Source organism: Pseudomonas sp. Leaf434, assembly GCF_001425545.1.
In the GTDB taxonomy this organism is placed as follows: domain Bacteria; phylum Pseudomonadota; class Gammaproteobacteria; order Pseudomonadales; family Pseudomonadaceae; genus Aquipseudomonas; species Aquipseudomonas siliginis.
In genome coordinates this window covers 859,992-974,406 of the sequence record NZ_LMQZ01000001.1, presented here as the reverse complement: position 1 = coordinate 974,406, position 114,415 = coordinate 859,992, and the positions used below count along the sequence as shown (strand labels likewise).

Sequence of the window (114,415 nt, the reverse complement as noted above, 5' to 3'; positions counted from 1 at the left end):
CATGCGCATGAATGTGCCGACGACGTGGGCAATCGGTTGCTCGGGATCGTCCTGGTAGGCAAAACCACGGGCAAAGATCACGTCGGTGGTGACGCGGTAGCACTGGGCAAAGCCGTACACCGCTTTGTGCGGTTCAGCGGCGTGCATGTAGTCGATGCGCAGATCGAGGGTCGGACAGACTTCGAACTCCGGCAGCACGCACAGTGTCGACATGCCGCAGGCGGTGTCCATCAGCGAAGTGATGGCGCCGCCATGAATGACTCCGGTTTCGGGATTGCCGACGATTTTTTCGCTGTACGGCAGGATCACCGTCAGCCCTTCGCTGGAGGCACTGTGCACCTGCAGACCGAGGACCTGACAGTGGCGCAATGCCGATAAAAAGCGCGTCGCGCGCTCAAAAACGGGGTTTTCGGCCATGTGATAATTACTCGCGTTTGGGCCTTGTGCCAGTAGTGAGAAAAGCGGCAAAAGTTCCGTGATAAAACAAACTTATATATCTGAAACAATTGAGGAACTTAACCCGTAGCGCCGAGTTCTTAAGGCCAGTAGTTATTTTCCATAAGGAGATACACCCCATGCGTAAGACTTTAGCTGTTGCCTTGATGTTGACCGCTTCCCTCGGTCTCGCTGCCTGCGATAAAAAATCCGAGGACAAAGCTCAAGATGCCAACCAACATGCTGAGCAAGCTCAGCAAGACATGAACAAAGCTCAGGATAAAGTGAACGACGCAGCAAAAGAAAACGCCGAAGCTGCCAAAGCTCAGGCTGAATCGAACGCCGCTGCTCAAGAAGAAGCCGCCAAAAAGCAATAAGCTTTATGGTGTGAAAGAAAACCCGCCAAGTGCGGGTTTTCTTTTGCCTGCGATTTACCGGTTAGAGCAACACGGTTCTAAAAGTCGGACTAATCATCAGCAACAACGAACAGATGAAGCCAACTAGCCACATCAGGCTGCGCAACTTCGCCAGATCGGCCAGATAGAACCACAGATAGAAAATCCGCGAGATCACGAAGATGATCGCCAGCGCATCGATCAGCCAACCCGCGGTTTGCGTGGTATGCGCCATCAGCACGCCGACGGCGAAGAGGATGAAGGCTTCGATGCTGTTCTGATGGGCCGCCAGCGCCCTCGCACCGAAGCCAGTCAACTGCGCCTGCTGCTGCCGCGGCAAGTGATTGTCATACCCGCCCTGCTCTTTCATGGCCTTGGCGACCGGCATACGCGCCACGTAGATCAATAAAGCACTGATAAACACACACCAGAACGGAATACTCATCAAACAGCCTCTTTGTTTGCCTCAGGGACGGGCGCCTCTGTAGGGGTATAGACCATGACATCGAGAACGTCGGAATGAAACTCGCGGCGATACAAAACCACCACGACTCCCGCGCTCATGATCATGAACAGCCACGGGCTGACGAACCACGCCAGCATACTCATGCCGAAGTAATAAGAACGCAGGCCGAAGTTGAACTGGTTGGCCGCCATCGAAATCACCCGCGCCGCCCGCGAAGCGAACGCCTTGCGTTCTTGTTCAGTCACTTGGCGCTCACCGATCATCGGCGCTGAACCGACCAGAATCGCAGCGAAGTTGTATTGGCGCATGCACCAGCTGAAAGTAAAGAACGCATAGACGAACACCAGTGCCAGACACAGCAACTTGATCTCCGACATGCCCTGCGACGCCTGCTGCACCATCGGAATATCCGCCAACAACGACACGGCTCGGTCGGACGCACCGAGCACGGTGAGGATACCGGCGAGGATGATCAGCGTGCTGGAGGCGAAGAACGACGCGTTGCGTTCCAGATTGCCGATCACGCTGGCATCGGCGATGCGGTTGTCACGCAGCAGCATGCGGCGCATCCAGTCTTCGCGGTACAGGTGCAACACGCTGGCCAGACACGCCGTATCACGGGCCTTCCAGGTGGCATAACGGGTGTAACCGCCCCAGCAGACGACAAACCAGACGGCGGCGAGCAAGTGGATCAGATTGGCTTGGATGAACGACATTCGTTGTCCTGAGCAAGAGGAATGATGGAGGGAACCCTTCGTTTCGACGTGTTGGCTCGTAAAAAGACACGCTCATTGAAGAGTCAAATTTATTCAAAATAGACCGCAGCTATCAGTTTTCAGAGGCTTATACCTGTCAACTCTGACAGTAGCGCCGAGGGTATGGCGAGGCATAAGGTCGTTTTCTCAAACGGGAACACTGACCGCTCCCCTATCAGACAAGGATTTGAGCATGAGACCTTTGAACGCTGCGCTGCCCATTGACACAACGTTTGGCAACCGGGGGTACGCCGAGTCATTTGCTACGGGAAGCCAGGCTTTGAAAATCGCAGGCTTGCGCCCGGATGGAAAGATCCTTCTCGTGGGACAAACTGTTGTAGAGGGCAAAGTCAGTTTTCATTTGGCGCAATTACTCGCGGACGGTACTAACGATACTGGCTTCGACGAAAACGGTTTGATCGTAGGTACGTTTACAGGTTCGGGACAAGCCAGCGGAACTGGCGCCTGTCTTTATAAAGACGGCAAGGCGCTGCTTTTTGGGTATCAATATGATGAGGACCAAGGAACCCGATTTGCGCTTGCCAGATTCTTCGCTGATGGTGAAAGAGATCGCGATTTCGGTCCCGATGGGACGGTTTACGTCCCTTTCCTGCCACAGTCCGAATCGCAATTGCCAAAACCGGAAGCTTCCATCAAGTCGCAATCCAGAACCAGGTTAGTACTGACTGCTGATGAAAAAATACTCGTCGGTCAAAGCGACCGACTGTTCAGACTTGATCAGAATGGAGATTTCGATACCGCTTTCAACAACAAAGGCTGGCTGGATCTTGCAATGGGCATTGCTTCGATTTCAGTAGCAGAGGATGGAGTAATCACAGTTACAGGTTCGAGCGCTGGAGAAGGAAAGATTGTGCGCCTGAACGTCGATGGAACGCCCCATAAAGACTTCGGCGATGATGGCACCGGGACCGTCTACATTCCATCGGATTACCCGGTCAGCGTACGAAGCCTGATGTTACGTGCTGACGGCAGCTTCTTTGTTGCTGGCCAGGTCGACACATCCCCCAACGACGTTTGGGGGAAAGGACGCAAAGCAATGATGGCCGCGTACAACCCGAACGGTAGACCAAATCTCGCATTCAATCAGGGTAAGCCTGTTGTCACTGATCTTGGATTAACCGACGGTTGCACTTTGTTCGATCTAAGTGGGGAGCCTGAGGATGGTTTGGTTGTGGTGGGGAGTACAGGGCAAATAACCAGGGAGCAAATGCTTGCCTGCCGCTATCTGGCAACGGGTGAACTGGACACAACCTTTGGGGATGGCAAGGGATACGTTACTCACTCTATGGGGCCAGGTATGCAATGGATCTCGGTGGCAGTGCAGCCCGACAAGCGAATACTCCTGAGCCGTGACAGCGACAACGTCAATGTGGGAGCTCTGGTCGTACGTTATCTGGGTTGAGGATTATCAGCTCTGATAAAAAATGCCCCGTATCGATTGATACGGGGCATTTCTGTTTAACCGTGCCTGACCCGCTTGTGGCGGGTCACATCACGTCAGGCAGGGACTTCGCTGCGCTTGCCCAGCAGGCGATCACAGACCACGGCGACCACCAGGGTCATCACGCATGGCACCAGCCATGCCAGCCCTTGCTCGCTCAGCGGCAGATGGGTCAGCTGAGTTGGCATCCAGTCGGCCAGACCAGCGCCTTTCAGGGCGTCGATGGTGCCGAAAACGAAGGAAACTAGCATCACCGGGCCAAGAATGCGCCCGTGCTCATGCCAGAAATCCTTGCAGAAGCTCAGTGCGACCAGAACGATGCACGGCGGGTAGATCGCGGTGAGTACCGGAATCGAGAACGCAATGAGCTTGGTCAGACCGAGGTTGGAGACCAGCAGGGAAAACGCTGCGAGGATAATCACCAGAGTCTTGTAGGACAACGGCAGCACACGGCTGAAGTATTCAGCGCAGGCACAGGTCAGGCCGACCGCCGTGACCAGACACGCCAGCGAGATCAGCACCGCAAGGAAACCGCTACCCAGCGAACCGAAGGTGTGTTGCACGTAGGCATGCAACACCGCCGCGCCGTTGGTGGCGCCGACCGCGACTTCATGGCTGCCGGAACCGAGGCGGAACAGGCTGACGTAGACCAGTGCCAGCCCCACGCCGGCAATCAGCCCGGCGATGATCGCATAACGGGTGATCAGCGCCGGCGACTCGACGCCACGGGAGCGGATCGCGTTGACGATAACGATGCCGAATACCAGTGCGCCGAGGGTATCCATGGTCAGGTAACCATTGATGAAGCCCTGAGAGAACGGTGCCGCCACATATTCCGGAGTGCCGTGACCGATGTCACCCGCCGGCAAGGCGAACGCGGCGATGCCCAGTACTGCCAGTGCAATGATTTTCAGCGGCGCGAGGAAGCGGCCAACGGTATCCAGCAACCGCCCAGGGTAGAGCGAAATGAAGAACACCAGCAGGAAGTACACCGAGCTGTAGAGGAACAGCGCCAGCGGGCTTTCGCCGGTCAATGGCGCCAGACCTACCTCGAAGGATACGGTCGCGGTACGCGGGGTGGCGAACAGCGGACCCACGGCCAGGTAGCATGCCGCCGCGAGGATACCGCCAGCGATCTTGCCGATCGGGCTGCTCAACGCATCCATCGCACCGCCGACCTTGGCCAGCGCCACCACGGTGACCACCGGCAAACCAACGGCGGTAATCAGGAAGCCCAGTGCGGCCATCCAGACGTGAGGCCCGGCCTGCAAGCCGACGATCGGCGGGAAAATGATGTTACCGGCCCCGACAAACAGGGCAAACGTCATAAAACCAAGTGCCAGGATGTCCTGACCTTTCAAAACTTTCATTAAGGTAATACCACACTACTGAAATCGGAATTTAGAGGGGGATTGCCCTGTTGGATTAGGGAAATGCTGTCGATCCGTATGGGACTGACCCTTAAAGCGCGTAGCTGCCTTGTGGGCGGCGGACGCAAAAATGGCGGCCAGCCTAACGAATTTGGCTGACAAACGCACTGTTAGAGGGCGAACTATCCGATACGCGACGTTTCAGTGTCGCGTTTACATATCTATTTTTCATACATAGAACGTGTATTCATCACAGCAAACCTGTGGCGAGGGGATTTATCCCCGTTGGACTGCGCAGCAGTCCCAAAGAATCCGAGCTGGAACTGCCTGACTGATCATGGTCGCTAGCATGGGGGCCGCTTCGCAGCCCAGCGGGGATAAATCCCCTCGCCACAACAGCGCTCAAAATTCTCATACGCCAGGAACGACAAAGGCCACCCGAAGGTGGCCTCTGTTGCTGGAGCTAAAAAGTCAGCCGAAGCTTACTTCTTCACTTCCCAGCCAGTCAGCTCGGCCAGGGCCTTGCCGATGTCTGCCAGCGAACGCACGGTTTTAACGCCTGCGTCTTGCAGCGCAGCGAATTTCTCGTCTGCAGTGCCTTTGCCGCCAGAGATGATTGCGCCAGCATGGCCCATGCGCTTGCCCGGAGGAGCAGTCACACCAGCGATGTAGGAAACAACCGGCTTGGTCACGTTAGCCTTGATGTAGGCAGCCGCTTCTTCTTCAGCCGAACCGCCGATCTCGCCGATCATCACGATCGCCTCGGTCTTCGGGTCTTCCTGGAACAGCTTCAGGATGTCGATGAAGTTCGAGCCCGGGATCGGGTCACCACCGATGCCGACGCAAGTCGACTGACCGAAACCGGCGTCAGTGGTCTGCTTCACAGCTTCGTAGGTCAGGGTGCCGGAACGCGAAACGATACCGACCTTGCCTGGCAAGTGAATGTGACCTGGCATGATGCCGATCTTGCATTCGCCTGGGGTGATCACGCCTGGGCAGTTAGGGCCGATCAGGACTACGCCCAGCTCGTCGCACTTAACTTTGGCGTCCAGCATGTCCAGGGTAGGAATGCCTTCGGTGATGCAGACGATCAGCTTGATGCCGCCGAATGCCGCTTCCAGGATCGAGTCCTTGCAGAACGGAGCCGGAACGTAGATCACGCTGGCGGTAGCGCCAGTGGCAGCTACTGCGTCTTTTACGGTGTTGAACACTGGCAGACCCAGGTGCTCGGTGCCGCCCTTGCCCGGAGTTACGCCACCAACCATCTTGGTGCCGTATTCGATGGCTTGCTGGGTGTGGAAACTACCTTGCGAACCGGTAATACCCTGGCAGATAACTTTGGTGTCTTTATTGATCAGGACGCTCATTATTTGCCCTCCGCAGCTTTGACAACTTGTTGAGCAGCGTCGGTCAGGCTGGTAGCAGCGATGATGTTCAAACCGCTTTCTGCCAGTACTTTAGCGCCCAGCTCAGCGTTGTTGCCTTCAAGGCGAACAACAACCGGGATTTTCACGCCGACTTCTTTCACGGCGCCGATGATGCCTTCGGCAATCATGTCGCAGCGAACGATGCCGCCGAAGATGTTGACCAGTACTGCCGCGACGTTCTGGTCGGACAGGATGATCTTGAACGCTTCAGTAACGCGTTCCTTGGTAGCGCCACCACCTACGTCGAGGAAGTTGGCTGGCTTGCCGCCATGCAGGTTGACGATGTCCATGGTACCCATGGCCAGACCGGCACCGTTGACCATGCAGCCGATGTTGCCTTCCAGCGCTACGTAGTTCAGTTCGAACTTGGCAGCGTGCGCTTCGCGCGGATCGTCCTGCGACGGATCGTGGAAAGCCTTCAGCTTAGGCTGACGGTACATGGCGTTGGCGTCGATGTTGATCTTCGCGTCGAGGCAGTGCAGATCGCCGTCAGCCTTGATCACCAGCGGGTTTACTTCCAGCAGAGCCAGGTCGTGGTCTTTGAACAGCTTGGCCAGACCTACGAAGATCTTGGCGAACTGAGTGACCTGCTTGCCTTCCAGACCCAGCTGGAATGCCAGCTCGCGACCCTGGGATGGCTGAGCGCCAACCAGTGGATCGATAGTGGCCTTGAGAATTTTTTCTGGAGTGTCGTGAGCGATTTTCTCGATGTCCACGCCACCTTCGGTGGAAGCCATGAACACGATGCGACGGCTCGAACGGTCAACGACAGCGCCCAGGTACAGCTCTTTAGCGATATCAGTGCACGATTCAACCAGGATCTTGGTGACTGGCTGGCCATTGGCGTCAGTCTGGTAAGTCACCAGACGCTTGCCCAGCCACTGCTGTGCGAAGGCTTTGGCGTCTTCTTTGCTGCGAACCAGCTTTACGCCGCCCGCTTTACCGCGACCACCGGCGTGAACCTGGGCTTTGACGACCCACTCGTTGCCGCCGATTTTGTCGCAAGCTTCTGCTGCTGCTTCCGGGGTGTCTACTGCGTAACCAGTGGAAACTGGCAGGCCGTATTCAGCGAACAGCTGCTTACCCTGATACTCGTGAAGATTCATGCTTTTTACCGTCTTCGTTAGGTACTGCGCATTCGGCGCTGCGCTCGTTTGAGTGCCGCGCCACCTGTGACTGCTGCTTGCGTAGCTGGGCTACGCAAGACTGCGTCCGGCGGACATTCCGCGGTGAGTCTTGCTCGCAAGGCTCACGACGGGCCGTTGCCGCCGTGGTTTCTTATTATGTCTTAACGCTTCTTGCGGTTGGCAATGTGAATGGCGCCGCCATTCACTGCCAGAGCAGCTTCGTGCAAGGCTTCGGACAAGGTCGGATGGGAGAAAACCATCATGCCCAGGTCTTCAGCGCTGGTGCCGAATTCCATACCGATCGCGCCCTGCTGAACCAGTTCTGCAGCGCTCGGGCCAATCACGTGCACGCCCAATACGCGGTCGGTCTTGGCATCGGCGATGACCTTGACGAAACCACCGGTATCGTTGGCAGCCATGGCACGGCCGGAAGCGGCGAACGGGAAGGTGCCGACGTTGACTTCAACGCCTTCGGCCTTCAGCGCCTGCTCGGTTTTGCCAACCCACGCGATTTCCGGGTGAGTATAAATAACCGAAGGGATCAAATCATAGTTCATCTGAGCCTTGTGGCCCTTGATGCGCTCGACAACCATGATGCCTTCTTCCGAAGCCTTGTGGGCCAGCATCATGCCGCGAACCACGTCACCGATGGCGAAGACGCCCGGTACAGCTGTGACGCAATGGTCATCGACCGCGATGAAACCGCGCTCGTCGATTTCCACGCCGCAGTCGGCAGACAGCAGATCAGTGGTCACCGGACGGCGACCAACGGCTACGATCAGCTTGTCGAAAGTGATGGTCTGTTCGCCGTTGGCATCGGTGTAGTTGACGACGACTTCTTCGCCGTTGACTTTCGAACCGGTAACGCGAGCGCCCAGCTTGATGTCCAGACCCTGTTTGGTCAGGGTTTTCAGCGCTTCCTTGGAAACAGCGGTGTCCGCTGCCATCAGGAAAGTGTCCAGCGCTTCGAGCACAGTCACTTCTGCACCCAGACGCGACCACACCGAACCCAGCTCCAGACCGATCACGCCAGCGCCGATCACGCCCAGACGTTTAGGTACGGACTGGAACTCCAGAGCGCCAGTCGAATCGACGATGACTTTCTGGTCAACCGGAGCCGGTGGAATGTCGATCGGACGAGAACCTGGCGCGAGAATGACGTTTTCCGCTTCGATGACTTCAACCGAACCATCCGGCTTGGTGACTTCGACTTTCTTGCCGGCCAGCAGCTTGCCGTGGCCCTGGATCGAAGTAACGCCGTTGGCCTTGAACAGGGTGGCAACGCCGCCGGTCAGGTTCTTGACGATGCCAGCCTTGCGGCCAACCATCGCAGCGACGTCCATTTTGACTTCGCCGGTCGAGATACCGTGAACGTTGAAGCTCTCTTTGGCTTCCTTGTATTTCCACGAGCTGTCGAGCAGCGCCTTGGAAGGAATGCAACCTACGTTCAGGCAGGTACCGCCCAGGGCTTGCTTGCCCTCTGCGTCGGTGTACTTCTCGATGCAGGCAGTGGTCAGGCCCAACTGAGCAGCCTTGATGGCCGCTACATAGCCACCAGGGCCGGCACCGATCACTACTACGTCAAATTTCTGCGACATTCAAAAAATCCTCTTTAGCAATAAAGCTACAAGCCGCAAGCTTCAAGCTGCAAGCCCACCCGCTCGCCTTGAGCTTGAGGCTTGTAGCTGAAAGCTTGCAGCTGCTTTTTAGATATCCAGCAACAGACGAGCCGGATCTTCCAGCAGGTTCTTGATGGTCACCAGGAAGGTCACAGCTTCTTTGCCATCGATCAGGCGGTGATCGTAGGACAGAGCCAGGTACATCATCGGACGGATCACGACCTGACCGTTGATGGCCATCGGACGCTGGATGATGTTGTGCATGCCCAGAATCGCTGCCTGCGGCGGGTTGACGATCGGCGTCGACATCATCGAACCGAAGGTACCACCGTTGGTGATGGTGAAGGTACCACCGGTCATCTCGTCCATCGACAGTTTGCCGTCACGGGCTTTCTTGCCAAATGTTGCGATGCCGCCTTCGATTTCAGCCAGGCTCATCAGCTCGGCGTTACGCAGAACCGGTACCACCAGGCCACGGTCGCTGGAAACGGCAACGCCGATGTCCGCATAGCCGTGGTAAACGATGTCGCCGCCGTCGATCGACGCGTTGACAGCCGGGAAGCGTTTCAGCGCTTCGGTGGCCGCTTTCACGAAGAACGACATGAAGCCCAGGCGTACGCCGTTGTGGGACTTCTCGAACAGGTCCTTGTACTTCGAACGCAGGGCCATGACTTCGGTCATGTCGACTTCGTTGAACGTGGTCAGCATCGCCATGTTCGACTGGGCTTCAACCAGACGCTTGGCCACGGTGGCACGTACGCGAGTCATCGGTACGCGCTTCTCGATGCGGTCGCCGGCAGCGAACACAGGCGCAGCAGCCGAAGGAGCAGCAGCCTTGGCAGGCGCGGCAGCCGGAGCGGCTTTCTTGGCAGCAACAGCAGCAACCACGTCTTCCTTGGTCACACGACCGCCCTTGCCGGTGCCGGCAACGGAAGCGATGTTGATGCCGTTCTCTTCAGCCAGCTTGCGAGCGGCAGGAGCTGCGATCGGGTCATCTTCGCCATCGGCAGCAGCTGGTGCGGCAGCGGCAGTAGCAGCCGGAGCAGCAGCGGCGGCAGGAGCGGCAGCAGCAGCGCCGCCCTCTTCGATCGAGCCCAGGACCTGGTTCGACAGAACGGTAGCGCCCTCTTCGGCAACGATTGCGCCCAGCACGCCGTCTGCTTCAGCCAACACTTCGAGCACGACTTTGTCGGTTTCGATGTCGACGATCAGGTCGTCACGCTTGACGGCCTCACCTGGTTTCTTGTGCCAGGTGGCAACGGTGCCATCGGCAACCGATTCCGGGAATGACGGGGCTTTGATTTCGATAGCCATTATCTGTGGGTCCTTAAAATTCGGTTTCAGTCAGCGCGAAGGCGTTAAACAGTGAAAGCATCTTGCAGCAGTTTTTCCTGCTGCTCGGCGTGCATCGATGCGTAACCACAAGCTGGCGCAGCCGAAGCCTCACGGCCCGCGTACTCAAGTACGAGAGTCTTGTCGAGGTTGGCGATGCTGCGACGCAAGTGATGCTGGCTGCAGTACCAGGCACCCTGGTTCATCGGCTCTTCCTGACACCAAACGGCGTGTTTGACGTTGGTGTACGGAGCCAGGACTTCTTTCAAGTCGTCCTCAGGGAACGGATACAGCTGCTCGATACGCACGATGGCGATATCTTCGCGGCCTTCGGCACGGCGTTTTTCCAGCAGGTCGTAGTAGACCTTGCCGCTGCACAGAACCACGCGCTCGACCTTTTTCGGGTCCAGTGCATCGATTTCCGGGATCACGGTCTGGAACGAACCTTCGGCCAGATCTTCCAGCGTCGAGATGGCCAGCTTGTGGCGCAGCAGCGACTTCGGCGTCAGCACGACCAGCGGCTTGCGCAGCGGACGGATCACCTGACGACGCAGCAAGTGGTAGATCTGCGCTGGCGTGGTCGGCATGCACACCTGAATGTTGTGCTCGGCGCACAGCTGCAGGTAACGCTCAAGACGAGCCGAGCTGTGCTCAGGGCCTTGGCCTTCGTAACCGTGTGGCAGCAGCATGGTCAGACCGCAGAGACGGCCCCACTTGTGCTCGCCGCTGGTGATGAACTGGTCGATCACGACCTGAGCACCGTTGGCGAAGTCGCCGAACTGGGCTTCCCAGATCACCAGCGCGTTTGGCGTGGTGGTCGAGTAACCGTATTCGAATGCCAGTACCGCTTCTTCCGAGAGGAACGAGTCGTACAGGTCGAAACGTGGCTGACCGTCGTACAGGTTCTGCAGCGGAATGTAGGTGCCCGCGTCTTTCTGGTTGTGCAACACAGCGTGACGGTGCGAGAACGTACCGCGGCCGATGTCCTGACCGGTCATGCGGATCGGGTGACCTTCGAACGCGAGGGTCGCGTACGCCATGGTTTCAGCGTAACCCCAGTTGATCGGCAGGCCGCCGGCTTGCATCTTCTGACGGTCTTCGTAGATCTTCGCGACCTGGCGCTGAACGACGAAGCCTTCCGGAATTTCCAGCAGCTTGGCGGACAGCTCTTGCAGGGTCTTCAGATCGAAACGCGTGTCGTGACGCGCAGTCCAGGCGTGGCCCAGGTACGGACGCCAGTCGACGAACAGCTCTTTGTTCGGCTCTTTGACCAGCGATTTCACTACGTGCAGACCGTTGTCCAGCGCGTTGCGGTATTCGTCGACCTTGGCCTGAACGCGTTCAGCGTCAAGCACACCGGCCTGAGTCAGGCGATCAGCGTACAGCTCACGGGTGGTGCGCTGCTTGGTGATCTGCTGATACATCAGTGGCTGGGTGCCGCTTGGCTCGTCGGCCTCGTTGTGGCCGCGACGACGGTAGCAGACCAGATCGATCACCACGTCACGCTTGAACTGCATGCGGTAGTCGATGGCCAGCTGGGTCACGAACAGCACGGCTTCCGGATCATCACCATTCACATGGAGGATCGGCGCCTGGATCATCTTGGCAACGTCGGTGGCGTACTCGGTGGAGCGCGAGTCCAGCGGGTTGCTGATGGTGAAACCAACCTGGTTGTTGATCACGATGTGCACGGTACCGCCGGTCTTGAAACCGCGGGTCTGCGACATCTGGAAGGTTTCCATGACCACGCCCTGACCGGCGAATGCCGCGTCACCGTGGATGGAGATCGGCAGAACTTTCTCACCGGTCAGGTCGTTGCGACGGTCCTGACGGGCGCGCACCGAACCTTCAACCACCGGGGAAACGATTTCCAGGTGGGACGGGTTGAACGCCATGGCCAGGTGAACTTCACCGCCGGTGGTCATCACGTTGGACGAGAAGCCCTGGTGGTATTTGACGTCACCGGAACCGAGCTCGACCTTCTTCTTGCCTTCGAACTCGTCGAACAGCTCGCGCGGGTTCTTGCCGAAGGTGTTGACCAGAACGTTCAGACGGCCACGGTGGGCCATGCCGATGACGACTTCCTTGGTACCGTACGAGCCGGAACGCTGGATCAGTTCGTCGAGCATCGGAATCAGGCTTTCGCCGCCTTCCAGACCGAAACGCTTGGTTCCCGGGTATTTGGTACCGAGGTATTTTTCCAGGCCTTCACCGGCAGTCACGCGCTCAAGCAGGTGGCTCTTGATGTCGGCGGAGTACGTCGGACGACCACGCACGCTTTCCAGACGCTGCTGGAACCACTGGCGCTGCTCGGAATCGGTGATGTGCGTGAACTCAGCGCCGATGGTGCGGCAATATGTCTGCTGCAACGCTTCGTGAATTTCGCGTAGGCTCGCTTCCTCTTTGCCGATGAACAGGTCGCCGGCACGGAAGGTCGTATCAAGATCGGCATTGGTCAAGCCGTAATGATTGATCGACAGGTCTGCAGGTGCAGGACGCTGCCACAGCCCCAGCGGGTCAAGCTGGGCTGCCTGGTGGCCACGCATACGGTAGGCCTGGATCAATCGCAGCACTTCAACTTGCTTCTTCTCGTGCTCACTGCTCACGCTGCCGGCGGAAACCGGTTGGGCGCGGCGCTGGTTCTTTGCCAGCAGCACGAAATGATCGCGAATCGTCGAGTGCGAAACATCAGTGGCAGAGTTGCCGTCGGCTGGCAACTTCTGAAAGTAGGTGCGCCACTCTTCTGGCACAGCGTTAGGGTCGTGCAGGTAGAGCTCATAAAGCTCTTCCACATAGGCAGCGTTTCCACCTGAAAGGTAGGCGCTGTTCCACATGCGCTGCATCACGCTTTCTTGCATGCTTGGTCACCCTCGGTTAGGGGAACACCATCGGTGTCGACACCGAGCAAACTTGCAGAAGTCCGAATGCAGCGACTAAAACAAGCCACCTAGGATCACACTGATAGTCCGGGTACCAGCCCGGATGCCCCTGCTTGTCTCATTTCTTCAAAAGAAGAGCTGCAGCTTATGGCTACTGCTCTGGTTATAGCCATGACGCGGGTTGAAGCCCGCGCCACAGCCTCTACGGTGCAACGGTTACAGCAGCTGAATCACACGCCGCTCGAAAGCAGCATGTTACGGATGTGACCGATGGCCTTAGTCGGGTTCAGGCCTTTCGGACATACGTTGACGCAGTTCATGATGCCCCGGCAGCGGAAAACGCTGAACGGGTCGTCAAGTGAAGCCAGACGCTCGCTGGTCTTGGTGTCGCGGCTGTCTGCCAGGAAGCGGTAGGCTTGCAGCAGCGCAGCAGGACCCAGGAACTTGTCCGGGTTCCACCAGAAGGACGGGCAAGAGGTCGAGCAGCAGGCGCACAGGATGCACTCGTACAGACCGTCGAGCTTTTCGCGCTCTTCTGGCGACTGCAGACGCTCGATGGCCGGAGCCGGCGTGTCGTTCTGCAGGTAAGGCTTCACCTTCTCGTATTGCTTGTAGAAGATGCTCATATCGACGACCAGGTCACGGATAACCGGCAAACCTGGCAGCGGACGAACGATCAGCTTGTTGCCTTTTACAACGGCAGACAGCGGCGTGATGCAGGCCAGACCGTTCTTGCCGTTGATGTTCATGCCGTCGGAGCCGCAGACGCCTTCACGGCAGGAGCGACGATAGGAGAAACCTTCGTCCTGCTCTTTGATCAGGGCCAGCACGTCCAGCACCATCAGGTCTTTACCACCGGTATCGACCTGGAAATCCTGCATGAACGGCGCTGCGTCCTGATCAGGGTTGTAGCGATAAACACTGACTTGCAACATGGCGGTCACCCTTAATAAGTCCGGACTTTAGGTTCGAAAGTCGGAACAGTCTTCGGCGAGAAGTTCACGGCACGCTTGGTGACGCGCTTGTCACCCGGGAAGTACAGGGTGTGGCACAGCCAGTTTTCGTCATCACGGTCTTCGAAGTCTTCACGGGCGTGAGCGCCGCGGGACTCTTTACGTACTTCGGCCGCGATGGCGGTAGCTTCAGCCACTTCCAGCAGGTTCTGCAGTTCCAGCGCTTCGATACGTGCAGTGTTGAACGCTTGCGACTTGTCGTTGATCTTCACGTTGGCGATACGCTTGCGCAGATCGGCCAGCTGAGCGATGCCCTTCTGCATGTATTCGCCGGTACGGAATACACCGAAGTAGTTCTGCATGCAGCTTTGCAGCTCGCGACGCAGGGTGGCAACGTCTTCACCGTCGGTACGGTTGTTCAGCGCGTTCAGACGCGACAGTGCAGCTTCGATGTCGGACTCGGTAGCGTCGTCGTATTCGATGCCATCGGTCAACGCCTTTTCCAGGTGCAGGCCGGCAGCGCGACCGAAGACCACCAAGTCGAGCAGCGAGTTGCCGCCCAGACGGTTCGCACCGTGTACCGATACGCAAGCCACTTCGCCTACCGCGAACAGGCCAGGAATGATCTGGTCCTGACCTTCGGCGTTCTGGGTGATCGCCTGGCCATGAATGTTGGTGGCAACGCCGCCCATCATGTAGTGGCAGGTCGGCACAACCGGAACCGGAGCCACTACCGGGTCAACGTGGGCGAAAGTCTTCGACAGTTCGCAGATGCCTGGCAGACGGCTGTGCAGCACTTCCTCGCCCAGGTGGTCGAGCTTGAGCATTACGTGGTCGCCATTTGGACCGCAACCGTTGCCGGCGATGATTTCCTTGACCATCGAACGGGCAACCACGTCACGACCTGCAAGGTCCTTCGCGTTCGGAGCATAACGCTCCATGAAACGCTCGCCGTGCTTGTTGATCAGGTAACCACCTTCACCACGGCAACCTTCGGTAACCAGTACACCGGCGCCGGCGATGCCGGTCGGGTGGAACTGCCACATTTCGATGTCTTGTACCGGCACGCCAGCACGCAGAGCCATGCCGACGCCGTCACCGGTGTTGATCAGGGCGTTGGTGGTGGACGCGTAGATACGGCCTGCACCGCCAGTGGCCAGAACCGTGGCCTTGGCACGAATGTAGGAGGTTTCGCCGGTTTCGATGCAGATCGCGATCACACCAACGAATTCGCCTTCCTGGTTTTTCACGAGATCAACAGCGTAGTACTCGTTGAGGAACGTGGTACCGGCTTTCAGGTTGCCCTGATAAAGGGTGTGCAGCAGCGCGTGACCGGTACGGTCGGATGCAGCGCAGGTACGTGCAGCCTGACCGCCCTTGCCGTAATCCTTGGACTGGCCACCGAACGGACGCTGGTAGATGCGGCCTTGCTCGGTACGCGAGAACGGCAGACCCATGTGGTCCAGCTCGAACACGGCAGCCGGGCCTTCCTGACACATGTATTCGATAGCGTCCTGGTCACCGATGTAGTCGGAACCCTTGACGGTATCGTACATGTGCCAGCGCCAGTCATCGTTCGGGTCGGCGGAAGCGATGGCGCACGTGATGCCGCCCTGTGCGGACACAGTGTGCGAACGGGTCGGGAAAACCTTGGTGATCACCGCAGTCTTGTGGCCGCCCTGTGCCAGCTGCAGCGCAGCGCGCATGCCGGCACCGCCACCACCAATAATGATGGCGTCGAAAGAAATCGTTGGAATGTTAGCCATGAATCAGATACCCCAGAGAATCTGCACACCCCAGACGAAGTAAGCGAACATCGCAACGCCGCATACTGCCTGGAAAAGGAAACGTATCGCCGTTGCGGACTTGCCGAACGCCATTGGCGTCAGGTAGTCGGTCGCGATGGTCCACATGCCGACCCAGGCGTGAGCGCCCAGAGCAACAAGGGCCAGCAGGCTGAAAATACGCATTCCGTTGTGAGCGAACAGTTCATGCCACTGGGCATACTCGAGGCCAGGGTTGGCGACGATGTATCCGATCAGAAAGATGAAGTAAGCCGCGAGAACGACCGCAGACACACGCTGTGCCATCCAGTCATAGAGGCCCGAACGCGACAGGTTAGTGACGTTAGTTACCATATCCAGACTCCTGCCAGAACGATTACCACCACGGAAACGGCGATAACGATTTTCGAGCCCAGTTTGCCGCCTTCCAGCGTCTCACCGATGCCCATGTCCATGATCAAGTGGCGCACACCGGCTACCAGGTGATACAGCAGAGCGGACAGGATGCCCCAAATCACTAGCTTGGCTAGCGGACTGGTCAGACACGCTTTCACCTGACCGAAGCCTTCCTCGGAGCTCAGCGACTTGTCCAATGCGTAAAGCATGATGGCAAGGCACACGAAGAGGATGACACCGGAGATACGGTGAAGAATGGACGTGTAAGCAGTGACTGGGAGTTTGATGGTCCTTAGGTCTAGGTTTACAGGTCGTTGGCTTTTCACGGCTTTTTTTTCACACTGAAGAGCCCCTAACAATCAGGGCAAAGTTGTTGGGGAGTGCACTGGTCAGGTAACCACCACCCAGGGATGCGACCCCCAATGAAAGCAAGCCCAAAAGCCCTTGGCGGTCGGTGGCCGAGTATAGACAGTTAGGCTACTAATGACAACGCGTTCACCTACCCCCAATAGCGGATTGCACAAGTTGCATAAAAGGCGTAAATGGCAGGCAATTTCGAGGAAAAAGTCGGCTTAAAGCCTTCTGGAGCAAGACTTTAGGCAAATTGACATTCGAATTTATCTCACTATAGTGGTGCGGGCCCTGCGTGGGGGGTCTGTCTGATGGTTCAAGCATAAATAGGAGGCCACATGGCTGACAAAAAAGCGCAGTTGATCATCGAGGGCGCAGCCCCCGTCGAGCTGCCCATTTTAACCGGCACCGTTGGTCCCGATGTAATCGATGTTCGGGGCCTGACGGCCACGGGCCGCTTCACTTTCGACCCGGGTTTCATGTCGACCGCTTCGTGCGAATCGAAAATTACCTATATCGACGGCGACAACGGCATTTTGTTGCACCGCGGCTACCCGATCGAACAGCTGGCTGAAAAGTCGGACTACCTGGAAACCTGCTACCTGCTGCTCAACGGCGAATTGCCGACCGCAGAACAGAAGGCCCAGTTCGTCAGCACCGTGAAGAACCACACCATGGTTCACGAGCAGCTGAAAACCTTCTTCAACGGTTTCCGTCGCGACGCCCACCCGATGGCCGTCATGTGCGGTGTAGTCGGCGCCCTCTCGGCCTTCTACCACGACTCCCTGGACATCAATAACCCGCAGCATCGCGAAATTTCCGCGATCCGTCTGGTTGCGAAGATGCCGACCCTGGCAGCGATGGTTTACAAGTACTCCATGGGCCAACCCATGATGTACCCGCGCAACGATCTGACTTACGCGGAAAACTTCCTGCACATGATGTTCAACACCCCGTGCGAGATCAAACCGATCAGCCCGGTACTCGCCAAGGCCATGGACCGGATCTTCATCCTCCACGCCGACCACGAGCAGAACGCTTCGACCTCCACCGTGCGTCTGGCCGGCTCTTCGGGTGCCAACCCGTTCGCCTGCATCGCCGCCGGTATCGCCGCACTGTGGGGTCCTGCCCACGGCGGTGCGAACGAAGCCGTGCTGACCATGCTCGACGAGATTGGCGATGTGTCGAACATCGACAAGTTCATCGCCAAAGCCAAGGACAAGAACGATCCGTTCAAGTTGATGGGCTTCGGTCACCGCGTCTACAAGAACCGCGACCCTCGCGCGACTGTCATGAAGCAGACCTGCGACGAAGTGTTGAAGGAACTGGGCATCAACAACGATCCGCAACTCGAACTGGCCATGCGCCTGGAAGAGATCGCGTTGACCGACCCGTACTTCATCGAGCGCTCGCTGTACCCGAACGTCGACTTCTATTCGGGGATCATCCTCAAGGCGATCGGCATTCCAACCAGCATGTTCACGGTGATTTTCGCCCTGGCGCGTACTGTGGGCTGGATTTCGCACTGGAAAGAAATGCTTTCGAGCCCGTACAAGATTGGCCGTCCGCGCCAGCTGTACACCGGTTACGAGTCGCGTGACATTACCAAGCTGGAAGATCGCAAATAAGGGTTTTTCTTTTTTGTGATGGTTTAGTGGTGTGTCAGGAACGGCCTCTTATATAGAGGCCGTTTTTGTTTGTGGTTTCAGCGGCCTTCGGGCCGACTGGTTCTTGGATTTTGGGGGCATATCGGTTGCTGCGGGTGCTGCCGCTGGCGGTTTCGCTCTTACAGCGAGTCACCTTTTCCAAACGCCGAAAAGGTAACCCAAAAGGCTTTGCCCCGGCGTACGGCCCGCTCGCTAGGGCTCGGGGTATCTTCGTTACGGGACCGATCCGGGCGCAGCGGCTCCGGTTGGCTTCGCTGCACCTACACTCGCTGTGTACGACTACGTCGTACGGTCGCTACGCTCCCACCCCCGGATCGATCCCGTAACGAAGCCTGCCGAAGGGGCAAAAGATCAAAAGCAAAAGCCAAAGCCAGATCAAGAGCCCCTCANGTCGCTACGCTCCCACCCCCGGATCGATCCCGTAACGAAGCCTGCCGAAGGGGCAAAAGATCAAAAGCAAAAGCCAAAGCCAGATCAAGAGCCCCTCACCCTAGCCCTCTCCCAGAGGGAGAGGGRACTGACCGAGGTGTTTGGGCGAAACACGCCGACTTGCGATACCGAGTCGAATGCAGGTTTTGAACACCRCAMAAATCGGCTCCCTCTCCCTCGGGAGAGGGCTGGGGTGAGGGGCGAATCCACCGAAAATCTCAAGCCATGCGACGCTTCTAACCACTCAACAATGAGCGCAAGCTCGAGTGCTTTTGATCTTGGGAGAGGGCTGGGGTGAGGGGCGAATCCACCGAAAATCTCAAGCCATGCGACGCTTCTAACCACTCAACAATGAGCGCAAGCTCGAGTGCTTTTGATCTTGATCCACGGGCGACGTCGGAAGGCTGAGTGGAGGGATTGATCCGGGCGTGGGAGCGCAGCGACCGTCTAGCGCAGCCAGACACAGCGGAAGGAGGTGCAGCGAAGCAAACCGGAGCCGCTGCGCCCGGATCGATCCCGCAGCGAAGGGACCCGAGCCTGCGAGGGCCGAACGCAGGAGCAAGCCTTTTGGGTTACCTTTTTGGCGTTTGAAAAAGGTNCTGCGCCCGGATCGATCCCGCAGCGAAGGGACCCGAGCCTGCGAGGGCCGAACGCAGGAGCAAGCCTTTTGGGTTACCTTTTTGGCGTTTGAAAAAGGTGACTCGCCGTAAGGGCGAAACCCTAAGCAGCCGTTACCGCAGCAACGGATATACACACCAAACCAACCAATAACCGCCCACAAAAAAAAACGCCCCAATCTCTCAACCAGGGCGTTTTCTTGAAGCTTGAAGCTTGCAGCTTACAACTGATCTCTTAGTGCGAAACCGCCCCACTCGCCCCCAACCCGGTCTGCGAACGCACAAACTGCGGGAAGAACAGCGCCCGCTCGTTATCCGCAGCCGCCGACTTGTCGGTAATCGAGAAGAACCAGATCCCGATGAACGCAATCATCATCGAGAACAGCGCCGGATATTCGTAAGGGAAGATCGCCTTCTCGTGATGCAGAATCTGCACCCAGATGGTTGGGCCGAGGATCATCAGACCAACAGCACTGACCAGACCCAGCCAGCCACCAATCATCGCGCCGCGAGTGGTCAGCTTCTTCCAGTACATCGAAAGCAGCAGCACAGGGAAGTTGCAGCTCGCCGCGATGGAGAACGCCAGGCCGACCATGAACGCAATATTCTGGCTTTCGAACAGAATGCCCAGACCAATCGCCAGCACCGCCAGGGCGATGGTGGTGATCTTCGACACGCGAATCTCATCTTTCTCGTTGGCCTTGCCCTTCTTGATCACACTGGCGTACAGGTCGTGAGAAACCGCCGAAGCACCCGCCAGCGTCAGACCGGCTACCACAGCCAGAATGGTTGCGAACGCCACTGCCGAGATGAAGCCAAGGAAGATGCTGCCGCCCACCGCGTTGGCCAGGTGCACCGCCGCCATGTTGTTGCCGCCGAGCAAGGCGCCCGCTGCATCTTTAAAGGCCGGGTTGGTGCTGACGAGCAGGATCGCGCCGAAGCCGATGATGAAAGTCAGGATGTAGAAGTAGCCAATGAAACCGGTAGCGTACAGCACGCTCTTGCGCGCTTCTTTTGCGTCACTCACGGTGAAGAAGCGCATCAGAATGTGCGGCAGGCCAGCGGTGCCGAACATCAGCGCCAGACCCAGCGAGAATGCCGAGATCGGATCCTTCACCAGACCGCCGGGGCTCATGATCGCTTCGCCCTTGGCGTGAACCTTGATCGCTTCGGAGAACAGCGTGTTGAAGTCGAAGCCCACGTGCTTCATCACCATCAGCGCCATGAACGAGGCACCGGACAGCAGCAGCACTGCCTTGATGATCTGCACCCAAGTGGTCGCGAGCATGCCGCCGAACAGCACGTACATGCACATCAGCACGCCGACCAGGATCACCGCAACGTGGTAATCGAGGCCGAACAGCAGCTGGATCAGCTTGCCGGCACCGACCATTTGCGCGATCAGGTAGAACGCCACCACCACCAGCGAGCCGCAGGCGGACAGGGTGCGAATCTGGGTTTGCCCGAGGCGGTACGACGCCACGTCGGCAAAGGTGTATTTACCCAGGTTGCGCAGGCGTTCGGCGATCAGGAACAGAATGATCGGCCAGCCCACCAGGAAGCCGATCGAGTAGATCAGGCCGTCATAGCCGGAGGTGAACACCAGCGCGGAAATCCCCAGGAAAGACGCCGCCGACATGTAGTCGCCGGCAATCGCCAGGCCGTTCTGGAAACCGGTGATCTTGCCGCCCGCCGCATAGTAGTCGGCGGCCGAGTTGTTTTTCTTTGAAGCCCAGTAGGTGATGTACAACGTCGCGCCGACGAAGGCCACGAACATCAGGATCGCCGGGATGTTCAGCGGCTGTTTGGCCACCTCCCCCGTCAATGCGTCAGCCGCCCAGACACTCGGCGCGAAAGCCGCAACACTCAATAAAGCCAGTAGACGCCGGATCATTGCTGAGCCTCCTTGAGAATCGCATTGTTCAGGTCGTCGAACTCGCCATTGGCGCGGCGCACGTAGATGCCGGTCAGGACGAAGGCTGAAATGATCAGACCGACACCGATCGGGATGCCCCAGGTGATCGAGGATTCAGGACTGAGTTTCGCCCCGAGCACGTGCGGCCCGTATGCGATCAGCAGGATGAATGCGGAGTAGAGCCCAAGCATGATTGCCGAGAGAATCCAGGCGAATCGTTCCCGTTTCTGAACCAGCTCCTTGAATCGGGGACTGTTCTGAATCGAGAGGTAAATGCTGTCGTTCATTGTTTTTATCCTCGCAGCACAAATTATTGTTGGAACGTAGCTAATGTATGCGGCTGCGAGAGAGGTTCCAGACGACCTTAGTAGTAGATGGCCATGATGTTTTAGCCATTTTCCGGTACACAGAAAAAAAATGTGGGAGCGAGCCTGCTCGCGAAGGCGTCGTATCAGTCGATATTGCATCAACTGACAGATTGCATTCGCGAGCAGGCTCGCTCCCACAGGGGTGTGGCGGTGTTTAAATTATTTGGTCCAGTCAGCTACACGATCCGGGTGTTTGGCCACCCAGTCCTTGGCCGCTGCATCAGGCTTGGCACCGTCCTGAATCGCCAGCATGACCTCGCCGATTTCGTCTTTCGAGGCCCACTGGAAGTTTTTCAGGAACTTGGCCACTTCCGGCGCCTTGGCGTCCAGGCCTTTGCTGCCGATGCTGTTCACGGTTTCAGCCTGGCCATACACGCCTTTCGGGTCGTCGAGGAAGCGCAGTTTCCACTTGGCGAACATCCAGTGCGGCACCCAACCGGTGACGGCGATGGATTCGTTCTTCTTCTCGGCGCGGGTCAGCTCGGCAATCATGCCGGCGCCGGAACTGGCCTTGAGGCTGTATTTGTCCAGGCCGTAATCCTTGATCGCCTGATCGGTCTTGAGCATTACGCCTGAACCGGCGTCGATGCCAACAATGCGGTTTTTGAAGGTATCGTCGGTTTTCAGGTCTTCGATCGATTTGGCTTTGACGTACTCCGGCACGATCAGGCCGATCTTCGCGTCCTTGAAGTTCGGGCCGTAATCGACGACCTGATCCTTGTTTTTCGTCCAATAGTCACCGTGGGTCACGGGTAGCCAGGCCGAGAGCATCGCATCGAGTTTGCCGGTGGCCACGCCCTGCCACATGATCCCGGTGGCGACGGCTTGCAGCTTCACGTCATAACCGAGCTTCTGTTTGATCACTTCGGCCGCCACGTGGGTGGTCGCGACGCTGTCGGACCAGCCGTCAACGTAACCGATGTTCAGGGTCTGTTTTTCAGCGTTGGCGAAAGTGGAACTCATCGCAAGCACCAAAGCGGCACCTGCGCCTAAAAGTCGTCGCATCTTCATCGTTTACTTCCCCGAAATGCTGCGCCCGACGGATGCCGGGCATCGTCAACGTATTGTTATGGTGCACAGCGCCCCCATCACGCCGGACCTCACACACCGAACATCAGCCGATTTTTCAAAAAGGGTACTGATGGTTTGATCATCAACCTCAAGCGGCCGGCGACCTGCTCTGTCAGCGACCTCAAGGCAGCGAGAAACGACATCAGAAAGCCATTAATCAAGCGAGATTAATTGACGCCAGACAATCCGCCCGAACTTTGCATGGACAACGCCTGCAAGCCACCAGCCCTTCTATAAATGCAGGTAACATGCGTCGCTTTGCAGCCACTCGGCCTGACCATGTCCGCAACGTACCGATTTCCTTTTCTGCCTTATCTGTTCGCCTGCCTGCTCGGGCTGTTGGCCCTTAGCGGTTTCTGGTATGGCCTCGGCCAACCGGTGATCCTGCCGGACGCCGCGACGCCGACGCACAAGTTGCAATGCGCCTCCTACACACCGTTCGACAAAGACCAATCGCCGTTCGACGTGCCGTTCAAATTGCGCCCCGAGCGGATGGATGCCGACCTCGCGCTGCTGGCGACGCGCTTTGAATGCATCCGCACCTACTCGATGACCGGCCTCGACGCCCTGCCCGATCTGGCGCGCAAACACGGTCTGAAGTTGATGATCGGCGCCTGGGTCAATAGCAACCCCGTCGATACCGAGCAGGAAGTCGACCTGCTGATCAAATCGGCCAATGCCAACCCCGACGTGGTCACCGCCGTAATCGTCGGCAACGAAGCGCTGCTGCGCAAAGAGGTCACTGGCGCGCAACTGGCCCGGCTGATCAACAAGGTAAAAAGCCAGGTCAAGCAACCGGTGACTTACGCCGATGTTTGGGAATTCTGGCTCAAGCACCCGGAAGTCGCGCCGGCTGTGGATTTTCTGACCATCCACTTGCTGCCGTACTGGGAAGACGATCCGTCGAATATCGACGTGGCGCTGCGGCATGTGGCGGATGTGCGTCAGGTGTTCGGCAACAAGTTCGCGCCCAAGGACGTGATGATCGGCGAAACCGGTTGGCCCAGCGAAGGCCGCCAGCGCGAAACCGCCGTGCCGAGCCGGGTCAACGAGGCGAAATTCATTCGTGGATTCGTGGCGATGGCCGAGCAGGAGGGCTGGCGCTACAACCTGATCGAAGCCTTTGATCAACCGTGGAAGCGCGGCAGTGAAGGCGCGGTCGGCGGCTACTGGGGGCTGTTCGATGCGGATCGACAGGACAAGGGCGTGCTCACCGGACCGGTGAGCAATGTGCCGTACTGGAAAGAATGGCTGGCAGTCGGTGCTCTGATTTTCCTCGGCACGCTGATCCTTGGTGGATGCGTGCGCACCACTCGTTCGGCGTTGCTGCTACCGCTGCTGGGCGCTGTCGCTGCTTGCTCGATTGGCGCTTGGGGCGATCTGGCTCGATTGACCACACGATTTGCCGGTGAATGGCTGTGGGTCGGCTTGCTGACCGGGTTGAATCTGTTGGTGCTCGCGCATGCCGCGCTGACGTTGAGCGCACGCAGCGGTTGGCGCGCGCGAGCATTCGATTTGCTCGAGCGTCGCGCCGGCTGGCTGGTCGCGGTGGCCGGTTTTGCCGCGGCGGTGATGATGCTGGAAATGGTCTTCGACCCGCGCTATCGCAGTTTCGCCAGCATGGCGTTCGTCCTGCCGGCGCTGGTGTACCTGTGCCGCCCGGTGAGCGTGCCGCGTCGGGAGGTTGCTCTGCTGACCTTTATCGTCGGCGCGGGGATTGCACCGCAGTTGTATCAGGAAGGGATGCTGAATCAGCAGGCGTGGGGCTGGGCGCTGGTCAGTGGATTGATGGTGGTGGCGTTGTGGCGCTGTCTGCGGGTTCGCAAGGCCTGATTTCAGCGCTTTCGAAATCGCCATCGCTGGCAAGCCAGCTCCCACAGGATTTCTGCTGCACACAAATGTTGTGTTCACCTCAATCCCTGTGGGAGCGGGCTTGCCCGCGATGACTGACTGTCAGGCGCTGCGGGACTCGCGGACCAGGCGCAACCCGGCAATCACCACCGCAAATACCGCTAATGTGGTGTTGTACAACGCCAGCGCCGGCAGGCCGAACACCAGCGCCAGCACCCCCAGCCACCACCCTGTCCGTCCCGGCAATACAAACGCCAATACCGCCGCGCCCACCGCCGCCCAGCCCAACACCTTGAAATGAATCATCAACCCCAGGTTCGAACGCACAAGGCATTCCCAACGGCCGGCCTCGTCGACACAGATGCCCACCCACTGCCCGTCTTCCATGAAGCCATAGCGCGCGGCATAACTGCCGGCCAGCCACAGCGGCAACAAAACGAGCAGCACAATAACGGGCAAGCGGCGGGACATGGAGCACTCCAATCTGCGGAAATCGGCGGCCAGCTTAATCTGCCGACCGGCATTCGCAAGCACTAACAACTGTTAACTGTTCAGCGAGCCCTTGCAACGTGTATCGTCCAGCTACTATTACCCCGAATTCCGCCTGTTTGGTGCCGCAGCATGGCACTTTGGCGCACGGCCGGTGGTCATAGCCTGCGAACTTCAATCGGCACCTTCCTCTAAGGGATCTAGTCATGCTCCGTTCCTTGCGCTTCGCCGCGCTGTTCAGCGGCCTTATCTTGAGTGCGTCCGCGCTGGCGGTGGATATCGACGCCGCCAGCTATGGCTACCCGCTGACCAACCCGTTCGAGGCGACGATCGCCACGACACCACCGGACCTGCGTCCGGAGCTGCCGCTGGACGACGACATCAATCAAACGGACCGCAGCCTCACCCTGCGCCCGGAGCGTGAATTCCAACTGCCGGACAATTTCTGGGCAGTGAAGAAACTCACTTACCGCATCGCCACGCAGGACAAACCGGCGCCGCTTATCTTCCTGATCGCCGGTACCGGCGCGCGCTTTGACAGCACGCTCAACGAATACCTGAAAAAGCTGTATTACAAGGCCGGCTACCATGTCGTGCAGTTGTCGTCGCCGACCAGCTTCGACTTCATCAGCGCCGCCTCGCGTTTCGCCACCCCGGGCGTGACCAAGGAAGATGCCGAAGACATGTATCGGGTGATGCAGGCCGTGCGGGCGCAGAACCCGAAGCTGCCGGTCACCGAGTATTACCTGACCGGCTACAGCCTCGGCGCCCTTGATGCCGCGTTCGTCGCGCATCTGGACGAAACGCGCCGTAGCTTCAACTTCAAAAAAGTCCTGCTGCTGAACCCGCCGGTCAACCTATACACCTCGGTGACCAACCTCGACAAGCTGGTGCAGACCGAGGTCAAGGGCATCAACAACAGCACCACGTTCTATGAACTGGTACTGACCAAGCTGACCCGTTACTTCCAGCAGAAAGGCTACATCGATCTCAACGATGCGCTGCTGTACGACTTCCAGCAGTCCAAGCAGCACCTGACCAACGAACAGATGGCCATGCTCATCGGCACGTCGTTCCGCTTTTCGGCAGCCGACATTGCCTACACCTCGGACCTGGTCAACCGTCGCGGCCTGATCACCCCGCCGAAATTCCCGATCACCGAAGGCACCAGCCTCACGCCGTTCCTCAAGCGTGCGCTGCAATGCGATTTCGACTGCTACATCACCGAGCAGGTTATTCCGATGTGGCGCGCACGCACCGACGGCGGCAGCCTGCTGCAACTGATCGATCAGGTCAGCCTGTATGCGCTCAAGGACTACCTGCACGACAGCCCGAAAATCGCCGTCATGCACAACGCCGACGACGTCATCCTCGGCCCTGGCGACCTGGGCTTCCTGCGGAAAACCTTCGGTGATCGCCTGACCGTTTATCCACTGGGCGGCCACTGCGGCAACCTTAACTACCGCGTCAACAGCGACGCCATGCTGGAGTTCTTCCGTGGCTAAATATCTCCTGCTGATTGCAGCGTTCCTCTGTGCAGGCGTGGCCCAGGCCGACAACAGTAAAGCCGATGCACCGGTGGTGGTCGACAGCGACGGCTTCAAGCAGCCGCTGACCAAACTCAAGTTCAACCCGGGCCTGGATCAGCGCGAATTCGAACGCTCCACGCTCAATGCGCTGAACGTCTATGACCCACTGGAATCGTGGAACCGCCGGGTCTATCACTTCAACTACCGCTTCGACCAGTGGGTGTTCCTGCCGGTAGTCGATGGCTATCGCTACATCACCCCAAGCTTCCTGCGTACCGGGGTGAGCAACTTCTTCAACAACATTGGTGACGTGCCGAACCTGGTCAACAGCCTGTTGCAGTTCAAGGGCCAGCGCTCGATGGAAACCACCGCGCGCCTGCTGCTCAACACCACGATCGGCATCGCCGGCCTGTGGGATCCGGCAACCGCCATGGGCCTGCCGCGCCAGAACGAGGACTTCGGGCAGACTCTGGGCTTCTATGGCGTACCGGGCGGCGCCTACTTCGTACTGCCGATCTTCGGCCCGTCGAACATCCGCGACACCGCAGGTCTGGCCGTGGATTACACCGCCGACACCGCGATCAACTTCCTCAACGTCGCGGAAGTCAGCTCCAACCACCCGGAAGTCTGGGCCTTGCGTGCGATCGACAAGCGCTACCAGACCAGCTTCCGCTATGGTCAGATGAACTCGCCGTTCGAGTACGAGAAAGTGCGGTACGTGTACACCGAAGCGCGCAAGTTGCAGATCGCCGAGTAAATCGGCTGGCGCAAAACACTGTGGGAGCGAGCCTGCTCGCGAACGCGGAGTTTCAGTCAACATCGATATTGACTGAACTACCGCATTCGCGAGCAGGCTCGCTCCCACATTTGTTATGTGTTGCTGATTAACCCTTCAGCGCTTTCCAGATCTTGCCTACGACCGAAACCACCGCCAACACCGCTGCGCCAGCAATAATCCCCGCAACACCATTGAGCAGCATCGGCACGGCGAACCCGGCGCTGCCCGCTGCCGCGCCGATGCCTTCAATCCAGTGATGCAGCACCGGCACGCCATGAGTCAGGATGCCACCGCCGACCAGGAACATCGCCGCCGTGCCGACCACCGACAGGGTTTTCATCATGTACGGCGCGGCACTGAGAATGCCGCCGCCGATCTTTTTCGCCATCTGCCCGGGTTTCTGCGTCAGCCACAGCCCCAGATCGTCGAGCTTGACGATGCCCGCCACCAAACCGTAAACGCCCACGGTCATGACAATGGCGATGCCGGACATGACGACCACTTGCTGAGTCAGCGAGGCATCTGCCACGGTGCCGAGGGTGATGGCGATGATTTCTGCCGAGAGAATGAAGTCGGTGCGGATCGCGCCTTTGATCTTGTCCTTTTCGTACGCCACCAGATCGGTCGCCGGATCGGCCACTGCTTCGGTCAACTGTGCGTGTTCTGCCTCGTCTTCCTCTTTGCTGTGCAGAAACTTGTGCGCGAGTTTTTCAAAACCCTCGAAACACAGGTACGCGCCGCCGACCATCAACAGCGGCGTCACCAGCCAAGGCACAAAGGCGCTGATTGCCAGCGCCGACGGCACGAGGATCAGTTTGTTGACGAACGAGCCCTTGGCCACCGCCCAGACCACGGGAATTTCCCGCTCGGCGCGCACGCCCGATACCTGCTGGGCATTGAGCGCCAGATCATCACCGAGCACCCCGGCGGTCTTCTTCGCGGCCATCTTGGTCATCAACGCAACGTCATCCAGAACGGTGGCGATGTCATCGATCAGCACCAGCAAACTGCTTCCTGCCATGAATCCTGTTTCCTTCTGTGTATGAATGTTGCCAAGCATAACGCGACCGCCGGCCACAGGCTGCATTGTTGAGCGCCGCTCAAGGCCGGTGCTACCATGCGCCACCGCCAGAACAGGCAAGGAACCACCGGGTTTATGAGCACAATCCGCGAGCGTAACAAAGAACTGATCCTGCGCGCCGCCAGCGAAGAGTTTGCCGACAAGGGCTTCGCGGCGACCAAAACCAGCGACATCGCCGCCAAGGCGGGATTGCCCAAGCCCAACGTCTACTACTACTTCAAATCCAAGGAAAACCTCTATCGCGAGGTGCTGGAAAGCATCATCGAGCCGATTCTGCAGGCCTCGACCCCGTTCAACCCGGACGGCGTACCGAGCGAAGTGCTGAGCGGCTACATCCGCTCGAAGATCCGCATCTCCCGCGACCTGCCCTACGCCTCCAAGGTGTTCGCCAGCGAAATCATGCACGGCGCCCCACACCTGAGCGCTGATCTTGTCGAGCAGCTCAACGCCCAGGCCAAACACAACATCGCCTGCATCCAGAGCTGGATCGACCGCGGCCAGATCGCCCCGATCGATCCCAACCACCTGATGTTCAGCATCTGGGCCGCGACCCAGACCTACGCCGACTTCGACTGGCAGATTTCCGCGGTGACCGGGAAAGACAAGCTTGATGAAGCCGATTATGAAGCGGCGGCGCAGACGATTATCCGGTTGGTGTTGAAGGGGTGTGAGCCGGATCGGTGAGATCGGGGGAACCGCTTCGCGAGCAGGCTCGCTCCCACAGGGGTTGTGGTGTCCAGACATTTTGTGTCCAACCCAGATCCACTGTGGGAGCGAGCCTGCTCGCGAATAGCTGCACCGCAGACCTCAACTCATAACCAGATCGAATCCCACAACGGATAGTCGCCAAGGCTTTTGACCAGCCCTGCCCGCAATGGGTTGGCAATGACATACCGAGCCATCTTCACCAGATTCTCCTCTTTACGCAGTGCCCGGTCATGGAAGCCAGGTTGCCAAAGGCTGGACTTTCTACCGGTCGAAAGCTTTACCGCTTTGGTGCTGAGGGATTTGGTTCGCTGCATCAATTCGCCGAGCGAGCCACTCTTCAATTCAATCAGCCAGTGAAAATGATCTGGCATTACGACCCAAGCCAGAGAATTGGCCAATCCCGTTTCCTCAGCTGCCCGAAATTGGCTTACAAGCAATCTGCCCAGGAAGAAATCGCTGAATACGGGTTCTCTCCCGGCGGTATTGGCGGTCAGAAGGTAAATGCGGTTGTGTTCTGAATAGCGTCCGATGCGCAAGCGATGTGAAGCAGATAAACCCGGCATTCCGTTGCCTTCTCATATGTTGATCATGAGAAGGCTAGCCGTGGAGATGGCAAAGGGAGCGTCAGACTTTTAGCAAGATGTGTAGCGCAGATCGTATTCGCGAGCAGGCTCGCTCCCACAGTGGGCTTCAGGTGTTCAGACATTTTGTGTCCAACCCTGATCCCATGGGGGAGCGAGCCTGCTCGCGAAAGCGGTTATTCAGACACTGACATTCAACCAACCACCCCGCCATCCGCCCTCAAATCCAGCGCTTCCACCGCTCTGATCGCCACCTGCTCGTCGACATCCGACAAATCCCCACTGATCCCGATCGCGCCCAGCACCTCACCGGCCTGGTTGCGAATCAACACGCCACCCGGGGCCGGCACTACGCTGCCCTGCCCCATGCTGTTCAACGAAGAAAAAAACGCCGGGCGTTGTTGGGCGTCCTGGGCGAGCAGGCGTGAGCCCTTACCGAGAGCGATGGCGCCCCAGGCTTTGCCGATGGCGATGTCGGGGCGCAGCAGGCTGGCGCCGTCTTCGCGTTGCAGGGCGACCAGATGGCCGCCGGTGTCGAGTACCGCGATGGTCAGCGGTGCGGCGTTGATGCCGCGTCCTGCGTTGATGGCTTCGCTGACCAGGTTGACCGCGACTTTCAAGGTTAAAGCGCTCATGGTGCCGTCCTCATTTTGTTATAGGGAAAGTCGTGGGACTGCGCGTTTGTGCCGCAGTCCGATGCCACAAATAGAACACAATGAGTTATTTTTTTGTATACAATAATTCTCGAAAAGCGCCACATGCGACGAAAAGCCACAGCACAGCGGACTTCCGACGAATGAAACAGGCGCTTGAGAAAATGGATTGACCTGCGCCGTCCGCCGTGAATACACTTTGCGCAAAGCCACTTGTATACAATTACAAAACGTAAAGAGGCACAAAACCATGAGCAAAATGAGAGCAATCGAAGCCGCCGTTCTGGTGATGCGCCGTGAAGGGGTTGATACCGCTTTTGGCATCCCGGGCGCAGCGATCAACCCGCTGTACTCCGCCTTGCAGAAGGTCGGTGGCATCGATCACGTCCTTGCTCGCCACGTTGAAGGCGCCTCGCACATGGCCGAGGGCTACACCCGCACCAAGGCCGGCAATATCGGCGTGTGCATCGGCACGTCCGGCCCGGCCGGCACCGATATGGTCACCGGGCTCTACAGCGCCTCGGCTGACTCGATTCCAATCCTCTGCATTACCGGTCAGGCACCCCGCGCCCGTATGCACAAGGAAGACTTCCAGGCTGTCGACATCACCAGCATCGTCAAGCCAGTGACCAAGTGGGCGACCACCGTTCTCGAACCGGGCCAGGTGCCTTATGCGTTTCAGAAAGCCTTCTATGAAATGCGCTCCGGCCGTCCAGGCCCGGTGCTGATCGACCTGCCGTTCGACGTGCAGATGGCCGAGATCGAATTCGACATCGACGCTTACCAGCCGCTGCCATTGGCCAAGCCGACTGCGACCCGCGTTCAGGTTGAAAAAGCTTTGGCTTTGCTGGATCAGGCTGAGCGCCCACTGCTGGTGGCCGGCGGCGGCATCATCAACGCCGACGCCAGCGATCTGCTGGTTGAATTCGCTGAGCTGACCGGCATCCCGGTGATCCCGACCCTGATGGGCTGGGGTACCATCCCTGACGATCACCCGCTGATGGTCGGCATGGTTGGTCTGCAGACTTCGCACCGTTACGGCAACGCGACGATGCTGAAATCCGACGTAGTGCTGGGCATCGGCAACCGCTGGGCCAACCGTCACACTGGTTCGGTGGATGTCTACACCGAAGGCCGCAAGTTCATTCACGTCGACATCGAAGGCACGCAGATCGGCCGCGTGTTCACCCCGGATCTGGGCATCGTTTCCGACGCCGCTGCCGCGCTGACCGTGTTCATCGAAGTGGCCCGTGAATGGCAAGCCGCCGGCAAGCTGAAAAACCGCAGTGCCTGGCTGCAGGATTGCCAGCAGCGCAAGGCCAGCTTGCATCGCAAGACCCACTTCGACAACGTGCCGGTCAAGCCGCAGCGCGTTTACGAAGAAATGAACCAGGTGTTCGGCAAGGACACCTGCTACGTCAGCACCATTGGTCTGTCGCAGATTGCCGGCGCGCAGTTCCTGCACGTCTACAAGCCGCGTCACTGGATCAACTGTGGCCAGGCCGGCCCGTTGGGCTGGACCATTCCGGCGGCGCTGGGCGTGGTCAAGGCCGATCCGAGCCGGAAAGTCGTGGCCCTGTCGGGGGACTATGATTTCCAGTTCATGATCGAAGAACTGGCGGTCGGCGCTCAGTTCAAACTGCCGTACATCCACGTCGTGGTGAACAACTCGTACCTGGGCCTGATCCGTCAGGCCCAGCGCGGGTTCGAAATGGACTACTGCGTGCAGCTGTCCTTCGATAACCTGAATGCGCCGGAACTCAACGGTTACGGGGTTGACCACATCGCAGTCGCCGAAGGCCTCGGCTGCAAGGCACTGCGTGTGTTCGAACCGTCGGAAATCGCCCCTGCCCTGCGCAAGGCCGAACAGATGATCGAAGAGTTCAAGGTGCCGGTGATCGTCGAGATCATTCTGGAGCGTGTGACCAACATCTCCATGGGTACCGAGATCAACGCGGTCAACGAGTTCGAAGACCTGGCACTGGTCGGCAACGATGCGCCGACGGCGATTTCGTTGCTCGATTGATTGCTTTTAGCCCCCTCTCTCTCTGGGAGAGGGCTGGGGTGAGGGAAAGGTTTTGCGGTGTTCGCACAATCGGGATCAGACTCAGGATTCCCCCTCACCCTAACCCTCTCCCCCAGGAGAGGGGACTTGACCGCGCTCAGTCTGACCTACCGTGCCTCATCAGTTTTTAGGAGACCACCATGCCGCGTTTCGCAGCCAACCTGTCCATGCTGTTCACCGAACAGGATTTCCTTGCCCGATTCGACGCCGCCGCCAAGGCCGGTTTCAGTGGCGTGGAATACCTGTTCCCGTACGACTTCAGCTCGGCTGAAATCAAGGCAAAACTCGAGGCCAACGGGCTGACCCAAGTGCTGTTCAACCTGCCGGCCGGTGACTGGGCCAAGGGCGAGCGTGGCATCGCCTGCCTGCCGGATCGGGTCGAAGAGTTCCGCGCCGGGGTCGATCTGGCGATCGCCTACGCACAAGTGCTGGGCAACACCCAGGTCAACTGCTTGGCCGGCATCCGCCCGCAAGGCGTTGACGATGCCACCGTGGAAAAGACCTTCGTCGCCAACCTCAAATACGCCGCCGACAAGCTGCAAGCGGTGGGCATCAAACTGGTGATGGAAGCGATCAACACCCGCGACATTCCCGGCTTCTACCTGAACAACACGGCGCAGGCCCTGTCGATTCGCGAGCAGGTCGGCAGCGCCAATCTGTTCCTGCAATACGACATCTATCACATGCAAATCATGGAAGGCGATCTGGCCCGCACCCTGCAATCGCACCTGGGCGAGATCAACCACGTGCAACTCGCGGACAACCCGGGGCGCAACGAGCCGGGCACTGGTGAGATCAACTACCGCTTCCTGTTCGAACACCTTGATCGCATCGGTTATCAGGGTTGGGTTGGTTGCGAATACAAACCGCTGACCACCACCGAAGCGGGCCTGGGTTGGTTGAAATCACACAACGCAATCTAAGAAACACAGCAAATCCCCTGTGGGAGCGAGCCTGCTCGCGAATGCGGTGGTTCAGTCAACACGGATATTGAATGTTCCACCGCATTCGCGAGCAGGCTCGCTCCCACATGAAAAGCAGCTCCCCTATTTGCTTGAGCACGAAAAAAACAAGAGGATTTTCTCATGGCTAAAATCGGATTCATCGGCACCGGCATCATGGGCCACCCAATGGCGGCGAACCTGCAGAAAGCCGGTCACAGCCTGTTCCTGTCGCAACACCACGACGCGGCCCCGGCCGATCTGGTCGCCGCTGGCGCCGTCGCCCTGGCCAATCCGCGCGAAGTGGCGCAGGAAGCCGAATTCATCATCGTCATGGTTCCGGATACCCCGCAGGTCGATGACGTGCTGTTCCGCGCCGACGGTGTTGCCGCCGGTATCGGCAAGGGCAAAGTCGTGATCGACATGAGCTCGATTTCGCCGACCGCCACCAAAGCCTTCGCCGCCAAAATCAACGAGAAAGGCGCGCAGTACCTCGACGCTCCGGTTTCCGGCGGTGAAGTCGGCGCCAAGGCCGCGACCCTGAGCATCATGGTCGGTGGCGACGCCGATGCCTTCGAACGCGCCCTGCCGCTGTTCCAGGCCATGGGCAAGAACATCACCTTGGTCGGCGGCAATGGCGACGGCCAGACCGCCAAAGTGGCGAACCAGATCATCGTCGCGCTGAACATCCAGGCCGTAGCCGAAGCCCTGCTGTTCGCCTCGAAAAACGGTGCCGATCCAGCCAAGGTGCGTGAAGCGCTGATGGGCGGTTTCGCTTCTTCGAAGATTCTCGAAGTGCACGGCGAGCGCATGATCAAAGGCACCTTCGACCCGGGCTTCCGCATCAGCCTGCACCAGAAGGACCTGAACCTGGCCCTGCAAGGCGCCAAGGAACTGAACATCAACCTGCCGAACACCGCCAATGCCCAGCAGGTATTCAGCACCTGCGCGGCCATCGGTGGCAGCAACTGGGACCACTCGGCGCTGATCAAGGGCCTTGAGCACATGGCCAATTTCTCGATTCGCGACAAAAAATAAAGTCTGCACAAAACCCTGTGGGAGCGAGCCTGCTCGCGAAAGCGGCTTCACATTCAACATCCATGTTGGCTGACATACCGCGTTCGCGAGCAGGCTCGCTCCCACAAGGGTTCCGAGTTGCCCTTTCGAATAACAAGAATTCCGGGAGCCCGCCATGTCGGTCGATCCGCAACAACTGCTGCGCGAGCTGTTTGCCACAGCCATCGACGCGGCCCATCCGAACCAAGTCCTCGAAGCCCATTTGCCTGCCGATCGCACGGGTCGGGTTATCGTCATCGGTGCCGGCAAAGCCGCTGCCGCCATGGCGCAAGTGGTCGAGCGCTGCTGGGAGGGTGAAGTCACCGGTCTGGTGGTGACCCGCTACGGTCACGGCGCCCCGTGCGAAAAAATCGAAGTGGTCGAAGCCGCGCACCCGGTGCCGGACGCCGCCGGTCTGGCCGTGGCCAAACGTGTGCTGGAACTGGTCAGCAACCTGACTGAAGACGACCGCGTGATCTTCCTGCTCTCCGGCGGCGGCTCTGCCTTGCTCGCCCTGCCGGCCGAAGGCATCACCCTCGCTGACAAGCAGTCGATCAACAAAGCCCTGCTCAAATCCGGTGCGACCATCGGCGAGATGAACTGCGTGCGCAAGCACCTCTCGGCGATCAAGGGCGGCCGCCTCGGCAAGGCCTGCTGGCCGGCGACGGTTTACACCTACGCGATTTCCGATGTGCCGGGCGACCTCGCCACCGTCATTGCGTCCGGCCCGACCGTGGCCGACCCGAGCACTTCGGCCGAAGCACTGGCGATCATCAAGCGCTACGGCATCGACATTCCCGCCTCCGTGCGCACCTGGCTGCAAAGTCCGGAATCGGAAACCGTCAAACCCGGCGACCCGTCCCTGGCGCGCAGCCACTTCCAGTTGATCGCCCGCCCGCAGCAATCGCTGGACGCGGCGGCGGTGAAGTGCCGTCAGGCCGGTTTCAGCACCTTGATTCTCGGCGATCTCGAAGGCGAATCCCGCGAAGTGGCGAAAGTCCACGCCGGCATCGCCCGGCAGATCATCCACCACGGCCAGCCCTTGGCAGCGCCGTGCGTGATTCTCTCCGGCGGTGAAACCACGGTGACCGTGCGCGGCAATGGCCGTGGCGGACGCAATGCCGAATTCCTCCTCAGCCTGACCGACAGCCTCAAGGGCCAGCCCGGCGTCTACGCGCTGGCCGGCGACACCGATGGCATCGACGGCTCGGAAGACAACGCCGGCGCGATCATGACCCCGGACAGCTACGCCCGCGCAGCCGCCCTCGGTCTGAGCGCCAGCGACGAGCTGGATAACAACAACGGCTACGGCTACTTCCAGGCACTCGATGCACTGATCGTCACCGAGCCGACCCGCACTAACGTCAACGACTTCCGCGCCATTCTGATCCTTGAGAACTGCAAATCATGACGCCTGATAAAAAGGTCAAAATCCTCGCCACCCTCGGCCCTGCCGTCGATGGTATCGACGACATCCGCGAGCTGGTCGAGGCCGGGGTCAACATCTTCCGCCTGAATTTCAGCCATGGCGATCACGCCGACCACGCCAAGCGCTATCAATGGATCCGCGAAGTCGAGCGTCAGCTCAACTACCCGCTGGGCATTCTCATGGATCTGCAGGGGCCGAAACTGCGTGTCGGCAAATTCGCTGATGGCAAAGTGCAGTTGCATCGCGGTCAGGCGTTCCGCTTGGATCTCGATGCGACACCGGGCGATGAGCGCCGGGTCAACCTGCCGCATCCGGAAATCATTGCCGCGCTGGAAGCGGGCATGGACCTGCTGCTCGACGACGGCAAGCTGCGTCTGCGCGTGGTCACAAAGTACAACGATGCGATCGACACCAGCGTGCTCAACGGCGGCGAACTGTCCGATCGCAAAGGCGTGAATGTGCCGCAAGCGGTGCTCGACCTCAGCCCGCTGACCGCCAAGGATCGCCGCGATCTGAGCTTCGGCCTGGAACTGGGTGTGGACTGGGTCGCGCTGTCGTTCGTACAGCGCCCGCAGGACATTGTCGAAGCCCGCGCATTGATCGGCGACAAGGCGTTTCTGATGGCGAAAATCGAGAAGCCTTCGGCGGTCGAGCAATTGCGTGAGATTGCTGAGTTGAGCGACGCGATCATGGTCGCGCGCGGCGATCTTGGTGTGGAAGTGCCGGCGGAGAGCGTGCCGCAGATTCAGAAAAACATCATCACCACCTGCCGCGCGCTGGGCAAACCGGTGGTGGTGGCGACGCAGATGCTCGAGTCAATGCGCTTCTCCCCTGCCCCAACCCGTGCCGAGGTGACTGACGTCGCCAACGCCGTAGCCGAAGGCGCCGATGCGGTGATGCTCTCGGCGGAGACCGCGTCCGGCGAATACCCGCTGGAAGCCGTGCAGATGATGAGCAAGATCATCCGTCAAGTTGAGAACGGCCCGGATTATCAGACCCAGCTTGACGTCAGCCGACCGAAAGCCGAGGCGACGGTTTCCGATGCGATCAGCTGTGCGATCCGCCGGATCAGCAACGTGCTGCCGGTGGCGGTGCTGGTCAATTACAGCGAGTCCGGCGCCTCGACGTTGCGCGCATCCCGGGAACGGCCGAAAGCACCGATCCTCAATCTGACGCCGAACCTGCAAACGGCTCGGCGCTTGAGCGTGGCGTGGGGCATTCATTCGGTGGTCAACGATCGCCTGCGTCAGGTCGACGAAGTCTGCTCGACCGCACTGGAGATTGCTCAGGCGCAAGGCATGGCCGAGCGTGGCGACACGCTGCTGATCACCGCCGGCGTGCCGTTCGGGCAGCCGGGATCGACCAATTCGCTGCGCATCGAGACGTTGATTTAACCCCCCATAAAAGTGGGTGCATAAACTTGTGGCGAGGGGATTTATCCCCGTTGGGCTGCGAAGCGGCCCCCCATCGGAGAATGCGGTTTCTCTGTGGAAACCGTCACACCCTCAAAAGCGACGACTGCTGCGCAGCCGAACGGGGCGGTGCGACGTTTCGCTAAATCCCCTCGCCACAGTGACTTGCAAGACCTTTTGATGTTCCAACTGCCCAGATTTTCTCAACATGCCTGCCAATCACTTCAACACCCACTGCCCCGACTGGGCCGAGGCTTTGCTCAACGGTTTCAGTCAGATTTTCTTCCAGCGCCATCCGCTGTGCGGCCTGCTGTGTCTGTTGGCGATCCTGCTGACCGCGCCGGTGCTGTTCGCCGGGGCGCTGCTCGGTGGCGTTGCCGGTCTGCTCACCGCGCAGCGGCGCAACTACGCCAAGGCCGATCGCCAGGCCGGGTTGTTCAGCTACAACGGCGTGCTGCTCGGCCTGCTGCTGAGCCTGTATTTCCCTTGGTCGCCACTGCTGCCGCCGTTGATTCTTGCAGCCGGTGGCTTGAGCGCGATGCTTACTCAGCAATGGCTCAAACACGTGTACCGCAGTCGCGCCATACCGGCGTATACCTCGCCGTTCGTGGCGCTCAGTTGGGTGCTGCTGATGTTCGCCGAGCCGTCCGCGCCGGCGGCATCGGTCGACCCGAACACGACAAATCTGCTGGCCGCTGAACTGCGCGGATTCGGCCAGGTGATGTTTCTCGACCATCCATTGGCCGGGGCGTTGATCGCCAGCGGTTTGCTGCTCGCCGATCGCCGCGCTTTCTGCTGGGCGCTGCTGGCGTCGGCGATCGGCCTGGGCTCGAGTCTGCTGCACCACGACACGTCCGCCGCACTGCTCGGCCTCGGTGGCTACAACGCCGTACTCGCCGCCCTCGCCTTCAGCGCGCAACGGCAACATCCGTGGCTGCCGCTGCTGGCAATTGTCCTGGCGCTGCTGGTGACGCCGCTGTTTGCTGCCCTTGGATTGGCGACGCTGACCGCGCCGTTCATCCTCGCCTGCTGGTTGATCCGGGCTGGCATTCAAATGCTTGGCAAAGCTTCGCTCGCGCATGAGTCTTGCGCTCACGAGGAGAATCACCCTAGGCTGCGCTGATCTTCGATTCAGGCGTTATCCATGGACAGCAGCAACAATTGGCGCGAACGGCTCTACGTCATGATTTTCCAGAGCGACACCCCGGCCGGGCGTCGCTTCGACGGCATTCTGCTGTTGATCATCCTCGCCAGTCTGGTGATCGTGATGCTCGACAGTATCGACAGCATCCACCGTAATTACGCCGACGTTCTGGCCTATATAGAGTGGGGCTTCACGGCGATCTTCCTCGGCGAATACATCCTGCGTCTGTACTGCTCGCCCAAGCCGCTGCGCTATGCCTTCAGCTTTTATGGCCTGGTGGATCTGCTGGCGATCGTGCCGGGCATCCTCGCCCTGTATTACAGCGACGCGCAGTATCTGCTGATCATCCGCATCATTCGGATGCTGCGGATTTTCCGTGTGCTCAAGCTCAGCCCGTATCTCAAGCAAGCCAACTATCTGATGTCGGCGCTGCGTGGCAGCAAGCAGAAAATCGTCGTGTTTCTGGTCAGCGTGTGCACGCTGGTAACGGTGTTCGGCACGCTGATGTACGTGATCGAAGGCCCGGAACATGGCTTCACCAGCATTCCCAAGGGCATCTATTGGGCGATCGTGACGTTGACCACTGTGGGCTTCGGCGACATCGTGCCGAAGACGCCGCTGGGCCAGGTGATTTCCTCGCTGGTGATGATCACCGGTTATTCGATCATCGCTGTGCCGACAGGGATCTTCACCGCTGAGCTGGCCAACGCTATGCGCGGCGAGCAGCTGCAACATGACTGCCCGGGCTGTCAGAAAAAGAGCCATGAACAGAGCGCAGCGTTCTGTTCGCGCTGCGGCAGTCAGCTGTTCAAGAAAGTGGAATAAGCACAGAGCTTTTTAATCTTTAAGCGACTATGCGAGGCCCGCTATAGTCGCTGGCAAATGGCTTCATTTTTGACAAGACACCCCACAGAACAAGGAATGCGCAGTGAAAAAACTCTTTGGCGCCTCACTTCTCGCCGCCGGCCTGGCCTTGGCCAACATCGCTCAGGCAGCACCGACGCTGCTCAACGTTTCCTACGACGTGATGCGCGATTTCTACAAGGACTACAACACTGCGTTCCAGAAGCACTGGCAAGCCGAGCACAACGAAAACATCACCGTGCAGATGTCCTTCGGCGGCTCGAGCAAGCAGGCGCGTTCGGTGATCGACGGCCTGCCGGCTGACGTCATCACCATGAACATGGCCACCGACATCAATGCCCTCGCCGACAACGGCAAACTGGTCCCGGACAACTGGGTCACGCGCCTGCCGAACAACAGCGCACCGTTCACCTCGGCGACGGTATTCATCGTTCGCAAGGGCAACCCGAAAGCTTTGAAAGACTGGCCTGACCTGCTCAAGGATGGCGTTCAGGTGATCGTGCCCAACCCGAAAACTTCGGGTAATGGCCGCTACACCTACCTGTCAGCCTGGGGCTATGTGCTGAAAAACGGTGGCGACGAGAACAAGGCCAAGGACTTCGTCGGCAAGCTGTTCAAGCAGGCGCCGGTGCTCGACACCGGTGGCCGCGCCGCCACCACCACGTTCATGACCAACCAGATCGGCGACGTACTGGTGACCTTCGAAAACGAAGCGGAAATGATCGCCCGCGAGTTCGGTCGCGATCAGTTCGAAGTCATCTACCCGACCGTCTCAGCGGAAGCCGAGCCACCGGTTTCGGTGGTCGACAAAGTGGTCGACAAGAAAGGCTCGCGCGCTGCGGCTGATGAGTATCTGAAGTACCTGTGGTCGCCGGAAGGTCAGGAAATTGCGGCGGCCAACTACCTGCGCCCGCGTGACCCGGCGGTGCTGGCGAAGTACACCGACCGTTTCCCGAAAGTCGACTTCCTTTCGGTGGAGAAGACCTTTGGTGACTGGCGCACGGTGCAGAAAACCCACTTCAATGATGGTGGCGTGTTTGATCAGATTTATAGCGGGCAGTAAGGCTTGATCTGAAAAAATCAAAAGGCGACCCACCGGGTCGCCTTTTTGTTGCGCGGCAATACCGCTCATTACACTGCGTAATAACAGTTATCATCCGAAAACGTCTTCTGCCAGTCCACGTTGTCCATTAGCCTCAGCCCTTTCCTGTGCCCGACCCGAGATCCCCTATGACCACCACTCCTCACGCAATGACCCGAGGCATGGTCCTGCTGTTCGCGTTCTGCTGCGGCGCCATCGTTGCCAACATCTACTACGCACAGCCGATCATCGGCCTGATCGCGCCGGACATCGGCCTCTCCGACACCATGGCCAGTTTCATCGTCTCGCTGACGCAGATCGGTTACGCGTTGGGCCTGTTCTTTCTGGTGCCGCTGGGTGATCTGCTGGAGAACCGTCGGCTGATGATCATCACTCGCTGGTGGCGATCGCCAGTCTGCTTGGCGCCGCGTTCACTGAACAGCCGAACGTATTTCTGCTGATCTCGCTGCTGGTCGGCTTCAGCTCGGTGTCGGTGCAGATCCTGATTCCGCTGGCCGCGCATCTGGCGCCGGAAGAGTCCCGTGGCCGCGTGGTGGGCGGGATCATGGGCGGTTTGCTGCTGGGTATTCTGTTGGCGCGACCGGTGTCGAGCGTGGTCGCCGATCACCTCGGCTGGCGCGCCATGTTCATGATCGCCGCAGCATTGATGGCGGCTATCAGCGTGGTGCTGGCGCTGACCGTGCCCAAGCGCCAGCCGGATCACAGCGCTACTTATGGCCAGTTGATCGGTTCGCTATGGACACTGCTGCGCCAGCAACCGGTGCTGCGTCAGCGGGCGTTTTACCAGGGCTGCATGTTTGCCACGTTCAGCCTGTTCTGGACCGCCGTGCCGCTGGAGCTGGCACGCAACCATGGCCTGTCGCAAAGCGAAATCGCGATCTTCGCCCTGGTCGGCGCCATCGGTGCCATCGCCGCGCCAATCAGCGGCCGCCTCGCTGATGCCGGTCACACACGCATCGCCTCGCTGCTGGCCATGCTCTTCGCCAGCCTGAGCTTCCTGCCCGCCTTCATTCACCCGGCCTACAGCGTCATCGGCCTGGCCGTGACCGGCGTGGTGCTGGACTTCTGCGTGCAGATGAACATGGTCCTCGGCCAACGCGCGGTGTACTCGCTGGACGCGAAAAGTCGTGGCCGTTTGAACGCGCTGTACATGACCAGCATCTTCATCGGCGGCGCGTTCGGCTCGTCGGTGGCCAGCGCGGTGTACGAGCATGGCGGCTGGTTGTGGATCGTGATTGTCGGCAGCGTGTTTCCGTTGTTGGCGTTGGTGCGGTTTTTGAGTGCATCGCAAAACGCTGCGCTGGCGCAGCGAAAAGTCTCGTCCTGACGCGATGTCATAGTGGGAGCGAGCCTGCTCGCGAAGGCCGGTGTGTCAGCCATAGATCAGTGCCTGACCTGACGCCTTCGCGAGCAGGCTCGCTCCCACAATTGCGCAGACCGTCAATACCGAACCAGTTTCTCCATCGCCGCATCCGCCAGAAACGAGGAGCGGCTTTTGACGTTGTGCTCGCGTACATAGCGATCAATACGCTGAATCACATAGCCGGGCAGCGTAACGTTGACCTTTTCGGTCTTGCCAAGGTACGGCGAGATATCCAGCTCCAGCATGCCCCAGCCCATCTCGGCAAAATCCGGATGATTGCGATGCGCCGCTGCCGAGGTCGGCATCGGAATCGCCTGACCGGCCGCCGCGATCTCCTGCAGCATGAGGTGAGCCACTTCCACGGCCGCGTTGTAGGCCTCCTCAAAGCTGTCCCCGGCCGTGACTGCGCCGGGAATATCGGGGATCTGAATACCGATGGCAGTGTTCTCGTCACCCCACTCGATGCAGATGGGATATTGCATTACGGATCTCCTTCATGACGGGTTGGCGGGCTGAATAACCCCGCGCGCCGCCGAATGCTTTTGACTGTCCCCAGCGGTAAATCCTTTTTCGGATGCGGGACGGCAATCGTGTTCGGGTTGTAACGATGAGTGAAGATGTAATGACTGCCCGCAACCCGATCCAGCGTCCAGCCCGCCTCCTCCAGCTCCTTCATCAATAGCCTGCTCTGCACCAACCGCCTCCTTGGCCTGGCCCATTAAAAGTAACTCTAGAGTTATCTTTACTCAAGCACAGAATGGGACGGGGTGATGGTTGGTAGTTTTACAAAGTATTCCTGCACCAGTTTCGTTTATTGCGAATTTCGTTTAATTCGAATAACGTCGACACATCCTTCCATAGAATGCTGGAACAGTCTTATGACCACCGCTACTCCATCTGCCATCAATCTGCCTGTCGAACGAGAGGTCAAAGCCGCGATTGCAGGCCAGCGCGCCCTGAGCGCCTTCCTCACAACCGCTTTTGAAACTCAGCGAATCCAGATTTTTGATGAACAGAACGAAGCCCACAGCGTCGAGCTGCCAACATCGGCGTTGCGCTTGCTGAGCGATATCCTCGCGGCGCTGGCGCAGGGCAACGCTGTGAAGGTGGTACCGATCCACGCGGAACTGACCACGCAGGAAGCTGCCGATCTGCTCAACGTCTCACGTCCGCACATGATCAAACTGCTGGAGAGCGGTGAGATTTCCTACCACAAAACAGGCAAGCACCGACGTGTGCGTTTTGCTGATCTGATGGAATATAAAACCCGGCGAGACACCGCCAGCGAGCAGGCAATGATGCTTCTCGCGGAGCAGGCACAGGCGCTAAGGACAGGATACGAGTGAGGCATTCCTCTTTCACTGCTGTATACGATGCATGCGTTTTATATCCGGCCCCTTTAAGAGATTTCCTGATGTGGCTCGCGTTGTCAGGGCTGTATCGGGCTCGCTGGACTCAGGAAATACACCACGAATGGAAGCGTAACTTATTGAAGAACAGGTCCGACCTGACCCTCGAACAACTCGATCGCACATCGCAATTGATGGACCTGGCCATTCCAGACGCGTGTATCGATGGCTATGAAGACTTGGTGTCAGGCCTGACACTGCCTGCTGAGAACGACCGCTATGTTCTAGCGGCCGCAATCCGATGCGGTGCCGATGTAATAGTGACGTTCAACCTGAAAGATTTCCCCACCCGTCACCTCGCGCCATACGGCATTGAAGCTCAGCACCCGGATGAGTTTGTGGAAAACCTTTTCCATCTTGATTCGGCTGCCGTCGTCGCTGCGGCTCAAAGCCAGCGACGGCAATTGAAAACGCCCAATGTGGAGGTGGACAAATATCTCGGCTTTCTCCAACGGCAAGGATTGGTCGAGTCGGTAAAGGCGTTAGGTCACTATCGTGCGATTCTCTGAGAATCAGACGCAAAAAAAACGGCGATCCCAGGATCGCCGTTTCTCTTACTGCCCGAATTTCTTGCCCAACCCCGGCGGGACGCCGTGGATGTTGGTGTCTTCCCACGGGCCGTTGGGGCTGACCGAGCGGCTCCAGCCGTTGTTCCAGCGGTAGTAGGTGCGCTGGCGGTAGAAGGTGTTGGTCTGGTCGTCGAGCACGTAGACGCCGAGCTTCTGGTCCCAGTGGCTGTTGCCGCCCGGTGGCGGGGCGAAGCTGGCCGAGGTGCGGGGCACGGGCTTGGCGGGTTTGGCCGGGATGCTCTTGCCGGGGCTCGGCGAGGTCGACGGGGTCGGGCTTGGCTGCGAGGGCGGGATTGGCGGCAGGCTGGTGGTCGGTTCCGGGCGTTGTACCGCACATGCACTCAAGCCCAGGGCCAGTGTGAGGACTGTGATGCGGGCGATGGTGTGCATGGCGGTGCTTTCCTGTTGGGTCCGGTTACTTGTCCGGGCTGTCGATAGTCAGTTTTTGTGGCGCGGTGGTGCTGCTGGCCACTGGGCCGCTGCGACCGATCCACTCACCGGCAGTCGGTTGGCCGGCCCGTGAGATGCGCGCAACCAGTTGGACTTCAGGGAAGTTGGACAGTTTCAACTGCGGCATCATTGCGTCGGCATCGCCCAGTTCGACGGTCACCGGCAGGTCAGCCACGGTCAGACGTTTGGCCGCCAGCGGCGCCGGTGGGCCTGAAGTGGCGCGGGCGAAGATGAACACGCTGTCGCCCGGTTGCACCTTGCTCCTGAGTTCGCTGGCCAGATCAACGCTGACTGTCAGCAATGCCGCTTTCGGCGCCGGTGCCTGGGCAACTTTGCCGCCGCTGGCTTTCAAGCGTTCGGCGGCACGCTCGATGCCGCCTTGCAGCGCAGCGCGAGAGTTGTCATCCGGCGGCAGTTGCGCGAGCAGGCGATTCCAGTAGTCGATGGCCTCCTGATAACGCTCGCCTTCAAACGCGGCGATGCCGAGCAGGCCGAGGCTGGTAACTTCCTTCGGATCGGCCTTCAGCGCTTCGTCGGTCAGTTTCTGAATCTGCTCCGACCACTTTTTACCGTCAGCAAAATACTGCGCCTGCGCCCACTGGCCGAGCAGTTCCGGCTGGCGACCGGCGAGGTTGGCGGCGCGTTCGAACATCTTCGCCGCGTCTGCCGGACGGTCTTGAGCCATGTAGGTACGGCCGAGGAAATACAGACCTTCGGCGGAATCCGGTTGTGCGGCGACCGCACGCTCCAGACGCTGGGTCATCTCTTCCATCGACTGTGGTGCCTGAGCGAATTCGCGGGTCAGTTCGACCTTGTCGGCGGCGCCGAAATGCAGGTACAGACCGAGACCCAGCACCGGTACCAACACGGCGGCCAGCAGCGGCAACGGCTTGCCCAGGCGCGAGACACGCGGTGCGGTGACGCCTTCGGTGTCAGCGAGCAATTCACGCGCGGCTTCTGCGCGGCCGCTGTCCAGTTGCGCGGCGTCGAGCACGCCTTCGGCCTGCTGCGCTTGCAGCTCGGCAACCCGTTCCTGGTACAGCGCGACGTTCAACGCGGTGCGATCTTCTTCCCGCTGAGCGCGACGTTCGCGCAGTACCGGGATCAGCAGAAAACTCAGGGCGACCAGAAGCAACAGCCCTGCGGCGAGCCAGAAATCAATCATTCTTGGTTTTTATCCAACAGTTGGTCGAGGCGCTGACGTTCTTCGGCAGACAGCGATGACGGCGTTTCGGCGCGTTGCCCGCGACGCCTGCGCACGATCAGCACGATCACCACGAAACCACCGAGCAGCAGCCCGGCCGGGCCGAACCACAGTAGCGCGGTCTTGGCATTGAGCGCCGGTTTGTAGCGGACGAAATCACCGTAGCGATCGACCATGAAGTCGATGATCTGCTGATTGTCCTTGCCCTCGCCGAGCATGCGGAAAATCTCTTTGCGCAGGTCGGCGGCGATCGGCGCGTTGGAGTCGGCAATGTCCTGGTTCTGGCACTTGGGGCAGCGCAGTTCCTTGGTCAGTTCGCGGAAACGCTCGCGGTCGCTTTCTTTGGCAAATTCGTAGGTGTCGATGGCCGCGTGGGCGACACCGGCCAGGCTCAAACCCAACACGACCGCAGCGAGAAAACGCTTCATGGCTTGGCCTCATCGACCAGCGCCTGATACTTGGCCGCGAGTTTTTCGCGCCAGACCTGCTCGTCGATCACCCCGACGAACTTGTCGCGGATGATGCCTTTGGCGTCGATAAAGAAGGTTTCCGGCGCGCCGTAGACACCGAGGTTGAGGCCCAGCGAACCCTCGTCGTCACGAATATCCAGCGCATACGGATTGTGGAACTCGGCCAGCCACTTCAAGGCATCAGCGTTGGTGTCCTTGTAGTTGATGCCGTAGATCACCACGCCGCGCTCGGCGAGTTTGTTCAGCACCGGATGCTCGACCCGGCAGGAAATGCACCAGGTGCCCCAGACATTGACCAGCGCCGGTTTGCCGAGGATGTCGGCCTTGGTCAGCGTCTTGTCACCCTGCACACTCGGCAGGGAAAACTCCGGGAACGGCTTGTCGATCATCGCCGACGGCAGCTCCGCCGGATCCAGGTACAAGCCGCGATAGAGAAACACCGCCACCAGCAGAAAAATCGCCAACGGCAACAACATCAACCAACGCCTCATGCCGCCGCTCCCGTCATGCCCAGCGCTTCGCGCACTTTGCTTTTCACCTTGACCCGATAACGCCGATCCAGCGCCGCCAGCAAACCACCCAATCCGGTGAGCAAGCCGCCGAACCAGATCCAGCGCACGAACGGTTTGACGTGTACGCGCACGGCCCAGGCGCCGTTATCCAGCGGCTCGCCGAGGGCGACGTAGAGATCGCGAGTGAAACCGGCATCGATCCCGGCTTCGGTCATCACCGAGTTCTGCACGGTGTACAGACGTTTTTCCGGGTGCAGCACGCTGATTTCCTCGCCGTCACGAATGACGCGGATGGTGCCTTTGTCGGAGGTAAAATTCGGCCCCTCGAAATGCTTGGCGCCCTCGAAGACGAATTGATAGCCGGCCAGATCCATCGACTCGCCCGGTGCCAGACGCAGGTCGCGTTCGGCACTGTTCTGACTCGACAACACCACGCCCAGCGCGCACACGGCGATGCCGAGGTGGGCGATCTGCATGCCCCAATAGCTGCGGGTCAGCGTCGGCAAACCTTTGATCAGGCCTTTGTGCCGAGTCTTGTCGAACAGATCGCGCACACCGGCAAGCAACACCCACGCCGCCAGCAGGAACGTCGCGATCACTGCCCAGTTGAAATCGCCATAAGCCACGCCGGCCACCACGGCCAATGCGACGCTGCCGAGCAGCACCGGAGTGAGCATGCTCGCCAGCCATTTCACTGGTGTGTCCTTCCAGCGCACGATCACGCCGATCGCCATGACCAGCATCAGCAACGCCATCAACGGAATGAACAACGCATTGAAGTATGGTGGGCCGACCGACAGCTTGGCGCCGCTGATGGCATCAAGAATCAGCGGATACAAAGTGCCAAGGAGGATCATCGATGCAGCGACAACCAACACCAGGTTGTTGCCCAGCAGCAAGGTTTCCCGTGACCACAGATTGAACCCGACCTGGCTTTTCACCACCGGTGCACGCAGCGCAAACAGCGTCAGCGAACCGCCCACCACGAACAGCAGGAAAATCAGGATGAACACGCCGCGCTCGGGATCCGAAGCGAAGGCATGCACCGAAGTCAGCACGCCCGAGCGGACGAGGAAGGTGCCGAGCAGGCTCAACGAAAAAGCGGCAATCGCCAGCAACACCGTCCAGCTCTTGAACACGCCGCGTTTCTCGGTGACCGCCAACGAGTGAATCAACGCGGTGCCGACCAGCCATGGCATGAACGAGGCATTTTCCACCGGGTCCCAGAACCACCAGCCGCCCCAGCCGAGTTCGTAATACGCCCACCACGAACCGAGGGTGATGCCGATCCCGAGGAAGGCCCAGGCGACGATGGTCCATGGCCGCGACCAGCGCGCCCATGCCGCATCGAGACGGCCGCCGAGCAGCGCGGCGATGGCAAATGCGAAGGCCACAGAGAAACCGACGTAACCCATGTACAGCATCGGCGGATGCACGATCAGGCCAATGTCCTGCAGCAACGGGTTGAGGTCGCGACCGTCCGCGGGAATCTGCGGCAGGATCCGCGAAAACGGGTTCGAGGTAAGAATCAGGAACAGCAGGAAACCGGTGCTGATCATGCCCATCACCGCCAGTACCCGGGCGAGCATGACTTGTGGCAACTGCCGGGAGAACACCGACACGGCGAAGGTCCAGCCGCCGAGGATCAACGCCCACAGCAGCAGCGAACCTTCGTGGGCACCCCACACTGCGCTGAATTTGTAGTACCACGGCAGCGCGCTGTTGGAGTTCATCGCAACGTAGCCGACCGAGAAATCGTCGGTCATGAACGCGTAGGTCAGGCAGCCAAAGGCAAACAGCAGAAAGGCAAACTGGCCCCACGCCGCCGGTTGCGCCAGGCTCATCCACAAGCGGTCACCGCGCCACGCGCCGAGCATCGGCACCAGCGCTTGGACCAGTGCAAAACACAGGGCGAGGATCATCGCCAGATGGCCCAGCTCGGGAATAAACAGTGCAGCAGCCATCGATCAACCCTCCTTCACAGGCGTCGGTGCGGATTGACCGCTGTCCTTGAGCGCTTTGGTCACTTCCGGCGGCATGTACTTCTCGTCGTGCTTGGCCAGCACTTCATCGGCGACCACCACGCCATCGGCGTTGAGCTTGCCGAGGGCGACGATGCCCTGCCCTTCGCGGAACAGATCCGGGAGGATGCCGCGATAGGCGATGGTCACGGATTTGTTGAAATCGGTGACGACGAATTTGACGTCCAGCGAATCCTTGGAGCGTTGCAGCGAACCGGCCTCGACCATGCCGCCGGCGCGGATGCGCGTGTCCTGCGGCGCATCGCCGTTGGCGATCTGCGTCGGCGTGTAAAACAGATTGATGTTTTCCTGCAGCGCGCTCAGGGCCAGGCCGACAGCAGCGCCCACTCCGACCAGAATCGCCAGAATGATGATCAGACGTTTTTTGCGCAGCGCATTCACTTGCCGTTCTCCCGGCGCAGACGACGCGCCTCTTGTTGCAGATAACGCTTACGCGCCGCAATCGGCGCCACTACGTTGAGGGCCAGCACCGCCAGGCAGATGCCGTAGGCCGACCAGACATACAGGCCGTGATGGCCCATGGCGAGAAAATCGCCGAATGAAGCAAAACTCATCGCACCGCCTCCAGACTCTGCTGCACTTCGGCCTTCACCCAACTGGCGCGGGCCTCGCGCTTGAGCACTTCCAGCCGCATGCGCAGCAACAGCACGGCGCCGAAGAAGCAGTAGAAACCCAGCACTGTCAGCAGCAGCGGCAGCCACATTTCCGCGGGCATCGCCGGTTTTTCCGTGAGGGTGAACGTCGCGCCCTGGTGCAGGGTGTTCCACCACTCCACCGAGTATTTGATGATCGGAATGTTGATCACGCCAACGATCGCCAGCACCGCGCAGGCCTTGGCGGCGCTGTCGCGGTTGCTGATGGCATTGCCCAGCGCGATCACACCGAAATACAGAAACAGCAGAATCAGCATCGAGGTCAGGCGCGCATCCCACACCCACCACGAGCCCCAGGTCGGCTTGCCCCAGATGGCCCCGGTGACCAGCGCCACGGCGGTCATCCACGCACCGATTGGTGCGGCGCATTGCAGGGCGACGTCGGCCAGTTTCATCTTCCACACCAGCCCGACTACGCCGCACACCGCGAGCATTACGTAGATCGACTGGGCGAGCATCGCCGCTGGCACGTGGATATAGATGATGCGAAAGCTGTTGCCTTGCTGGTAATCCGGCGGCGCGAAGGCCAGGCCCCAGACCACGCCAACGCCGATCAGCAGCAACGCTGCAATGCTCAACCACGGCAGGAACTTGCCGCTGATGCCGTAGAACCACTTGGGCGAGCCGAGCTTGTGAAACCAGGTCCAGTTCATACTGTTTCCATCACGGTTGCCGCTCATCATCGCGAGCTGGCAGAGGGTCATGCCTTTCTTCTTGAAGAAGTGGTCAATTTTTGACCAGGCCTCATTATTATTCGCCGACGCTGATCTTCAGGCCAGCGGCTATTGCAAAGGGTGTCAGGGTGATCGCCAGCGCTGTGAGGCTGGCCATCCACAACAGGTAGCCGGTCGCCGGCATGCCTTGCAGCGCCGCTTGCAACGCGCCGCTGCCAAGGATCAACACCGGGATGTACAACGGCAGAATCAGCAGCGCCAGCAACAGCCCGCCGCGCTTCAGGCCGACCGTCAGCGCCGCACCGACTGCGCCGAGCAGGCTCAACACCGGCGTGCCCAACAGCAACGACAGCAGCAGCACCGGCAGGCACGCAGCCGGCAAACCGAGCATCAGCGCCAGCAACGGCGATAGCAGCACCAGTGCCAGACCGGAGAACAGCCAGTGTGCCAGCACCTTGGCCAGGACCAGAAGCGGCAGCGGGTGCGACGAAAGGACCCACTGTTCCAGCGAGCCGTCTTCGAAGTCACTGCGAAACAATCCGTCCAGCGAAAGCAGGACCGACAACAACGCCGCCACCCAGACTAACCCCGGGGACAGGTTTTGCAAGACTTGAGTTTCCGGGCCGACGGCCAGCGGGAAAAGGGCAATGACGATGGCAAAGAAAATCAGCGGATTGGCCAGCTCCGCCGGGCGGCGGAACAGCAGGCGCGATTCGCGGGCAAGCAGCAGGCCGAAGACACTCATACCGCCCATTTCCCCAGATCGATGTCGCGATAACCGGCCGGCATTCGGCTCAGGGTGTGGTGGGTGGTCAGCACCACCAGACCGCCGCGTTCGCAGTGGCCGGCCAGATGCTCTTCCAACTGAGCGACACCCTGCTTGTCCAGCGCGGTGAACGGTTCGTCGAGAATCCACAACGGCGGGCTGTCCAGATACAACCGCGCCAGCGCCACGCGGCGCTGTTGGCCGGCGGAAAGACTGTGGCAGGGAACGTCTTCGAAACCGCGCAATCCTACCGCTGCCAGCGCCTGCCAGATCGCCTCGCGTTCGGCGGGATGATGCAGGGCGCACAGCCACGACAGGTTTTCTTCGGGAGTGAGCAGATCCTTGATCCCGGCGGCGTGGCCGATCCACAACAGGTTTCGCGCCAGTTCGCTGCGTTGCTCGGCCAGCGGCTGACCGTTGAGCAGCACCTGGCCGTCGGTGGGTTGCATCAAACCGGCGAGCAGACGTAAAAGACTGGTCTTGCCGCTGCCGTTGGGGCCGCTGATCTGCACCATGTCGCCACTGGCCAGGCGCAATTCGAGGTTTTCGAAAAGCAGCCTGAGATCGCGTTCACACGCCAGGGCAACGGTTTGCAGGACAGGACTGGTCAAGGGATCACGGGCCTTATACGGTTCAAGTCGGCTCTAGAGCGGCCGTTAAAGAGATGCAGCATAGATGCTTTGATCGCTCGATCTGGCGAGCTGGATCAAACAATTGCCAGGTTTTTTGAACGAAGCGCACGACGCGCGGCATTATACATGCCGTGCCTTACTCTCAAGAGCGCAATTTCCTCAGGTTGTGTCCGCGTATGACAGGCGAAATGAACATCCTCCCGCTGCCGCCCACCGTGCCGGCGAGCGCTCGCCCGCAGACGGGTGAACTGCTCAAGCTGCTGACACCGGTCGAAGGCTTGATCGGCGCGGGACAAAGCGCCAAGGCCGAGGTGTTGTCGCTCAAGCAGGCCGATCAGACCTTTGAATTGCTGCTCAAAGTGACCCTCGACAGCGGCCGTCAGACCACCGTGCAGGCCAGCAGCAACCTGCCGTTGCCACAGGGCACCAACCTGGCGATCACTCAGCCATCGGCCGGTAATCTAGCGATCACCGTACAGCAAGCGATCGCCAGCAGCGTCGCCACCCTCACCCGCATCGATACCGCGCAATTGCCCGCCGGCACCTTGCTGCAAGGCAAAGTCGTGACCTCGCAGGCCCTGCCGCAGACGCCGGGGCAAGCGGCGGTGTTTCGCTCGATGGTCACCCTGCTCAACACCGCATTGAGCGGCAGCACTTTGACCGTCGACAGCCCGCAACCGCTGCGCATCGGCACCTTGTTGTCGGCGCAGGTGCAGGATGCGCAAACCCTCAAATTCGTGCCGCTGAGCAGCCGCCAGGAACAACTGGCGGTCAGTCAGCAATTGCTCGGTCAGCAAAGTCGTCAGGGCTCGCTCGATGGCTTGCTGAAGTTGTTGCAGAGCCTGCCGCCATCCAGCGATCAGACTTCGGCCGATCTGCGCGCGCTGGTCAACAAGCTGCTTGCCAGCCTGCCGGACCTGCCGCAAATGAGCACCGCCAAAGGCGTGGCGCTGGCATTGGCCAACAGCGGCGCGTTCCTCGAAGCGAAATTGCTCAGCGGACAAAACCCGACTCTCGCCCCGGACATGAAAGCCGACCTGCTCAAGCTGATCGCGCAACTGACTCCGGGCCTGCCGAGCAACACCAATTTCAATGCGATCATCGCCGCCAATACCCTGGCCCAGGCACTGCCGAGTTTCGTCCGGAACGCCCTCGGCACCCTCGGCCAGGTCAGCGCCAAACCGGTGCCGAGCAGCTTCCCGTTGCCCGAACGACTGCTGGCGAAACTCGAAGGCGAAGGTGATCTCGAACAACTGCTGCGCCTCGCCGCCGCAGCGGTGTCGCGTCTGCAAAGCCATCAGTTGTCGAGCCTGGAACAGACCGGCGTCACCGACGATGGCCGCCTGCTCAGCACCTGGCAGCTGGAAATCCCCATGCGCAACCTGCAGGACATCGTGCCGCTGCAGGTCAAATTCCAGCGTGAAGAAGCGCCGGAGCGGGAGCCGCAGCCGCATGAACGCCGCGATGAACGCGAAGCCAAACAGCAACTGTGGCGCGTCGATCTGGCCTTCGATCTGGAACCGCTCGGGCCGATGCAGATTCAGGCGCAACTGATCGCCGGCAGCCTGTCCAGTCAGCTGTGGGCCGAGCGGCCGTACACCGCCGACCTGATCGAGAACAACCTGTTCGCCCTGCGCCAGCGCTTGCTCGATTCCGGGCTCAACGTCGGCGACCTCGACTGCCACCACGGCACCCCGCCGCAAGGCAACCAAACCCGCCTCGAACACCGCTGGGTCGACGAAACCGCATGAACGATTCCACCGCCCCACGCCAGGCCATCGCCCTCAAATACGACGGCAACCACGCCCCGACCCTCACCGCCAAGGGCGACGAAGAACTGGCCGAAGAAATCCTGCGTATCGCTCGCGATTACGAAGTGCCGATCTACGAGAACGCCGAACTGGTGCGCCTGCTGGCGCGGATGGAACTGGGCGACAGCATTCCCGAAGAGCTCTATCGCACCATCGCCGAGATCATCGCGTTTGCCTGGAATCTGAAGGGCAAATTCCCCGAAGGACAAGACCCGAACGCGCCGATGGTCGAGAAGGACATCACCGCGCGCGGGGATGACTACTGAGCCGCAGTCGCAGTCTCTTCTGCGCCCTGCCATATACCGTTTGTCGCTACTGTCAGGTCTGACAGTAGCGCATGCCCGATCCCGCAGCGCTTGATTACGGACCAGACCTGACCAGGTTGCCCGCAGGTCCACAATCTTGAGGGATTGATTCCATGCCAAACGAGAAAGATGAATTGCCCCTGAAGATAAACGCTGAAGGCGGACTGCTGGTCATGGGCGCACGCGGCAATCGGGGTGGTCTTGGCAACTTCTACACGCGCAGCTGGCGACTTGTAGCGCTGGACGCCTCAACGCTCAAACCGTTGAACGTCACGTGGCAGTATGTTGGAGACAAGCAGCCAGCCACTGGTAGCGAATTTTTCGATGTCCGGCCTTATGAGGAACTGGTCGTCTGGTCGGGCAAGAAACGGATAACCCTGAACCCGTCAAACATTATCGGTACATCATTCGCCCTGTGCGCTGTTTTGGACAGCCGGGCAGTCCATGCATGGGGTCACGTCGATGGCGGCGGCACTTTGCCGGAACCGGTAAGAGAAGCGCACGACGTCGTAGAGTTGTCGGCGGGGATGAGAGCCTTTGCGATTCGGCGCGCGCAAGGCAATGTCCTCGCTTGGGGACTTCAGCCCAGCGGGACCGTCCCCGAAGATATCGCACAGCTGAATACGGTTGTCGCGGTGTCGGGAAGCACTTATGTTTTCTTAGCCCTTCTTGAATCGCGCAAGCTTGTCGCATGGGGCATGCCCGAGATGGGAGGCGCACTTCCGCCCGAAATCGCCGATTTGACCGATATCATGCAAGCGTCGGGTGGCCAGTATGGTTTCGCCGCGCTGCGCAGCACTGGCAACGTCGTCTGTTGGGGCTATCATGACCATTCAGCGCAGCTGCCGGACGATATCGCGTTGCTCACCGACATAACCAGACTGGCTTGCTCGACTCATGCTTTCGCAGTACTGAGCGACAATGGCCAAGTGCGCGCATGGGGGCATGAATCGCTTGGAGGCCAAGTGCCGTCGGACATCGCAGCGCTGAGAGATATCGTCGACCTGGCCAGTAACAGCTCAGCTTTTGCAGCACGCAGAAGCAATGGCGCACTGGTCGTATGGGGACATATGCCGGCCATTCCAGAAGAGATTGCCAGTCGCAACGACATCGTCCACGTCATAGGCTCCGGATCCGGATTTGTCGTGCTGTGCGGGGATGGCTCAGTGCACGCTTGGGCTACCCTCCCCAGCGATATCGTTAACATTCCGCCAGACATTCGCCAGTTGAGAGACATTGTCGCCATTAATGCCAACCAAGACGCGGTCGTAGCATTGCGCAGCAACGGCGTGGCAGTTGCGTGGGGAAGAGAGAACGGCGGCGGCGATACCAGCGCAGTTGCCCATTTGCTCACTGACGTGCGTGCTGTGTACGGAGGAGGCGATACCTTCGTGGCACTCAGGGCAGATCGTCGGGTAGTGGCCTGGGGCAACGCCGACTTCGGCGGTAACGGTGAGCAGAAAGCCCTGTATCAACTGATCAGTTACACAAAAACTTCGGCGAGCTGATCCGGACAACTGCGGATCGCTATGCCTGCGATGCAATCGAGAAAAAAGATCGCAGCCTTCGACAGCGCTTACACGAGATTTATGCAGGCGCTGCCTCCGATGCGATCTTTTGATCTTGCTTGCCGCTTGAAGCTTGAAGCCCCTAGCTGCCCTTGTGCAACTTGCGCATCAACTCCGCCTCAGCCTGGGTCAAGCCGCACGACTGAGTCAGTTCATCGACGCTGGCGCCCATGCCCACCAGTTTCGCCGCCTGGGCGAATGACAGGCTCGACGGGTCGCGTTGTTCCAGTGCAACGATCTTGTCCGGCAACGGGCTTACCACCGCGCGCAACTCGTGCAGGGCCTCGCCCATGCGCACGTTGCCGTTCTGGTAGTCGTCGACGCGTTTGGCCAGTTCCTTGATGCGCTGATCACGCAGCGCATCACCCTGGGCCTGCTGTGCAGCGATCACTCGCTGCGCCTTGATGTACGAGACGAACATCGCCAGCGTGCCGGCCCAGAACAGGAACAGAACAATTACCGCAACCTCGAGAATCAAATCAGATGCTCTCCAGTTCCGACCATTCTTCTTCGCTCATCATCTTGTCCAGCTCGACCAGAATCAGCAGTTCGTTGTTCTTGTTGCACACGCCCTGAATGAACTTGGCCGATTCTTCGTTACCGACGTTCGGCGCGGTTTCGATTTCCGACTGACGCAGGTAAACCACTTCGGCCACGCTGTCGACCATGATGCCAACGACTTGCTTGTCGGCTTCGATGATGACGATACGGGTGTTGTCGCTGATCTCGCCGCTGTGCAGGCCGAAGCGCTGACGGGTGTCGATCACGGTGACCACGTTACCGCGCAGGTTGATGATGCCCAGCACGTAGCTTGGCGCACCCGGTACCGGCGCGATCTCGGTGTAGCGCAGCACTTCCTGCACGCGCATCACGTTGATGCCGTAGGTTTCGTTATCCAGTTTGAAGGTCACCCATTGCAGGATCGGATCTTCAGAACCTTTTGCATTCGACGCCTGACTACTCATACCCTGACCCCTCGAAAAAACCGCCCCGGGCGGTGTGTGTTCTGTGTGGTGGCATTGGAAAATGCCATCGCCTGATTGTTATGTCGGCTGCTATGTCGGTTTATGTAGCGGCTTGTTGCCACTCAAGTGCTTTGCCCCGCCGCTGGCGATCAACTCGGCCAGTGCGGATACGTCAAGCAATGCACACATGTGCTCGATCACGGTGCCGGCGAGCCATGGCCGCTGACCCCGGTGACTTCTCCATTTGATTTCATTCGGGTCCAGGCGCAACGAGCGGCTGACCTGATGCACCGCCAGCCCCCACTCGTAACCTTGTACCGAAATCACGTATTGCAGGCCCTGCCGGAAGTCATCGCGGTAACGATCCGGCATGACCCAGCGCGCGGTGTCCAGAACTTTCAGGTTGCCAGCCTGGCTCGGCAGAATGCCGAGGAACCACTCCGGCTGACCAAACAGCGGCGTCAGCTCGTGGCCGGCCAGCGAATAGATCGAGCCGAGGCACACCAGCGGCACCGCCAGGGTCAGCCCGGCAACGTCGAACAGCAAGCATTCGAAAGCATCGGCAGCCCAGGCCGGACGGCCATCGGGTTCGACCGGTGGCGGCGGGTTGTTCGGTGGCAGGTGCACTTCGACCAGCGGCGGGACCAGCACCTGCGGTTCCGCCACTGGCGGCGCGGGTTCAGGCTCCGGCTCGGGTTCCGGCACGGTCAATAATTGCGTTTGCAGCAGCGGCGCCAAGGTCGACAGCGGCGCGCGCGGTTCGTCGATCAGCGCGACTGGCGCTTTGGCCACGGGGGCAGCAGCGGGCGCGGCAATTGGAGCGACGGATTTCTGCGCGTCGCGGGCCTGTTCTTCCAGCACCGCGGCCTGGAACTCGTCCATGGCCTCGGTGCTTTCCACCACTTCAGGCTGCGCCTGTTCGACGACTGGCGGCGGCGCTTCGACCGGCGCAGGCAAGTCCTCGGGCAGGTCGAGCAACAGGTCTTCCAGATAGGACTGCAAGGCCTGTTGCGGACGTGACGTGAGTTTCACTGGGCGGTTCATCGGTGATCAACGCCAGGCAGGGAAACCGCGTCGTCTGCTTCGCGAGCAGGCTCGCTCCCACAGGGTTCGGGCAAGCGAATAAAGATCATGCTCAGGCCACCTGCGGAACAAGTTGCTGCGCGAGCAGGTGCTTGAGCAGTGCGCGGTAGGCCAGCACGCCACGGCTCTTGCCGTCGAATTGCGAAGGCGTGACGCCCGCCCGGCTGGCGTCGCGCAGACGGGTATCGACCGGGATATAGCCGTGCCAGATGTCGTCGGGAAATTTGTCACGCAGCACACGCAAGGTGCCCATCGACGCCTGCGTGCGGCGGTCGAACAGGGTCGGCACGATGCTGAAGGGCAGCGGTTGTTTGCGCGAGCGATTGATCATCGCCAGGGTGTTGACCATGCGCTCCAGACCTTTCACGGCCAAGTGCTCGGTCTGCACCGGGATCACCAGTTGCTGGCTCGCCGCGAGGGCGTTGACCATCAGCACACCGAGCAACGGCGGGCTGTCGATGATCGCGTAATCGAAGTCCTGCCACAATTGCGCCAGACTCTTGGCGATCACCAGGCCCAAGCCACTCTGCCCCGGCGACTGCCGCTCAAGGGTGGCCAGTGCGGTGCTCGATGGCAGCAGGGAAATGCGTTCGTCGCTGGTCGACAACAGCAACTGTCCCGGCAGGCCTTGCGGCACGCTGCCCTTGTGCAGAAACAGGTCGTAGTTGCTGTGTTCCAGGCTGTCGGGGTCGTAACCGAAATAGCTGGTCATCGAGCCGTGCGGGTCGAGATCGACCACAACCACGCGCTTGCCCGCCTCGGCCAGCAATCCGGCTAAAGCGATGGAGGATGTGGTTTTACCGACACCACCCTTTTGATTGGCGACTGCCCAGACTCTCATTCAGTTCGTTCCTCCCGGCCAGGTTGATTGGCCGAGACATGCTTCAGCGTGTTAATGCGGGCGACGGAGAATTGACGGCACTCTCGCGTCCCGGCGTCTTGACCGGGGTCGGTGCAGTTTGTGTGCCAGCGCGCTTCAACGCCGCGTCCGGTTGCGCATTGGCGGTTCCGGTGCCCGTCAGGCTGCGGCGCACATCGAGATTGCGCGACACCACCAGCACCACGCGGCGGTTCTTCGCCCGGCCTTCGACCGTGGCGTTATTGGCCACCGGCTGGAATTCGCCGTAGCCCACCGACGCCAGTCGCCCAGGGTTTACGCCCTGCATGGCGAGCATGCGCACGATGCTCGCCGAGCGCGCCGAGGACAGTTCCCAGTTGGTCGGGTACTGCGCGGTGCGGATCGGTTGATCGTCGGTGAAGCCTTCGACGTGGATCGGGTTATCGAACGGTTTGAGGATCGCCGCGACCTTGTCGATGATGTTGAACGCGATGTCGCTCGGCATGGCATCGCCGCTACCAAACAACAGGCTGGAATTGAGCTCGATCTCGACCCACAACTCGTTGCCGCGCACGGTCATCTGGTTGGAGCTGATCAAGTCACCGAAGGCGGCACTGATGTCATCGGCGATGCTTTTCAGTGGATCGCTGGCCCCGGAAATACCGGCGTCGACCTGTTCGGCATCCTTGACCAGCGGCTTGGCCGGAGTCACGGTTTTCGGTCGTTCGTCGCCGATCGGAATCGGTTTGAGCGAGCGGTCGGAGTCGGTAAACACGCCGATCAGCGCTTCGGAAATGACTTTGTACTTGCCTTCGTTGATCGACGAGATCGAGTACATCACCACGAAAAACGCGAACAGCAAAGTGATGAAATCCGCGTAGGACACGAGCCAGCGCTCGTGATTGACGTGTTCTTCCTGGTGGCGACGACGAGCCATGAGGTTATTCCCTTAGTCCATGAAGCCTTGCAGCTTCAACTCAATGGAACGAGGGTTTTCACCTTCGGCGATCGACAGAATTCCTTCCAGCAACATTTCGCGATAACGCGACTGCCGCAACGCGATGGACTTGAGCTTGGCCGCGACCGGCAAGAGGATCAGGTTGGCACTGGCCACGCCGTAGATGGTCGCGACGAACGCCACGGCAATCCCGTTACCCAGTTGCGACGGATCGGCGAGGTTGCCCATCACGTGGATCAGGCCCATCACCGCACCGATGATGCCGATGGTCGGCGCGTAGCCGCCCATGCTTTCGAACACCTTGGCCGCTTCGATGTCGCGGGATTCCTGAGTGTAGAAATCCACTTCGAGAATGCTGCGAATGGCTTCCGGCTCGGCGCCGTCGACCAGCAGTTGCAGACCCTTGCGCGAATAGCTGTCAGGCTCGGCGTCGGCCACGCCTTCGAGGCCAAGCAAGCCTTCCTTGCGCGCCGTCAGGCTCCAATTGACCACGCGGTCGATGCCGCCGGCCAGGTCGACACGCGGCGGAAAGAAGATCCAGCCGAGAATCTGCATGGCGCGTTTGAACGCACTCATCGGCGATTGCAGCAGCGCAGCACCGACCGTGCCGCCCAGCACGATCAGCGCTGCCGGGCCGTTGGCCAGCGCGCCGAGGTGACCGCCTTCAAGGTAGTTGCCGCCGATGATGGCGACGAACGCCATGATGAGGCCGATTAGGCTGAGAACATCCATCAGATACACGCCTCGACGATGTGCTTGCCGATGTCGTCCAGACCATACACCGCGTCAGCCAGATCGGCTTTGACGATGGCCATCGGCATGCCGTAGATCACGCAGCTAGCTTCGTCCTGCGCCCACACCGAACTGCCGCCCTGCTTGAGCAGACGCGCGCCTTCGCGGCCGTCGGCGCCCATGCCGGTCAGCACCACTGCCAGAACTTTGTCGCCGTAAGACTTGGCTGCAGAACCGAAGGTAATGTCCACGCACGGCTTGTAATTCAGACGCTCGTCACCCGGCAAAATTTTCACCGCGCCACGGCCGTCGATCATCATCTGCTTGCCACCCGGCGCCAGCAGCGCCAGGCCCGGACGCAGGATGTCGCCATCCTCGGCTTCCTTGACGCTGATGCGGCAGAGCTTGTCGAGACGCTCGGCAAACGCCTTGGTGAACGCCGCCGGCATGTGCTGGATCAGCACGATCGGCGCCGGGAAGTTCGCCGGCAACTGCGTCAGTACGCGTTGCAGCGCGACCGGGCCACCCGTCGAGGTGCCGATGGCAACCAGTTTGTAGGCTTTGCGTTTCGGAGCCGGCGACGAAGCGCTGGCAGCGGATGCACGGGCAGGCGCAGGCGCAGGTGCCGGACGTGCCGGGACAGGGCTGCTGTGGCTCGTGTGGCTGCCGTAGCTCGACGCTGCCGGAGCAGGCGTCGGCGCTGGCGCAGCGGCGGGAGCCGGCGCGCTGTAGGCACTGAAACGACGGTTACTGCGCGAGATGCTGTGGACTTTCTCACACAGCAACTGCTTGACCTTTTCGGGGTTGCGCGAGATGTCTTCGAAATTCTTCGGCAGGAAATCCACCGCGCCGGCGTCCAGCGCATCGAGGGTTACCCGCGCGCCTTCATGCGTAAGCGAGGAGAACATCAACACCGGGGTCGGGCAGCGCTGCATGATGTGCCGCACTGCCGTGATGCCGTCCATCATCGGCATCTCGTAGTCCATGGTGATCACGTCAGGCTTGAGGGCCATGGCCTGATCGATCGCCTCTTTACCGTTGGTGGCCGTGCCGACCACCTGGATGCTCGGATCCGCCGAAAGAATTTCCGAGACGCGGCGGCGGAAAAAACCCGAATCGTCCACCACCAGGACTTTGACTGCCATAAACACTCCATTAGGTGCAGCGGCGCGTCATCGCGCCGCCGCCCCGGATTCAAATACGCTTTGTGGCGTAACGCTTGAGCATGCTTGGAACATCGAGAATCAGCGCAATGCGGCCGTCACCGGTGATGGTGGCGCCGGACATGCCCGGAGTTCCCTGGAGCATTTTGCCCAATGGCTTGATGACCACTTCTTCCTGGCCGACCAGTTGATCGACGACGAAGCCGATCCGCTGAGTGCCCACCGAAAGAATCACCACATGGCCTTCGCGCTGCTCTTCGTGGGCGGCGGAGCTGACCAACCAGCGCTTGAGGTAGAACAATGGCAGCGCCTTGTCGCGCACGATCACCACTTCCTGACCGTCGACGACATTGGTGGTCGACAGGTCGAGGTGGAAGATTTCGTTGACGTTGACCAGCGGGAACGCAAAGGCCTGATTGCCGAGCATGACCATCAGCGTCGGCATGATCGCCAGGGTCAACGGCACCTTGATGACGATCTTCGAGCCCTGGCCCTTGGTCGAGTAGATGTTGATCGAACCGTTGAGCTGGGAAATCTTGGTCTTCACCACGTCCATGCCGACACCACGGCCGGACACGTCGGAGATCTCGGTCTTGGTCGAGAAACCCGGGGCGAAAATCAGGTTGTAGCACTCGGTATCGCTCAGGCGATCGGCGGCGTCCTTGTCCATCACACCGCGTTTTACCGCGATCGAACGCAGGACGTTCGGGTCCATGCCTTTGCCGTCGTCGGAGATCGACAAAAGGATATGGTCGCCTTCCTGCTCAGCCGCCAGCACTACGCGACCGCCACGGGCCTTGCCCGATGCTTCGCGTTCTTCCGGCGACTCGATGCCGTGGTCGACAGCGTTGCGCACCAAGTGGACCAGCGGGTCGGCCAGAGCCTCGACAAGGTTTTTGTCGAGGTCGGTTTCTTCACCCACCAGTTCCAGGTTGATCTCTTTCTTCAGCTGACGTGCGAGGTCGCGAACCAGACGCGGGAAGCGCCCGAAGACCTTCTTGATCGGCTGCATCCGCGTTTTCATCACGGCGGTCTGCAGGTCAGCGGTGACCACGTCGAGGTTCGACACAGCCTTGGACATGGCTTCGTCGCCGCTGTTGAGGCCCAGACGCACCAGACGGTTACGCACCAGCACCAGCTCGCCGACCATGTTCATGATCTCGTCGAGCCGCGCGGTGTCGACGCGCACGGTGGTTTCCGCTTCGCTGGCCGGTTTTTCTGCCGGGGCAGCAGCTGGCGCACGGGCCGGAGCCGGTGCAGCAGCGGCAGCCGGTTTCGGCGCCTCGGCTTTCGGTTCAGGCTTGGCGGCAGGTTTCGGCGCAGCAGCGGCAGCCGGAGCTTTCGCCGCTGGCGTGGCGACGCTCGACGCAGAGCCGGCAGTCGCAGCGCTGGCGTCAAACTTGCCTTTGCCGTGCAATTCGTCGAGCAGCGATTCGAATTCGTGATCGCTGATCAGGTCGCTGCCCGCCGCAGCGGCTGCCGGTGCAGCAGGTGCGGCCGGGGCCGAAGCGATGGCCGATTCCAGCGCGTCAACGGCGAAGTTGCCCTTGCCGTGCAACTGATCGAGCAAGGCTTCGAATTCGTCGTCGGTGATGTCCGAGCTGTCGCCTGCAGCAGGCGCAGCCGGAGCCGCTGGTGCTGGCGCCGGAGCGACCGCATCGACAGCAAACTGGCCCTTGCCGTGCAGCTGATCGAGCAGCGACTCAAATTCGGCGTCGGTGATTTCATCGCTGGCCGCCGTGTCGGCAACCGGCGCGGGCGCCACAGCAGCAGCCGGAGCCTCAGCCTGGGCCTTGACGGCGTTCAGCGAGTCCAGCAATTGTTCGAATTCGTTATCGGTGATGTCTTCCGAGGAGTCGCTTTCAACGACCAGTTCTTCGATCATCTCGGCAACCGGCGAAGCCGGGGCTTCATCCGCCGATTGCGGCTCGGCCAGACGCGCCAGCGCGGCCAGCAGCTCCGGCGTCGCAGCGGTGATCGGTGCACGCTCACGGACTTCGCTGAACATGCTGTTCACCGCGTCCAGTGCTTCGAGTACAACGTCCATCAGTTCTGCATCAACGCGACGCTCACCCTTGCGCAGGATGTCGAACACGTTTTCGGCGATGTGACAGCACTCCACCAGCTCATTGAGCTGAAGGAAGCCGGCGCCCCCTTTTACAGTGTGGAAACCGCGAAAAATTGCATTGAGCAGATCTGCATCATCCGGACGGCTTTCCAGCTCGACCAGTTGTTCGGACAGTTGCTCAAGAATCTCGCCGGCCTCAACCAGGAAATCCTGAAGGATCTCTTCATCGGCGCCGAAGCTCATTAATGGGGTGCTCCTACAGGTCTAAAAACCCAAAAAACCCGAATTCCGAAACTCTAGAATCCAAGGCTGGATAACAAATCGTCCACATCGTCCTGACCGGACACAACGTCTTCTCGTTTATCGGCATGAATCTGCGGACCTTCACCCTGCGAGAGATGTTTTTGTGGATCTTTTTCAGCAAGCATTGCGGCACGGTCATGTTCGATGCCCGCAAAGCGGTCGACCTGACTGGCCATGAGCACGAGTTTGAGCAGATTGCTTTCGACTTCGGTGACCAGTTGGGTCACACGCTTGATCACTTGACCTGTGAGGTCCTGGTAATCCTGAGCCAGCAGGATGTCGTTGAGGTTGCTCGACACCGCACGGTTGTCCGTGCTGCTGCGTGACAGAAAACCGTCGACCCGGCGCGCCAGTTCGCGGAACTCTTCAGCCCCGACCTCGCGACGCATGAAGCGGCCCCAATCGGCGCTCAACGTCTGCGCTTCATCAGCCAGACTGTTGACCACCGGCGTGGCGCTTTCCACCAGATCCATGGTGCGGTTGGCCGCGGCTTCCGTCAGCTTGACCACATAGCCCAGGCGTTCGGTGGCATCGGTGATTTGCGACACTTCCTCGGCCTGCGGCATGTGCGGATCGATCTGGAAATTGACGATCGCACTGTGCAGTTCACGTGTGAGCTTGCCCACTTCCTGATACAGGCCGCGGTCACGGGTCTGATTGAGCTCATGGATCAGTTGCACCGCGTCGCCGAACTTGCCTTTTTCAAGGCTCTCGACCAGTTCGACCGCGTGTTTTTTCAGGGTCGATTCGAAATCGCCCTGTGATGATTCGTTATGCTCCATAGCTCCCCCGCGCATTCATCAGCCGATGCGTTCGAAAATCTTCTCGATTTTGTCTTTCAACGCTTGAGCCGTGAAAGGTTTGACTACGTAACCGTTCACACCGGCCTGAGCGGCCTCGATGATCTGCTCGCGCTTGGCTTCAGCAGTCACCATCAACACCGGGAGGTGCTTGAGTTTTTCATCAGCGCGCACGTGACGCAGCAGGTCGATACCGGTCATGCCCGGCATGTTCCAGTCCGTTACCAGAAAGTCGATGCTGCCGCTGTTGAGCACCGGAATGGCGGTTACGCCATCGTCGGCCTCGACGGTGTTGGTGAACCCAAGATCGCGCAGCAGGTTCTTGATGATCCGCCGCATCGTTGAGAAGTCATCAACGATGAGGATTTTCATGTCTTTGTTCAATTCGACCTCCAAGCAGTCTTAAACGCGCCCAGCACCTGGACGCGCCACTTCAATCAATCGGCGCAGCACTTAAAGTTTGTCTGGAGCACAACGGATCGAGACCGGCGCCGTTCATCACCGCACCAGCCTCGTTTCGCAGTGTCCCCACACTGCCTTCAGCGCGCTCGCCACTCCCCCAAACGCCCCCGCAGACGGGCCGCGCACTGGCTGTGTAACTGGCTGACCCGCGATTCACTGACGCCAAGGACTTCACCGATTTCCTTGAGGTTCAGCTCTTCGTCGTAGTACAGCGCCAACACCAGTCGCTCACGCTCCGGCAAATTGGCAATCGCGTCCGCCAGCGCCGCCTGGAAGCGTTCATCTTCCAGATCGCGTGACGGCTCCATATGAGCACTGGCGCCATCCTCGTGCAGCCCTTCGTGTTCGCCGTCCTGCAAGAGGTCGTCGAAACTGAACAGGCGACTGCCCAAGGTGTCATTCAGAATCCCGTAGTAATCGTCGAGACTCAATTGGAGTTCGGCCGCAACCTCGTGATCTTTAGCGTCACGGCCGGTTTTAGCTTCAATCGAGCGAATCGCGTCGCTGACCATCCTGGTATTACGGTGAACCGAGCGTGGTGCCCAATCCCCTTTGCGCACTTCATCGAGCATCGCGCCGCGGATTCGAATGCCCGCGTACGTTTCGAAACTGGCGCCTTTGCTGGCGTCGTATTTGGTCGAGACTTCCAGCAAACCGATCATCCCGGCCTGGATCAGGTCTTCGACCTGCACGCTGGCCGGCAGGCGCGCCAGCAAGTGATAGGCAATGCGCTTGACCAGTGGCGCGTAACGCTCGATCAATTCGTATTGCGCGTCACGCGCCGACTTTTTGTAAAGATTCATGCCACTGGCGGTCATATCACAGGCCCTGCGGTTTGCTGCACGAGACGCTCGACGAAAAATTCCAGATGCCCGCGCGGGTTGGCGGGCAGCGGCCAGGTATCGACCTTCTGGGCGATGGCTTTGAAGGCCAGTGCGCACTTGGAACGGGGAAAGGCTTCGTAGACGGCGCGCTGCTTCTGCACTGCCTTGCGCACGCTTTCGTCGTATGGCACGGCGCCGACGTATTGTAGGGCGACGTCGAGGAAGCGATCCGTGACCTTGGTCAACTTGGCGAACAGGTTGCGCCCTTCTTGCGGGCTCTGCGCCATGTTGGCCAGCACGCGGAAGCGGTTCATGCCGTAGTCGCGGTTGAGCAACTTGATCAGCGCGTAAGCGTCGGTGATCGAAGTCGGCTCGTCGCAGACCACCAGCAACACCTCTTGCGCGGCACGAACGAAACTGACTACCGAGTCACCAATACCCGCAGCGGTGTCGATCACCAGCACGTCGAGATTGTCGCCGATGTCGCTGAACGCCTGGATCAGGCCGGCATGTTGCGCCGGGCTCAGGTGCACCATGCTCTGCGTGCCGGAGGCCGCCGGCACGATGCGAATCCCGCCCGGGCCTTGCAACAGCACGTCGCGCAGTTCGCAACGGCCTTCGATAACGTCGGCCAGTGTGCGCTTGGGTGTCAGCCCCAGCAGAACGTCGACGTTCGCCAGGCCCAGGTCGGCGTCCAGCAGCATGACCCGACGGCCAAGCTCTGCCAGCGCCAGCGACAAGTTCACTGACACGTTAGTCTTGCCGACGCCACCTTTGCCGCCGGTCACCGCGATCACCTGTACGGGATGCATGCTGCCCATGTTATTTCTTTACCTTGTCTTGCATAGACGGAGGCCACATTACTGGCTGCGCGTTCCTGATCGGAACAATGCGTGGCAGACCATCGATGTAGGTACAAAAACTGTTCATGATTACCTCAGCCAACCTGCTTGGTCGGGCTGTGATAGATATCAGCGAACATGTCAGCCATGGCTTCTTCGCTGGGTTCTTCCTGCATTTGCACGCTGACGGCGCGGCTGACCAATTGATGACGACGCGGCAGATGCAGATCATCCGGAATCCGTGGGCCATCGGTCAGGTACGCGACCGGCAATTCATGACTGATCGCCAGGCTCAACACTTCGCCGAGACTGGCCGTTTCATCCAGTTTAGTCAGGATGCAGCCGGCCAGCCCGCAACGCTTGTAACTGTGATAAGCGGCGGTTAGAACCTGTTTCTGGCTGGTGGTTGCCAGGACCAGATAATTTTTTGAGCGAATGCCACGCCCGGCCAGGCTCTCAAGCTGCATGCGCAACGCCGGATCACTGGCTTGCAGGCCGGCAGTATCGATCAAAACCACGCGTTTGCGTAGCAGTGGATCCAATGCCTGCACCAGCGACTGACCCGGATCGACGTGCGTTACCGGCACGTTGAGGATGCGCCCGAGGGTTTTCAATTGTTCCTGCGCGCCGATGCGGAAGCTGTCCATGCTCACCAGTGCAACGTTCTGCGCGCCGTACTTGAGCACGTAACGCGCGGCGAGCTTGGCCAGCGTCGTGGTCTTGCCCATGCCGGCGGGGCCGACCATGGCAATCACACCGCCCTCTTCCAGCGGCTCGACTTCCGGTACGGCAATCATCCGCGCCAGGTGCGCCAGCAGCATGCGCCAGGCCTGACGGGGTTCTTCGATATCGGTGATCATCGCCAACAGATCGCGCGACAGCGGGCCGGACAGGCCGATGCGCTGCAGACGGCGATACAGATTGGCCTGGGCCGGACGGCTGCCTTGCAGCTGATTCCAGGCCAGGGTGCCGAGCTGCACTTCCATCAGCTCGCGCAAGCTGTTCAATTCAAAACGCATCGAATCCAGTGCACGCGGATCGACACCCGCCGAGGCCTGCGCAGGCGCTGCGGCCGGGCGCGTCGGTGCGGCGTAGGTCGGCTCGCTCAGCGGTTCGGCAGCAGTCAGCGGCAGGCCTGCGGTCAACGGCAGCCCGGCGAACAACTGCTGATTGGTGTTGCCGTCGGCTTCGCCACGCAGGCTCAGCTCGGCCTGGGCGGTGACGATGCGCGACTGGGTCTTGCGCAGCTCGTCTTCGAGTTCCATGTTTGGAACCCGTGGCGCCAGCGCCGACAATTTGTAATCCAGAGCCGCCGTCAACTCGACGCCGCCGGCGATGCGGCGGTTGCCGATGATGGCGGCATCAGCGCCCAGCTCATCGCGAACCAGCTTCATGGCCTGACGCATATCGGCGGCGAAAAAACGCTTAACTTGCATAAACCACTACCTCAGCCGTTGGGCCCTACTGTCGCAACGATGGTCACTTGCTTGTTGTCCGGTACTTCCTGGTAGGCCAGTACATGCAGCCCTGGCACTGCGAGGCGGCCGAAACGCGAGAGCATCGCGCGAATCGGGCCTGCTACCAGCAGGATCACCGGTTGGCCTTGCATTTCCTGCCGCTGGGCCGCTTCGATCAACGAACGTTGCAGCTTCTCGGCCATGCTCGGCTCCAGCAGAACGCCCTCTTCCGAGCCTTGTCCTGCCTTCTGCAGACTATTGAGCAATATCTGTTCCAACCTTGGTTCCAATGTGATTACAGGCAGCTCGGACTCAGTGCCTACAATGCTTTGGACGATTGCACGGGATACGCCGACCCGCACAGCGGCGACCAGCGCGGCGGTATCTTGACTCTTCGCGGCGTTGTTCGCGATCGCTTCGGCGATGCTGCGAATGTCGCGCACCGGCACGTGCTCGGCGAGCAGCGCTTGCAGGACCTTGAGCAACTGCGACAGCGAAACCACGCCCGGCACCAGCTCTTCCGCCAGTTTCGGCGAGCTCTTGGCCAGCAATTGCATGAGTTGCTGCACTTCCTCGTGGCCGATCAGCTCACTGGAGTGCTTGTACAGAATCTGGTTCAAGTGCGTGGCGACCACGGTGCTGGCGTCAACCACGGTGTAGCCGAGCGATTGCGCCTGGGCGCGCTGGCTGATTTCGATCCACACCGCCTCCAGGCCGAAAGCCGGATCTTTGGCGTTGATCCCGTTGAGCGAGCCGTACACCTGGCCGGGGTTGATCGCCAGTTCGCGGTCCGGGTAGATCTCGGCCTCGGCGAGAATCACGCCCATCAGCGTCAGGCGGTAAGCGCTCGGCGCCAGATCGAGGTTGTCGCGGATGTGCACGGTCGGCATCAAAAAGCCCAGATCCTGCGAGAGCTTCTTGCGCACGCCCTTGATCCGCGCGAGCAATTGCCCACCCTGATTGCGGTCTACCAGCGGAATCAGGCGATAGCCGACTTCCAGGCCGATCATGTCGATCGGCGTCACGTCGTCCCAGCCCAGCTCTTTGGTTTCCATGGCGCGGGCTGGCGACGGCAGCAGTTCCTGCTGACGCTTGACCTCTTCCATCGCGACAACCTTGGCAACGTTCTGCTTTTTCCAGAACAGGTACGCGCCGCCCGCAGCCAGCGCGGCCATGCTCAGGAAGGAGAAGTGCGGCATGCCCGGCACCAGACCCATCACCGCCATCAAACCAGCGGCCACGGCCAGCGCTTTCGGCGAGGCGAACATCTGGCGGTTGATCTGCTTGCCCATGTCTTCCGAGCCGGAAGCACGGGTCACCATGATCGCCGCTGCTGTAGATAACAACAGTGATGGCAATTGCGCCACTAAACCGTCACCGATGGTCAGCAAGGCGTAAACCTTGCCCGCATCGCCGAAGCTCATGCCGTGCTGGAAGATACCCACGGCCATGCCGCCGATGAGGTTGATGAACAGAATCAGCAGGCCGGCGATGGCGTCACCACGGACGAACTTGCTGGCACCGTCCATCGAACCGTAGAACTCCGCCTCCTGGGCGACTTCCTGACGGCGCGACTTGGCTTGATTCTGGTCGATCAGGCCGGCGTTGAGGTCGGCGTCGATCGCCATTTGTTTGCCGGGCATCGCATCGAGGGTGAAGCGCGCGCTCACCTCGGAAATCCGCCCGGCACCCTTGGTCACCACGACGAAGTTGATGATCATGAGGATCGCGAAGACCACGATACCGACCACGTAGTTACCGCCGATCACCACCTCACCGAACGCCTGAATCACCTTACCAGCCGCGGCATGGCCGTCCTGACCGTGGAGCATTACCACCCGCGTCGAGGCCACGTTCAGCGCCAGTCGCAGCAACGTCGCCACCAGCAGAATCGTCGGGAACACGGCGAAATCCAGCGGCCGCAGCGCGTACACGCAGACCAGCAGGACGACGATGGACAGGGCAATGTTGAAGGTAAAGAAGACGTCGAGCAGGAACGGCGGTACCGGCAACATCATCATCGCCAGCATGACCAGCAGCAACAACGGCACGCCCAGATTGCCTCGACTGAGGTCGGCAACGTTGGTGCGTGCTGTATTGAATAACTGAGTGCGATCCACCGGTTTTCCCCGTTCCTTTAAAGCAAACTTTTGACGCCCCGAACGGGCGCAGGGCGGCTACTGCAAGAAGCTTTCCAACTTTTGCCGGGGAATGAAATAGAGCGGTTTTACTTGGGATTTATCGGCTGATTGGGCTGGCCCCTTCGCGAGCAGGCTCGCTCCCACAGTTTGACATGCATTCCCAATCGGACATTTGGAATACGGCCCCTGTGGGAGCGAGCCTGCTCGCGAAGAGGCCATCGAATGCGGCGCATTTTGTCGATTTAAACGAAGCTGTTTAAAAGACACCTCCAGACACGGTCTCAAGGCTACAAATCCTTGCGCCATTGCCTACAGCCAAGCCAGAATCCGCCGGCTTGTGCACCTGGGGGTCGGATTCTATTGTGGTCCGGTCGCTGACGAATCAGCGATCGGGTTTAGCGACCCGGATCTTGAATAGGTGCATCAGCGTTCCATGCTTTGTCGCGGGTTCAGTATCTGCGACTGCGCCATGGTGGCTGTATGTGGGAGACCTTCGGGTCTGCCGGGTGCCTATAACCGGTTCGCTAACCTGCGTACAGCCGCCACCTTACTGTTTAGCGACAGTGCCTGACGGCTCCACTTATATAGGAGCTTCACCATGATCAAACCCACACCCAACCCGCCCGAATCCGCCCCCACCTCCCCCTACGAATCCCTCGATTCAAAAAAACTCCACGAAGCCGCCGATCGCGCCCTCGATCACTACCTCTGCCCACCCCTACCCCACCGCCACGCAAAACCCGCCGGATGTACGCCGTCACTGCGGACTTCAAAAACGAGGAACTGCTGGCCGATGCCAGCGAAACACTCGCCTCAGCCAGAACCATCGCCCATGACTTCGCCCATCTCATACCGGCGTCGCAGCGCAGGACGCTGCTGGGGATTGCGCAACTGATCATGCTCGGGGAACTGGCGGTAAATCGGGTGCTGGATAATCTGGAGTTGCCTGGATGATGCGGTTCGGCTGAGTGATTCGAGTGAGAGAGCCGGCCTTTTGGCGAGCAAGCGCGCTCCCACATTTTGATCTTCTTGGATGCAAATCTTGCAGCGGCTGAAGATCCTGTCGAGTGCAGCTCGCGCGAGCTAGGCCTCTCGGCGGCGCAGGAGCGCCCACTCCTTCAGCGATACCATTGGTCGGAAAACCGTCCCCACCTGTCAGATCTGACAGGTGACGGGCGCCTCGTTCTGCGTTGTGATGAACCTTGCCTGCCATTGTTCCTGGAGAACAGAATGAGCGTTCAAGTCCATTCAACCGAAGCCAACGCTGCCCTGGCCTTGTATCCCGTGTACCCCCCGCAATGGATAACACCGGTGCTGCCTCCAGGTACTGCCGATGGTGGCCTTCCTCTCTCGGCATTCACTCCATCTGGGGTAGAACTTGTCATCGACCCCATAACCGGCTTGCGGAACTGGGTCATGGCGGCTTATGACGTCGTGACTATTTTTGTCAACGGAGTCAACACCGGCATCAGCAAAACCATCTATCCCGGTGAGGAGCAGGAACGCATTCTTTTGCGCGTGCCGGCGAGTTGGTTCACAAACGGTCTCAACGATGTCCGCTACAGAGTGACCCGAGCCAGCGGTAACGACGCTGACTCACCCACACTCAAGCTGCTCTACAACAACCCGGCGCCTACCGTCACCGTCAGCCATCCACCCAGCGTCGCACCGGGGCAGACGGCAGTCATCACGATCATCGTCGGTTACCCACGGCCTCACGACACGGTCACGCTCACCATAGGCACCTGGAGCATCACATTTGCCAACCCCACAAGCCCGATCAACCATACCCTGACGGCTGCCGAATTGCAGTTGATTGGCGACGGCACCCATTCGGTCTTCGCCAGGGTGCGCGATCAATTGACCAACAACAATGAGTCGGCGACGACCCCGATCACTATCACCGCCAATCAGAAGGTGTACAACTCGCCGATAATCGCTGAGGCCGTGGACGGCATGCTCGACGTGGCCGCACTGAGGGGCCAGGACGCCACGCTGCGAGCACGCAACTGGACGGGAATCCAGGTCGGTCAGCAGGTGTGGTTGAAGCTCACCGGCCAGAAACCTGACGGCTCGGCACACGTCCTGCAATTCTGGAATGGTGACACCCACAAGGTGAATGCGACCTGGGTCAGTCAGGGGTTCTGGGATAAACCGCTGCTCATAGCTTTTCTGAAAGAATTGAAAGAAGGATCGCTGTTGAAACTGGAATTCTGGGTATCGGAGGACAAGAGCAATGACTTCGCTAGCGCCACGCGGTTTCCGGATCAGGTGTATACCGTCATTGGCCTGCAACTTGACCTGCCACCCCCAACCTTGACCCCGCCCACTGTGCCGATTGACGTTTTGGCTAATCCGGATGGAGTGAAGCTTCAGATAACAGGTTTCGCAGCAGAGAAAGACGATAAAGCTCAATTCGTCCAGGTGAACGCGCCGGCCGGTGCGCCGCCGTTTCCGGTGGTGGATTTTGTTGGTGGGATTGCAGAGATTTCATTGAGCGCTGCGTTTCTGGCGGCTTGGCATGGCAAGGCGATTGAGTTGCGGTGGGATTTGATTCGTACCGGAGTTCCGGCTGGAGAATCACCAACAGTCAGGTTTGATGTCATGACAATCGCTGATGGAGACCCGCGTTTGCCGACACCCGTAATTCTCCAAGCAATTGGGCCGGACGGAGGAAAAGTACTTGATTTATCGACTTTTGATGGCGATGCGACTGTGACAGTCGATACCTGGACAGCCATGGCAAAGGGACAAAAGTTCTGGCTGCTTTGCGTAGGAAAAAAAGATGATGGATCGGACTACGAAATTTCGTTGGCTAATGGAATTGAAATTGAAATGCCAGGTAAATTGAGCAGAACGCTTTTGCGTTCGGAACTAGACCGCCTTGTTGATGGATCTCTTCGCGTGGACATTAGTGTTGGATTCAGCACCAACGGGGACAAAAACGAAGCTACTCTGTTCCCTAGTCTAAATGTAGGCCTCAAGGTACGTGCAAAACTCATCATAGATGATTCACCTTTAGAGTTGTCAGGCAGGACAGTGTCAATCGTGAATACCAGTGGTCAGTACATCGATAGATGGCGCCTTACGGGTGTTCATCCGTCTGGAGCCTCAGCAAATCGTCAAGCGTCAGGAGGAGTGGGTCAAATTACTTATCAATCGGATAATCCAAAAATCGCAAACGTCAATGACGTCGGGTTAATCTGGAGTGAAGGTAATGGCAGCACCACCATCAATGTAAGAGATAGCTCAGGCCAACATGCCTCAATTTCTGTTTCTGTAAGCAACGTCGAACAATGCATTGTCTCACCATCACTTATAGCTGATTCAAAGATTGATCAGTGGGTCAATGCGAATGGCCGTGCTGTAAAAACGTCAGACCTGGTTTTGTTCCGGACTAAATTTTTTGTGACTCAGTTCGCTGGCTATGGAATTCGCTCAGACGTTAGTTTGTATTGGGGGTTGTACAACGAAGGACAAGGGTGGAGAGAGCATGCTTATCATTCTAGCCCTGGACACACTGTCTTGTGTTTGCGGTAGTGAGTCGACGCTTCGCCTCATCAGAATTGAGAGAAAAGGGGACAGGAGTAAAGGGAACGGATTTATTTAACCAGTGATCTAGAACAGCGGGGCTTGAACTTGGTTGTTTTCCTGACCGGGATGACCCCTTAGCAAGCAGGCTCACTTTCGACGGTTGATCGCATTACAAGTGGAATCAAGTTTGCTCGCGAAGGCTGACTGGCAGGCAATAATCGCCCAAAAAAACCGCCGCTGCGCATCAATCGGGACGGCGGTTTTCTTTTCAGGTGTTTGGCGATGAGGGCAAACTGCCGGTCAATACCGAAGGATTTTCACTTTCCCATTTTTGGTCCTGGGCAATTCGAACTCGACTTCGCCGCCCACTTTGATCTTCGCCTGCAAGGCCTCAGCCAATGGAATGCTGAACCGGTACTCTTTGGCCGTCAGAAAAAAACCCGTGGCTTCGGCAAAGGACAGGCATCGTCCCGAGGGCTTCGGCGTGATGGTGCCTTTGCCGGTTTTTTCATCGTAGCTGCTGAAAATACCTTTCATGGTCGCGCTCCCTTGCACTCGCTCGACTGACCGCGCCAGTGCGCGGCAGCATCTTGCATCAAACTGCAAAATCACGACGAGCACACCTGTCAGAGTTGACAGTAAAGGGAGGCCTCAGACCAATGGCTGCGCAGCAGCATCAAGAATCCCGACGCAAATCCGGCATCTCAAGCAGCATGACATTCTTGGCCAAAGCGATTTCGCGGACTTTCAAGGCGATGAATTCGCTGCCCTTGCGCCAGCAGTCCGAGACGCTTCGTGTCTCATCCGGCGACGAAGCTCTAACCGTTTGTCTGAAACATGCATTTACCTGTCAGATATGACAGTGGCCAAAATTCACAGACGAGTATGTGATAGCGCTTCACCCATTTGCCTGCCTCTCAAGGGCCAGGAGCGCGTCATGGACACTGAATCAACCATCGACACCCAATCCGACGAGGTGATTGAAGTTTTGAAATTGGTCCCGGTATTCATACCCGGCTGGGTGACACCGGTGAAACCCTCCGGTCTTGCTCATGGCGGCGTTCCGAGACGCCTATTCACCACCCCACCGGAAAGCGTGCCGTGTGTGGTTGATCCGTGGACTGAACTACTAAATCGAGGCGTTGCACCACTGGCCGAGTACGATTCAGTCGCGTTGTTTATCAATGATGGATCGACACCCGTGGACAGCTACACTGTCAAGCCCGGCGAGGAAAATAAACGAGTCGTGCTGTACGCCCCGAAATCCAAGTTCGTAAACGGCATCAACACGCTACATTACGTTGTCGAACGGCTCGGCGGTAATAAAGAAAAATCTGAAATATTGTCGGTATTGTACCACCTGCACCCTCACGCCAATTTCAAGCTGATTATTCCTTCCGAGGTGATCGCCAATGGCATTACCCCTGAATTGGCACAAAACGGTGTCACGTTCGAAATGCGCTACACGACCAAAGAACCTTTCGATCAAGTGATATTGAAGCTAGGCAATGCGACGTTCACGTTGGACGTTACGGATCCCTCGGCACCAGTGAGCAAGACGCTGTATACAGCTGATTTTGAGAACTTTGTTGACGGCGAGATAAACGCCAACTTCGAGGTAACTGATCAATTGGGACAATTTGGCGAATCGCCGAACGAGACGGTGAACATTCGTCTGAAAGAGAAATTGCCGGCCCCGACGCTAACCAACGTATTGGACGCCAACAATAAAGAAGTGCCGGAGGGTGCCAGCACCACCAGCACCACATTGGTACTCAAGGGCACCGCCAGTAAAGGGAAGGAGATCGAAATTTTCGACGGTAGTGGTCCGAGCGCAGAGTCCAAGGGCAAAGTGACCGCCAGTCCAATTGACGGGTCATGGCAGCACACGATCACCGTCACCGTCGGCGGCCACCGCTTGTATGCTAAATCGCTGTACCACCCGACCTCGGTCTATTCCAACGTGCGACTGCTGACTGTGAGTATCCAACCACTTTCAGTGGACATGACGCTGATGGTGCTGGACGGAGTAATGGTTAGAAGTGGTTACTGCCCACACCTCAATGGTGTCGATGCGATTGGTAACACAAAGATTCGCGTGGCTATCGGGGGTCACCCGCCCTATACCTACAAGTCCTCAAGTCCCGCCGTCGCAGCAGTTGACGCAAGTGGCAAGGCGACGGGAATGGGCAACGGTGAGGCAAACATCATCATCACCGACCAGCAGGCTGGGGAGGTCCGCTATACAGTCAAGGTCTCAAACGTCTACTCCCTGGTGGTACACGGAGGCGGGGGTTGGACTTATCAGAGATACCTTCAATCACTGGCGCAAGGAGGTGCGGTGTACTTAACGCCGGAAATCCGTGCGGTCATGCAGCGTTGTTTCTCTCAGCCTTGGTTCGCATGGCGTGGAAGTCCACAGTACCCTCACCTGGACAGAGCCTGGACCGGCAACACCAATGGAGCCTCGGGGGAGGTTTACAACACCTATACCCGAAATTTCGAGTGGCTGGCGCAAACAGCCGACCCCGGTGCCGGGTTGAGTTTTTCGTTGAATTATCCGGGAGGAATGGGAGCGATGAGCAGTAGTGAAGAGGTGGTAGATGCCGCCGAAATGATAGGACCTTCAAGCAGCACCGACTAGTTGAAACTTGATGGGGTAAATAGGTGCACATCTTCGTAGCACTGAAAGTCCGCGCGCCCATCAAAAACGCCGCGGCATAAAAAAACGCCGTCCCGTTCAATCGGGACGGCGTTTTTTATTTTGTACAGTTCGGTCAAGAATCCCGACGCAAGTCCGGTGGAATCGGCAGATCATCCTTGAGCGGGTCCGGTCGCTTGCCCTTGCCCGCCTGGTGTTGGCGGATCTGGTAGACGTAGGCTAATACCTGCGCCACCGCCAGATACAGTCCACCGGGAATTTCCTGCTCAAGCTCAGTTGAGTAATAGATCGAGCGGGCCAGCGCAGGCGACTCGAGCAGCATGACGTTGTTGGCCACTGCGATTTCGCGGATTTTCAGGGCGATGAAGTCGCTGCCCTTGGCCAGCAGCACCGGTGCGCCGCCCTTCTCCGAGTCGTACTTGAGCGCGACCGCGTAGTGGGTCGGGTTGGTGATGACCACGTCGGCTTCGGGAATCGCCGCCATCATCCGTCGCTGGGACATTTCGCGCTGGGTCTGGCGAATGCGTTGCTTGACCTCGGGGCGGCCTTCCTGGTCCTTGTGTTCGTCGCGCACTTCCTGCTTGGTCATCTTGAGCTTCTTCATGCTCTCCCAGATCTGCACCGGCACGTCGACGGCGGCGATGATTATCAGACCGCAGGCCAGCCACAGCGTGCTCCAGCCCACCAGCAGGACGCTGTGAATGATCGCCATGTCCAGTGGTTCGTGGGCGATGCGCAGCAAGTCGTCGACGTCGGCGGACAATACCAACAGCGCCACGCCCAAGGTAATCAGAAACTTGGCCAGGGCCTTGAGCAGTTCGACCACAGCCTTGAACGAGAACATCCGTTTGAGGCCGGCGGCCGGGTTCATCCGGCTGAATTTGGGTGCCAGCGAACTTGCCGCGAACAGCCAGCCACCCAGGGAGATTGGCCCGATGATGGCGGCGAGCAACAGGGTTATCATCACCGGCTGAATCGCTAGCAAGGCGATCAGGCCCGACTCCAGCAAAAACCGGCCCATGGCGCCCTGATCCATGACCACTTCGCGGGACAGGGTGAAGTTCAGGCGCATCACGTCCATCATTTCTTGCGCAAGCATGCCGCCGAAAATCAGCAGCGCAGAGGCGCCGGCCATCATCACGGCGAGGGTGTTGAGCTCTTTGGAACGGGCGATTTCACCCTTCTCACGGGAGTCCTTTTTGCGCTTCTCCGTGGGGTCTTCCGTTTTGTCCTGACCGCTTTCGCTCTCTGCCATGACTCAGCGCGCCCGTGCCAGTTCGCGTAGCAACTGCAAGGCCTCGCTGGCCAGCGGTTGATACTGGTTGAGAATATCCGCAAGGCCGACCCAGACGATGAACAGGCCGAGCACCAGGGTCAGCGGAAAACCGATCGAGAAGATGTTCAGTTGCGGCGCGGCGCGGGTCATCACGCCGAAGGCGATGTTGACCACCAACAGTGCGGTGACGGCCGGCAACACCAGCAGCAATGCGGCGCCGAGGACCCAGCCGAGTTTGCCGGCCAGTTCCCAGTAATGCGCAACCATCAAACCGCCGCCGACCGGCAGCGTGGTGAAACTTTCAGTGAGGACTTCGAATACCACCAGATGGCCGTTCATCGACAGGAACAGCAACGTCACCAGCATAGTGAAGAACTGCCCGATCACCGCCACCGAAACGCCGTTGGTAGGGTCGATCATCGAGGCGAAGCCCATACCCATCTGGATCGCGACGATCTGTCCAGCCACGGCAAACGCCTGAAAGAACAGTTGCAGGGAAAAGCCGAGCACGGCGCCAACCAGAATCTGCTCGCCAATCAGCAACAGGCCGCTGAGATCCAGCGGGCTGACGGCGGGCATCGGCGGCAGCGCCGGGGTGATGACCACGGTGATCGCCACGGCGAAATACAGGCGCACGCGACGCGGAATCAGGGTGGTGCCGAACACCGGCATGACCATCAGCATCGACGCCACGCGAAACAGCGGCAACATGAACGACGCCACCCAGGTGCTGATCTGGGTGTCGGTCAGCTGAAGCAGCGATTGCATGGCTTAGCCGATGACCATCGGAATGTTTTTGTACAGCTGGATGATGTATTCCATGAACGTCTGCACGATCCACGGACCGCCGATGATCAGGGTCACCAGCATCACCAGAAGACGCGGCAGGAAGCTCAGGGTCTGTTCGTTGATCTGCGTGGCGGCCTGGAACATCGACACCAGCAGGCCGACCAGAAGGCTCGGCACCACCAGGATGGCGACCATCATGGTGGTCAGCCACAGGGCTTCACGAAAGATATCGACCGCGACTTCCGGCGTCATGGCGAAACACCTCCAAAACTGCTGGCCAGAGTACCGATGATCAGCGCCCAGCCATCGACCAGCACGAACAGCATGATCTTGAACGGCAACGAAATGATCAGCGGCGAGAGCATCATCATACCCATGGCCATCAGCACGCTCGCCACGACGAGGTCGATGATCAGGAACGGAATGAAGATCATGAAGCCGATCTGGAAGGCGGTTTTAAGCTCGGAAGTCACGAACGCCGGCACCAGAATGGTCAACGGCGCCTGATCCGGGCTGGCAATGTCGGTGCGCTTGGACAGGCGCATGAACAGCTCCAGATCGCTGGTGCGGGTCTGCGCGAGCATGAAGTCCTTGATCGGCACCTGAGCCTTTTCCACCGCTTGCTGGGCGGTGAGGGTTTCCGCCAGATACGGTTGCAGCGCGTCGTTGTTCACCCGGTCGAACACCGGCGCCATGATGAACAGCGTCAGGAACAGCGCCATGCCGGTGAGGATCTGGTTCGACGGCGTCTGTTGCAGGCCGAGGGCCTGACGCAGGATCGAGAAGACGATGATGATCCGCGTGAAGCTGGTCATCAGGATGACCGCCGCCGGAATAAAGCTCAGCGCGGTCATGATCAGCAGGATCTGCAGACTGACCGAATATTCCTGCGCGCCGTCGGCATTGGTGCCCAGCGTGATCGCCGGGATCGACAACGGATCGGCGGCGAACGCCAGCGGCGCGGCCAGCAACAGGACCAGCGTCAAGACGATGCGGAGCGCACCCATTACTTCGTATCCTTTTGGTCCTTGCCAAGAATCTTCAGCAGATGCTGAGCAAATTCCGGCGTCGCTTTTTCACTGGCGGTGGGGACTTCGACCGGCTCTTTGAGCACGTGCAGCGCGGTGATGGTGCCGGGGCTGAGGCCGAGCAGAATCTGCTCGTTGCCGACCTGCACCAGCATCAAGCGGTCACGCGGACCGAGCGCGCGTGAGCCGATCAGCTCGATTACCTGGCCCTTGCCCGCTGGCCCCGCCTGCTGCACGCGGCGCAACAGCCAGGCGAGGAAGAAGATCAAACCCAGCACCAGCAGCAAACCGAACACCAGTTGCGTCAACTGACCGGCCACGCCGCTATTGACCATTGGCGCGGTGGCGGCAGGCCCGGCAGTGGTTGCGCCCGGTTCGGCAGCCAGCACGCCCAACGGCCATGCCAGCAGCACCCAGAGAAACCTTTTCACTCAGCGCAGCTTCTTGATGCGTTCGCTTGGGCTGATCACGTCGGTCAGGCGGATGCCGAACTTCTCGTTGACCACCACTACTTCGCCGTGGGCGATCAAGGTGCCGTTGACCAGCACGTCGAGCGGCTCACCGGCCAGACGATCAAGCTCGATCACCGAACCCTGGTTGAGTTGCAGCAGGTTGCGGATGTTGATGTCGGTACTGCCGACTTCCATCGAGATCGACACCGGAATGTCGAGGATCACGTCCAGGTTCGGACCGTCGAGGGTCACCGGATCGTTGTTCTTCGGCACGCTGCCGAACTCTTCCATCGGCAGACGGTTGGAGCTGGAAGTGCCTGCGTCGGCAGCCAGCAGTGCATCGATGTCAGCCTGGCCGGCGTCACCGGTTTCTTCCAGGGCCGCAGCCCATTCATCGGCCAGTGCCTGGTCGTCCTGCGCGTTCATATCGTCGTTCATCATGTGTCCTCGGCGGGCAACAATTCGGTTAAATACGGGGGTGGAAAGCGCCGCCTCAGCGACGCTCGATCGGCTCGATCACCTGCAACGCGAGGTTGCCTTTGTGCGAGCCCATCTTGACCTTGAAGGCCGGCACGCCGTTGGCGCGCATGATCATGTCTTCCGGCATCTCGACCGGGATCACATCCCCCGGTTGCATGTGCAGGATGTCGCGCAGCTTCAACTGGCGGCGGGCCACGGTGGCGCCGATCGGCACGTCGACATCGAGCACGTCCTGGCGCAGGGCGTTGACCCAGCGCTCGTCCTGATCGTCGAGGTCGGACTGGAAACCGGCGTCGAGCATCTCGCGCACCGGCTCGATCATCGAGTACGGCATGGTCACGTGCAGATCGCCGCCACCGCCATCGAGTTCGATGTGGAAGGTGGAGACCACAATCGCTTCGCTCGGGCCGACGATGTTGGCCATGGCCGGGTTCACTTCCGAGTTGATGTACTCGAAATTGACTTCCATGATCGCCTGCCAGGCTTCTTTCAGATCGACGAAAGCCTGCTCGAGCACCATGCGCACTACGCGCAGTTCGGTCGGAGTGAATTCCCGCCCTTCGATCTTGGCGTGACGGCCGTCACCACCGAAGAAGTTGTCCACCAGCTTGAACACCAGTTTGGCGTCGAGGATGAACAGCGCGGTGCCGCGCAGCGGTTTGATCTTGACCAGGTTGAGGCTGGTCGGCACGTACAGCGAGTGCACGTATTCGCCGAACTTCATCACCTGCACGCCACCGACAGCCACGTCCGCCGAGCGGCGCAGCATGTTGAACATGCTGATGCGGGTGTAGCGGGCAAAGCGCTCGTTGATCATTTCCAGCGTCGGCATGCGTCCACGGACGATGCGATCCTGGCTGGTCAGGTCGTAGCTTTTGACACTGCCGGGTTCGGCAGCATTATCGGTCTGTACCAGACCATCATCGACGCCATGCAGCAGCGCATCGATTTCATCCTGGGACAGCAGATCCTGCACGGCCATGTCGTGTTCCTACTGCAGTACGAAATTAGTGAAAAGCAACTGTTCGATGACCACTTTGCCCAGTTCTTTCTGCGCCACTTCCTGGACGCTGGCGGTGGCCTTCTGGCGCAACATCTCCTGGCCGACCGGGGTCGCCAGTGTGGCGAAATCCTGACCGGAGAAGAGCATTACCAGGTTGTTGCGGATAACCGGCATGTGCACTTTGAGCGCGTCCAGATCGGCCTGATTACGCGCCAGCATGGTGATGCTCACCTGCATGTAGCGCTGACGGCCGTTCTGGTTGTAGTTGGCCACGAAGGCCGGCGCCATCGGCTCGAAAATCGCCGCCTGCTTGCCGACCGGCGCTGCTTCAGCGGCCTCGGCAGGCTTGCTCTGCGCGCCGTGCATGAAGAACCAGGTCGCCCCGACGGATGCACCAATGGCCACCAGCAACGCCAGCACGATCACGATGATCAGCTTGAGTTTGCCTTTGGTTGCGGGGTCTTTTACTGCTGCAGCTTCGCTCTTCGCCATGCCAATAATCCGTCACTAATCGGGGGTTTCACAGTCGCACGGCAAGGCAAGAGCAAGTGTTATGCCAGAAGTGTCGGAGGTCGAGAACGACGCTAAAGTCAAAAGCACCCTCACCCCAGCCCTCTCCCTGAGGGAGAGGGGGCCGACCGAGATGTAATGGGGCTGGACATCGACCTGCACAACCGAGGTGATTGCAAGTTCAGGGCGGGAATCAACAGGTCGCCTAATGTCGAACGGATTCAGCGATGCTCGTTCAGGTCGGCGTAGTTCTTCAAGATTCCCCAATCGGTCCCCTCTCCCTCTGGGAGAGGGCTAGGGTGAGGGGGCTCTTGATTTGCTCAGGCGTAATAGTCGACCGCGCTGCTGCCAATTACGCTGGTAGTCTGCGCCGCCACTTCAGCGACAGTAGCCGGTGCCAATTCCTCATCCGCCGAATCCAAGCGGCCACCCGCAGCGCTGGTCCGGCCACTCTGCCCCTGCTGCGCCTGTTCCTGACCTTGCTGCCCCTGCCAGCCACGGTTCTGGTCGGCGACGTTGACGTCCACCTGGCCCATGCCCTGCTGGTTGAACATGTCGCGCAGGCGGTGCATCTGGCTGTCGAGCGCTTCACGCACGCTCGGGTGCGCGCTCATGAAGGTGACCTGGGTCTGCTGATCGGGAACCATGTTCACGCGGATATCCAGACGCCCCAGCTCCGCCGGTTGCAACTGAATGTCGGCGGCCTTCAGGTTGACGCTGGACAGGTACATGACGCGGTTGACCACTTCTTCGGTCCAGCCACTCTGGTGCATGGCGATCGGCTGATTCACCGGCAGCGCATTGGCGGTTTTCGGCGTAGCGGCCTGGGTCAGTGCCGCCAGACGGTTGGCGAAGTCATCGACGCGGGTGTCGCTGGTAGCCGATTTCAGATCCTTCAGACCATCGTCGATCAGCCCGCTGAAAGCTTGTTCGCCGCCCTGACTGGTGCTGTCCTTGTCGGCCTGCACGTCGAGCATGCTGGCCATGCCGGCAGCAAAGTTCTGCGCGGCGGTCAATTCGCCGTCAGCCTGAGCTTGAGCAGGCGTGGCTTTCGGTTGCGCCTGACTGGCGGCGGAAATATGCCCGCCCTGCTCCATCGCCATGCGCACGGCCGGCATCGAGTCGAGCGGGTCGGCCGATGGATCGAAATCGCTGTCGGTGGCCGCCGGATCTTTGACCATGCCCGACACGACCGCCAGTGCAGGCGTTTCGGTTTCCGGCTGGGCTGGCGTGGTGACTGTTGGTGCTTGCACCACAGGCGCTGCCACCAAGGGCTGAACGACTTGCGCCAAGGCCGGATCAAGGGCCGGGTCTACAGGCGCGGCATCGGCCACAGGGGTTTGTACGGTTTCAGTGGTGTCATCGGCAGTCGCTGTCGCGTCGTCGCTCGACGCCTTGTCGGCAGGCAACGCTTTGCCGCTATCGGCAACTGCTGGCTCGGGCGCGGCAGACTGCTCTTTGCCGATATCCTTTTTGCCGCTGCTGTCCGCGACCTTATCGCGTGCCGGCTTGACTGAATTGTCAGCGCTCACGGCGGGCTTGGCCGGCGCCTGATCGGCAAACACTTTGGCGAAGCTGGAGGCCTTGTCCCCGGCGTCTGCGGCCATTGCCGACGATTTGGCAGAGGCGGCTTGCGCCTTGGCCTGAGCGGCGGTCTGAAGAAGAATGTTGGGGGTCGCAGGCATGACACGGTCTCCGCTGCACTGGGATCGTAGGTACAGTTGAGCAAGTTGACTGCAAGTGCCGGGCCAGTTTGGCCAGACACTTGCGAAAAGCGCCGGACGGCAGCTTCAGTGAATGTGGGCGTGGTGCTTTTCGCTTTCGTACACCGGACGTACTTCGGCGAATTCAGAATGGATATCGGCGACTAGCTGAGCGAGCGCTTCCGGGCTTTTGTCCTTCGCGTTCGACTCCAGGTCCTGGCACAACTCGGCCAGTCGAACCGCGCCCATGTTGCTGGCGCTGCCCTTGAAGCTATGCGCTACATCGGAAAGCGCTTTGGCGCTGGTGCTGTCCTGCAACTCGTGCAGGCGGCTTTGCGAATCTGCCAGAAAAGTCTCCAGCAATTCCGTATAGCCGTCCTCCATCACCTCGCGCAAAGTATCGAGGACTTCGCGATTTACATGTGCGTCTGTCACTTGCTCACTCCTTGATCAAGAATGGGCGGATTATGCCTCAATCTCCCAGAAAAACTCCACGCTGGCACTACGACCTTGGTCCGACCAACTGGCGTTGCGCCCCAGCTGCCGGACCAGACCGATGCCGCGTCCCGACAAGCGGACGTTATCCACAGGCCTTTCCATGACCCGCGCCACATCAAACCCCTTGCCGCTATCCTCGACCCGAATGACCAGGCGCCCGCCCTCGCCCTGCGGTTGCACCTGCAAATGCACTCGCACATAACCATCCTGCAGCGCCTCCAGCCGCGCCGCGCGCATTTCATAGTAGCGGGCGAAACCTGCCGCATCGCGTTTGAGGCTCGAGTCCAGCCCGAGCACGCCATGCTCCAGCCCATTGGAATACAACTCGGCGAGCACGCTGTACAGCGCCCCGCTTTGCGCGCGCAGGCCATGCACCTCAAGCAGCAACTGCAAGAGGAACGGCAATGGATTGAAGCGCCTGAGTGTGGCGCCGCGAAACTCGAAACTGGCCGACCAGTCCAGCGGGCACGACTGGCCGCTGTCGGAATACACCGGCGTCGCGCCGTGGGCCTGAGCCGACTCGAGCAGACTGACCTCGACCATGCTTACGTCATCTCGGGCCTGTCCGCGAAAATCGCGCAGCGCCTGTTCGATATCCTCGAATAACCGATCCGGCTCGCGGTTCGCCGCAAACACCTGCTGCAAGCGTTCAACGCCGAACAACTGATCATTGGCATCGCAGGTATCGATGACACCGTCCGACAACAGGAACACCCGATCATCAACCGCCATCGGATAGACATCCGTACGGTCATCGAAGGCTTGCGCGCTGAGAATCCCCAGGGGCAAATGCCGCGCCGGCAAGGGCAAGCGTTCGCCACTGGCCATGCGGTGCAGGTAACCGTCGGGCATGCCGCCGTTCCACACCTCCACCGAACGGCTCTGGAAACTCAGACTGAGCAAGGTGGCACAGCAGAACATGTCCACCGGCAGGATGCGCTTGAGCTTGGCGTTCATCTCGCGCAGGGTTTCGGCCAGGCCATAGCCCTTGGCGGTCATCCCATAAAACACTTCGGCCAGCGGCATCGCCCCCACCGCTGCCGGCAAGCCATGCCCGGTGAAATCGCCGAGCATGACGTGCATGTCACCGGCCGGCGTGTACGCCGCGAGCAGCAGATCGCCATTGAACAGCGCGTAAGGCGATTGCAGGTACCGAATGTTCGGCGCACTCAGGCACCCGGAATGCGCGACCTTGTCGAACACCGCTTTGGCCACGCGTTGTTCGTTGAGCAGATAGTCATGATGTTTCGCGATCAGATCGCGCTGCTGCAGGACCGTGGCCTGAAGGCGCCGCAAGCGATCCATCGCCTTGATTTTGGCGGCGAGTATCACCTGGTTGTACGGCTTCGCCAGAAAATCGTCACCGCCAGCCTCCAGACAACGGGCCAGCGCTTCACTCTCGGTCAGCGAGGTGAGGAAGATGATCGGCACCAACGCTTCACCCGCCAGCGCCTTGATCTGCCGCGCCGCTTCGAAGCCGTCCATCACCGGCATCAGCGCGTCCATCAACACCAGATCGGGTTGTTGCTGCTGGAAGCATTCGACCGCCTCCGCACCATTGGCCGCTGTCAGCACCTGATGACCTTGACGGCGGACAATGGTCGACAGCAGCAGCCGGTCGGCGGCGCTGTCTTCGGCGATAAGAATGGTCAGCGGCTCTTGCGCCTGCATGGGCGTCAACTGATGTCGAAGAGTTTGTCGAAGTTGGAAATCGCGAGGATTTTCTTCACATCGGAGCTGCTGTTGACGACGCGGATATCCGAATTGTCGCCACCGGCGTGATCACGCAGCAGAAGCAGCATGCCCAGCGCAGAGCTGTCGAGGTAAGTGGCCTCTTTGAGATCGACCACGATGGATTCGGGTTTGTGTGGGAGCCGTTCATACGACTCGCGAAATTCCTGATGGCGACCGAAATCGAACCGGCCTTTGACGGCGATCGTGAGCTTTTTCTGGTCTGGAGAGACTTCTGTAACGACTGACATTGACTGGCTTCCTTGTCATTGACGAACCTGTACAAGGTTTAGCACCTGGATAGGGTTGGGGCAAGGCGCAACAGTGGAACAAGTGTGGGAGCGAGCCTGCTCGCGAAGGCATTCTGTCAGTTGACTACAGGATTGACTGACACGGCGCTTTCGCGAGCAGGCTCGCTCCCACAGGGTTTGGCGGTGAGGTTTAGAAGGCATCACGCCGTGGCAAGCGCTGGGACAATTCATCGAGCAGCTTCTGCTCGCGCTTGTCTTCCAGGCGTTGCGCTTCATCACGATAGCGCTGCACCAGTTTGCGCAAACCCTCGACGCGGGCAAACGCCTGTTGCCATTCCTCACGCGCCTTGTCGAGCTTGTTCTGGTGCCAGACCAGGCTCTGCCGTTGTTGGTCGACGGCGGTGTCGAGTTGCGCCAGAAAGCCCTGGAAGCCCAGCAGCCATTGCCCGGTCACGCCGGTGCTGCCGCGCACGATCCACTGCTGCGAGTAATCCAGACGAAAGGCATTGAGGTCGGCCAGTTTGCTTTCGGCAACTTTGACCTGGCCCTGAAAGTAGGCGAGGCGCTGCACGGCGGCTTTCTCGGCCTTCTCGGCCATGTCCACCACCGGTGCCAGGCGCGCGGCGCGGCTGACGGCCATGGCCGGTTACCCGCCCGCCGCAGGGGCGAACAGGGTTTCCAGATAGGCCTGGCTTTCACCCAGATTGATTTTGTCGTTGAGGCCCTGGCGCTGATACCTGACCAACTGCGGCTGCAGGGAAATCGCCAGATCGGTCTCGCGATCACCACCGGCCACATAGGCACCGACGCTGATCAAATCACGGCTCTGCTGATAGCGCGACCAAAGCTGCTTGAAATACTGCGCGCGCTGCATGTGATCCGGCGAAACCACCGCCGGCATCACCCGGCTGATCGACGCTTCGATGTCGATCGCCGGATAGTGGCCTTCCTCGGCCAGGCGCCGCGACAGGACGATGTGGCCGTCGAGCACGCCACGCGCCGAGTCGGCAATCGGGTCCTGCTGGTCGTCGCCTTCGGACAGTACGGTGTAGAACGCCGTGATCGAGCCACCGCCCTTCTCCGCGTTACCGGCGCGCTCCACCAGTTTCGGCAGCTTGGCGAACACCGAGGGCGGATAGCCCTTGGTTGCTGGCGGTTCGCCGATGGCCAGCGCGATTTCGCGCTGGGCCTGGGCGAAACGGGTCAGCGAGTCCATCAGCAGCAGCACGTTCTTGCCCTTGTCGCGGAAATACTCGGCGATGCGCGTGCAATACATCGCCGCGCGCATACGCATCAGCGGTGCATCGTCTGCTGGCGAGGCAACCACTACCGAGCGTTTGAGGCCCTCTTCACCGAGGATGTGCTCGATGAATTCCTTAACTTCGCGGCCACGCTCACCGATCAGGCCGACGACGATGATGTCGGCTTCGGTGAAGCGGGTCATCATGCCCAACAGCACCGATTTACCGACACCGGTACCGGCGAACAGACCCAGACGCTGGCCACGGCCGACCGTCAGCAAACCGTTGATGCAACGGATGCCGACATCCAGCGGTACGCTGATCGGGTCACGGTTGAGCGGGTTGATGGTCGGGCCGTCCATCGGCACCCAGTCTTCGGCCTTCATGCCGCCCTTGCCGTCCAGCGCGCGACCGGCGCCGTCAAGAACACGGCCGAGCATGCTCATGCCCATCGGCAAACGACCGGTATCGGCCAGCGGCACCACGCGGGCGCCCGGGGCAATGCCGGCGACGCTGCCGACCGGCATCAGAAAGACTTTGCTGCCGGAAAAACCCATGACTTCCGCTTCCACCTGGGACGGGTGGTAGCTGTCGTCATTGATGACCATGCAACGGGTGCCCATGGCGGCGCGCAAGCCTTCGGCTTCGAGGGTCAGGCCGACCATGCGCAGCAGCCGACCTTCAAGGATCGGCGCGCCGGCAATCTCGGTGGCCTCGGCGTAGGTGCTCAGGCGCTTGGCGAAGCTGGTGCGTTCAAGGCGCATCGCTGGCGTCCGCGCGCGGCTCGTCAGAGTCGACAGCCGCTGGGGTGTCTTCGGGGATTTCCAGGCTCAAGTCAGGCGCTGCCGGGTGCAAGGCCTGCTCGTGCAACTGGTCGAACAGCTTGGCCATCACTTGGGTCACCCGCGATTCGACGCTGGCGTCGATGCGGCTGTGCTCGGTTTCAACCCGGCAACCGCCCGGCAACAGCGACTCGTCTTCGACGATACGCCAGGTTTCTTCGTGGCGTTCGCGCAGGGCTTTGACCTGGACGAAATCCTGCGGATTGACGTACAGGCGCACGTTTTCCACGCCCAGCGGCAACAGCTTGAGGGCATCGCGCATGACGTGTTCGATCTGTGTCGAGTCGATGGCCAGTTCGCGCTTGATCACTTGTTTGGTGATGTGCTGCACGAGGTCGACCAGCGACTTTTCAATCTGGGTGTCTTGCTCGGCGATCGGTTCGAACAGGTTGGCCATCAGCAGCTCAAGGCTGGCGATTTTCGCCGCGAGCGCTGTTTCAGCCTCCTGACGCACCTTCAGCGTGGTGCTGTGAAAACCTTCTTTTTCGCCGATGGCGAAGCCCTCGTTGTAAGCCTCCTGACGGATGCTTTCGAGTTCTTCCAGGGTCAGTGGCTGGACTTCTTCCAGCGGCACTTCTTCCATTTCCGGCGGTTCGGGCTCGGGTTCCGGCTCGGGTTCCGGTTTCGGCGGGTCGAAGCTGGGCAGCGCCCAGGATTCGAAACCACGAACATCGCGGGCGCGGATCAGATCCGTCACAGACTCGTCAGGCTTATCCATGGGCTTAGATCATTTCCTCGCCGCCCTTGCCACCGAGCACGATCTCGCCGGCTTCGGCCATACGACGGGCAATAGTGAGGATTTCCTTCTGCGCGGTTTCGACATCGCTGACGCGCACCGGGCCTTTCGCCTCGAGGTCGTCGCGCAACAGTTCGGCGGCACGCTTGGACATGTTCTTGAAGATCTTTTCCTTGACGCCCTCGTCCGAGCCCTTGAGGGCCAGCACCAGCACATCGGAAGAGACTTCGCGCAACAGCGCCTGAATGCCACGGTCGTCGACGTCGGCAAGGTTGTTGAACACGAACATGAGGTCTTCGATCTGACCGGACAGGTCTTCGTCGACTTCGCGGATCGAGTCCATGAGCTGGCCTTCGATCGAGCTGTCGAGGAAGTTCATGATGTCGGCCGCACGCTTGATGCCACCCAGGGTGGTGCGCGAGGCGTTCGAGTTGCCGGAGAACTGTTTCTCGAGAATCTGGTTGAGTTCTTTCAAGGCGGCCGGTTGCACGGTGTTCAACGACGAAACGCGCAGGATGATGTCCAGACGCACTTTATGGTCGAAGTTGCCGAGCACTTCACCGGCCTGATCCGGGTCGAGGTACGCGACCACGATTGCCTGGATCTGCGGGTGCTCATAACGGATGACGTCGGCGACGGCGCGCGGCTCCATCCATTTCAGGCTGTCGAGGCCACTGGTGTTGCCACCGAGCAGGATGCGGTCGATCAGGCCGTTGGCCTTGTCTTCGCCCAGGGCCTGGGTGAGCATCTTGCGTACGTAGTCGTCGGAACCGACGCCGAGGCTGGTCTGATCGCCGACGATGTCGACGAACTCGCTCATCACCTGCTCGACCTGTTCGCGATGGACGTTGCCCATCTGCGCCATGGCCACGCCGACGCGCTGAACCTCTTTGGGCCCCATGTGGCGCAACACTTGCGCAGCATCGGTCGAACCCAGGGACAGCAGCAGAATCGCGGCTTTGTCGACCTTGGTCAGTTTGACGGTGGCGGCTCGGTTATCACTCATCTGCGTTAATCCACTCTTTCACGACCTGAGCCACGCGACCCGGGTCTTCAGCTACCAGACTCTTGATTGCATTCAGCTGCGCGTCATAACCCTCGCTCGGGCTCGGCAACAGAATGCTCTGCGGACCACCGAGGCTCACGCGGTCGTTGGCCAGTTCGCCGTCCAGGCCGCCCATGCCACCGAGTTCCACGTCGCTGCCCAGACCGGCCAGCTCCTTGCCTTTGCCACCGCCGGTGATGTTGTTGAGCACCGGACGCAGCACACCAAACACCAGTACGAGGATGAACAGCACACCCAGCACTTGTTTGACGATGTCCCAGAACCATGGCTGGGAGTAGAACGGAATATCGGCAATCACTTCGCCGCGCTCGGCGGAGAACGGCATGTTGATCACGCTGACGCTGTCGCCACGGCTGGCGTCGAAACCGACCGCGTCCTGCACCAGGCGGGTAAAGCGCGCCAATTCGTCAGCGCTCCACGGCGCACGGCTGGTTTCACCGTTGGCCGGGTTGATCTTGACCTGATCGTCGACCACCACCGACACCGACAGGCGATTGAGACGGCCCTGCTGCTGCTTGGTGTGGCTGATCGAACGGTCGAGTTCGAAGTTCTTGGTCGATTGTTGACGCTTGTCCGCCGGGTACGGCGCGAGCATCGGCTGGCCGGTGGCCGGGTCCATGATCTGCTGGCCGTTGGCATCAACCAAAGGCTGACCTGGCTGAATCATTCCGGCCGGTGCGGCGGTGCCACCGGTGGTCTGCGGCGCCGAGGCAGGCGACGGCGGCTGGTTGCTCAGGGCACCCGGCACACCTTGCGGACCATTGCTGGCGGTGCGTTGTTCATTGACCGACTGCTCGCTGCGCAACGCCGGTTGGTCCGGGTTGAACTGCTCGGCGGTCGATTCGACGGCACTGAAATCGACGTCGGCGGAGACTTCAGCCTTGTAACGATCGTTGCCCAGTACCGGTTGCAGAATGTTGTGCACGCGCTGGGTGAGCATGCTTTCCATGCGGCGGCTGTAATCGAACTGCTTGCCGGCCATGGTCATTTCCGAGTTCTCCGCCTGATCGGAGAGCAGGTTGCCCTTCTGATCGACGACGGTGATCTGCGATTTGCTCAACTCGGGCACGGAAGTCGCGACCAGATTGATGATCGCCACCACCTGACCCGGCTCCAGCGAACGCCCGCTGTACAGCTCGACCAGTACCGAAGCGCTCGGCTTGCGCTCGTCACGGACGAACACCGAACTCTTCGGAATGGCCAGATGCACGCGGGCACCCTTGACGTTGTTCAGGCTGGAGATGGTCCGCGCCAGTTCGCCTTCGAGGCCGCGACGATAACGGGTCGCTTCCATGAACTGGCTGGTGCCCAGACCCTGTTCCTTGTCGAGGATTTCGAAACCGATGTTGCCGTCGCTGGGAGTGACACCAGCGGCAGCGAGTTTCATCCGCGCACGGGACAGGTCGTCGGCCTTGACCAGCAAGGCGCCTGAATTGGGTTCTACGTTGTAGGGAATGTCAGCGGCGGCCAGGGTTTCCATGACCTGCTTGGCGTCCATGCCGGCAAGGCTGCCGTACAGTGGACGGTAATCCGGCTGCTGCGACCACAGCACCACGGCAAAGCCAATCGCCACGCTCGCCGCCAGACCGACCAACAGGCCGACCTGACGCAGCACGGTCATCTGGGAAAGGTTTTCCAGAAAGGACAGGCCGAACAGCGGCGGTTTGCCGTCGATCGGGGTGGCCTTGGCCGGAACGTTATCAGCGACTGCTTCTGCCATGACTTATTTCGCCCTTAAACCGGCATCTGCATGATGTCTTGGTAAGCCTGGACCAGCTTGTTGCGCACCTGGGTCAGAGCCTGGAACGACACGCTGGCTTTTTGCGACGCAATCATGACGTCAGTCAGGTCGACACCGCTCTTGCCGATCTCGAACGCGTTGGCCAGTTGAGTCGACGCCTGCTGGGTATCGCTGACTTTATTGATCGCCTGACCGAGCATGTCGGAAAAGCTGCTGCCCGCGATTTCAGGGACAGCGGCAGTCGATTTACGCGCAGACATGGCATCCACTTTCATGGCCTGCATGTCCATCATCAACCGATTAAATTCAATACCTTGGCTCATGGTCTACTCTCTTGGGCGGCCCGCAATTTTTTGACACTCACTCGGCGGGTACACAGGTATTAGCAACAAGGGTGCCAGCTAGTGGGCACCCTCCTGAGAAAAGCATCTGGAATGTTTTGCAGCATCGATCAGGTGGCGAACAGATAACCTTCGACATCCATCCCGGCATCGCGCATTTGCGCCAGTTTGTAGCGCAGGGTGCGCGGGCTGATGCCGAGCTTTTCGGCAGCTTCCTTACGGCGGCCACGCTCGGCGCGCAGGGTGTCGATGATCATCTGAAACTCCCGGCGGCGCAGGTCATCGCCCAGCGCGCCGGAAGAATCCGCCTCGATTTCCACCTCGCGGATCACCGGTGCCGTGATCGGCAACGGCGCAAATGTCACCGCACCGCTCAGGCAGAAATCCTGCGGCTGAATCAAACCGCCCTGCTGCAGAATCAACGCGCGCTGAATGGCGTTGTCCAGCTCCCGCACGTTGCCCGGCCACGGGTACGCGGTCAGGCAAGCTTGAGCTTCGGGGGACAGCTTGGCTGCTGCGTGCTTCATTTTATTGACGTGTTTGGCCAACAATTTTTCCGCCAGCGGCAGGATATCGGCAGTGCGCTCGCGAAGTGGACGCCAGGCCAAGGGGAAAACCGACAAGCGGTAAAACAGGTCTTCGCGAAAACGCCCCGCCGCCACTTCACCGGCCAGATCGCGGTTGGTCGTGGCGACCACGCGAATATCCAGACTGATCGGCTTGCGCGCGCCCACTCGCTCCACTTCACGCTCTTGCAGAACGCGCAGCAACTTGGCTTGCAGGGCCAGGGGCATTTCGGAAATTTCGTCGAGCAGAATGGTGCCGCCGTCCGCCTGCTCGAACTTGCCGGCCTGCGAAGCGATGGCGCCGGTGAACGAGCCCTTCTCATGGCCGAACAGTGTTGCTTCGAGCATGTTGTCGGGAATCGCCGCGCAGTTGATCGCAATAAACGGCTGGCTCGCCCGTCGCGATTGCTGGTGAATGTAGCGCGCCAGCACTTCTTTACCGGTGCCGGACTCGCCGGAGATCAACACAGTCGAGTCACTGCGCGCGACCCGTGCCGCCAGCTCAAGCAACTGCGCACTGGCCGGTTCAACGGCGACGGGGCCTTCCGCTTCGCCAGCATCAATGCAGCCCAGCGCATGCCGCGCCACCAGATCGAGCAATGCCTTGGGCTCAAACGGCTTGACCAGATAATCCGCCGCGCCTTGGCGCATCGCATCGACCGCACGCTCGACGGCGCCGTGGGCGGTCATCAATAGCACCGGCAATTGCGGCTGGCGTGCGCGCAGCAACGCAAGCAATTGATGACCGTCCATGCCCGGCATGTTGACGTCGCTGACCACCAGGCTGAAAGCTTGCTGCGCGACGGCCGTCAGCGCTTCTTCGGCGCTACCGACGGCGTGATAGTCGTGGCCGGCGAGCAGCAGCGTATCGGCCAGCGCCTCGCGCAACGAACGGTCATCCTCGACCAGCAACACCTTGATGCCCATGACGTTTATTCAACTCCTTGTGCAGCGGAAAACAGCGGCAGACTGACCTGCGCGCAAGTGCCGCGCCCGACTCGCGAACGCAGGGTCAATTCTCCCTGATGCGCACGGACCACCGCTTTGACCACGGTCAGGCCGAGGCCGGTGCCGGTGACTTTGGTAGTAAAAAAAGGCTCGCCGAGGCGCGCCAAAACTGTCGGCTCAATGCCGCCGCCACTGTCGCTGACACACAGACGCAGGGTGTTGCCTCTGGTGTAGCAATGCACTTTCAGGCGCGCTTCGCCGGCGCTGGCCTGAATGGCGTTTTCAATCAGATTCAGTAATGCCCCGACCAGTGTGTCGCGGTTGCACAGCAGCTCACCGGCATGGCTGTCGCACTGCCAGCGGATCGGCAGATCCTGCACATGGGTCAGCGCCGCTGCCTGCAGCGATTGCATCAAGGCATTGGGCGAAATGCGGTCGGTCAGCGGCAATTCACCGCGAGCGAACACCAGCATGTCGCGCACTTGATGTTCGAGTTCGTGCAGACGCTCTTTCAAGCGGCCGGCAAAGCGTTGCTGGGTTTCCACTGGCAGTTGCTGTTCAGTCAAATGACTGGCGTAGAGCAAAGCGGCGGACAGCGGTGTTCGAATCTGGTGGGCCAGCGAGGCAACCATGCGCCCCAGCGATGACAAACGTTCGTGGCGCGCCAACTGGTCTTGCAGATGACGTGTTTCCGTCAAGTCGTTGAGCAGCACCAACTGCCCCGGCTCGGCATCCAGCGAGCGGGTGGAAATCGACAGGCGTCGACCGTTTTTCAAGGAGATTTCATGACCGTCGTCTTCACGCGGGGCGAAGCAGCGTGCGATCACATGGCGCCAGAGTTCGCCTTCGAGTGGCGAGCCGAGCAGATCGATGGCGGCCGGGTTGGCTTCGCGCACAAGACCGTGGCCGTCAATGACGATCACACCGCCGGGCAACAGGTCGAGGAGGTTTTGCAGGCGATTGGCCAGGCGTTCTTTTTCCGCCAGTTCCTGCATGCGCTGGGCGCTGACCACGGCCAGCTCACCCTTGAGTTCGGTGACCCGCGCTTCGAGCAGGCTGTAGGAGTCGGTCAGTTGGCTCGACATCTGGTTGAACAGCTGGAAGGCCTGCTCAAGTCCCTGACGACTTGCCTGCTCTACGGACGAGGGTTGCCCCACGATATTGGAGGCAGAAGAGATCTGGGCGGCTTGGGGCATTGGGCTCTCTCGCTTGGCTGACCGTCAGTGAAACGGAACGTTGCGAGGGCTGTAGCAATACCCGTGCCTAAAAAAAACCGCTTATAAATGAAGCGCTTGAAAAACAGGCGTCAATCATCCGCCTGTTCGTCTCCTCCGGCCCGGCTCATGCCGTACTTGCGCATCTTCTCGACCAAGGTTGTGCGACGGATGCGCAGACGCTCAGCGGCGCGGGCAACAATGCCATTGGCATCGTCCAGCGCTTGCTGAATCAGGCCCTGCTCCAGGCCCCCGAGGTAGTCCTTGAGGTCGAGACCTTCCGGCGGCAGCAGTGCATTGGCGCTGAAGTCCGGCGTATGGCCGTTGATGGCCACGCGTTCTTCCAGATCGCTGCGCAGGCTGTCGACCATCTGCTCGTCTTCGTCGTCGACGTAGCGGAATTTCTTCGGCAACTCGACCACGCCGATCACCCCGTACGGATGCATGATCGCCATGCGCTCGACCAGGTTGGCGAGTTCGCGGACGTTGCCCGGCCAGCCGTGACGGCACAGCGACATGATCGCCGCCGAGTTGAAACGGATCGAACCGCGCTTCTCGTGCTCCATGCGCGAGATCAGTTCGTTCATCAGCAGCGGGATGTCTTCGACGCGCTCACGCAGCGGCGCCATCTCGATCGGGAACACGTTCAGGCGATAGTAGAGGTCTTCGCGGAACGAGCCGATCTCGATCATGCTTTCGAGATTCTTGTGCGTTGCGGCAATGATGCGCACGTCGACGCTCTGGGTCTTGTTGCTGCCCACGCGTTCGAAGGTGCGCTCTTGCAATACGCGCAGCAGCTTGACCTGCATCGGCAGCGGCATGTCGCCGATTTCGTCGAGAAACAGCGTGCCGCCATTGGCCAGCTCAAAGCGCCCGGCACGGCTGGTGATCGCGCCAGTGAAGGCGCCCTTCTCGTGGCCGAACAGTTCGCTTTCCAGCAGCTCTGCCGGGATCGCCCCGCAGTTGACCGGCACGAATGGCGCGTCGCGGCGTTTGGAGTGATAGTGCAGGTTGCGCGCGACCACTTCCTTGCCGGTGCCGGACTCGCCGAGGATCAGCACGCTGGCGTCGGTGTCGGCCACTTGCTGCATCATCTGCCGGACGTGCTGAATCGCACGACTGGTGCCGACAAGACTGCGGAAAAGATTGGGTTCGCGATGACGGCCGCGTTCGCGGGCCTGGTCGTACATTTCGCGATAGACCTGGGCGCGATGCAGCGAATCGAGCAATTTGCTGTAGCTGGGCGGCATTTCCAGGGTCGACAGCACGCGGCGACGCTGGTCTTCAGGCAGGTCAACGGAAGAATTATCGCCCATTAACAAAACCGGAAGGAACTCATCCCAGGTTGCGAGTGTCTTTAGCAAGCCCAAAAGCGCGCCAGGAGCATTAACGGTCCCGATCAGTACGCAAATGACTTCACGACTAGACGACAAAGAGCCGACTGCCTGCTGCCAGTCATGGCTGCCGCAGGGTAAATTTTCTTCGCCAAGAAAATTTAGAATCACCGCCAGGTCGCGGCGGCGGACGCTATCGTCATCGATCAGCAGAATTTTGGTTTCACGCCACATGCAATAGCAACTTCCCTAGTCAACTCAATGCCCGAAAAATAAGGCAAGCGAGACGCTTGCAGGACACCATGTGCCTGTAGACGCCCTAAATCTGATAATAGCCACTAGTTAAGTCAAAAAACCGTGCACAGTCAAATTTATGGCGCACATCTCTGGTTCAACTGACGGTTAATCAACCAAACAGATGGTAAACCTTTGCAGCCTTTTGCGCTTGGGTGATCTGCGACATCTCGTTGGCTATCGCCTGCCGCTCGCCCATTGCCACCTCGAGAAGCTCTTTGTAGACGAATAGCAGCTCTTCAAGGTTATCGCGTAACGCAACTTCGTCCAGCGAAGCTTCCGCCATGACGTCTTCCATGCAGGAACGGCAAGCCAGATCCAGCTCGCCGATGGCTTCCCAGTTTCGTTCGGCCAATGCTCCGACCAACGCTTCACGGGTATCGGCAATTCGCTGCAATACAAGACTCATGGTGATCTCCTTCAGAACTGCGGAGCCGGCACGGGCGCGATGGCGTCCCAACCTTCTTTGACCGTGGTCAGCAGGCCGGCGACTTCGTCGAGTACACGGGGATCGCTGCTGATGTTCGCCTCGGCGAGGCGCTTCATCATGTAGATGTACAGGCCATCCAGATCGGCCAGTGCCTCTGCATTGTTTTCAAGGTCGAGACCTTCACGCAGGCCACTGACAATGCCGATGGCCTTGCTGATCGCCGTGCACTTGCCGGGAATATCCTTGCGCTCAATGGCGCCCTTGGCCTGCGCAATCCGGGCCAGGCCACCTTCCATCAACATTTGCACCAGGCGGTGCGGGCTCGCTTCGGACGTCTGCGCATGGGCGCCGACTTTCTGGTACTGCCGAAGGGCTAACATCGGGTTCATGTTCTACCTCATTGCCACGTTGACTCGTATAACCAGTGTATCGCCAACCGGCCCGAAAACTTTAGATCAAAAGACAAAAACCCGGCGCACGCCGATAAAGCGTAGCCGGGTTTTTGTCGTTACTGACTGTTACTTCGCGGACTGCTGAGCGTTCAGCGAGCTGAAGAACGACGTGATGTTGCTCGCCGTTGCCTTCATCTGCCCTACCAGCAAGTCCATGGCGTTGTACTTGGCCGTCAATGTCGACGTCAGGTTGGCAACCCGCAGATCCAGCGCCGCCTGCTGCTTCTGCAAGCCGCTCGTCAGACTCGCCAGGTTGGAGCTGCGCTGATCCAGCAGCCCACCGGTCTTGACGTACGGATCAACCGCCGCAGTCATACGCGCCAACAGACCATTCTTGGCATCGGTGCCGCTGAAGAGCTGCTGAACCTGGCCAGCCATGCCTGGGATTTCCATACGCTTGTTGAACACTGCAGTATCGAGCGTCAGCAAACCGGTTTTACTGTCAGTCAACACACCCATCTGTGAAAGCACGGACAATTGGCCTGCTCCGCCCGCCCCTGGATCTGTCAACTGAGCGCGCACGTCCGCCATCAACGAACGCGGCAGAGCGTCACCAGTGAACGCCGCCGAAACGGTCAGATTGCCATCGGCATCCGGCGTTGCCTTGGACAAGGTGTCGATGGTTTTCTTCAGGGTGTTATAGGAATCGATGAACGATTGCAGCGATGTCTGGATGCCGGCGGTATTGGTCGCAACCGATACAGTAGCCGGCGTTGGCACGCCGCCCACGACGGGACTCGCAGTGACCAGATTCAGCGTCATGCCGCTGATCGCACCGGTAACGGTGTTGGTCTTGCTGGTAACGGCCAGTCCGTCGATGGTCAGGCTCGCGTCCTTGGCCACATCACCGACCGCACCGGATGCCCCTGCCGCAGGACTGTCACCCATCTTCTGGGTGCCATCGATCTCGAGACCGGCGATACCGCTGACCTGCAGGTCCATGCCGGCGCCCGTCTTGTTGGAGCTCAGTACCAGACGCGAGGCGCCGGTACTGTCAGTCACGATGTTCGCGGAAATGCCATTGCTGGACTGCGCGGTGTTGATCGCATCGCGCGTGGACTGCAAGGTAGCATTAGCCGGAATCGCGACATTGTAATCAATGCCATTCTGACTGATTTTCAGAGTACCACTCGGAATGGCACTGGCGGCCCCGCCGGCAAAGGCGGCACTGGCAACTTTCGAGCCGGTGGCCAGGTTTTTCACGACTACGCTGTAAGTACCCGGCACGGCGGTTTTATCCGAAGTGGCACCGACGACAGTTGGCGCATCCGAGGTTGCAGTAAAACCGGCAAACGCCGGGCTTGTTGCCTTGTTCAGATCACCCATCGCTTTCTGATAGGCCGCCAGTGCACTTTTCAGCGAACCAACGCCGGAAATCTTCAGGCTGTTGCTTTTGGTCGCGGTATCGATCTGCGTCTGCTTGGCAGACTTGTCGGCGTTGACCAGCGCGGTCACGATCGCGCCGATGTCCAGGCCGGAACCCAGTCCGGAACCCGGTAAAATTGGACTTGCCATGTGCATCTCCCTTCAGATTGCTGCCATTCTTTTGACCGTTACACGCGTCCTGAGAACGAACAAACACTATTCATGCCATTTATCAGACCTTGGCGTCGAACAATACATGACTTGCATTGGCGAGGCTGTCGGCCAGTTTGAGGGCTTCGGCGGAAGGAATCTGTCGAACGACTTCACCCGTCTCGCTCGCGATCACCTTGACGATGACCTTGCCGGAATGCTCGTCAATCGAGAACTCCAGATTACGCTTGATCGACTGGACGAACTTTTCGATCTCTTGCACCGCCAGCTTCAACTTGGCGCCGTCCGAATCCTGATCCTTGGCAGCGACCGGTGCTTCAGTCTTTTGGACTTTAGGCAGCTCTGACGGTTTGTCAGCAACCGGTGTCACTGGCTTGGGAGCCGGATAAGACACGTTAAGCTTTACGCTCATGTCCATGCCCATCACCTCTTAACGTAAAAAAGCGAGAGAGCACGACAAGCGCACTCCCCCGCCTAAACTTGTTCCGGATTACTGAAGCAGCTTCAGTACAGCGGAAGGCAGTTGGTTGGCTTGAGCCAGTACGGAGGTCGAAGCTTGCTGCAGAGTCTGCTGCTTGGTCAGGTTAGCAGTTTCTGCGGCGAAGTCGGTGTCCTGTACACGACCCTGAGCAGCGGTGGTGTTTTCAGTGATGTTCTGCAGGTTGGAGATGGTGCTGGTCAGACGGTTTTGCGAAGCACCCAGGCTGGCACGGGTTGCACCGATTGCAGCGATAGCGGCGTCGATTGCAGTGATCGCGTTGTCGATGTTCTGCGAAGCAGAACCAGCACCAGTACCCGAAGTACCGGTCAGAACTACAGTACCGCTACCTACCGACAGGCTGACGGCGTCGAACTTGGAGCTCAGTACCAGGTCGATGTGGTTAGCCGAACCGGTGTTTGCGCCAACTTGCAGGGTCACAGTACCAGCCGAACCGTCCAGCAGGTTTTTGCCGTTCAGGTTGGTAGCAGCCGAGATACGGGTGATTTCGTCAGACATCTGAGCGAATTCAGCGTTGGTAGCGGTCTGGTCAGCGGTGCCGTTGGTACCGTTACGAGCTTTAACAGCCAGTTCACGCATACGCTGCAGGATGTCGGTCGAAGCTTGCAGAGCGCCTTCAGCGGTCTGGGCAACGGAGATACCGTCGTTGGCGTTCTGGATGGCCTGGGTGTTACCGCGGATCTGCGAGGACATACGGTTGGAGATCTGCAGGCCAGCGGCGTCGTCTTTGGCGCTGTTGATTTTCAGGCCGGAAGACAGGCGCTGCATCGAGGTGGACAGAGCGTCGGAAGCGCGGTTCAGGTTTTTCTGAACGTTCAACGATGTGGTGTTGGTGTTTACTGTTAAAGCCATGACGAATTCCTCGTTGGTTGGGTACTGCGGCTTCCGGCCCTGGCAACCGCCGGGTATGGCCTAGAGAACCTTCGTAATAGTTATCGTCGGGTTTGCAGGTTGCTTGAGGGCTTTTTGAAAAAATTTTGCCATCACCACGCCACCCCCGATAAAACAATGACTTAGCTGTACTTCAACCGCATAAAAATGACGCCATAAAACTGCCTGTCACGCAAAGCCGCGGGCCAGTGCCGCGCAGCAGTTCAGCGCCTGGCACTTTCCAGCAATTCAACCAGTTCGTATTCCATATAGTCGGCCAGTCCCAACCAGTCCTGGCGCTCCTGGCAATCGAGCATTTGCATGAGCACCTGTGCCCACGCCTGCTGGATATCCACTGAGGCAGACGACAGAGATTGATGGGCCTGTTCGAACACATCGACCATGGTCAACGCCGCCTCGACATCACGCCCCAAGCGAAACAAAGCCGCGCACTGGCGGCACTGATGCTGACTCTGGTTCAGCGCACTCATTGCACGAACTCCGGATTGAAAGCGGTCCCGGCAATCGATGCACCGGCGCGGCTGCTGTTGAGAAACTCGACCTGCGGATGCGCGGCGATATAACGCTCAAGCACACATAGATAGCCGCGAAAATTCAGCTGAGTGCTGACGCGCTGACCATGACCATCGCGCACCCAGTGCCGCGCCTGGGCGAGCGGCGGGCCTAAATCGCCGTCGTCCCAACCGGCGTGGGTCTTGTTCATCGGGAAGGCGAAGTCGGCGCCGAACAGAGTGATTCGACTCGCGCCCATTTTTACCGCGAGATCCACCGCCGGATGAATCACGCTGCCGCCGACGTGCAGCTCACCGCGTGGATACTGTTCTCGCAGGTCGCTGTAGATCGGGCTGGCCGAATAGCCGCCATAACGCTTGCCCTTCCATGCCTTCAATACCTGCGGATCGCTCATCGGCAAGTACACCAGCGCAACGTTCTCGGACGCCTCGCACGGCAGATGCCGAAAGCCGATGCGCTGATCGATGCTCACCACCAGATCAGGCTCGATGCCGTGCTCACGCAATGGCCGATAGGCCGTATCAACGCAGATGAACAACGGCCGCTCAGCAAGCTGACGGATCGCCGCCAGACGTTCGAAATGCTGCTCCAGTGTCGGCCCGGTGGCGATCACGTAGATTTCACGTCCAGCGCAACTGCCGAACAGCTGCGCGACATCGTTATCGCCAAGCAGCACCGGCAGACATTCCTGCAAGCGTTGCTGGATTTCTGGCGACTGCGGATCGAAATCGCGATTGTTGAATGTCAGGTGTACTTCATTGATCAGCCGGTCGCGGATCTTCGCGTTGAAGTCATCGGCCAATAACATCTCGGCCGGCAGGGCAAAGAACGGGGTGAAAAAGTCCGGGTGATCACCCGCGTAAAACAGTTCGACCCGGGGATCCTGCAGCCACTGGCGCTGATCGAGCAGTTGCAGTACCAGCGCGAACAGCGCGCCGTTGAGAATGTGCACGTACAGACGCTCCAGCCCTGCGCGCTCAAGCAGCACACCGGGCAAATCGCCGAGGCCAGTGCCATAGACGTGAACATGCGGTTTTTCCGGCAGGCTCGCCGCCTGGATTTGCGCCTCATGCAGACGATCATGGCGACTGGTGAGCTGAATGCCATCGACGCTCAGCGTCGAGCCCAGTCCTTGCACGAGTTCGGCCTGCACGGACGCGCTGTCTTCAGCCATCAATCGCTCAAACAGCGCCGGCCAGCGCCGTTGCAACACCTCGGCATTGGCTTGGAAAAACTCGCTCATGGCGCCTCGCGCTCCTTCTCGGGCAAAAAAATAGCGTTCAAGGTTACCCTTGAACGCTATTTTTGTATCAGTGGTTTTTCTGCAGTTTACGGACGATAGATGATCGCCGAGCCCCACGACAGACCGACACCAAAACCGCTCAGCGCAACGCGCTGCCAGTCGGAATCGAGCACGTGTTTTTCCAGCAGTAGCGGAATGCTCGACGACACGGTGTTGCCGGTTTCGACCATGTCCTTGATGAACTTCTCCGGTTCGCCTTCAAAGCGTCGCGCCACGGCGTCGACAATCGCCGCGCTGCCCTGGTGAATGCAGAATGCGTCGATGTCATCGGCCTTGAGATTGGAATCGTCGAGCAACTCGTGCAAGTGCGCCGGCACTTTCAGCAGAGCGAAGTTGAACACCTGACGACCATTCATGAAGAACACGCCGTTGCTGACTTTCAAATGCGGTGCGCCGGAACCGTCGGTGCCGAACTTGGCCTTGCCCAGCGCCCAGGTCGGGTTTTCGCCCATCCAGGTGGCGGTGGCGGCATCGCCAAACAGCATGGTGGTGTTGCGGTCTTCCGGGTCAACGATTTTCGAATACGGGTCAGCGGTGATCAGCAGGCCGTTCTTCAGACCGGCGGCTTCCATGAAGCCCTTGATCGCGTAGATGCCGTATACATAACCGGAGCAGCCCAACGAGATATCGAACGCTGCGACATTGGTCGGCAGGCCGAGCTTGTCCTGGACGATTGCCGCTGTGTGCGGCAGGCCTTCTTCATCACCGTTCTGGGTGACGACAATCAACGCGTCGATCGATTCACGCTTCAGTTCAGGGTTGCTGGCAAACAGCGCATTGGCCGCTTCCACGCACAGGTCAGAAGTTTCCTGCTCAGCGTCTTTGCGCGGCAGGAACGCCGAACCGATCTTGCCCAGGATGAATTCTTCATCCTTCTCGAATTTTGCACCTTGTGCGTAATTGTCCACGCCGGCTACAGGAACGTAGCTCGCAATGCTTTTTATGCCAATCATTACGGCTTCCCAATAAAAAACAGCCCAAAACCACCGCTCGCAAGGATTCGAGGGGCGCCGACAAACAGAAAACGGCCGCCACAACGGGCAGCCACGGGAAGCGCAAAGGGCTATCACTGGAACCGCAAAACGGGCCAGGCGCCATCTCCCCGGTCAATACAATACAGTGAAGATGCGCGTTATGACTCGCAGGTCACGCTATTTTGCCGAATCGATGGCAGATTGGCCTATTCGACCAGCGACCAGTCCAGCGGCGTACCGCGCTTGATCGCGGTGCGCGCGCGGCGTCCGAGGACGGCTTCGGTGTGCTTGGGCGGCAGACCGAGACCGGGACGAATGGCGCGCAGATTGTCCCCGGTAAAGGCTTCACCGGCAGCCATGTCAGCGGTGACATACAGCGAACGGCGATAGACCAGCGACTTGCGCTCGGCCTCGGTGACGCCGTAATGCACCTGGCCCATGGCCTGCCAGGCTCGTTCGGTCTCGACCACCAGACTGGCCAGCTCCGCAGGCTCCAGGGAGAAACTCGCGTCCACGCCACCGGCCGAACGATCAAGGGTGAAGTGTTTTTCCACCACCGTCGCTCCCAGCGCCACCGCCGCCACCGACACGCCAACGCCCATCGAGTGGTCCGACAGTCCGACCTCGCATCCAAACAACTCACGCAGATGCGGGATCGTGCGCACATTGCTGTTGAGCGGCGTGGCCGGATAGGTGCTGGTGCACTTGAGCAACACCAGATCCTTGCAGCCGGCCTCGCGGGCGGCACGCACGGTTTCATCCAGTTCGGCGATGCTGGCCATGCCGGTGGAGATGATCAGCGGTTTGCCGGTCGCTGCCACTCGACGGATCAACGGCAGATCGGTGTTTTCAAAACTGGCAATCTTGTACGCTGGCACCTCGAGGCCTTCGAGAAAATCCACCGCGCTGTCATCGAACGGCGTCGAGAACGCGAGCATTCCCAACTCTTTGGCCCGAGCAAAAATCGGCGCGTGCCACTCCCACGGTGTATGGGCTTTTTCGTAGAGATCGTAGAGCGACGTGCCGGCCCACAGACTGCCCGGATCCTTGATGAAGAATTCGCCTTCAGCCAAATCCAGGGTCATGGTTTCGGCGGTGTAGGTTTGCAGCTTCAAGGCATGCGCCCCGGCCTTGGCTGCCGCCTCGACGATTTGCAAAGCGACGTCGAGAGACTGGTTATGGTTGCCGCTCATCTCGGCAATGATGAACGGCGGCGCATCGGCACCGATGGTGTGGTGGCCAATCTTGAAACTAGACATGCGGGTGATCCTTCAAAACACGGCTGAACGCACAGGTTTCCTGGATGAACCCGGCGTCGCGAAAAACTTTCAATGAGGACTGATTGGCCGGCATGACCCGCGCAGTGATGCGTGTCAATTGCGGCCAGTGCGCAGCGACAAACGCTTCGCCACGGCTGAGCACTGCCCTGCCCCAACCGAGGCCGAAGCGCCCCTCCAGCAGATAAATCGAGACTTCGGCTTCAAACCCGCGCAAGTCGTAACGCAGCACCCCGACCGGGCCGTCGTCCGCCTCGGCAATCAGCAGCAGCCGCTGCGGATTGCGCAGACTCGCCGTCAGCCAGTGCAGATGCTGCGCCCAATCGATAACGCCGGTTTCCAGCGACCAGCGCCGCACTGCTTCGGCATTGCGTCCATCGAACAGCAACTGCGCATCGTCCAGGGTTGCCGGGCGCAGTTTAAGCACTGCCCCGGCCAGCGCCGCCGCCACACGCTCGGCACCGCGCCCGTCGACCAGTTGCCGCGAGCGCTCGGCGAGGCTGCGGCGTAGAAAATGATTGTTCACGACGAAGCCAACCGCATCACGCAACTGCTCGACGCTGACCTGCTCGCGGGCGCCCATGAACACATGCGCACCGGCAGCGGCCATGACTTCGCCGTTGGCCTGCTGATTGTTCGCCACGGCGATGCAGATCGTCGGCAAACCCAACGCCGCGCGCTCCCAACTGGTGCCACCGCCGGCGCCGATAAACAGATCGGCCTCAGTCATGCGCTGATGGAAATCGCTGACGAAACTGTGCAGGCGCCAGTTCGGTCGCGTCTCGGCCAACGCTTGCATCTGCGTCCACGCCGGGTTGTCGGCGCCAGCGACGAAGTCCACCTGCAACTCAGTGAAATCAGCCAGCGCCAGCATCGCATGATGAGTCTGCCTCGCCGCGTCGAAACCGCCGAAATTCACCAGCACGCGCCGGGCCTTCGGTTTGATCTCGATGGCATCGCAGTTGAATTCTTCGCGCAGCATGGCGTAGCGCGGGCCGAGCAAGGTGCGACAGCCTGGCGGCAGCAGCGCCGCGTAGTTTTCACTCAAGCCCGAGAGGTTCTGATTGAGCAGCAGATCGACGCTGTAACGCCGCGTGGCCAGATCATCCACGGCAGCGATTCGATGCGCCCAGCGCCGGGCCGCGGTTTGCCAGTGATGATCGAGGCCGTAATGGTCGACGATGATCCAGTCGAACGGTGCCTGCCCATCCAGCAGCAGGCCCAGTGCATCAATATCGAACTGCCACGGCAACATCGATTCGATGGCCTGCAGCGGGTCTTCGTCGCGATAGCGCTCGGGCAGTGCAAAGGTCTCGAAGCCTTCGGCATTCAAGGCTTCGAGTCGATGCCCCGGCAACCGCCGACAGGCAAATGCAACATGACTGCCCTGCCCGCGCAGCATCCGCGCCAGGGTCAGGCAGCGGGCAATGTGGCCGCTGCCGATGGTTGGCGAGGCGTCGGCGCGGATCAGCACTCTCATTGCAGTTCTCCGCCGGCTCTGAGTGCGGCGTACAGGTATTCGGCGCGTTGCCAGTCTTCGGGCGTGTCGATGTCCTGGACCAAATGACGCGGCAGGATCACCGGCAGACTCGCTGGCGAAAACAGCGTCTCGCCACGCAGCCACGCTTCGCTGCGCCCCCAGTAAAATTGCCCGGCATCCTGAAACGCTTCGGGCAGATCCTGCGAACGGGTGGTACGAAATTCGGGGTACATGGACATCAAAGCGCCCTCCTCGTCGAGGGTCAGTGCGCGCTGCACCGGGAAACCGAAACCGCACACCGAAAAGGCAAACGACTTGTGCGGATGCTGCTTGAGCAAATCCAGACCCTGACGCAGATAACGCGCCTGCAACAATGGCGCGGTCGCGTACACGCAGCAGGCGTAATCGAACGTCGGCAATTGCTGCAAGGCATGCACGATCACCGCAGCGGTACCGGTGAAATCATCGGCCAGATCGGCCGGTCGCATGAACGGCACTTCAGCGCCATGTGCTCGTGCGAAGTCGGCGATTTCGTCATCGTCGGTGCTGACCACAACGCTCTCGAACAGCCCTGACTCCAGCGCCGTGCGAATCGAGCGGACGATCATCGGTACGCCGTCGAACGGTTTGAGATTCTTGCGCGGTATGCGCTTGCTGCCACCACGGGCGGGGATGATCGCGACGCAGCTCACGGTGCCTTACTCCTCAAGCAGCAGCCGACGCAGTTGCTCGACCACCTGATCCTGTTGTGCCTCACTGAGCAAAGGGAACAGCGGCAAACTGATCGCTTCGGCGTAATAGCGCTCGGCCTCGGGGAAATCGCCCTCGGCAAAGCCCAGCTCACGATAGTAAGGCTGCAAGTGCACGGGAATGTAGTGCAGATTGACGCCAATGCCAGCGTTGCGCAAACCTTCGAACACCTGACGATGACTGAGGTTGCAGCGCTCGGTCTGCACGCGCACCACATACAGGTGCCACGCCGAATCGGCTTCCGGCTGCGCGCTCGGCAAGGTCAGCGGCAGGTAAGCAAGCAACTGATCGTACCGTGCGGCCAGTTCGCGCCGACGTGCGACAAACTCATCCAGCTTGCGCAGCTGCGACAGACCCAGCGCCGCCTGCAGATCGGTGATCCGATAATTGAAACCCAGCTCGATCTGCTGGTAATACCACGGCCCGTGGCTCGGCTCGGTCATGTGCTCGGGATCGCGGGTCATGCCGTGGCTGCGCAGGCGTTGCAGGCGCTCGGCCAGCGCCGGGCGATTGGTCAGGACCATGCCGCCCTCGGCGCTGGTGATGATCTTCACCGGATGAAAACTGAACACCGTCATCGCCGCGAAGTCGCCACAACCGACTGGACGCCCGGCGTAGCTGGCGCCCACGGCGTGCGAGGCGTCTTCGATCACGGTGAAGTTGTAGCGCACCGCCAGGTCGGCAATCTTGCGCATATCGCAGCTCTGCCCGGAGAACGCGACGGCGACCAGGACTTTCGGCAGCGTGCCATCGCGTTCGGCCTGTTCGAGCTTTGCTTCAAGGGCAACGGCATCGAGGTTCCAGGTCAGCGGATCGATGTCGACGAAATCAACCTCGGCGCCGCAATAGCGCCCGCAATTGGCCGAAGCCAGAAACGTATTCGGCGAGGTCCACAAGCGATCGCCCGGCCCCAGGTCAGCGGCCAGACAAGCAATGTGCAGCGCCGCCGTTGCATTGCACACCGCCACGGCGAAATCCGCCTGACAGCGCGCGGCCATGGCCTGCTCGAAGCGCTCGATGGTCGGCCCCTGGGTCAGCCAGTCCGATTGCAGCACCTCGACCACCGCATCGATGTCCGCCTGATCAAGGCTCTGCCGACCGTAAGGAATCATACCGACAGCTTCGCGTGCAGATCGGCGATCTGCCCCACTGAAAGGAAATGCGGGTTGGTGTCCGAGCGATACTCGAAATCCTCGCCCACCGCACGCCCACGTTCGCCAAGTTTATCGACGGCAAAATCGACGTCGACGCTGGTAAAACGAATCGACGGCTGAATCGTGTAATGGTCTTCAAACTCCAGAGTCATGCGCGCATCGTCCAGCGGCACCATCAACTCATGCAGCTTCTCGCCGGGACGGATGCCGACGTTCTTGTGCGGCAGATGTTCAGCCATGCCGCGCGCCAGATCGACGATGCGGATCGACGGAATCTTCGGCACGAACACTTCGCCGCCGTGCATCCGCGCAAAGCTGTCGAGCACGAACTGTACGCCGTGGTCGAGGGTGATCCAGAACCGCGTCATGCGCTCGTCGGTGATCGGCAATTCTTGCGCGCCGTCAGCGATCAGCTTGCTGAAAAACGGCACCACCGAGCCGCGCGAGCCAGCGACGTTGCCGTAGCGCACCACGGCGAAACGGGTCTGCTGCTCGCCGGCAATGTTGTTGGCGGCAACGAACAATTTGTCCGAAAGCAACTTGGTCGCGCCGTACAGATTGATCGGGCTGGCCGCCTTGTCGGTGGACAGCGCGACGACTTTCTTTACGCCGTTATCGATCGCAGCGGCGATGATGTTTTCCGCGCCGTTGACGTTGGTGCGGATGCATTCGGTCGGGTTGTATTCCGCCGCCGGCACCTGTTTTAGCGCGGCGGCATGCACCACGTAATCGATGCCGCGCATGGCCTGACGCAAGCGGTCGGCGTCACGCACGTCACCGATGAAATAACGCATGCACGGCGCATTGAAGGTCTGCTGCATCTCGTACTGTTTCAGCTCGTCGCGGGAGAACACCACCACACGCTTGGGCTGGTATTGCTCCAGCAAGCGACGGATGAAGTTGCGCCCGAACGAGCCGGTGCCGCCGGAGATGAAGATCGATTTACCGTTGAACATTTTTTCAATTCCGTCCCTGTCGCCAGGCTTAAGCGAGCAACTGTGCCCAGTCCAGTGAAGCATTGTCATCGAGCACGAAGCCTTTGCCCTTCAGGCTCAGGTTCGCGTTGTAGGCCTGATCCTGAACGAATGCCGCCGGCCATTTTTCGCGCAGGGCCAGCAGCGCTTGCGGGGCGTCAGGCATACCGCCCTGATGGATGACTTGCACCGCCGGAGTCCATACCGTCAGATAACCGGCTTGCCCGGCGCTCAGGCACAGATCGACATCGCTGAAGCCTTCGGCAAATGTGCTTTCGTCCAGACCGCCGAGCGCCTCGTACAACTCCTTGCGGACCATCAGGCACACGCTCGATACCGCCGAGTAGTTCTGTTCCACCGCCAAGCGGTGCAGGTAACCGTCGGCATCGTGATCCTCACCGACGAAGGGCGAATCGACCCCGCCATTCATGCCCAGGATCAATCCCGCCTGGCTGATCTTGCGATCACGGTCGATCAGTTTTGGCCCGACCACGCCGACCTCCGGACGCAGAGCATGGTTGAGCAAAGAGTCGAGCCAGTTCGGATTGACCACTTCCGCATCGGCGGCGAGCAGCACCAGGTACTCGCCACGCGCCTGACGACTGCCCGCGTTGAATAATCCTGCTGCGCTCAACGTCCGATCAGTACGCAGCACCTGCACTCTGGAGTGCTTGTAAGTCCCGAGCCAGTCATTGATCTCAGCCGTCTGATCCGCAGTGGCGGCGATCAGCACTTCATAGTGATGGTAACGGGTACGCAGCAACACACCTTCAAGGCAACGTTGCAGCACCGCCAGATCGCTGCCCGCCGGAATAATGATCGACACCAGCGGACGATCACTGTGGTGGTAGTCGATCTGGTAAACCCCCGGGACCGCTGACGTCACTTTGCCCTTGTAACCGCGATTGCCCAAATGGCGCAGCAGCGCCAGGCGCTCGTCAGCATTCTCGACCAGCTCTGGTGCCTGGCTGATCAATAGCGGCTCGTCGAGGTGAGCCAGGCTGTTGAGGCCGTGTTCTTCGATAAGACGCAGCAGCACATCAAGTTCCAGTGCCTGACTGAAATCGGCGCGATAGCCGCCGATTTCGACCAGCGCATCGCGCCGTACCAGCCAGTGCCGCGCCATCAGCGTTGGCAGGCTCAGCAGCAGATCAAGGTTGAAGCCCGGCCGGAACACGTCGGTCAGGGCACCGTTTTCCTGACGCTGGATTTCGTCGGTGGATACCGCGCGGCAATCGCCGGCGTTCATCAACTCCAGGCTGGCGCGCAACAATCCGCTGGCAGTGAACTCATCACCGGCTTCAGCCAACAGCAGCCAGTCACACGGCGATTGACGAGCGCTTTGATTGAGCTTGTCGATCAGATTGCCCGCGGTCACTCGGACAAAATGCAGGGTGTTCTGCGCCGTGGTCGCGGCGGGCGCTTCGCCGGTGGTGAACACGACAATGCGGAAGGCCTTGCACTGCCCTTCCAGCAAGCTGTCGAGAGACACCTGAAGCTTGTCGATGTCGTCGTCCAGATCCAGCAGAAAAATGCCGAACTGCGGCCCGCCGCCATTCACCGCCAGATGTTGGCCGATTGCCTCGAGGTGAGCGCCGGGCGCACGTGCGGCCAGCCAGTTGAGCAGGCGACCGGACTGCATCTTGTCCATGACCGCATGATGGTCATCGACGGTCAACGCTTCGAGACGCTCGATCCAGGCCTGCATCGCTTGCGCCTCTTCGGCTTGGCCCATCGATGTCAGTTGAGCCGCCAGCCGCTTGACCACGGTGCGATTGAACGCATTGAGATCGTGAGCCTGCCACAAACGGTCGAGAACGCTTTCCGGCGTGTCGTTGTTGCGTGCTTGCAGCAAGTGCGCCTGACGGGTCCAGACGCCCTCCAGGCCTTCAAGTTGGATGCGCCCCGCCGGCATGGCGTGCAGCATGAATTCGAACTGCGCCAGGCGGTCGAAAAATGCCTCGTTGTAGAACGGCATTTCCACGTACTGCAAAGGCCCGAAACGACGATCCGGGTACTTGAGCTCCTGATTCCAGGTGGACTGGATGATCAGCTCCGCAGTCAGCGCTCGATTCGATTGCAGGCTGTCGACCATTGCCTCGAAGCTTTGCAGGGCAAGCGCTTTGCCCTGCTCGGCGTTCAGCCCTTTGATCTGGGTTGGCAGCGCGGCAAGGAACTCGGCAAAGGCTTCACGCTCGGCGACCGATTTGGCATCGACGTAGGTCAGCGAGTGATACACCTCGGTGCTGTGCTCGGAGGCACCGTAGTTGATCTCCCGAACCACATAAGGGATCGGCAGAATCCGTGCTTTGGCACTGGCCAGCAGGAAATAGACATGGCCGATTTCCTGCCACTGGAAGCTGGTGCCGGGTGGCAATGCCGAGTGCCAGGTCTTCATCAGATCAGTACGGGTCACCGCATAGAACGGCGGGATGTACTGGCTCATGTAATCGATGACCCGCTCCTGAGCCTGTTCAGAGCAGTAGTCTTCCTGGACCTTTTTGTCGCGGCGGTAGTAGCTGACGCCACCGGCCAGCGTCAGGTACATCAGGCAGTAGCCGTGGCACATGCCGTAATCCGGATTGGCCTGCAGGAAACCCACGGATTCGGCCAATGAATCATGCAGGATGAAGTCGTCATCGGCCGCCAGCACCATGTACGGCGTGGTCAGTTGCTCGACACCATAGGCCAGTTTGGCCTGCATCCCCCAGTACGCGAATTGCGGCACATGATGGTAATCGACGGCGGAAAAATCGCCTTCCGGACGTTCCGGCGAGGAGTCGAGCACCATGATCTTGCAGGGCAAGTCGCTGTAATACTTCACAGCCCGACGCAGGAACGCCGGTCGGTTGTGGGTAATGAGCACCACCGTCAACAGCTCATCAAGCGGTAGCGTCAGTTCAGAACTGTACTTGCCTTGCATAACTTCTCTCCACAACCGGCGACTCGCCGAAACAACTCTGGGTAAATGTTGCGAATTAACGAACGCGACGCAGGTAGCCGTCCGGCGCCACGGTGATCAGCAGTTTGTTCTGCAATTGCTGGTCGATTTCGAAGTCCTGGTTCTCTTCCAGGTACTTCCACACGGCGGTTTTCGGGTTGTCGCCCGGGCCCCATGGACGATCCGGGAAGAAATCGGCCGGCATGTCTTCAACCACGGTGTCCATGACCACGCAATAGCTGTCGACCGACACCAGCGGCGCGTAGAGGCGCAGCTCTTCGAGCACGTGATCGTGGGTGTGATTGGAGTCGAGGACCAGAATGACTTTCTTGCCTTTGGCGGCGGCCTGCACCTGAGCGGCAATGGCCGGGTCGATGCTTGAGCCTTCGATCATCTTGATGCGCTTGGCCATCGGGTGGCTTTCGATGGCTTCACGGTTGTGCGGACGAATGTCGAGGTCGATGCCGAGCACTTCGCCGTGGCCTTGCAGCTCGAGCAGCGAGGCGTAGTAGATGATCGAACCGCCGTGGGCAATGCCGCACTCGATAACCAGGTCCGGCTTGACCTGCCAGATGATCTCCTGCATGGCCATCATGTCTTGCGGCAGCTGGATGATCGGGCGGCCCATCCACGAGAAGTGGTAGCTGTATTTGTGCTTGGCCGATTCGTTGAAGAAATCGCGGGCCAGGCCGGTCAGTTTGGGGTCGTCACCTTGCTGGGCGATCTGCTCGCGGCACTCGGCTTCGAAGGCTTGGTTGATGCTGTTGTCGGTCATGTTGGTCATCTCAAGGGTCACTGAAACGAAGCGCTGTCGACGGCGTGATAGACGTAGCGTCCACCGGTCATCCGCTTGATCTCTTCGAGGTAATTGGAATTCATCACAAACAGGTGCGCGCCTTCCGGCAGCGCATCCATGGCCTCTTGCGGCGAGGACACGCGCGCGCCGCTCAGCGGCAGATAACGCCCCTGCTTGGCCGGGTTGATATCGACTACGCGATCGACCGCAACGCCGGCGCGTTGCAGGTACAGCGAATAGATCACGCCTTTGGACGAGGCACCCCAGATCGCTGAACCCTGCGCAGGCGCCGAGCGGATGATCTGCACAGCGCGGTCGAGACTGGCGCTGAAATCTTCAGGCAGTGTCAGGCGCGGCACCGGTTGTTCGGGTATCAGGCGCAACGTCGACAGATCAGCGACGATGTACAGATATTGGCCGCCGAACAGATGCCCGGCCTCGTGCACCGTGCCGAACATCCGGCGCAGGTCATCGAGGCGGAAATAATTGACGTGTTCGTAGAACAGGTCGAACCAGGCCTTGTGCTCGAGGATCCAGTCCAGGCACGGCACTTCGATATAGATCTGCCCGCCTTGATTGGCCTCGGCGATCACGGCCAGAAAGCTCACCGGGTCTTCGATGTGCTCCAGCACATGACGCAGCACAATGGCATCTGCCGCCAGGCCGAGGCCGCGCGTAAACGGCGCCTTGATCACCTCGGGGTTTTCGCCTTCATAAGCCGGGTCGATGCCGGTAATCGAATAGCCGAGGCCTTTGAGCAGCTCGAGAAAGTAGCCCTTGCCGCAGCCGACCTCGATCAGCTCGCGGCCCTTGAAGTGCTTGCCGATGATGCCTTCGACATCGCGCAGGTGTTGCTGGAACTGGCCGGAGTGCGCCTGCTCGTTCTGATAGTCGGCGTCATAACTGAGCTTGTCGGCATCGAACGCGGCGTTGAAGACCAGACCGCTACGCTCGTCCTGAACAAGGACCATGTCGGCGCTGGCCGAGGCCCGCGCCGATTCGGCATCGGCGAAAGTGCGGTTCTGCAACACCGGCAGGCCGGTGGCCCGGTACAACTCGTGCCTCATGGCGACTCTCCCAATAACTGTTGCAAGCGCTCGGTGACGGCCCAGAACGCCAGCGGTTCGTGGGTCGGATACGGGTAATGGCCGAGGTTCAGATCCAGGGTTGCGCCACGCTCACGCAAGCGCTGTTCGACCAGCGCACGCACCGACACCGGATGGCCGCTGGCGCAGTTGATCACGCCGTCGAACTCGCGCTGATGGAGGATCGCGGCGAGGTGACTCGCGGCGATTTCAATTGCGAGGAAATCGCGCAACTGCTCACCGGCCGACATGTTGAAGGTCGGCTCACCGCTATCGATTGCCCGGTCCAGCGCGGCCAACAGGCTGTTTGGGTTCTGCCCTGCGCCGTGCAAATAGAACAAGCGCGCCCATTGCAGGGTGAACGGTTGCTCCTGCTGCAGATTCTGCAGAAACAGGTGCAGCGTATGTTTGGCCAGACCGTAGGGATTGCTCGGCCGTGGCTCGGTCGACTCGCTGAGCGGGCCGCTCTGCATGCCGTATTCGAAGCAAGTGCCGGTCACCAGCACCTGCGACACGCCCGCCTCTATCGCGCTTTTGATAAAGCGGTAATCGGCCATCAGGTTGTGCTCGAAATGGAACAGCGCCCGATAGTTCGGCAGCCCCGGCCAGGCCAGATGCACGAGTGCGTCGATGCCTTCGGTCAGCGCGACGACATTCAGGTCGGCAGCGTGAATGTCTGCCGCGACGAATTCGACGTGGTTGATCCATGGCATGCCCTGCGCGGTTTCTGCGTTGCGCGCCACCGCGCGGACTTCACAGCCGCGCGCAAGCAATGCAGCAACCAGATGCCGACCGACAAAGCCCGTGGCGCCAGTGACCAGAACTTTCACAGCACTTTCAACTCAGGCACGGCGATGACGAAGCGCCCGTCCCACTGACGCACCTGCGCCAGTTGCTGACTGACTTCGTGCAGCAGGTTCCAGGGCAGCACCAGCACGTAGTCCGGTTGCTCAATGTCGATCTGCGCTGGCGCAACAATCGGGATGCGACTGCCCGGCAAGAACTTGCCCTGTTTGTGCGGGTTGGCATCGGCCACCCAGGACAGCAGATCCGCTTTGACTCCGGCGTAGTTGAGCAAGGTATTGCCCTTGGCCGCCGCGCCGTAACCGACCACACGTTTGCCGTCGGCTTTGGCCTGCAACAGGAAGCGCAGCAGGTCATGTTTGATGCGTTCGGCAGCAGGCGCGAGGGTCGCGTAGAACTCGGCAGTTGTCACCCCGGCAGCGAGCTCGGCCTGCAGTTGTTGCTGAACTGCCGGGAGAACAGCGCGGCGCTGGCCGTCCTTGCGCTGCACGAATACGCGCAGCGAGCCGCCGTGAGTGCTCAACTGGCTGACGTCGAACACTTCCAGGCCATTGCGCTCGCACAGGGTCTGCACGGCGGTCAGCGACAGGTAGGAATAATGTTCGTGATACAGCGTGTCGAACTGCGCGCCAGCCATCAGCGTCAGCAGTTGCGGAAACTCGAAGGTGGCGACGCCGGTCGGCTTGAGCAACGTCGCGAAGCCGGCGAGGAAATCGTTGATGTCCGGCACATGGGCGAGCACGTTGTTGGC

General features: G+C 59.7%; 108 protein-coding genes and 2 pseudogenes (2 of these 110 only partly in view). 24 read left to right on the top strand and 86 right to left on the bottom strand.

Going from position 1 to position 114,415, the window contains the following annotated elements; genetic code table 11:
• Positions 1-417, bottom strand: partial view of a PaaI family thioesterase gene (locus tag ASG55_RS04345; protein ID WP_056783901.1) — the 5' portion only. Its footprint begins 60 nt before the window's first position; the window shows 417 of its 477 coding nt (coding positions 1-417); its start codon is at positions 415-417; the stop codon falls past the left edge of the window.
• Positions 418-575: 158 nt separating this feature from the next.
• Between ASG55_RS04345 and ASG55_RS04340 the strand changes: the two genes are divergently transcribed.
• Positions 576-812 (top strand): hypothetical protein, encoded by a 237-nt coding sequence (locus ASG55_RS04340; protein ID WP_056783899.1) that lies wholly within the window; start codon positions 576-578, stop codon positions 810-812.
• A gap of 61 nt (positions 813-873) precedes the next feature.
• Here the strand turns inward: ASG55_RS04340 and ASG55_RS04335 are convergent, their stop codons facing one another.
• Positions 874-1,275 carry an MAPEG family protein gene (locus tag ASG55_RS04335; protein ID WP_056783897.1) on the bottom strand — a complete coding sequence of 134 codons (402 nt, stop codon included), beginning with the start codon at positions 1,273-1,275 and terminating at the stop codon, positions 874-876.
• Positions 1,275-2,012, bottom strand: coding sequence for a DUF599 domain-containing protein (locus tag ASG55_RS04330; protein WP_016773682.1), 738 nt, complete (start codon positions 2,010-2,012; stop codon positions 1,275-1,277). The genes ASG55_RS04335 and ASG55_RS04330 overlap by 1 nt, the downstream gene beginning before the upstream one ends.
• A 232-nt stretch (positions 2,013-2,244) precedes the next feature.
• On the opposite strand from ASG55_RS04330, the gene ASG55_RS04325 reads away from it, so the two are divergent.
• The gene (locus tag ASG55_RS04325; protein ID WP_056783895.1) at positions 2,245-3,474 is read left to right on the top strand and encodes a hypothetical protein; all 1,230 of its coding nucleotides are present in this window, start codon (positions 2,245-2,247) and stop codon (positions 3,472-3,474) included.
• 95 nt (positions 3,475-3,569) lie between these two features.
• On the opposite strand, the gene brnQ is transcribed toward ASG55_RS04325, so the two are convergent.
• The 10 genes from brnQ to sdhC all read right to left on the bottom strand — a co-directional run bounded on the left by brnQ (position 3,570) and on the right by sdhC (position 16,726).
• Positions 3,570-4,883 carry a branched-chain amino acid transport system II carrier protein gene (gene brnQ / locus ASG55_RS04320; protein ID WP_056783892.1) on the bottom strand — a complete coding sequence of 438 codons (1,314 nt, stop codon included), beginning with the start codon at positions 4,881-4,883 and terminating at the stop codon, positions 3,570-3,572.
• Between the two features lie 482 nt (positions 4,884-5,365).
• The gene (gene sucD / locus ASG55_RS04315; protein WP_016773680.1) at positions 5,366-6,250 is read right to left on the bottom strand and encodes a succinate--CoA ligase subunit alpha; all 885 of its coding nucleotides are present in this window, start codon (positions 6,248-6,250) and stop codon (positions 5,366-5,368) included.
• Positions 6,250-7,416 carry an ADP-forming succinate--CoA ligase subunit beta gene (gene sucC, locus ASG55_RS04310; RefSeq protein WP_016773679.1) on the bottom strand — a complete coding sequence of 389 codons (1,167 nt, stop codon included), beginning with the start codon at positions 7,414-7,416 and terminating at the stop codon, positions 6,250-6,252. Before sucC ends, sucD begins: the two co-directional genes overlap by 1 nt.
• A 182-nt stretch (positions 7,417-7,598) precedes the next feature.
• Positions 7,599-9,035, bottom strand: coding sequence for a dihydrolipoyl dehydrogenase (gene lpdA / locus ASG55_RS04305; protein ID WP_016773678.1), 1,437 nt, complete (start codon positions 9,033-9,035; stop codon positions 7,599-7,601).
• Between the two features lie 108 nt (positions 9,036-9,143).
• Positions 9,144-10,370: a 2-oxoglutarate dehydrogenase complex dihydrolipoyllysine-residue succinyltransferase gene (odhB, locus tag ASG55_RS04300; RefSeq protein ID WP_024012151.1), complete on the bottom strand. Its 1,227-nt coding sequence runs from the start codon at positions 10,368-10,370 to the stop codon at positions 9,144-9,146.
• Positions 10,371-10,414: 44 nt separating this feature from the next.
• On the bottom strand, positions 10,415-13,246 hold the full coding sequence (locus ASG55_RS04295; RefSeq protein ID WP_041479560.1) for a 2-oxoglutarate dehydrogenase E1 component: 2,832 nt from the start codon (positions 13,244-13,246) through the stop codon (positions 10,415-10,417).
• 251 nt (positions 13,247-13,497) lie between these two features.
• The gene (locus tag ASG55_RS04290; RefSeq protein ID WP_016773675.1) at positions 13,498-14,202 is read right to left on the bottom strand and encodes a succinate dehydrogenase iron-sulfur subunit; all 705 of its coding nucleotides are present in this window, start codon (positions 14,200-14,202) and stop codon (positions 13,498-13,500) included.
• Between the two features lie 11 nt (positions 14,203-14,213).
• On the bottom strand, positions 14,214-15,986 hold the full coding sequence (gene sdhA / locus ASG55_RS04285) for a succinate dehydrogenase flavoprotein subunit (RefSeq protein WP_024012149.1): 1,773 nt from the start codon (positions 15,984-15,986) through the stop codon (positions 14,214-14,216).
• A 3-nt stretch (positions 15,987-15,989) separates the two neighbouring features.
• The gene (gene sdhD, locus ASG55_RS04280; RefSeq protein WP_008049683.1) at positions 15,990-16,358 is read right to left on the bottom strand and encodes a succinate dehydrogenase, hydrophobic membrane anchor protein; all 369 of its coding nucleotides are present in this window, start codon (positions 16,356-16,358) and stop codon (positions 15,990-15,992) included.
• Complete coding sequence (gene sdhC, locus ASG55_RS04275; protein WP_016773673.1) at positions 16,352-16,726, bottom strand: succinate dehydrogenase, cytochrome b556 subunit; 375 nt, start codon at positions 16,724-16,726, stop codon at positions 16,352-16,354. Before sdhC ends, sdhD begins: the two co-directional genes overlap by 7 nt.
• A gap of 363 nt (positions 16,727-17,089) precedes the next feature.
• Here sdhC and gltA point away from each other — a divergent pair, with 363 nt between their 5' ends.
• Entirely contained in the window at positions 17,090-18,379 is a 1,290-nt protein-coding gene (gene gltA / locus ASG55_RS04270; protein ID WP_003222994.1) for a citrate synthase, read from the top strand.
• A 1,320-nt stretch (positions 18,380-19,699) separates the two neighbouring features.
• Here gltA and ASG55_RS04265 read toward each other — a convergent pair.
• From ASG55_RS04265 to ASG55_RS04255, 3 genes are all read right to left on the bottom strand, one after another.
• On the bottom strand, positions 19,700-21,358 hold the full coding sequence (locus ASG55_RS04265; RefSeq protein WP_016771015.1) for a cation acetate symporter: 1,659 nt from the start codon (positions 21,356-21,358) through the stop codon (positions 19,700-19,702).
• Complete coding sequence (locus tag ASG55_RS04260; RefSeq protein WP_016771016.1) at positions 21,355-21,666, bottom strand: DUF485 domain-containing protein; 312 nt, start codon at positions 21,664-21,666, stop codon at positions 21,355-21,357. Before ASG55_RS04260 ends, ASG55_RS04265 begins: the two co-directional genes overlap by 4 nt.
• A gap of 240 nt (positions 21,667-21,906) precedes the next feature.
• A complete protein-coding gene (locus ASG55_RS04255) occupies positions 21,907-22,758 on the bottom strand; it encodes a glycine betaine ABC transporter substrate-binding protein (protein WP_056783890.1) in 852 nt (283 codons plus the stop codon).
• Positions 22,759-23,055: 297 nt separating this feature from the next.
• On the opposite strand from ASG55_RS04255, the gene ASG55_RS04250 reads away from it, so the two are divergent.
• On the top strand, positions 23,056-24,651 hold the full coding sequence (locus ASG55_RS04250) for a glycoside hydrolase family 17 protein (RefSeq protein WP_056783888.1): 1,596 nt from the start codon (positions 23,056-23,058) through the stop codon (positions 24,649-24,651).
• A gap of 120 nt (positions 24,652-24,771) precedes the next feature.
• On the opposite strand, the gene ASG55_RS04245 is transcribed toward ASG55_RS04250, so the two are convergent.
• A complete protein-coding gene (locus tag ASG55_RS04245; RefSeq protein WP_056783885.1) occupies positions 24,772-25,140 on the bottom strand; it encodes a hypothetical protein in 369 nt (122 codons plus the stop codon).
• 224 nt (positions 25,141-25,364) lie between these two features.
• On the opposite strand from ASG55_RS04245, the gene ASG55_RS04240 reads away from it, so the two are divergent.
• Positions 25,365-26,663, top strand: coding sequence for a serine protein kinase PrkA (locus ASG55_RS04240; protein WP_024012145.1), 1,299 nt, complete (start codon positions 25,365-25,367; stop codon positions 26,661-26,663).
• The gene (locus tag ASG55_RS04235) at positions 26,656-27,444 is read left to right on the top strand and encodes an MlaA family lipoprotein (RefSeq protein WP_056783881.1); all 789 of its coding nucleotides are present in this window, start codon (positions 26,656-26,658) and stop codon (positions 27,442-27,444) included. Before ASG55_RS04240 ends, ASG55_RS04235 begins: the two co-directional genes overlap by 8 nt.
• Positions 27,445-27,571: 127 nt before the next feature.
• Here the strand turns inward: ASG55_RS04235 and ASG55_RS04230 are convergent, their stop codons facing one another.
• The gene (locus tag ASG55_RS04230; protein ID WP_056783879.1) at positions 27,572-28,486 is read right to left on the bottom strand and encodes a DUF808 domain-containing protein; all 915 of its coding nucleotides are present in this window, start codon (positions 28,484-28,486) and stop codon (positions 27,572-27,574) included.
• Positions 28,487-28,621: 135 nt separating this feature from the next.
• Here ASG55_RS04230 and ASG55_RS04225 point away from each other — a divergent pair, with 135 nt between their 5' ends.
• Entirely contained in the window at positions 28,622-29,230 is a 609-nt protein-coding gene (locus ASG55_RS04225) for a TetR/AcrR family transcriptional regulator (protein ID WP_041479604.1), read from the top strand.
• 128 nt (positions 29,231-29,358) lie between these two features.
• On the opposite strand, the gene ASG55_RS04220 is transcribed toward ASG55_RS04225, so the two are convergent.
• Both ASG55_RS04220 and ASG55_RS04215 read right to left on the bottom strand, forming a co-directional pair.
• Positions 29,359-29,817, bottom strand: coding sequence for an REP-associated tyrosine transposase (locus ASG55_RS04220; RefSeq protein ID WP_056783876.1), 459 nt, complete (start codon positions 29,815-29,817; stop codon positions 29,359-29,361).
• A 212-nt stretch (positions 29,818-30,029) separates the two neighbouring features.
• On the bottom strand, positions 30,030-30,470 hold the full coding sequence (locus ASG55_RS04215) for a GlcG/HbpS family heme-binding protein (RefSeq protein ID WP_056783875.1): 441 nt from the start codon (positions 30,468-30,470) through the stop codon (positions 30,030-30,032).
• 268 nt (positions 30,471-30,738) lie between these two features.
• Here ASG55_RS04215 and gcl point away from each other — a divergent pair, with 268 nt between their 5' ends.
• The 9 genes and pseudogenes from gcl to ASG55_RS04170 all read left to right on the top strand — a co-directional run bounded on the left by gcl (position 30,739) and on the right by ASG55_RS04170 (position 41,828).
• Positions 30,739-32,514, top strand: a complete 1,776-nt coding sequence (gcl, locus tag ASG55_RS04210; RefSeq protein WP_041479607.1) for a glyoxylate carboligase — start codon at positions 30,739-30,741, stop codon at positions 32,512-32,514.
• 179 nt (positions 32,515-32,693) lie between these two features.
• Positions 32,694-33,476 (top strand): hydroxypyruvate isomerase, encoded by a 783-nt coding sequence (gene hyi, locus ASG55_RS04205; RefSeq protein ID WP_056783872.1) that lies wholly within the window; start codon positions 32,694-32,696, stop codon positions 33,474-33,476.
• A 162-nt stretch (positions 33,477-33,638) separates the two neighbouring features.
• Positions 33,639-34,532, top strand: a complete 894-nt coding sequence (locus ASG55_RS04200; protein WP_056783869.1) for a 2-hydroxy-3-oxopropionate reductase — start codon at positions 33,639-33,641, stop codon at positions 34,530-34,532.
• Between the two features lie 154 nt (positions 34,533-34,686).
• Positions 34,687-35,961 carry a glycerate kinase type-2 family protein gene (locus tag ASG55_RS04195; protein WP_056783868.1) on the top strand — a complete coding sequence of 425 codons (1,275 nt, stop codon included), beginning with the start codon at positions 34,687-34,689 and terminating at the stop codon, positions 35,959-35,961.
• Positions 35,958-37,373, top strand: a complete 1,416-nt coding sequence (pyk, locus tag ASG55_RS04190; RefSeq protein WP_056783865.1) for a pyruvate kinase — start codon at positions 35,958-35,960, stop codon at positions 37,371-37,373. The genes ASG55_RS04195 and pyk overlap by 4 nt, the downstream gene beginning before the upstream one ends.
• Before the next feature lie 226 nt (positions 37,374-37,599).
• On the top strand, positions 37,600-38,514 hold the full coding sequence (locus ASG55_RS04185; protein ID WP_056783864.1) for an urea transporter: 915 nt from the start codon (positions 37,600-37,602) through the stop codon (positions 38,512-38,514).
• Between the two features lie 21 nt (positions 38,515-38,535).
• Complete coding sequence (locus ASG55_RS04180) at positions 38,536-39,360, top strand: ion transporter (RefSeq protein ID WP_041479613.1); 825 nt, start codon at positions 38,536-38,538, stop codon at positions 39,358-39,360.
• 103 nt (positions 39,361-39,463) lie between these two features.
• Entirely contained in the window at positions 39,464-40,462 is a 999-nt protein-coding gene (locus ASG55_RS04175; protein WP_056783861.1) for a sulfate ABC transporter substrate-binding protein, read from the top strand.
• Between the two features lie 167 nt (positions 40,463-40,629).
• Positions 40,630-41,828: pseudogene (locus ASG55_RS04170) on the top strand (MFS transporter).
• A gap of 113 nt (positions 41,829-41,941) precedes the next feature.
• Here the strand turns inward: ASG55_RS04170 and ASG55_RS04165 are convergent.
• A complete protein-coding gene (locus ASG55_RS04165) occupies positions 41,942-42,346 on the bottom strand; it encodes a type II toxin-antitoxin system HicB family antitoxin (protein WP_016771035.1) in 405 nt (134 codons plus the stop codon).
• Positions 42,346-42,558, bottom strand: a complete 213-nt coding sequence (locus ASG55_RS04160) for a type II toxin-antitoxin system HicA family toxin (RefSeq protein WP_041479616.1) — start codon at positions 42,556-42,558, stop codon at positions 42,346-42,348. The genes ASG55_RS04165 and ASG55_RS04160 overlap by 1 nt, the downstream gene beginning before the upstream one ends.
• Before the next feature lie 184 nt (positions 42,559-42,742).
• Here ASG55_RS04160 and ASG55_RS04155 point away from each other — a divergent pair, with 184 nt between their 5' ends.
• Both ASG55_RS04155 and ASG55_RS04150 read left to right on the top strand, forming a co-directional pair.
• Entirely contained in the window at positions 42,743-43,210 is a 468-nt protein-coding gene (locus ASG55_RS04155; RefSeq protein WP_056783858.1) for a helix-turn-helix domain-containing protein, read from the top strand.
• Positions 43,207-43,782, top strand: coding sequence for a PIN domain-containing protein (locus tag ASG55_RS04150; RefSeq protein ID WP_056783857.1), 576 nt, complete (start codon positions 43,207-43,209; stop codon positions 43,780-43,782). The genes ASG55_RS04155 and ASG55_RS04150 overlap by 4 nt, the downstream gene beginning before the upstream one ends.
• Before the next feature lie 45 nt (positions 43,783-43,827).
• On the opposite strand, the gene ASG55_RS04145 is transcribed toward ASG55_RS04150, so the two are convergent.
• The 10 genes from ASG55_RS04145 to ccmA all read right to left on the bottom strand — a co-directional run bounded on the left by ASG55_RS04145 (position 43,828) and on the right by ccmA (position 51,224).
• On the bottom strand, positions 43,828-44,232 hold the full coding sequence (locus ASG55_RS04145; protein WP_016771039.1) for a hypothetical protein: 405 nt from the start codon (positions 44,230-44,232) through the stop codon (positions 43,828-43,830).
• Positions 44,233-44,257: 25 nt separating this feature from the next.
• Positions 44,258-45,457 (bottom strand): c-type cytochrome biogenesis protein CcmI, encoded by a 1,200-nt coding sequence (gene ccmI, locus ASG55_RS04140; RefSeq protein WP_056783853.1) that lies wholly within the window; start codon positions 45,455-45,457, stop codon positions 44,258-44,260.
• A complete protein-coding gene (locus ASG55_RS04135; RefSeq protein ID WP_056783850.1) occupies positions 45,454-45,924 on the bottom strand; it encodes a cytochrome c-type biogenesis protein in 471 nt (156 codons plus the stop codon). The genes ccmI and ASG55_RS04135 overlap by 4 nt, the downstream gene beginning before the upstream one ends.
• Complete coding sequence (locus tag ASG55_RS04130) at positions 45,921-46,457, bottom strand: DsbE family thiol:disulfide interchange protein (RefSeq protein ID WP_024012128.1); 537 nt, start codon at positions 46,455-46,457, stop codon at positions 45,921-45,923. The genes ASG55_RS04135 and ASG55_RS04130 overlap by 4 nt, the downstream gene beginning before the upstream one ends.
• Positions 46,454-48,442: a heme lyase CcmF/NrfE family subunit gene (locus ASG55_RS04125; RefSeq protein WP_056783848.1), complete on the bottom strand. Its 1,989-nt coding sequence runs from the start codon at positions 48,440-48,442 to the stop codon at positions 46,454-46,456. The genes ASG55_RS04130 and ASG55_RS04125 overlap by 4 nt, the downstream gene beginning before the upstream one ends.
• 3 nt (positions 48,443-48,445) lie before the next feature.
• On the bottom strand, positions 48,446-48,901 hold the full coding sequence (gene ccmE / locus ASG55_RS04120; RefSeq protein WP_056783845.1) for a cytochrome c maturation protein CcmE: 456 nt from the start codon (positions 48,899-48,901) through the stop codon (positions 48,446-48,448).
• A complete protein-coding gene (ccmD, locus tag ASG55_RS04115; RefSeq protein WP_016771045.1) occupies positions 48,898-49,074 on the bottom strand; it encodes a heme exporter protein CcmD in 177 nt (58 codons plus the stop codon). The genes ccmE and ccmD overlap by 4 nt, the downstream gene beginning before the upstream one ends.
• Entirely contained in the window at positions 49,071-49,826 is a 756-nt protein-coding gene (locus tag ASG55_RS04110; RefSeq protein WP_056786756.1) for a heme ABC transporter permease, read from the bottom strand. Before ASG55_RS04110 ends, ccmD begins: the two co-directional genes overlap by 4 nt.
• A gap of 97 nt (positions 49,827-49,923) precedes the next feature.
• Positions 49,924-50,592 (bottom strand): heme exporter protein CcmB, encoded by a 669-nt coding sequence (gene ccmB / locus ASG55_RS04105; protein WP_039763615.1) that lies wholly within the window; start codon positions 50,590-50,592, stop codon positions 49,924-49,926.
• Entirely contained in the window at positions 50,589-51,224 is a 636-nt protein-coding gene (gene ccmA / locus ASG55_RS04100; RefSeq protein ID WP_041479623.1) for a cytochrome c biogenesis heme-transporting ATPase CcmA, read from the bottom strand. The genes ccmB and ccmA overlap by 4 nt, the downstream gene beginning before the upstream one ends.
• A gap of 197 nt (positions 51,225-51,421) precedes the next feature.
• On the opposite strand from ccmA, the gene fliK reads away from it, so the two are divergent.
• The 3 genes from fliK (at position 51,422) to ASG55_RS04085 (ending at position 54,869) form a co-directional block, all read left to right on the top strand.
• On the top strand, positions 51,422-52,996 hold the full coding sequence (fliK, locus tag ASG55_RS04095) for a flagellar hook-length control protein FliK (protein ID WP_056783842.1): 1,575 nt from the start codon (positions 51,422-51,424) through the stop codon (positions 52,994-52,996).
• Complete coding sequence (locus tag ASG55_RS04090) at positions 52,993-53,322, top strand: EscU/YscU/HrcU family type III secretion system export apparatus switch protein (RefSeq protein WP_041479625.1); 330 nt, start codon at positions 52,993-52,995, stop codon at positions 53,320-53,322. The genes fliK and ASG55_RS04090 overlap by 4 nt, the downstream gene beginning before the upstream one ends.
• A 152-nt stretch (positions 53,323-53,474) precedes the next feature.
• Positions 53,475-54,869 (top strand): RCC1 domain-containing protein, encoded by a 1,395-nt coding sequence (locus ASG55_RS04085; protein WP_056783840.1) that lies wholly within the window; start codon positions 53,475-53,477, stop codon positions 54,867-54,869.
• 142 nt (positions 54,870-55,011) lie between these two features.
• Here ASG55_RS04085 and ASG55_RS04080 read toward each other — a convergent pair whose 3' ends face one another.
• The 14 genes from ASG55_RS04080 to flhA all read right to left on the bottom strand — a co-directional run bounded on the left by ASG55_RS04080 (position 55,012) and on the right by flhA (position 69,544).
• Entirely contained in the window at positions 55,012-55,407 is a 396-nt protein-coding gene (locus tag ASG55_RS04080; RefSeq protein ID WP_016771049.1) for a DUF2802 domain-containing protein, read from the bottom strand.
• A gap of 1 nt (position 55,408) precedes the next feature.
• A complete protein-coding gene (locus ASG55_RS04075) occupies positions 55,409-55,894 on the bottom strand; it encodes a chemotaxis protein CheW (protein WP_016771050.1) in 486 nt (161 codons plus the stop codon).
• 90 nt (positions 55,895-55,984) lie between these two features.
• Positions 55,985-56,938 (bottom strand): CheW domain-containing protein, encoded by a 954-nt coding sequence (locus ASG55_RS04070; RefSeq protein ID WP_056783836.1) that lies wholly within the window; start codon positions 56,936-56,938, stop codon positions 55,985-55,987.
• Between the two features lie 91 nt (positions 56,939-57,029).
• Entirely contained in the window at positions 57,030-57,818 is a 789-nt protein-coding gene (locus ASG55_RS04065; RefSeq protein ID WP_024012121.1) for a ParA family protein, read from the bottom strand.
• 43 nt (positions 57,819-57,861) lie between these two features.
• Positions 57,862-58,752: a flagellar motor protein MotD gene (gene motD, locus ASG55_RS04060; protein WP_016771054.1), complete on the bottom strand. Its 891-nt coding sequence runs from the start codon at positions 58,750-58,752 to the stop codon at positions 57,862-57,864.
• A gap of 12 nt (positions 58,753-58,764) precedes the next feature.
• On the bottom strand, positions 58,765-59,505 hold the full coding sequence (locus ASG55_RS04055; protein WP_016771055.1) for a flagellar motor protein: 741 nt from the start codon (positions 59,503-59,505) through the stop codon (positions 58,765-58,767).
• Entirely contained in the window at positions 59,505-60,650 is a 1,146-nt protein-coding gene (locus ASG55_RS04050; protein ID WP_056783833.1) for a protein-glutamate methylesterase/protein-glutamine glutaminase, read from the bottom strand. Before ASG55_RS04050 ends, ASG55_RS04055 begins: the two co-directional genes overlap by 1 nt.
• Before the next feature lie 49 nt (positions 60,651-60,699).
• Complete coding sequence (locus ASG55_RS04045; RefSeq protein ID WP_056783830.1) at positions 60,700-62,979, bottom strand: chemotaxis protein CheA; 2,280 nt, start codon at positions 62,977-62,979, stop codon at positions 60,700-60,702.
• 53 nt (positions 62,980-63,032) lie between these two features.
• On the bottom strand, positions 63,033-63,821 hold the full coding sequence (locus ASG55_RS04040) for a protein phosphatase CheZ (protein WP_016771058.1): 789 nt from the start codon (positions 63,819-63,821) through the stop codon (positions 63,033-63,035).
• A gap of 18 nt (positions 63,822-63,839) precedes the next feature.
• A complete protein-coding gene (locus ASG55_RS04035; RefSeq protein ID WP_161986607.1) occupies positions 63,840-64,211 on the bottom strand; it encodes a chemotaxis response regulator CheY in 372 nt (123 codons plus the stop codon).
• A 167-nt stretch (positions 64,212-64,378) separates the two neighbouring features.
• Positions 64,379-65,119, bottom strand: a complete 741-nt coding sequence (fliA, locus tag ASG55_RS04030; protein WP_016771059.1) for an RNA polymerase sigma factor FliA — start codon at positions 65,117-65,119, stop codon at positions 64,379-64,381.
• Complete coding sequence (gene fleN, locus ASG55_RS04025; protein WP_016771060.1) at positions 65,116-65,946, bottom strand: flagellar synthesis regulator FleN; 831 nt, start codon at positions 65,944-65,946, stop codon at positions 65,116-65,118. Before fleN ends, fliA begins: the two co-directional genes overlap by 4 nt.
• A 116-nt stretch (positions 65,947-66,062) precedes the next feature.
• A complete protein-coding gene (flhF, locus tag ASG55_RS04020; protein WP_024012117.1) occupies positions 66,063-67,403 on the bottom strand; it encodes a flagellar biosynthesis protein FlhF in 1,341 nt (446 codons plus the stop codon).
• 11 nt (positions 67,404-67,414) lie between these two features.
• The gene (gene flhA, locus ASG55_RS04015) at positions 67,415-69,544 is read right to left on the bottom strand and encodes a flagellar biosynthesis protein FlhA (RefSeq protein WP_056783827.1); all 2,130 of its coding nucleotides are present in this window, start codon (positions 69,542-69,544) and stop codon (positions 67,415-67,417) included.
• A 619-nt stretch (positions 69,545-70,163) separates the two neighbouring features.
• Between flhA and ASG55_RS04010 the strand changes: the two are divergent.
• Both ASG55_RS04010 and ASG55_RS04005 read left to right on the top strand, forming a co-directional pair.
• Positions 70,164-70,519: pseudogene (locus ASG55_RS04010) on the top strand (DUF6124 family protein).
• Between the two features lie 276 nt (positions 70,520-70,795).
• A complete protein-coding gene (locus ASG55_RS04005) occupies positions 70,796-73,105 on the top strand; it encodes a hypothetical protein (protein WP_056783824.1) in 2,310 nt (769 codons plus the stop codon).
• A 294-nt stretch (positions 73,106-73,399) separates the two neighbouring features.
• On the opposite strand, the gene ASG55_RS04000 is transcribed toward ASG55_RS04005, so the two are convergent.
• Positions 73,400-73,636 (bottom strand): hypothetical protein, encoded by a 237-nt coding sequence (locus ASG55_RS04000; RefSeq protein WP_056783821.1) that lies wholly within the window; start codon positions 73,634-73,636, stop codon positions 73,400-73,402.
• A 400-nt stretch (positions 73,637-74,036) separates the two neighbouring features.
• On the opposite strand from ASG55_RS04000, the gene ASG55_RS03995 reads away from it, so the two are divergent.
• The gene (locus ASG55_RS03995; protein WP_056783820.1) at positions 74,037-75,743 is read left to right on the top strand and encodes a hypothetical protein; all 1,707 of its coding nucleotides are present in this window, start codon (positions 74,037-74,039) and stop codon (positions 75,741-75,743) included.
• 133 nt (positions 75,744-75,876) lie between these two features.
• Here ASG55_RS03995 and flhB read toward each other — a convergent pair whose 3' ends face one another.
• The 39 genes from flhB to ASG55_RS03800 all read right to left on the bottom strand — a co-directional run.
• A complete protein-coding gene (gene flhB / locus ASG55_RS03990) occupies positions 75,877-77,016 on the bottom strand; it encodes a flagellar biosynthesis protein FlhB (RefSeq protein ID WP_016771065.1) in 1,140 nt (379 codons plus the stop codon).
• 3 nt (positions 77,017-77,019) lie between these two features.
• On the bottom strand, positions 77,020-77,805 hold the full coding sequence (fliR, locus tag ASG55_RS03985) for a flagellar biosynthetic protein FliR (RefSeq protein ID WP_016771066.1): 786 nt from the start codon (positions 77,803-77,805) through the stop codon (positions 77,020-77,022).
• Positions 77,806-77,808: 3 nt separating this feature from the next.
• Positions 77,809-78,078 carry a flagellar biosynthesis protein FliQ gene (gene fliQ / locus ASG55_RS03980; RefSeq protein WP_016771067.1) on the bottom strand — a complete coding sequence of 90 codons (270 nt, stop codon included), beginning with the start codon at positions 78,076-78,078 and terminating at the stop codon, positions 77,809-77,811.
• On the bottom strand, positions 78,075-78,833 hold the full coding sequence (gene fliP, locus ASG55_RS03975) for a flagellar type III secretion system pore protein FliP (protein ID WP_016771068.1): 759 nt from the start codon (positions 78,831-78,833) through the stop codon (positions 78,075-78,077). Before fliP ends, fliQ begins: the two co-directional genes overlap by 4 nt.
• A complete protein-coding gene (gene fliO, locus ASG55_RS03970) occupies positions 78,833-79,285 on the bottom strand; it encodes a flagellar biosynthetic protein FliO (RefSeq protein ID WP_056783817.1) in 453 nt (150 codons plus the stop codon). The genes fliP and fliO overlap by 1 nt, the downstream gene beginning before the upstream one ends.
• Positions 79,286-79,744, bottom strand: coding sequence for a flagellar motor switch protein FliN (gene fliN / locus ASG55_RS03965; protein ID WP_016771070.1), 459 nt, complete (start codon positions 79,742-79,744; stop codon positions 79,286-79,288).
• A gap of 55 nt (positions 79,745-79,799) precedes the next feature.
• Positions 79,800-80,768, bottom strand: coding sequence for a flagellar motor switch protein FliM (gene fliM / locus ASG55_RS03960; RefSeq protein ID WP_003222890.1), 969 nt, complete (start codon positions 80,766-80,768; stop codon positions 79,800-79,802).
• Positions 80,769-80,777: 9 nt separating this feature from the next.
• Positions 80,778-81,281: a flagellar basal body-associated protein FliL gene (gene fliL / locus ASG55_RS03955; RefSeq protein ID WP_016771071.1), complete on the bottom strand. Its 504-nt coding sequence runs from the start codon at positions 81,279-81,281 to the stop codon at positions 80,778-80,780.
• Between the two features lie 338 nt (positions 81,282-81,619).
• Positions 81,620-82,984 carry a flagellar hook-length control protein FliK gene (locus tag ASG55_RS03950; protein ID WP_056783814.1) on the bottom strand — a complete coding sequence of 455 codons (1,365 nt, stop codon included), beginning with the start codon at positions 82,982-82,984 and terminating at the stop codon, positions 81,620-81,622.
• A gap of 105 nt (positions 82,985-83,089) precedes the next feature.
• Entirely contained in the window at positions 83,090-83,437 is a 348-nt protein-coding gene (locus ASG55_RS03945) for an Hpt domain-containing protein (RefSeq protein ID WP_056783810.1), read from the bottom strand.
• A gap of 30 nt (positions 83,438-83,467) precedes the next feature.
• Positions 83,468-85,171 carry an ATP-binding SpoIIE family protein phosphatase gene (locus ASG55_RS03940; RefSeq protein ID WP_056783807.1) on the bottom strand — a complete coding sequence of 568 codons (1,704 nt, stop codon included), beginning with the start codon at positions 85,169-85,171 and terminating at the stop codon, positions 83,468-83,470.
• A 5-nt stretch (positions 85,172-85,176) separates the two neighbouring features.
• Positions 85,177-85,482, bottom strand: a complete 306-nt coding sequence (locus ASG55_RS03935; protein ID WP_056783805.1) for an STAS domain-containing protein — start codon at positions 85,480-85,482, stop codon at positions 85,177-85,179.
• Positions 85,483-85,672: 190 nt separating this feature from the next.
• The gene (gene fliJ, locus ASG55_RS03930; RefSeq protein WP_016771076.1) at positions 85,673-86,122 is read right to left on the bottom strand and encodes a flagellar export protein FliJ; all 450 of its coding nucleotides are present in this window, start codon (positions 86,120-86,122) and stop codon (positions 85,673-85,675) included.
• Between the two features lie 6 nt (positions 86,123-86,128).
• Positions 86,129-87,487, bottom strand: coding sequence for a flagellar protein export ATPase FliI (fliI, locus tag ASG55_RS03925; RefSeq protein ID WP_016771077.1), 1,359 nt, complete (start codon positions 87,485-87,487; stop codon positions 86,129-86,131).
• Positions 87,477-88,283: a flagellar assembly protein FliH gene (gene fliH, locus ASG55_RS03920; RefSeq protein ID WP_056783802.1), complete on the bottom strand. Its 807-nt coding sequence runs from the start codon at positions 88,281-88,283 to the stop codon at positions 87,477-87,479. The genes fliI and fliH overlap by 11 nt, the downstream gene beginning before the upstream one ends.
• A 4-nt stretch (positions 88,284-88,287) precedes the next feature.
• Positions 88,288-89,307, bottom strand: coding sequence for a flagellar motor switch protein FliG (fliG, locus tag ASG55_RS03915; protein ID WP_016771079.1), 1,020 nt, complete (start codon positions 89,305-89,307; stop codon positions 88,288-88,290).
• A complete protein-coding gene (gene fliF / locus ASG55_RS03910) occupies positions 89,300-91,087 on the bottom strand; it encodes a flagellar basal-body MS-ring/collar protein FliF (protein WP_041479017.1) in 1,788 nt (595 codons plus the stop codon). Before fliF ends, fliG begins: the two co-directional genes overlap by 8 nt.
• Before the next feature lie 14 nt (positions 91,088-91,101).
• Complete coding sequence (gene fliE / locus ASG55_RS03905) at positions 91,102-91,431, bottom strand: flagellar hook-basal body complex protein FliE (protein ID WP_016771081.1); 330 nt, start codon at positions 91,429-91,431, stop codon at positions 91,102-91,104.
• A 128-nt stretch (positions 91,432-91,559) separates the two neighbouring features.
• Positions 91,560-92,942, bottom strand: a complete 1,383-nt coding sequence (locus ASG55_RS03900) for a sigma-54-dependent transcriptional regulator (RefSeq protein ID WP_056783797.1) — start codon at positions 92,940-92,942, stop codon at positions 91,560-91,562.
• A 5-nt stretch (positions 92,943-92,947) separates the two neighbouring features.
• Positions 92,948-94,159: a sensor histidine kinase gene (locus tag ASG55_RS03895; protein WP_056783796.1), complete on the bottom strand. Its 1,212-nt coding sequence runs from the start codon at positions 94,157-94,159 to the stop codon at positions 92,948-92,950.
• 110 nt (positions 94,160-94,269) lie between these two features.
• Complete coding sequence (locus ASG55_RS03890) at positions 94,270-95,745, bottom strand: sigma-54 dependent transcriptional regulator (RefSeq protein ID WP_041479014.1); 1,476 nt, start codon at positions 95,743-95,745, stop codon at positions 94,270-94,272.
• A 172-nt stretch (positions 95,746-95,917) separates the two neighbouring features.
• Complete coding sequence (locus ASG55_RS03885) at positions 95,918-96,214, bottom strand: hypothetical protein (RefSeq protein ID WP_016771085.1); 297 nt, start codon at positions 96,212-96,214, stop codon at positions 95,918-95,920.
• An 11-nt stretch (positions 96,215-96,225) separates the two neighbouring features.
• Complete coding sequence (fliS, locus tag ASG55_RS03880) at positions 96,226-96,624, bottom strand: flagellar export chaperone FliS (RefSeq protein WP_041479013.1); 399 nt, start codon at positions 96,622-96,624, stop codon at positions 96,226-96,228.
• A gap of 129 nt (positions 96,625-96,753) precedes the next feature.
• On the bottom strand, positions 96,754-98,202 hold the full coding sequence (fliD, locus tag ASG55_RS03875; protein WP_041479012.1) for a flagellar filament capping protein FliD: 1,449 nt from the start codon (positions 98,200-98,202) through the stop codon (positions 96,754-96,756).
• A gap of 82 nt (positions 98,203-98,284) precedes the next feature.
• Positions 98,285-98,641, bottom strand: coding sequence for a flagellar protein FlaG (locus ASG55_RS03870; protein WP_041479011.1), 357 nt, complete (start codon positions 98,639-98,641; stop codon positions 98,285-98,287).
• A 72-nt stretch (positions 98,642-98,713) separates the two neighbouring features.
• A complete protein-coding gene (locus ASG55_RS03865) occupies positions 98,714-99,574 on the bottom strand; it encodes a flagellin domain-containing protein (RefSeq protein WP_016771090.1) in 861 nt (286 codons plus the stop codon).
• A 242-nt stretch (positions 99,575-99,816) separates the two neighbouring features.
• The gene (locus ASG55_RS03860; RefSeq protein WP_056783793.1) at positions 99,817-100,083 is read right to left on the bottom strand and encodes a hypothetical protein; all 267 of its coding nucleotides are present in this window, start codon (positions 100,081-100,083) and stop codon (positions 99,817-99,819) included.
• Positions 100,080-101,369: a motility associated factor glycosyltransferase family protein gene (locus tag ASG55_RS03855; protein ID WP_056783790.1), complete on the bottom strand. Its 1,290-nt coding sequence runs from the start codon at positions 101,367-101,369 to the stop codon at positions 100,080-100,082. The genes ASG55_RS03860 and ASG55_RS03855 overlap by 4 nt, the downstream gene beginning before the upstream one ends.
• Positions 101,370-101,455: 86 nt before the next feature.
• Complete coding sequence (locus ASG55_RS03850; protein WP_016771093.1) at positions 101,456-102,382, bottom strand: ketoacyl-ACP synthase III; 927 nt, start codon at positions 102,380-102,382, stop codon at positions 101,456-101,458.
• Between the two features lie 227 nt (positions 102,383-102,609).
• Positions 102,610-103,662, bottom strand: coding sequence for a pseudaminic acid synthase (gene pseI, locus ASG55_RS03845; RefSeq protein ID WP_056783787.1), 1,053 nt, complete (start codon positions 103,660-103,662; stop codon positions 102,610-102,612).
• Positions 103,655-105,160, bottom strand: a complete 1,506-nt coding sequence (pseG, locus tag ASG55_RS03840) for a UDP-2,4-diacetamido-2,4,6-trideoxy-beta-L-altropyranose hydrolase (RefSeq protein WP_056783785.1) — start codon at positions 105,158-105,160, stop codon at positions 103,655-103,657. Before pseG ends, pseI begins: the two co-directional genes overlap by 8 nt.
• Complete coding sequence (gene pseF, locus ASG55_RS03835) at positions 105,157-105,852, bottom strand: pseudaminic acid cytidylyltransferase (RefSeq protein WP_056783782.1); 696 nt, start codon at positions 105,850-105,852, stop codon at positions 105,157-105,159. The genes pseG and pseF overlap by 4 nt, the downstream gene beginning before the upstream one ends.
• Before the next feature lie 6 nt (positions 105,853-105,858).
• Positions 105,859-107,022: a UDP-4-amino-4,6-dideoxy-N-acetyl-beta-L-altrosamine transaminase gene (gene pseC / locus ASG55_RS03830; protein ID WP_056783780.1), complete on the bottom strand. Its 1,164-nt coding sequence runs from the start codon at positions 107,020-107,022 to the stop codon at positions 105,859-105,861.
• Positions 107,019-108,020: a UDP-N-acetylglucosamine 4,6-dehydratase (inverting) gene (pseB, locus tag ASG55_RS03825; RefSeq protein ID WP_041479004.1), complete on the bottom strand. Its 1,002-nt coding sequence runs from the start codon at positions 108,018-108,020 to the stop codon at positions 107,019-107,021. The genes pseC and pseB overlap by 4 nt, the downstream gene beginning before the upstream one ends.
• Positions 108,021-108,048: 28 nt before the next feature.
• Positions 108,049-110,961, bottom strand: a complete 2,913-nt coding sequence (locus ASG55_RS03820; protein ID WP_056783777.1) for a glycosyltransferase family 2 protein — start codon at positions 110,959-110,961, stop codon at positions 108,049-108,051.
• A 55-nt stretch (positions 110,962-111,016) separates the two neighbouring features.
• Complete coding sequence (locus tag ASG55_RS03815) at positions 111,017-111,754, bottom strand: cephalosporin hydroxylase family protein (protein WP_038860482.1); 738 nt, start codon at positions 111,752-111,754, stop codon at positions 111,017-111,019.
• Positions 111,755-111,771: 17 nt separating this feature from the next.
• Complete coding sequence (locus ASG55_RS03810; RefSeq protein ID WP_056783774.1) at positions 111,772-112,842, bottom strand: class I SAM-dependent methyltransferase; 1,071 nt, start codon at positions 112,840-112,842, stop codon at positions 111,772-111,774.
• On the bottom strand, positions 112,839-113,690 hold the full coding sequence (locus ASG55_RS03805; RefSeq protein ID WP_056783771.1) for an NAD-dependent epimerase/dehydratase family protein: 852 nt from the start codon (positions 113,688-113,690) through the stop codon (positions 112,839-112,841). The genes ASG55_RS03810 and ASG55_RS03805 overlap by 4 nt, the downstream gene beginning before the upstream one ends.
• Positions 113,687-114,415: the 3' portion of a class I SAM-dependent methyltransferase gene (locus ASG55_RS03800; protein WP_056783769.1), read on the bottom strand. Its footprint extends 498 nt past the window's final position; only the last 729 of its 1,227 coding nucleotides appear in the window; the start codon falls outside the window, past its right edge; its stop codon occupies positions 113,687-113,689. Before ASG55_RS03800 ends, ASG55_RS03805 begins: the two co-directional genes overlap by 4 nt.

Bases quoted from the DNA above. Each gene is read 5' to 3' on its own strand.
- ASG55_RS03935 (WP_056783805.1), bottom strand. From the start codon at position 85,482: ATGTCAGTCGTTACAGAAGTCTCTCCAGACCAGAAAAAGCTCACGATC.
- fliD (WP_041479012.1), bottom strand. From the start codon at position 98,202: ATGGCAAGTCCAATTTTACCGGGTTCCGGACTGGGTTCCGGCCTGGAC.
- ASG55_RS04005 (WP_056783824.1), top strand. From the start codon at position 70,796: ATGAGCGTTCAAGTCCATTCAACCGAAGCCAACGCTGCCCTGGCCTTG.
- ASG55_RS04110 (WP_056786756.1), bottom strand. From the start codon at position 49,826: ATGAACTGGACCTGGTTTCACAAGCTCGGCTCGCCCAAGTGGTTCTAC.
- ASG55_RS03815 (WP_038860482.1), bottom strand. From the start codon at position 111,754: ATGACCGACAACAGCATCAACCAAGCCTTCGAAGCCGAGTGCCGCGAG.
- sucC (WP_016773679.1), bottom strand. From the start codon at position 7,416: ATGAATCTTCACGAGTATCAGGGTAAGCAGCTGTTCGCTGAATACGGC.
- ASG55_RS04195 (WP_056783868.1), top strand. From the start codon at position 34,687: ATGTCGGTCGATCCGCAACAACTGCTGCGCGAGCTGTTTGCCACAGCC.
- sucD (WP_016773680.1), bottom strand. From the start codon at position 6,250: ATGAGCGTCCTGATCAATAAAGACACCAAAGTTATCTGCCAGGGTATT.
- flhF (WP_024012117.1), bottom strand. From the start codon at position 67,403: ATGCAAGTTAAGCGTTTTTTCGCCGCCGATATGCGTCAGGCCATGAAG.
- pseB (WP_041479004.1), bottom strand. From the start codon at position 108,020: ATGTTCAACGGTAAATCGATCTTCATCTCCGGCGGCACCGGCTCGTTC.
- ASG55_RS04180 (WP_041479613.1), top strand. From the start codon at position 38,536: ATGGACAGCAGCAACAATTGGCGCGAACGGCTCTACGTCATGATTTTC.
- ASG55_RS03860 (WP_056783793.1), bottom strand. From the start codon at position 100,083: ATGAGTGCGCTGAACCAGAGTCAGCATCAGTGCCGCCAGTGCGCGGCT.
- pyk (WP_056783865.1), top strand. From the start codon at position 35,958: ATGACGCCTGATAAAAAGGTCAAAATCCTCGCCACCCTCGGCCCTGCC.
- ASG55_RS03870 (WP_041479011.1), bottom strand. From the start codon at position 98,641: ATGGACATGAGCGTAAAGCTTAACGTGTCTTATCCGGCTCCCAAGCCA.
- ASG55_RS04085 (WP_056783840.1), top strand. From the start codon at position 53,475: ATGCCAAACGAGAAAGATGAATTGCCCCTGAAGATAAACGCTGAAGGC.
- fliQ (WP_016771067.1), bottom strand. From the start codon at position 78,078: ATGACGCCGGAAGTCGCGGTCGATATCTTTCGTGAAGCCCTGTGGCTG.
- ASG55_RS03810 (WP_056783774.1), bottom strand. From the start codon at position 112,842: ATGAGGCACGAGTTGTACCGGGCCACCGGCCTGCCGGTGTTGCAGAAC.
- ASG55_RS04325 (WP_056783895.1), top strand. From the start codon at position 2,245: ATGAGACCTTTGAACGCTGCGCTGCCCATTGACACAACGTTTGGCAAC.
- flhB (WP_016771065.1), bottom strand. From the start codon at position 77,016: ATGGCAGAGAGCGAAAGCGGTCAGGACAAAACGGAAGACCCCACGGAG.
- ASG55_RS03850 (WP_016771093.1), bottom strand. From the start codon at position 102,382: ATGATTGGCATAAAAAGCATTGCGAGCTACGTTCCTGTAGCCGGCGTG.
- ASG55_RS04230 (WP_056783879.1), bottom strand. From the start codon at position 28,486: ATGGCAGGAAGCAGTTTGCTGGTGCTGATCGATGACATCGCCACCGTT.
- ASG55_RS04040 (WP_016771058.1), bottom strand. From the start codon at position 63,821: ATGGAGCATAACGAATCATCACAGGGCGATTTCGAATCGACCCTGAAA.
- ASG55_RS04290 (WP_016773675.1), bottom strand. From the start codon at position 14,202: ATGTTGCAAGTCAGTGTTTATCGCTACAACCCTGATCAGGACGCAGCG.
- ASG55_RS03885 (WP_016771085.1), bottom strand. From the start codon at position 96,214: ATGAGTCTTGTATTGCAGCGAATTGCCGATACCCGTGAAGCGTTGGTC.
- ASG55_RS03820 (WP_056783777.1), bottom strand. From the start codon at position 110,961: ATGCAAGGCAAGTACAGTTCTGAACTGACGCTACCGCTTGATGAGCTG.
- ASG55_RS04330 (WP_016773682.1), bottom strand. From the start codon at position 2,012: ATGTCGTTCATCCAAGCCAATCTGATCCACTTGCTCGCCGCCGTCTGG.
- fliI (WP_016771077.1), bottom strand. From the start codon at position 87,487: ATGCGCCTTGAACGCACCAGCTTCGCCAAGCGCCTGAGCACCTACGCC.
- ASG55_RS04165 (WP_016771035.1), bottom strand. From the start codon at position 42,346: ATGCAATATCCCATCTGCATCGAGTGGGGTGACGAGAACACTGCCATC.
- ASG55_RS04255 (WP_056783890.1), bottom strand. From the start codon at position 22,758: ATGAAGATGCGACGACTTTTAGGCGCAGGTGCCGCTTTGGTGCTTGCG.
- fleN (WP_016771060.1), bottom strand. From the start codon at position 65,946: ATGGGCAGCATGCATCCCGTACAGGTGATCGCGGTGACCGGCGGCAAA.
- ASG55_RS03865 (WP_016771090.1), bottom strand. From the start codon at position 99,574: ATGGCTTTAACAGTAAACACCAACACCACATCGTTGAACGTTCAGAAA.
- gltA (WP_003222994.1), top strand. From the start codon at position 17,090: ATGGCTGACAAAAAAGCGCAGTTGATCATCGAGGGCGCAGCCCCCGTC.
- ASG55_RS04125 (WP_056783848.1), bottom strand. From the start codon at position 48,442: ATGGCTGCTGCACTGTTTATTCCCGAGCTGGGCCATCTGGCGATGATC.
- ASG55_RS03855 (WP_056783790.1), bottom strand. From the start codon at position 101,369: ATGAGCGAGTTTTTCCAAGCCAATGCCGAGGTGTTGCAACGGCGCTGG.
- pseG (WP_056783785.1), bottom strand. From the start codon at position 105,160: ATGAGAGTGCTGATCCGCGCCGACGCCTCGCCAACCATCGGCAGCGGC.
- brnQ (WP_056783892.1), bottom strand. From the start codon at position 4,883: ATGAAAGTTTTGAAAGGTCAGGACATCCTGGCACTTGGTTTTATGACG.
- odhB (WP_024012151.1), bottom strand. From the start codon at position 10,370: ATGGCTATCGAAATCAAAGCCCCGTCATTCCCGGAATCGGTTGCCGAT.
- fliN (WP_016771070.1), bottom strand. From the start codon at position 79,744: ATGAACGACGATATGAACGCGCAGGACGACCAGGCACTGGCCGATGAA.
- pseI (WP_056783787.1), bottom strand. From the start codon at position 103,662: ATGTCTAGTTTCAAGATTGGCCACCACACCATCGGTGCCGATGCGCCG.
- ASG55_RS04335 (WP_056783897.1), bottom strand. From the start codon at position 1,275: ATGAGTATTCCGTTCTGGTGTGTGTTTATCAGTGCTTTATTGATCTAC.
- ASG55_RS04045 (WP_056783830.1), bottom strand. From the start codon at position 62,979: ATGAGCTTCGGCGCCGATGAAGAGATCCTTCAGGATTTCCTGGTTGAG.
- ASG55_RS04090 (WP_041479625.1), top strand. From the start codon at position 52,993: ATGAACGATTCCACCGCCCCACGCCAGGCCATCGCCCTCAAATACGAC.
- ASG55_RS04000 (WP_056783821.1), bottom strand. From the start codon at position 73,636: ATGAAAGGTATTTTCAGCAGCTACGATGAAAAAACCGGCAAAGGCACC.
- ASG55_RS04145 (WP_016771039.1), bottom strand. From the start codon at position 44,232: ATGCACACCATCGCCCGCATCACAGTCCTCACACTGGCCCTGGGCTTG.
- ASG55_RS03890 (WP_041479014.1), bottom strand. From the start codon at position 95,745: ATGTGGCGTGAAACCAAAATTCTGCTGATCGATGACGATAGCGTCCGC.
- pseC (WP_056783780.1), bottom strand. From the start codon at position 107,022: ATGATTCCTTACGGTCGGCAGAGCCTTGATCAGGCGGACATCGATGCG.
- ASG55_RS04130 (WP_024012128.1), bottom strand. From the start codon at position 46,457: ATGAGGCGTTGGTTGATGTTGTTGCCGTTGGCGATTTTTCTGCTGGTG.
- ccmI (WP_056783853.1), bottom strand. From the start codon at position 45,457: ATGATTGATTTCTGGCTCGCCGCAGGGCTGTTGCTTCTGGTCGCCCTG.
- ASG55_RS04295 (WP_041479560.1), bottom strand. From the start codon at position 13,246: ATGCAAGAAAGCGTGATGCAGCGCATGTGGAACAGCGCCTACCTTTCA.
- lpdA (WP_016773678.1), bottom strand. From the start codon at position 9,035: ATGTCGCAGAAATTTGACGTAGTAGTGATCGGTGCCGGCCCTGGTGGC.
- ASG55_RS04055 (WP_016771055.1), bottom strand. From the start codon at position 59,505: ATGGATGTTCTCAGCCTAATCGGCCTCATCATGGCGTTCGTCGCCATC.
- ccmB (WP_039763615.1), bottom strand. From the start codon at position 50,592: ATGAGTGTCTTCGGCCTGCTGCTTGCCCGCGAATCGCGCCTGCTGTTC.
- fliA (WP_016771059.1), bottom strand. From the start codon at position 65,119: ATGACCGCCAGTGGCATGAATCTTTACAAAAAGTCGGCGCGTGACGCG.
- ASG55_RS04075 (WP_016771050.1), bottom strand. From the start codon at position 55,894: ATGAGTAGTCAGGCGTCGAATGCAAAAGGTTCTGAAGATCCGATCCTG.
- sdhD (WP_008049683.1), bottom strand. From the start codon at position 16,358: ATGGTAACTAACGTCACTAACCTGTCGCGTTCGGGCCTCTATGACTGG.
- fliF (WP_041479017.1), bottom strand. From the start codon at position 91,087: ATGGCAGAAGCAGTCGCTGATAACGTTCCGGCCAAGGCCACCCCGATC.
- ASG55_RS04240 (WP_024012145.1), top strand. From the start codon at position 25,365: ATGCTCCGTTCCTTGCGCTTCGCCGCGCTGTTCAGCGGCCTTATCTTG.
- ASG55_RS04050 (WP_056783833.1), bottom strand. From the start codon at position 60,650: ATGGCAGTCAAAGTCCTGGTGGTGGACGATTCGGGTTTTTTCCGCCGC.
- ASG55_RS04065 (WP_024012121.1), bottom strand. From the start codon at position 57,818: ATGAGAGTCTGGGCAGTCGCCAATCAAAAGGGTGGTGTCGGTAAAACC.
- ASG55_RS04225 (WP_041479604.1), top strand. From the start codon at position 28,622: ATGAGCACAATCCGCGAGCGTAACAAAGAACTGATCCTGCGCGCCGCC.
- ASG55_RS04265 (WP_016771015.1), bottom strand. From the start codon at position 21,358: ATGATCCGGCGTCTACTGGCTTTATTGAGTGTTGCGGCTTTCGCGCCG.
- ASG55_RS03950 (WP_056783814.1), bottom strand. From the start codon at position 82,984: ATGCCTGCGACCCCCAACATTCTTCTTCAGACCGCCGCTCAGGCCAAG.
- ASG55_RS04340 (WP_056783899.1), top strand. From the start codon at position 576: ATGCGTAAGACTTTAGCTGTTGCCTTGATGTTGACCGCTTCCCTCGGT.
- fliS (WP_041479013.1), bottom strand. From the start codon at position 96,624: ATGAACCCGATGTTAGCCCTTCGGCAGTACCAGAAAGTCGGCGCCCAT.
- ASG55_RS04035 (WP_161986607.1), bottom strand. From the start codon at position 64,211: ATGAAAATCCTCATCGTTGATGACTTCTCAACGATGCGGCGGATCATC.
- hyi (WP_056783872.1), top strand. From the start codon at position 32,694: ATGCCGCGTTTCGCAGCCAACCTGTCCATGCTGTTCACCGAACAGGAT.
- sdhA (WP_024012149.1), bottom strand. From the start codon at position 15,986: ATGGCTAACATTCCAACGATTTCTTTCGACGCCATCATTATTGGTGGT.
- fliE (WP_016771081.1), bottom strand. From the start codon at position 91,431: ATGAGCCAAGGTATTGAATTTAATCGGTTGATGATGGACATGCAGGCC.
- fliH (WP_056783802.1), bottom strand. From the start codon at position 88,283: ATGGATAAGCCTGACGAGTCTGTGACGGATCTGATCCGCGCCCGCGAT.
- ASG55_RS04245 (WP_056783885.1), bottom strand. From the start codon at position 25,140: ATGTCCCGCCGCTTGCCCGTTATTGTGCTGCTCGTTTTGTTGCCGCTG.
- ASG55_RS03900 (WP_056783797.1), bottom strand. From the start codon at position 92,942: ATGGGCATCAAGGTGTTGCTGGTCGAGGATGACCGTTCGTTGCGCGAG.
- motD (WP_016771054.1), bottom strand. From the start codon at position 58,752: ATGGCTCGTCGTCGCCACCAGGAAGAACACGTCAATCACGAGCGCTGG.
- ASG55_RS04220 (WP_056783876.1), bottom strand. From the start codon at position 29,817: ATGCCGGGTTTATCTGCTTCACATCGCTTGCGCATCGGACGCTATTCA.
- ASG55_RS04200 (WP_056783869.1), top strand. From the start codon at position 33,639: ATGGCTAAAATCGGATTCATCGGCACCGGCATCATGGGCCACCCAATG.
- ASG55_RS04250 (WP_056783888.1), top strand. From the start codon at position 23,056: ATGCAGGTAACATGCGTCGCTTTGCAGCCACTCGGCCTGACCATGTCC.
- ASG55_RS04155 (WP_056783858.1), top strand. From the start codon at position 42,743: ATGACCACCGCTACTCCATCTGCCATCAATCTGCCTGTCGAACGAGAG.
- fliP (WP_016771068.1), bottom strand. From the start codon at position 78,833: ATGGGTGCGCTCCGCATCGTCTTGACGCTGGTCCTGTTGCTGGCCGCG.
- ASG55_RS03940 (WP_056783807.1), bottom strand. From the start codon at position 85,171: ATGCAGGCGCAAGAGCCGCTGACCATTCTTATCGCCGAAGACAGCGCC.
- ASG55_RS04135 (WP_056783850.1), bottom strand. From the start codon at position 45,924: ATGAAGCGTTTTCTCGCTGCGGTCGTGTTGGGTTTGAGCCTGGCCGGT.
- gcl (WP_041479607.1), top strand. From the start codon at position 30,739: ATGAGCAAAATGAGAGCAATCGAAGCCGCCGTTCTGGTGATGCGCCGT.
- ASG55_RS03995 (WP_056783820.1), top strand. From the start codon at position 74,037: ATGGACACTGAATCAACCATCGACACCCAATCCGACGAGGTGATTGAA.
- ASG55_RS03895 (WP_056783796.1), bottom strand. From the start codon at position 94,159: ATGCCCCAAGCCGCCCAGATCTCTTCTGCCTCCAATATCGTGGGGCAA.
- ASG55_RS04215 (WP_056783875.1), bottom strand. From the start codon at position 30,470: ATGAGCGCTTTAACCTTGAAAGTCGCGGTCAACCTGGTCAGCGAAGCC.
- fliJ (WP_016771076.1), bottom strand. From the start codon at position 86,122: ATGGCCGTCAGCCGCGCCGCGCGCCTGGCACCGGTGGTGGACATGGCC.
- ccmD (WP_016771045.1), bottom strand. From the start codon at position 49,074: ATGAGTTTTGCTTCATTCGGCGATTTTCTCGCCATGGGCCATCACGGC.
- ASG55_RS04185 (WP_056783864.1), top strand. From the start codon at position 37,600: ATGCCTGCCAATCACTTCAACACCCACTGCCCCGACTGGGCCGAGGCT.
- fliM (WP_003222890.1), bottom strand. From the start codon at position 80,768: ATGGCCGTGCAGGATCTGCTGTCCCAGGATGAAATCGATGCGCTGCTG.
- fliG (WP_016771079.1), bottom strand. From the start codon at position 89,307: ATGAGTGATAACCGAGCCGCCACCGTCAAACTGACCAAGGTCGACAAA.
- fliR (WP_016771066.1), bottom strand. From the start codon at position 77,805: ATGCAATCGCTGCTTCAGCTGACCGACACCCAGATCAGCACCTGGGTG.
- fliL (WP_016771071.1), bottom strand. From the start codon at position 81,281: ATGGCGAAGAGCGAAGCTGCAGCAGTAAAAGACCCCGCAACCAAAGGC.
- ASG55_RS04260 (WP_016771016.1), bottom strand. From the start codon at position 21,666: ATGAACGACAGCATTTACCTCTCGATTCAGAACAGTCCCCGATTCAAG.
- ASG55_RS04070 (WP_056783836.1), bottom strand. From the start codon at position 56,938: ATGAACCGCCCAGTGAAACTCACGTCACGTCCGCAACAGGCCTTGCAG.
- fliK (WP_056783842.1), top strand. From the start codon at position 51,422: ATGACAGGCGAAATGAACATCCTCCCGCTGCCGCCCACCGTGCCGGCG.